This is a genomic window from Aminobacter sp. J41, from assembly GCF_000526635.1.
Taxonomy (GTDB): Bacteria; Pseudomonadota; Alphaproteobacteria; order Rhizobiales; family Rhizobiaceae; genus Aerobium.
In genome coordinates, this window is record NZ_JAGL01000002.1 from 1 (window position 1) to 114067 (window position 114067).

The 114067-nt window shown below is 63.9% G+C and carries 101 protein-coding genes and 1 other RNA gene; 37 read left to right on the plus strand and 65 right to left on the minus strand.

Annotated features, from left to right (window positions below; genetic code table 11):
• Positions 1-343: 343 nt before the first annotated feature.
• Genes crcB through L630_RS0101550 form a run of 3 tightly spaced genes read right to left on the minus strand, consistent with a single transcriptional unit; the run spans position 344 to position 3522 of the window.
• Positions 344-721, minus strand: a complete 378-nt coding sequence (gene crcB, locus L630_RS0101540) for a fluoride efflux transporter CrcB (protein ID WP_024846527.1) — start codon at positions 719-721, stop codon at positions 344-346.
• 12 nt (positions 722-733) lie between these two features.
• Complete coding sequence (locus tag L630_RS0101545) at positions 734-2047, minus strand: replication-associated recombination protein A (RefSeq protein ID WP_024846528.1); 1314 nt, start codon at positions 2045-2047, stop codon at positions 734-736.
• Between the two features lie 2 nt (positions 2048-2049).
• Positions 2050-3522 carry a DegQ family serine endoprotease gene (locus tag L630_RS0101550; RefSeq protein ID WP_024846529.1) on the minus strand — a complete coding sequence of 491 codons (1473 nt, stop codon included), beginning with the start codon at positions 3520-3522 and terminating at the stop codon, positions 2050-2052.
• A gap of 208 nt (positions 3523-3730) precedes the next feature.
• Between L630_RS0101550 and L630_RS0101555 the strand changes: the two genes are divergently transcribed.
• The 8 genes from L630_RS0101555 (at position 3731) to mmsB (ending at position 12749) form a co-directional block, all read left to right on the plus strand.
• Positions 3731-5215 (plus strand): ABC transporter substrate-binding protein, encoded by a 1485-nt coding sequence (locus L630_RS0101555; RefSeq protein ID WP_024846530.1) that lies wholly within the window; start codon positions 3731-3733, stop codon positions 5213-5215.
• 207 nt (positions 5216-5422) lie between these two features.
• Positions 5423-6370 (plus strand): ABC transporter permease, encoded by a 948-nt coding sequence (locus L630_RS0101560; RefSeq protein ID WP_024846531.1) that lies wholly within the window; start codon positions 5423-5425, stop codon positions 6368-6370.
• Positions 6367-7233: an ABC transporter permease gene (locus L630_RS0101565; protein WP_024846532.1), complete on the plus strand. Its 867-nt coding sequence runs from the start codon at positions 6367-6369 to the stop codon at positions 7231-7233. Before L630_RS0101560 ends, L630_RS0101565 begins: the two co-directional genes overlap by 4 nt.
• The gene (locus L630_RS23325) at positions 7230-9212 is read left to right on the plus strand and encodes a dipeptide ABC transporter ATP-binding protein (protein ID WP_024846533.1); all 1983 of its coding nucleotides are present in this window, start codon (positions 7230-7232) and stop codon (positions 9210-9212) included. Before L630_RS0101565 ends, L630_RS23325 begins: the two co-directional genes overlap by 4 nt.
• 6 nt (positions 9213-9218) lie before the next feature.
• Positions 9219-9974: a TSUP family transporter gene (locus tag L630_RS0101575; RefSeq protein ID WP_024846534.1), complete on the plus strand. Its 756-nt coding sequence runs from the start codon at positions 9219-9221 to the stop codon at positions 9972-9974.
• A 78-nt stretch (positions 9975-10052) separates the two neighbouring features.
• Positions 10053-10481 (plus strand): VOC family protein, encoded by a 429-nt coding sequence (locus L630_RS0101580; RefSeq protein ID WP_024846535.1) that lies wholly within the window; start codon positions 10053-10055, stop codon positions 10479-10481.
• Between the two features lie 127 nt (positions 10482-10608).
• Positions 10609-11769, plus strand: coding sequence for an isobutyryl-CoA dehydrogenase (locus tag L630_RS0101585; protein WP_024846536.1), 1161 nt, complete (start codon positions 10609-10611; stop codon positions 11767-11769).
• A gap of 89 nt (positions 11770-11858) precedes the next feature.
• Entirely contained in the window at positions 11859-12749 is an 891-nt protein-coding gene (gene mmsB / locus L630_RS0101590) for a 3-hydroxyisobutyrate dehydrogenase (protein ID WP_024846537.1), read from the plus strand.
• Between the two features lie 434 nt (positions 12750-13183).
• On the opposite strand, the gene L630_RS0101595 is transcribed toward mmsB, so the two are convergent.
• A complete protein-coding gene (locus L630_RS0101595) occupies positions 13184-14560 on the minus strand; it encodes an aspartate aminotransferase family protein (RefSeq protein WP_024846538.1) in 1377 nt (458 codons plus the stop codon).
• A gap of 307 nt (positions 14561-14867) precedes the next feature.
• On the opposite strand from L630_RS0101595, the gene L630_RS0101600 reads away from it, so the two are divergent.
• Positions 14868-15245 (plus strand): hypothetical protein, encoded by a 378-nt coding sequence (locus tag L630_RS0101600; protein WP_024846539.1) that lies wholly within the window; start codon positions 14868-14870, stop codon positions 15243-15245.
• 62 nt (positions 15246-15307) lie between these two features.
• Here the strand turns inward: L630_RS0101600 and L630_RS0101605 are convergent, their stop codons facing one another.
• Positions 15308-15526 (minus strand): hypothetical protein, encoded by a 219-nt coding sequence (locus L630_RS0101605; RefSeq protein ID WP_024846540.1) that lies wholly within the window; start codon positions 15524-15526, stop codon positions 15308-15310.
• A gap of 262 nt (positions 15527-15788) precedes the next feature.
• Between L630_RS0101605 and bmt the strand changes: the two genes are divergently transcribed.
• Positions 15789-16811: a betaine--homocysteine S-methyltransferase gene (gene bmt / locus L630_RS0101610; protein WP_024846541.1), complete on the plus strand. Its 1023-nt coding sequence runs from the start codon at positions 15789-15791 to the stop codon at positions 16809-16811.
• Positions 16812-17132: 321 nt separating this feature from the next.
• Positions 17133-18269: a GGDEF domain-containing protein gene (locus tag L630_RS0101615; protein WP_024846542.1), complete on the plus strand. Its 1137-nt coding sequence runs from the start codon at positions 17133-17135 to the stop codon at positions 18267-18269.
• On the opposite strand, the gene L630_RS0101620 is transcribed toward L630_RS0101615, so the two are convergent.
• Together L630_RS0101620 and L630_RS0101625 are read right to left on the minus strand one after the other, a co-directional pair.
• Complete coding sequence (locus L630_RS0101620; protein ID WP_024846543.1) at positions 18266-18922, minus strand: hypothetical protein; 657 nt, start codon at positions 18920-18922, stop codon at positions 18266-18268. The genes L630_RS0101615 and L630_RS0101620 overlap by 4 nt on opposite strands.
• Before the next feature lie 99 nt (positions 18923-19021).
• Positions 19022-20584, minus strand: a complete 1563-nt coding sequence (locus L630_RS0101625) for a trimethylamine methyltransferase family protein (protein WP_024846544.1) — start codon at positions 20582-20584, stop codon at positions 19022-19024.
• Between the two features lie 251 nt (positions 20585-20835).
• Here L630_RS0101625 and L630_RS0101630 point away from each other — a divergent pair, with 251 nt between their 5' ends.
• Positions 20836-21531 (plus strand): B12-binding domain-containing protein, encoded by a 696-nt coding sequence (locus L630_RS0101630; protein ID WP_024846545.1) that lies wholly within the window; start codon positions 20836-20838, stop codon positions 21529-21531.
• Between the two features lie 29 nt (positions 21532-21560).
• Here L630_RS0101630 and L630_RS0101635 read toward each other — a convergent pair whose 3' ends face one another.
• Positions 21561-21722: a hypothetical protein gene (locus L630_RS0101635; protein WP_024846546.1), complete on the minus strand. Its 162-nt coding sequence runs from the start codon at positions 21720-21722 to the stop codon at positions 21561-21563.
• A gap of 53 nt (positions 21723-21775) precedes the next feature.
• Between L630_RS0101635 and L630_RS0101640 the strand changes: the two genes are divergently transcribed.
• From L630_RS0101640 to L630_RS0101655, 4 genes are all read left to right on the plus strand, one after another.
• Complete coding sequence (locus tag L630_RS0101640) at positions 21776-22396, plus strand: DUF1638 domain-containing protein (protein ID WP_024846547.1); 621 nt, start codon at positions 21776-21778, stop codon at positions 22394-22396.
• Positions 22397-22498: 102 nt separating this feature from the next.
• Positions 22499-22801, plus strand: a complete 303-nt coding sequence (locus L630_RS0101645; protein ID WP_024846548.1) for a virulence factor — start codon at positions 22499-22501, stop codon at positions 22799-22801.
• A 74-nt stretch (positions 22802-22875) separates the two neighbouring features.
• A complete protein-coding gene (locus L630_RS0101650; RefSeq protein WP_024846549.1) occupies positions 22876-23847 on the plus strand; it encodes a methyltetrahydrofolate cobalamin methyltransferase in 972 nt (323 codons plus the stop codon).
• Between the two features lie 12 nt (positions 23848-23859).
• Positions 23860-25932 (plus strand): ASKHA domain-containing protein, encoded by a 2073-nt coding sequence (locus L630_RS0101655; protein WP_024846550.1) that lies wholly within the window; start codon positions 23860-23862, stop codon positions 25930-25932.
• A 1-nt stretch (position 25933) separates the two neighbouring features.
• Here L630_RS0101655 and L630_RS0101660 read toward each other — a convergent pair whose 3' ends face one another.
• A complete protein-coding gene (locus L630_RS0101660; RefSeq protein WP_024846551.1) occupies positions 25934-26830 on the minus strand; it encodes a LysR substrate-binding domain-containing protein in 897 nt (298 codons plus the stop codon).
• Positions 26831-26964: 134 nt separating this feature from the next.
• On the opposite strand from L630_RS0101660, the gene L630_RS23100 reads away from it, so the two are divergent.
• Positions 26965-27135 (plus strand): hypothetical protein, encoded by a 171-nt coding sequence (locus L630_RS23100; protein ID WP_186441323.1) that lies wholly within the window; start codon positions 26965-26967, stop codon positions 27133-27135.
• 259 nt (positions 27136-27394) lie between these two features.
• Positions 27395-28327 carry a GlxA family transcriptional regulator gene (locus L630_RS0101670; RefSeq protein ID WP_144702795.1) on the plus strand — a complete coding sequence of 311 codons (933 nt, stop codon included), beginning with the start codon at positions 27395-27397 and terminating at the stop codon, positions 28325-28327.
• Between the two features lie 4 nt (positions 28328-28331).
• Here L630_RS0101670 and L630_RS0101675 read toward each other — a convergent pair whose 3' ends face one another.
• The 5 genes from L630_RS0101675 to L630_RS0101695 all read right to left on the minus strand — a co-directional run bounded on the left by L630_RS0101675 (position 28332) and on the right by L630_RS0101695 (position 35490).
• Positions 28332-29156 carry a DUF1194 domain-containing protein gene (locus tag L630_RS0101675; protein ID WP_024846553.1) on the minus strand — a complete coding sequence of 275 codons (825 nt, stop codon included), beginning with the start codon at positions 29154-29156 and terminating at the stop codon, positions 28332-28334.
• Between the two features lie 141 nt (positions 29157-29297).
• Positions 29298-31859, minus strand: a complete 2562-nt coding sequence (locus tag L630_RS0101680) for an FAD-dependent oxidoreductase (RefSeq protein ID WP_024846554.1) — start codon at positions 31857-31859, stop codon at positions 29298-29300.
• Between the two features lie 122 nt (positions 31860-31981).
• Complete coding sequence (locus L630_RS0101685) at positions 31982-32251, minus strand: hypothetical protein (RefSeq protein WP_024846555.1); 270 nt, start codon at positions 32249-32251, stop codon at positions 31982-31984.
• Positions 32252-32343: 92 nt separating this feature from the next.
• Complete coding sequence (locus tag L630_RS0101690) at positions 32344-34689, minus strand: mechanosensitive ion channel domain-containing protein (RefSeq protein ID WP_024846556.1); 2346 nt, start codon at positions 34687-34689, stop codon at positions 32344-32346.
• A gap of 90 nt (positions 34690-34779) precedes the next feature.
• Positions 34780-35490: a nitroreductase gene (locus L630_RS0101695; protein WP_024846557.1), complete on the minus strand. Its 711-nt coding sequence runs from the start codon at positions 35488-35490 to the stop codon at positions 34780-34782.
• A gap of 455 nt (positions 35491-35945) precedes the next feature.
• Here L630_RS0101695 and L630_RS0101700 point away from each other — a divergent pair, with 455 nt between their 5' ends.
• On the plus strand, positions 35946-37142 hold the full coding sequence (locus L630_RS0101700) for a pyridoxal phosphate-dependent aminotransferase (RefSeq protein ID WP_024846558.1): 1197 nt from the start codon (positions 35946-35948) through the stop codon (positions 37140-37142).
• A 14-nt stretch (positions 37143-37156) separates the two neighbouring features.
• Here L630_RS0101700 and L630_RS0101705 read toward each other — a convergent pair whose 3' ends face one another.
• Positions 37157-37462, minus strand: coding sequence for a hypothetical protein (locus L630_RS0101705; protein ID WP_024846559.1), 306 nt, complete (start codon positions 37460-37462; stop codon positions 37157-37159).
• 126 nt (positions 37463-37588) lie between these two features.
• Between L630_RS0101705 and L630_RS0101710 the strand changes: the two genes are divergently transcribed.
• The gene (locus L630_RS0101710; RefSeq protein WP_024846560.1) at positions 37589-38755 is read left to right on the plus strand and encodes a diphosphate--fructose-6-phosphate 1-phosphotransferase; all 1167 of its coding nucleotides are present in this window, start codon (positions 37589-37591) and stop codon (positions 38753-38755) included.
• On the opposite strand, the gene hpaH is transcribed toward L630_RS0101710, so the two are convergent.
• The 5 genes from hpaH to L630_RS0101735 form a co-directional block, all read right to left on the minus strand.
• Complete coding sequence (hpaH, locus tag L630_RS0101715; protein ID WP_024846561.1) at positions 38756-39556, minus strand: 2-oxo-hept-4-ene-1,7-dioate hydratase; 801 nt, start codon at positions 39554-39556, stop codon at positions 38756-38758.
• The gene (locus L630_RS0101720; protein ID WP_024846562.1) at positions 39553-40428 is read right to left on the minus strand and encodes a fumarylacetoacetate hydrolase family protein; all 876 of its coding nucleotides are present in this window, start codon (positions 40426-40428) and stop codon (positions 39553-39555) included. The genes hpaH and L630_RS0101720 overlap by 4 nt, the downstream gene beginning before the upstream one ends.
• Positions 40429-40438: 10 nt before the next feature.
• Positions 40439-41419, minus strand: a complete 981-nt coding sequence (gene hpaD / locus L630_RS0101725; RefSeq protein ID WP_024846563.1) for a 3,4-dihydroxyphenylacetate 2,3-dioxygenase — start codon at positions 41417-41419, stop codon at positions 40439-40441.
• Between the two features lie 64 nt (positions 41420-41483).
• Positions 41484-42995, minus strand: a complete 1512-nt coding sequence (gene hpaE, locus L630_RS0101730; RefSeq protein WP_024846564.1) for a 5-carboxymethyl-2-hydroxymuconate semialdehyde dehydrogenase — start codon at positions 42993-42995, stop codon at positions 41484-41486.
• Between the two features lie 10 nt (positions 42996-43005).
• Positions 43006-43392 carry a 5-carboxymethyl-2-hydroxymuconate Delta-isomerase gene (locus L630_RS0101735; protein WP_024846565.1) on the minus strand — a complete coding sequence of 129 codons (387 nt, stop codon included), beginning with the start codon at positions 43390-43392 and terminating at the stop codon, positions 43006-43008.
• A gap of 394 nt (positions 43393-43786) precedes the next feature.
• On the opposite strand from L630_RS0101735, the gene L630_RS0101740 reads away from it, so the two are divergent.
• Positions 43787-45670: a BamA/TamA family outer membrane protein gene (locus L630_RS0101740; RefSeq protein WP_034329129.1), complete on the plus strand. Its 1884-nt coding sequence runs from the start codon at positions 43787-43789 to the stop codon at positions 45668-45670.
• Positions 45667-49953: a translocation/assembly module TamB domain-containing protein gene (locus L630_RS0101745; RefSeq protein ID WP_084465685.1), complete on the plus strand. Its 4287-nt coding sequence runs from the start codon at positions 45667-45669 to the stop codon at positions 49951-49953. The genes L630_RS0101740 and L630_RS0101745 overlap by 4 nt, the downstream gene beginning before the upstream one ends.
• A 65-nt stretch (positions 49954-50018) precedes the next feature.
• Here the strand turns inward: L630_RS0101745 and L630_RS20900 are convergent, their stop codons facing one another.
• Together L630_RS20900 and L630_RS0101755 are read right to left on the minus strand one after the other, a co-directional pair.
• Positions 50019-50276 carry a hypothetical protein gene (locus tag L630_RS20900; RefSeq protein WP_024846568.1) on the minus strand — a complete coding sequence of 86 codons (258 nt, stop codon included), beginning with the start codon at positions 50274-50276 and terminating at the stop codon, positions 50019-50021.
• A gap of 62 nt (positions 50277-50338) precedes the next feature.
• Positions 50339-51091 carry a sulfite exporter TauE/SafE family protein gene (locus L630_RS0101755; RefSeq protein WP_034329130.1) on the minus strand — a complete coding sequence of 251 codons (753 nt, stop codon included), beginning with the start codon at positions 51089-51091 and terminating at the stop codon, positions 50339-50341.
• A 380-nt stretch (positions 51092-51471) separates the two neighbouring features.
• Here L630_RS0101755 and L630_RS0101765 point away from each other — a divergent pair, with 380 nt between their 5' ends.
• Positions 51472-52167 carry an orotate phosphoribosyltransferase gene (locus L630_RS0101765; protein ID WP_024846571.1) on the plus strand — a complete coding sequence of 232 codons (696 nt, stop codon included), beginning with the start codon at positions 51472-51474 and terminating at the stop codon, positions 52165-52167.
• 34 nt (positions 52168-52201) lie between these two features.
• Here L630_RS0101765 and L630_RS0101770 read toward each other — a convergent pair whose 3' ends face one another.
• Together L630_RS0101770 and L630_RS0101775 are read right to left on the minus strand one after the other, a co-directional pair.
• Complete coding sequence (locus tag L630_RS0101770; RefSeq protein ID WP_144708580.1) at positions 52202-55843, minus strand: AsmA-like C-terminal region-containing protein; 3642 nt, start codon at positions 55841-55843, stop codon at positions 52202-52204.
• A 114-nt stretch (positions 55844-55957) separates the two neighbouring features.
• Complete coding sequence (locus tag L630_RS0101775) at positions 55958-57373, minus strand: FAD-linked oxidase C-terminal domain-containing protein (protein ID WP_024846573.1); 1416 nt, start codon at positions 57371-57373, stop codon at positions 55958-55960.
• Between the two features lie 116 nt (positions 57374-57489).
• On the opposite strand from L630_RS0101775, the gene L630_RS0101780 reads away from it, so the two are divergent.
• The 3 genes from L630_RS0101780 (at position 57490) to L630_RS0101790 (ending at position 61885) form a co-directional block, all read left to right on the plus strand.
• The gene (locus tag L630_RS0101780; RefSeq protein ID WP_024846574.1) at positions 57490-57972 is read left to right on the plus strand and encodes a thioesterase family protein; all 483 of its coding nucleotides are present in this window, start codon (positions 57490-57492) and stop codon (positions 57970-57972) included.
• Between the two features lie 184 nt (positions 57973-58156).
• Positions 58157-59215: a serine/threonine protein kinase gene (locus L630_RS0101785; protein WP_024846575.1), complete on the plus strand. Its 1059-nt coding sequence runs from the start codon at positions 58157-58159 to the stop codon at positions 59213-59215.
• A gap of 75 nt (positions 59216-59290) precedes the next feature.
• Complete coding sequence (locus tag L630_RS0101790; protein ID WP_024846576.1) at positions 59291-61885, plus strand: UvrD-helicase domain-containing protein; 2595 nt, start codon at positions 59291-59293, stop codon at positions 61883-61885.
• Between the two features lie 760 nt (positions 61886-62645).
• Here L630_RS0101790 and L630_RS0101795 read toward each other — a convergent pair.
• From L630_RS0101795 to L630_RS0101805, 3 genes are all read right to left on the minus strand, one after another.
• The gene (locus L630_RS0101795; RefSeq protein ID WP_024846577.1) at positions 62646-63011 is read right to left on the minus strand and encodes a hypothetical protein; all 366 of its coding nucleotides are present in this window, start codon (positions 63009-63011) and stop codon (positions 62646-62648) included.
• Positions 63012-63194: 183 nt separating this feature from the next.
• Positions 63195-63824 carry a DapH/DapD/GlmU-related protein gene (locus L630_RS0101800; protein ID WP_024846578.1) on the minus strand — a complete coding sequence of 210 codons (630 nt, stop codon included), beginning with the start codon at positions 63822-63824 and terminating at the stop codon, positions 63195-63197.
• A 2-nt stretch (positions 63825-63826) separates the two neighbouring features.
• Positions 63827-64333, minus strand: coding sequence for a cytochrome b/b6 domain-containing protein (locus L630_RS0101805; RefSeq protein ID WP_024846579.1), 507 nt, complete (start codon positions 64331-64333; stop codon positions 63827-63829).
• 98 nt (positions 64334-64431) lie between these two features.
• Between L630_RS0101805 and L630_RS23105 the strand changes: the two genes are divergently transcribed.
• The 3 genes from L630_RS23105 to L630_RS0101820 are packed head-to-tail and all read left to right on the plus strand — an operon-like array spanning position 64432 to position 66073.
• A complete protein-coding gene (locus L630_RS23105; RefSeq protein ID WP_186441329.1) occupies positions 64432-64590 on the plus strand; it encodes a hypothetical protein in 159 nt (52 codons plus the stop codon).
• A 35-nt stretch (positions 64591-64625) separates the two neighbouring features.
• The gene (locus tag L630_RS0101815; RefSeq protein ID WP_024846580.1) at positions 64626-65201 is read left to right on the plus strand and encodes an SCO family protein; all 576 of its coding nucleotides are present in this window, start codon (positions 64626-64628) and stop codon (positions 65199-65201) included.
• 5 nt (positions 65202-65206) lie between these two features.
• Positions 65207-66073, plus strand: coding sequence for a 50S ribosomal protein L11 methyltransferase (locus tag L630_RS0101820; RefSeq protein WP_024846581.1), 867 nt, complete (start codon positions 65207-65209; stop codon positions 66071-66073).
• 150 nt (positions 66074-66223) lie between these two features.
• Here the strand turns inward: L630_RS0101820 and L630_RS0101825 are convergent, their stop codons facing one another.
• Entirely contained in the window at positions 66224-66403 is a 180-nt protein-coding gene (locus L630_RS0101825) for a hypothetical protein (RefSeq protein ID WP_024846582.1), read from the minus strand.
• Between the two features lie 203 nt (positions 66404-66606).
• Between L630_RS0101825 and L630_RS0101830 the strand changes: the two genes are divergently transcribed.
• Entirely contained in the window at positions 66607-68418 is a 1812-nt protein-coding gene (locus tag L630_RS0101830; RefSeq protein WP_024846583.1) for an aminopeptidase P family protein, read from the plus strand.
• Positions 68419-68423: 5 nt separating this feature from the next.
• Here L630_RS0101830 and L630_RS0101835 read toward each other — a convergent pair whose 3' ends face one another.
• From L630_RS0101835 to L630_RS0101960, 28 genes are all read right to left on the minus strand, one after another.
• Positions 68424-68717, minus strand: coding sequence for an AzlD family protein (locus tag L630_RS0101835; RefSeq protein WP_024846584.1), 294 nt, complete (start codon positions 68715-68717; stop codon positions 68424-68426).
• Entirely contained in the window at positions 68714-69421 is a 708-nt protein-coding gene (locus L630_RS0101840; RefSeq protein ID WP_024846585.1) for an AzlC family ABC transporter permease, read from the minus strand. The genes L630_RS0101835 and L630_RS0101840 overlap by 4 nt, the downstream gene beginning before the upstream one ends.
• A gap of 107 nt (positions 69422-69528) precedes the next feature.
• The gene (gene ligA / locus L630_RS0101845; protein ID WP_024846586.1) at positions 69529-71679 is read right to left on the minus strand and encodes an NAD-dependent DNA ligase LigA; all 2151 of its coding nucleotides are present in this window, start codon (positions 71677-71679) and stop codon (positions 69529-69531) included.
• 74 nt (positions 71680-71753) lie between these two features.
• Positions 71754-73430, minus strand: coding sequence for a DNA repair protein RecN (recN, locus tag L630_RS0101850; RefSeq protein ID WP_024846587.1), 1677 nt, complete (start codon positions 73428-73430; stop codon positions 71754-71756).
• Between the two features lie 104 nt (positions 73431-73534).
• On the minus strand, positions 73535-74407 hold the full coding sequence (locus tag L630_RS0101855; protein ID WP_034329132.1) for an outer membrane protein assembly factor BamD: 873 nt from the start codon (positions 74405-74407) through the stop codon (positions 73535-73537).
• A gap of 141 nt (positions 74408-74548) precedes the next feature.
• Positions 74549-75499 (minus strand): UDP-3-O-acyl-N-acetylglucosamine deacetylase, encoded by a 951-nt coding sequence (lpxC, locus tag L630_RS0101860; RefSeq protein ID WP_024846589.1) that lies wholly within the window; start codon positions 75497-75499, stop codon positions 74549-74551.
• A 280-nt stretch (positions 75500-75779) separates the two neighbouring features.
• Positions 75780-77519 carry a cell division protein FtsZ gene (ftsZ, locus tag L630_RS0101865; RefSeq protein ID WP_024846590.1) on the minus strand — a complete coding sequence of 580 codons (1740 nt, stop codon included), beginning with the start codon at positions 77517-77519 and terminating at the stop codon, positions 75780-75782.
• 66 nt (positions 77520-77585) lie between these two features.
• Positions 77586-78899, minus strand: a complete 1314-nt coding sequence (gene ftsA / locus L630_RS0101870) for a cell division protein FtsA (protein WP_024846591.1) — start codon at positions 78897-78899, stop codon at positions 77586-77588.
• Complete coding sequence (locus L630_RS0101875) at positions 78896-79789, minus strand: cell division protein FtsQ/DivIB (protein ID WP_245263634.1); 894 nt, start codon at positions 79787-79789, stop codon at positions 78896-78898. The genes ftsA and L630_RS0101875 overlap by 4 nt, the downstream gene beginning before the upstream one ends.
• The gene (locus L630_RS0101880; protein ID WP_024846593.1) at positions 79777-80703 is read right to left on the minus strand and encodes a D-alanine--D-alanine ligase; all 927 of its coding nucleotides are present in this window, start codon (positions 80701-80703) and stop codon (positions 79777-79779) included. The genes L630_RS0101875 and L630_RS0101880 overlap by 13 nt, the downstream gene beginning before the upstream one ends.
• A 286-nt stretch (positions 80704-80989) precedes the next feature.
• Complete coding sequence (gene murB / locus L630_RS0101885) at positions 80990-81955, minus strand: UDP-N-acetylmuramate dehydrogenase (RefSeq protein ID WP_024846594.1); 966 nt, start codon at positions 81953-81955, stop codon at positions 80990-80992.
• Positions 81952-83352: a UDP-N-acetylmuramate--L-alanine ligase gene (gene murC / locus L630_RS0101890; RefSeq protein ID WP_024846595.1), complete on the minus strand. Its 1401-nt coding sequence runs from the start codon at positions 83350-83352 to the stop codon at positions 81952-81954. The genes murB and murC overlap by 4 nt, the downstream gene beginning before the upstream one ends.
• The gene (murG, locus tag L630_RS0101895; RefSeq protein ID WP_024846596.1) at positions 83349-84476 is read right to left on the minus strand and encodes an undecaprenyldiphospho-muramoylpentapeptide beta-N-acetylglucosaminyltransferase; all 1128 of its coding nucleotides are present in this window, start codon (positions 84474-84476) and stop codon (positions 83349-83351) included. The genes murC and murG overlap by 4 nt, the downstream gene beginning before the upstream one ends.
• A gap of 2 nt (positions 84477-84478) precedes the next feature.
• Positions 84479-85633, minus strand: coding sequence for a putative lipid II flippase FtsW (gene ftsW / locus L630_RS0101900; protein WP_024846597.1), 1155 nt, complete (start codon positions 85631-85633; stop codon positions 84479-84481).
• Positions 85633-87033, minus strand: a complete 1401-nt coding sequence (murD, locus tag L630_RS0101905; RefSeq protein WP_024846598.1) for a UDP-N-acetylmuramoyl-L-alanine--D-glutamate ligase — start codon at positions 87031-87033, stop codon at positions 85633-85635. The genes ftsW and murD overlap by 1 nt, the downstream gene beginning before the upstream one ends.
• Before the next feature lie 3 nt (positions 87034-87036).
• The gene (gene mraY, locus L630_RS0101910; RefSeq protein WP_024846599.1) at positions 87037-88119 is read right to left on the minus strand and encodes a phospho-N-acetylmuramoyl-pentapeptide-transferase; all 1083 of its coding nucleotides are present in this window, start codon (positions 88117-88119) and stop codon (positions 87037-87039) included.
• 24 nt (positions 88120-88143) lie between these two features.
• Positions 88144-89586: a UDP-N-acetylmuramoylalanyl-D-glutamyl-2,6-diaminopimelate--D-alanyl-D-alanine ligase gene (locus L630_RS0101915; RefSeq protein WP_024846600.1), complete on the minus strand. Its 1443-nt coding sequence runs from the start codon at positions 89584-89586 to the stop codon at positions 88144-88146.
• Positions 89583-91034 (minus strand): UDP-N-acetylmuramoyl-L-alanyl-D-glutamate--2,6-diaminopimelate ligase, encoded by a 1452-nt coding sequence (locus L630_RS0101920; RefSeq protein ID WP_024846601.1) that lies wholly within the window; start codon positions 91032-91034, stop codon positions 89583-89585. The genes L630_RS0101915 and L630_RS0101920 overlap by 4 nt, the downstream gene beginning before the upstream one ends.
• 45 nt (positions 91035-91079) lie before the next feature.
• Positions 91080-92792, minus strand: coding sequence for a penicillin-binding protein 2 (locus tag L630_RS0101925; RefSeq protein ID WP_024846602.1), 1713 nt, complete (start codon positions 92790-92792; stop codon positions 91080-91082).
• Complete coding sequence (locus tag L630_RS0101930; protein WP_186441333.1) at positions 92789-93175, minus strand: hypothetical protein; 387 nt, start codon at positions 93173-93175, stop codon at positions 92789-92791. The genes L630_RS0101925 and L630_RS0101930 overlap by 4 nt, the downstream gene beginning before the upstream one ends.
• Positions 93175-94185, minus strand: coding sequence for a 16S rRNA (cytosine(1402)-N(4))-methyltransferase RsmH (rsmH, locus tag L630_RS0101935; RefSeq protein WP_024846604.1), 1011 nt, complete (start codon positions 94183-94185; stop codon positions 93175-93177). The genes L630_RS0101930 and rsmH overlap by 1 nt, the downstream gene beginning before the upstream one ends.
• Positions 94182-94649 carry a division/cell wall cluster transcriptional repressor MraZ gene (gene mraZ / locus L630_RS0101940; RefSeq protein ID WP_024846605.1) on the minus strand — a complete coding sequence of 156 codons (468 nt, stop codon included), beginning with the start codon at positions 94647-94649 and terminating at the stop codon, positions 94182-94184. The genes rsmH and mraZ overlap by 4 nt, the downstream gene beginning before the upstream one ends.
• Before the next feature lie 388 nt (positions 94650-95037).
• Positions 95038-95437, minus strand: an RNA gene (gene rnpB / locus L630_RS22090) — RNase P RNA component class A.
• Between the two features lie 48 nt (positions 95438-95485).
• Positions 95486-96070, minus strand: coding sequence for a transglycosylase SLT domain-containing protein (locus tag L630_RS0101945; protein ID WP_024846606.1), 585 nt, complete (start codon positions 96068-96070; stop codon positions 95486-95488).
• A gap of 180 nt (positions 96071-96250) precedes the next feature.
• Complete coding sequence (locus L630_RS0101950; RefSeq protein ID WP_024846607.1) at positions 96251-97018, minus strand: N-acetylmuramoyl-L-alanine amidase; 768 nt, start codon at positions 97016-97018, stop codon at positions 96251-96253.
• Positions 97015-97728 carry a DnaJ family molecular chaperone gene (locus L630_RS0101955; RefSeq protein ID WP_024846608.1) on the minus strand — a complete coding sequence of 238 codons (714 nt, stop codon included), beginning with the start codon at positions 97726-97728 and terminating at the stop codon, positions 97015-97017. Before L630_RS0101955 ends, L630_RS0101950 begins: the two co-directional genes overlap by 4 nt.
• A gap of 132 nt (positions 97729-97860) precedes the next feature.
• Entirely contained in the window at positions 97861-98052 is a 192-nt protein-coding gene (locus L630_RS22345) for a hypothetical protein (protein ID WP_084465688.1), read from the minus strand.
• Positions 98053-98164: 112 nt separating this feature from the next.
• Positions 98165-99535: a serine hydrolase gene (locus tag L630_RS0101960; protein ID WP_024846609.1), complete on the minus strand. Its 1371-nt coding sequence runs from the start codon at positions 99533-99535 to the stop codon at positions 98165-98167.
• A 151-nt stretch (positions 99536-99686) separates the two neighbouring features.
• Between L630_RS0101960 and L630_RS0101965 the strand changes: the two genes are divergently transcribed.
• Positions 99687-100517, plus strand: coding sequence for a GH25 family lysozyme (locus L630_RS0101965; RefSeq protein WP_024846610.1), 831 nt, complete (start codon positions 99687-99689; stop codon positions 100515-100517).
• Between the two features lie 15 nt (positions 100518-100532).
• Here the strand turns inward: L630_RS0101965 and L630_RS0101970 are convergent, their stop codons facing one another.
• The 3 genes from L630_RS0101970 to L630_RS0101980 all read right to left on the minus strand — a co-directional run bounded on the left by L630_RS0101970 (position 100533) and on the right by L630_RS0101980 (position 104143).
• Positions 100533-101753, minus strand: coding sequence for an alanine racemase (locus L630_RS0101970; protein ID WP_024846611.1), 1221 nt, complete (start codon positions 101751-101753; stop codon positions 100533-100535).
• A gap of 468 nt (positions 101754-102221) precedes the next feature.
• On the minus strand, positions 102222-103139 hold the full coding sequence (metF, locus tag L630_RS0101975; protein WP_024846612.1) for a methylenetetrahydrofolate reductase [NAD(P)H]: 918 nt from the start codon (positions 103137-103139) through the stop codon (positions 102222-102224).
• Positions 103139-104143: a metalloregulator ArsR/SmtB family transcription factor gene (locus tag L630_RS0101980; protein ID WP_024846613.1), complete on the minus strand. Its 1005-nt coding sequence runs from the start codon at positions 104141-104143 to the stop codon at positions 103139-103141. The genes metF and L630_RS0101980 overlap by 1 nt, the downstream gene beginning before the upstream one ends.
• Before the next feature lie 82 nt (positions 104144-104225).
• Between L630_RS0101980 and tsaA the strand changes: the two genes are divergently transcribed.
• Positions 104226-104720 carry a tRNA (N6-threonylcarbamoyladenosine(37)-N6)-methyltransferase TrmO gene (tsaA, locus tag L630_RS0101985; RefSeq protein WP_024846614.1) on the plus strand — a complete coding sequence of 165 codons (495 nt, stop codon included), beginning with the start codon at positions 104226-104228 and terminating at the stop codon, positions 104718-104720.
• Entirely contained in the window at positions 104717-105034 is a 318-nt protein-coding gene (locus tag L630_RS0101990) for a DUF2293 domain-containing protein (protein ID WP_024846615.1), read from the plus strand. The genes tsaA and L630_RS0101990 overlap by 4 nt, the downstream gene beginning before the upstream one ends.
• Positions 105035-105102: 68 nt before the next feature.
• On the opposite strand, the gene L630_RS0101995 is transcribed toward L630_RS0101990, so the two are convergent.
• From L630_RS0101995 to ettA, 3 genes are all read right to left on the minus strand, one after another.
• Positions 105103-105720, minus strand: a complete 618-nt coding sequence (locus L630_RS0101995; RefSeq protein ID WP_024846616.1) for a molybdenum cofactor sulfurase — start codon at positions 105718-105720, stop codon at positions 105103-105105.
• A 95-nt stretch (positions 105721-105815) separates the two neighbouring features.
• Complete coding sequence (locus L630_RS0102000) at positions 105816-106931, minus strand: beta-ketoacyl-ACP synthase III (RefSeq protein WP_024846617.1); 1116 nt, start codon at positions 106929-106931, stop codon at positions 105816-105818.
• 168 nt (positions 106932-107099) lie between these two features.
• Positions 107100-108749, minus strand: coding sequence for an energy-dependent translational throttle protein EttA (gene ettA / locus L630_RS0102005; protein ID WP_024846618.1), 1650 nt, complete (start codon positions 108747-108749; stop codon positions 107100-107102).
• A 157-nt stretch (positions 108750-108906) separates the two neighbouring features.
• Between ettA and L630_RS0102010 the strand changes: the two genes are divergently transcribed.
• From L630_RS0102010 to L630_RS0102025, 4 genes are all read left to right on the plus strand, one after another.
• Positions 108907-109533 carry an AprI/Inh family metalloprotease inhibitor gene (locus L630_RS0102010; RefSeq protein WP_034329135.1) on the plus strand — a complete coding sequence of 209 codons (627 nt, stop codon included), beginning with the start codon at positions 108907-108909 and terminating at the stop codon, positions 109531-109533.
• A gap of 114 nt (positions 109534-109647) precedes the next feature.
• The gene (locus L630_RS0102015) at positions 109648-110082 is read left to right on the plus strand and encodes a curlin (protein WP_024846620.1); all 435 of its coding nucleotides are present in this window, start codon (positions 109648-109650) and stop codon (positions 110080-110082) included.
• A gap of 70 nt (positions 110083-110152) precedes the next feature.
• Positions 110153-110533, plus strand: coding sequence for a curli-like amyloid fiber formation chaperone CsgH (gene csgH, locus L630_RS0102020; protein ID WP_024846621.1), 381 nt, complete (start codon positions 110153-110155; stop codon positions 110531-110533).
• A gap of 169 nt (positions 110534-110702) precedes the next feature.
• Entirely contained in the window at positions 110703-111116 is a 414-nt protein-coding gene (locus L630_RS0102025) for a curlin (RefSeq protein WP_024846622.1), read from the plus strand.
• 85 nt (positions 111117-111201) lie between these two features.
• Here L630_RS0102025 and L630_RS0102030 read toward each other — a convergent pair whose 3' ends face one another.
• The 3 genes from L630_RS0102030 to L630_RS0102040 all read right to left on the minus strand — a co-directional run bounded on the left by L630_RS0102030 (position 111202) and on the right by L630_RS0102040 (position 113864).
• Entirely contained in the window at positions 111202-111993 is a 792-nt protein-coding gene (locus L630_RS0102030) for an ABC transporter permease (RefSeq protein ID WP_024846623.1), read from the minus strand.
• The gene (locus L630_RS0102035) at positions 111990-112781 is read right to left on the minus strand and encodes an ABC transporter ATP-binding protein (protein WP_024846624.1); all 792 of its coding nucleotides are present in this window, start codon (positions 112779-112781) and stop codon (positions 111990-111992) included. The genes L630_RS0102030 and L630_RS0102035 overlap by 4 nt, the downstream gene beginning before the upstream one ends.
• A gap of 72 nt (positions 112782-112853) precedes the next feature.
• The gene (locus L630_RS0102040) at positions 112854-113864 is read right to left on the minus strand and encodes an ABC transporter substrate-binding protein (protein ID WP_245263635.1); all 1011 of its coding nucleotides are present in this window, start codon (positions 113862-113864) and stop codon (positions 112854-112856) included.
• Positions 113865-114067 lie beyond the last annotated feature (203 nt).

Consider the following 114067-nt stretch of genomic DNA (forward strand, 5'->3'; position numbering starts at 1 on the left):
CTCTACATGGCAGCGCTTGGAGCCATCCGGGCAAACCAGCGCTTCAAGGACTTCTACAGTGCCATTGCCCGGCGCTCCGGCTCGAAGAAGGTCGCAATCATCGCCGTCGCCCGAAAGCTCGTCACCGTGCTCAACGCCATGCTCCGGGACGACAAAGCTTTCGCCTGACAAACACAGTTGCCATTCCTGAACGGCGACGCCCCACGTCAGCGCCGAAAGAGCGCACAACCCCATCGCAGGATTAATAGAAATGTTCAGGCATGGCCCCCCTGCTCGCGCCCGCTTCGCGGGCTTGGCGGGGATGACGAAGTGGGAAACGATGGCGCTCCAATGAGACCGCAGCTCACGCCACGGTCCGCGCCAGCCACAAGCCGAGAAACACGCCGGCGAGAGACAGCACCACGCTGCCGGCAAGATAGGCAAACGCCTCCAGCATTGCGCCGCGCTGGTAGAGGGTCGCGAAGTCGAGCGAGAAGGCGGAAAAGGTTGTGAAGCCGCCGAGGAGGCCGGTGGCGAGCAGCAGCCGCAGCTCGGGCGCACCGCCAAAACGCCGCGCAAGCACCTCGACGATCACCCCCATCAGGAAGCAGCCGACGAGATTGACGGTGAGCGTGCCCCAGGGAAAGCCTGGGCCGAACAGCCGAACCGTCCAGACATTGGTGAGGTGCCGCAGCACCGAACCCACCGCGCCGCCGACTGCCACCAGCAGGATCTGGTTCATCCCCGCCTCGCCTTACCGTTGGTGCCGCTCGCGGCGCAGCTTTGCCCACCAGTCGAGCCGCTTGCGGATCTCGCGCTCGAAGCCGCGATCCGGCGGATCGTAGAATTTCTGGCGGCCCAGCGCCTCGGGGAAATAATCCTGGCCGGAGAAGGCATCGGGCTCATCGTGATCGTAACGATAGCCGGAACCGTAGCCCTCTTCCTTCATCAGCTTGGTCGGCGCGTTGAGGATGTGCGCCGGCGGGCGCAGCGACCCGTGTTCCTTGGCCTTGCGCATCGCCGCCTTGAAGGCGACGTAGACGCCGTTCGACTTGGGAGCGGTGGCGAGATAGACGCAGGCATGCGCCAGCGCGAGCTCGCCTTCCGGCGAGCCGAGAAAGTCGTATGCATCCTTGGCGGCATTGGCGATCACGACCGCCTGCGGGTCGGCGAGGCCGATGTCCTCGACCGCCATCCGTACCAGCCGCCGGCCGATGAAGAGCGGGTCCTCGCCGGCGTCGAACATGCGCGCGAGGTAGTAGAGCGCTGCATCCGGATCAGAGCCGCGCACCGATTTGTGCAGCGCCGAGATCAGGTTGTAGTGGCCATCCTGGCCCTTGTCGTAGATCGGCGCGCGGCGCTGGACGACGCGCTGCAGCCCCTCCGCATCGAAGATTTCGCCGGGCCGCGCCGCTCGCCACACTTCTTCAGCCAAGGTCAGGGACGCGCGGCCATCGCCGTCGGCCATGCGCACGAGCACCGCACGCGCCTCATCGTTGAGCGGCAGATCCTTGCCTTCCAGCTTTTCCGCACGCTCCAGCAGCCGCTCGATGCTCTCAGGCTCCAGCGATCGGAAGGTCAGCACCCGCGCACGCGACAAGAGTGCCGCGTTCAGCTCGAACGACGGGTTTTCGGTCGTGGCACCGACGAGAATGACCGTACCGTCCTCCATGACCGGCAGGAAGGAATCCTGCTGCGCCCGATTGAAGCGATGGATCTCGTCGACGAACAGGAGCGTCTGGCGCCCGTTGGAGCGGCGCATGCGGGCCGTGTCAAAAACCTTCTTGAGGTCGGCAACGCCAGAAAAGATCGCGGAGATCTGCTCGAAGGCAAGCCCTGTCTCGCCGGCCAGGAGCCGGGCTACCGTCGTCTTGCCGGTCCCCGGAGGACCCCAAAAAATCATCGAACCGAGGGAGCCCGACCGGATCATGCGCGTGAGCGCGCCGTCCTCGCCGGTCAGGTGCTCCTGGCCGACGACCTCGGCGAGGGCCGAAGGGCGAAGCCGGTCAGCCAGCGGCCTGCCCGGCTGGGCAGCCGGCTGCGGATCGGACGAGAAAAGGTCTGCCATGGTCAATAGCGCAGGATCTGGTTCAACAAGCGCCCGTCGCGCTCGATGGTGAATCGCCACCAGCGCGAGTTGGACATAGCGATCTCGCGCAGCTTCTCGGGCGTTGCAACCTTCTCGCCGTTGACCTCGCGGACAATATCTCGCGGTTGCAGGCCGAAACTGGCGGCAGGAGAGTTGCGCGTCACCTCGACGACGGCAACGCCATCGCCGCTCACCTGCCCGCGAATGCCGAGCCGCTGCGCCAGGCGTGGCGACAGCGCCGCCACCTTGGTGCCGGCAAACGGGCTGCGGCCCTCGATGATGATTTCCGCGCTCGATGCGCCTTCCGGCGCCCGCGCCAGCTCGATCTCGACCTTCCTTTCGCTGCCCTGGCTAAGCACCGTCAGTTCCGAGACACTGCCTATCGGCTGAGTGGCAAGGCGATAGCCCAGCGCATCCGGATGCTCGATCGCTGCACCGTTCATGGCAAGCACCACGTCGCCAGGACGCAAGCCTGCTTTCGCCGCTGGGCCGTCGGGTGCCACCAGTTGTACCAGCGCGCCGGTCGGCCGCGCCATGCCGAGCGCATCGGCGATCTGCGCCGTCACGTTCTCGAAGGTAGCGCCGACGAACGGTCGCTCGAAGAAGTCATTGCCCGCACGCGCTGCTTCAACAACCGCGCGTACGATGTTGGAAGGAATCGCGAATCCGATGCCGATAGACCCGCCGGTCTGGCTGTAGATCGCGGTATTGATCCCGATTACCTCTCCGCGCATCGAGACCAGCGCGCCGCCCGAATTTCCCGGATTGATTGCCGCATCGGTCTGGATAAAGAAGCCAAAATCGTTCACGCCGACATGGGTACGCGCGAGCGCCGAGACGATGCCACTGGTGGTGGTCTGGCCGACGCCGAACGGATTACCGATAGCGAGCACAAGGTCGCCGACCTCCAGCGCGTCGGAATCGCCAAGCGGCGCTACCGGAAAGGGCTCGGAGCCTTCGATCTTGAGCACGGCAAGATCGAGGGATTCGTCGCGCAGCAGGATCTCGCTGTTAAACTCGCGCCCGTCCGGCATCGCCACCTTCACCTCGTCCGCGTCTCGGATGACGTGATAGTTGGTGACGATGAAGCCGCTAGGATCAACGATGACGCCCGAGCCGAGTGACGACTTAACCCGCGGCGGCATCTGCCGGCGGCCAAAGAACTGCTCAAAGAATGGATCGTCCAGGAACGGCGAGCGCACCGCGACCTGCTGCGAGGCATAGACGTTCACCACCGCCGGCGACACCGCCCGCACCAGCGGCGCATAGGACAGCTGCACCTCCTCCTGGCCGAACGGCACCTTGCGGAGCGGCTTGTCGCCGGCTTCGCCGCTGCGAAGCAACTCGCTCAGTGCGTCGGCGAGGCCGCGGCTCTCCTGGGCGGCGAGGCTCGACGCCGTCCCGAGGGCAAGGGCCAGAGACAAAAAGGCAGGGACCAGAATGTTGCGGCGCATGGAGAATCCTCAGTTCGCTGAAGCGATCGCATTTTCGCAATCAATGTGTAAAATGAAAGGCCGCCGCGAGGCGCGCCGCATCCCTTCTGACAATTGGTCCCATAGGAACTCCTGTGCATTGCGCCAGCTGAGATGCAAAGCCGATTTACTCTACGGCAGTTTCGCGCTTTGATCCCCCAGAACATTGAAAATGCTAGGTGAGGGTTCAATGACGCTTGTGAAATCAGTCCTGGCCGCAACTGCACTCGCGCTGGTAACGACGACTTCCGTCTTTGCGCAACGAACGGACCTCGTGCTGGGCGTCGTCCTCGAGCCCCCTCACCTCGACCCGACCGCGGGCGCGGCCGCCGCGATCGACGAAATCGTCTATGCCAACGTCTTCGAGGGCCTGACCCGTATCGGCCCCTCGGGCGAGGTCCTGCCAGCCCTCGCGGAACGCTGGGACATTTCAGAGGACGGCAAGGTCTACACCTTCCACCTGCGACAGAACGTGAAATTCCATGACGGTACAACCTTCGACGCCGAGGACGCCAAGTTCTCGCTCGACCGCGCCCGCGCCGCCGACTCCACGAACGCCCAGAAGGGCCTGTTTGCGGCGATCGACACCGTCGAGGTTGTCGAGCCGCTGGTGCTGAAGGTCACGCTCAAGAACCCGCAGGGCTCGTTCCTCTACAACATGGGCTGGGGCGACGCCGTGATGGTTGCGCCCGAAAGCGCCGCGACGAACGCCGAAAAGCCGGTCGGCACCGGCCCGTTCAAATTCGAGAACTGGGCGCGCGGCGCTTCTATCACCATCGTCAAGAACCCGGATTACTGGGGTGAGCCGGTCGCGCTCGAAAAGGCCGAATTCCGCGTCATTCCTGACGCTGCAGCCGCTGTTCCGGCGCTGCTCTCCGGCGACGTGCAGGCGTTCCCGATGGCTCCCGTCGGCGAGGTGCTCGACCAGTTCAAGTCCGATCCGCGCTTCGAAGTCGTCGTCGGTGTCACTGAGGGCGAGACGATCCTGACCATGAACAACGGCAAGGAGCCGTTCAACAACCTCAAGGTCCGCCAGGCGATCTCGCACGCGATCAACCGTGACGAGGTCATCGTCGGCAACGGCATGGGTGGTCTCGGCACGCCGATCGGCTCGCACTTCTCGCCGGCCAACGCGGCTTATGTCGATCACACCGGCACCTATCCCTACGATCCGGAGAAGGCGAAGGCACTGCTGGCCGAGGCCGGCTACCCGGACGGCTTCACCGCGACGCTCAAGCTGCCGCCGCCGCCCTATGCGCGCGAGGGCGGCCAAGTTGTTGCCTCGCAACTGCGCCAGGTCGGCATCGACCTCGAGATCGTCCCGGTCGAGTGGGCGGACTGGCTGAGCACGGTGTTCAAGGAAAAGGACTACGACCTCACCATCATCTCGCACACCGAGCCGAACGACATCGATATCTATTCGCGCCCGGACTACTACATCGGTTACCAGAACCCCGAGTTCAACAAGGTGATCGAGGAGCTCGGGCTCACCGCCGACGAGGCCAAGCGTAACGAGCTCTACGCCAAGGCGCAGGAAATCCTCGCCAAGGATGCACCGGTCGGCTTCCTGTTCGAGCTGCCGAAGATCGGCGTCTGGGATGCGAACCTCGAAGGCATGTGGCACAACATGCCGGTGCAGGCGAACGACCTGACCAAGGTGAAGTGGAAACAGTAACGGTTCGCATTTGGGACGCTGCCGCTTCTTCCTGGCTCGCAACCTGACCTCTGCCCGCTCTCCGGGCAGATCGGGGCTTGCGGCACTCCGGAAAAAGCGGCACCCGGTACTGATGCGCGGACTCAGCAGCGAACACCGGTTCTTCCACGTAATGGGGCGGCCTGAAGCACGGAGGGGGATGCTTTCAGGCATGCCCGCTGGGCGTTCGTGAGCGCGTTTCTCGCCAGGCGCCTGCTGATCGGCCTCGTCACCGTCATCGTGGCGTCCATTGTCGTCTTCGCCGTGCTGGAAATCGTGCCGGGCGACCCCGCCCTGCTGATGCTCGGCATGAACGCGACGCCGGAGGCGCTTGCCACCCTGCGCAGCCAGATGGGCCTCGACCAGCCGATCCCGGTTCGCTACCTCAGCTGGATCGGCGGCATGCTGATGGGCGACTTCGGCCGCTCCTGGACCTATTCCTCACCGGTAATCGACCTCATCGTCGAGCGCGGCATCGTCTCTCTGCCGCTTGCGGTCATCTCGCTCATCCTCTCGACAGCCATTGCCATTCCGGTCGGCATCTTCGCCGCCTCGCGCCGCGGCCGCGCTGCTGACGCGATCTCGATGGGCGCGACGCAGGTCGGCGTCGCCATCCCGAACTTCTGGTTCGCGCTGCTTCTGGTGTACGTCTTCGCGGTCTGGCTGCGCCTCCTGCCCGCCGGCGGCTTTCCCGGCTGGGGCGCCGGCATCTGGCCGGCGTTCAAGGCGCTGATCATGCCGGCGATCGCGCTCGCCCTGCCGCAGGCGGCGATCCTCGCCCGTGTCACGCGCTCGGCCATGCTCGAGGTGCTGGGCGAAGACTACATCCGCACGGCACGCGCCAAGGGCATTCCGCGCCGAAAGGTGCTGTGGCGCCATGCCCTGCGCAACGCGATGATCCCGGTGCTCACGATACTAGGCCTGCAGTTTGCCTTCCTGCTGGCGGGCACAATCATCATCGAGAACGTGTTCTACCTGCCGGGCCTTGGCCGGCTCGTCTTCCAGGCAATCACCCAGCGCGACCTGATCGTCGTCGAGGGCGTGGTGATGCTGCTGGTCGCCAGCGTCGTGATCGTCAACCTTGTGGTCGACATCCTCTACGCGGTGGTGGACCCGAGACTGCGGGTGAAGGCATGAGCATCGGCGAGCCCGTCTTCCCGCGCACCCAGAGCGTTGTGCTGCAGGCCCTGAGCAACCGCTCCTTCGTGGTGGGATGCGTCATTACCGCCATCATCGCCCTGATGGCGCTCGTCTCGTTCTACTGGACGCCCTACGACATCACCAATCTCGTCGTTGCTGACAAGATGAAGCCGCCGTCATGGCAGCACTGGTTCGGCACCGACCATTTCGGCCGCGACATCCTGACGATGATCATGATCGGCTCGCGCAACTCGATCGCCGTTGCCCTGGTCGCCGTCGGCATCGGCATGTGCCTCGGCGTGCCGCTCGGCTGCTGGGCGGCGGCGCGCGGCGGCTGGATCGACGAGGCGGTGATGCGCTTCAACGACATCGTCTTCGCCTTCCCGGCCCTACTTTCCGCCGTGATGATCACCGCCATCTTCGGCCCCGGCGCCATCAACGCCATCATCGCCATCGGCATCTTCAACGTGCCGGTCTTCGCGCGTGTCGCCCGCGCCGGCGCGATGTCGATCTGGCCGCGCGAGTATGTGCTCGCGGCGCGTGCCTCCGGCAAGGGCAAGGCACAGATCACCATCGAGCACATCCTGCCGAACATCGCCGCCATCCTCCTGGTGCAGGGAACGATCCAGTTCGCGCTCGGCATTCTGGCCGAATCCGGCCTCTCCTATGTCGGCCTGGGCGCACAGCCGCCGATGCCTTCATGGGGCCGCATGCTGTTCGACTCGCAGACCCGCATGATGGTCGCGCCTTACCAGGCGTTGTTCCCAGGCCTTGCCATCGTCATCACGGTTCTTGGCCTCAACCTCCTCGGTGACGGCCTTCGCGACCTTCTCGATCCGCGACTGAGGCGCGAGCGATGAGCCTGCTCGAGATCGAGAACCTGCGCCTCGACATCGGCTCCTTGCCTATCCTCAAGGGAGTCAGCCTTTCGCTCGAACAGGGCGAGGTCATGGGCCTCGTTGGCGAGAGCGGTTCGGGCAAGTCGATGACGGCGCTGGCGGTGATGCAGCTCCTGCCGATCGCGATGCGAGCTTCCGGCCGCATCACCTTCGACGGCATCGATATTTTGGGAGCGCCGGAAGCAGCGATGAACCGCCTGCGCGGCAACGAGATCGGCATGGTTTTCCAGGAGCCGATGACCGCGCTCAACCCGGTCAAGACGATCGGCGAGCAGGTGGCCGAGGGCATTCGCTGGCACACCCGCGCCTCGCGCGCTGAGGCGGAAGAGCGCGCACGAAAAATGCTCGACCGTGTCGGGCTGCCGGAGTCGAAGTTCCCGTTGACCCGTTATCCGCACGAACTGTCGGGCGGCCAGCGTCAGCGCGTGGTCATCGCCATTGCCTGTGCGCTGGCGCCAAAGCTGCTGATCGCCGACGAACCCACGACTGCGCTCGACGTCGTGCTGCAGAAGCAGATCCTCGAACTGCTGCGCGACCTCGTCGACGAGCGGAAGATGGGCCTGCTGCTCATCTCGCACGACCTTGCCGTCGTCGCCGACATGTCCGACCGTGTCACCATCATGCGGCATGGCGAGGTGATGGAAGCCGGCGAAACCGCCCGCACCCTCACGCAGCAGGCACATCCCTATACGCGGCAGCTCGCGCTTGCCTCGATGCATGTGCCGGACCGGGGAAGAAAGGATGCGGCCATTGGCGGAGCAGCAACCACTGGCGCCGGATTGGTACCCCCACCCCTAACCCCTCCCCACAAGGGGGAGGGGAACGTTGGGGAAACGGCGAGCACGCACTCTTCAACGAAGTCTCCGTTGCGCGACGAAGAGCCGGCAAGCGCAGCAGAGGACGCACATGCGCGCCTTGAAGAGAAAGGAGACATCTCTTCAACGAATTCATCTGAACACACTGCTTCCTCCGCGACAGGCACGATAAGGGAAGGAGTTTCTTCCAAGTCCCCCTCCCCCTTGTGGGGAGGGGTTAGGGGTGGGGGTAACAACACTTCCTCCAGCGAAGGCGTTTCCGGCCAGGCCGTTTCTGCCGGCCAAGGCGTCTCCACCGCATCCCGCCCCCTCCTTTCAGTCCGCAATGTCGTCCGCGACTATCCGAACCGCCGCACATCGCTGTTCAGGGTTCCCGACGTCTTCCGCGCGGTCGATGACGTGTCGTTCCAGATCGCTGGGGGGCAGTCGGTGGCGCTGGTAGGCAGGTCGGGCTGCGGGAAGTCGACGCTGGCGCGCATGATCCTCGCCCTCGACCGCCCGACGTCCGGCTCGATCAACGTCGACGGGCACGAGGTCAGCGCCTTGCCCGAGGCCCAGCTGAAGCCCGCGCGGCGCAGCATGCAGGTCGTCTTCCAGGACCCGTACGGCTCGTTCAACCCGCGCCACAAGGTCGAGCGGCTGGTGGCTGAGCCGTTGCATCTGCTCGATGAGGCGCCCTCGCCCGCCGAACGCCGCGAGCTGGTCGCTGATGCGCTCGACAAGGTCGGCCTGAAGCCGTCCGACATGGGAAAATACCCGCACGAGTTTTCCGGCGGCCAGCGCCAGCGCATCTCGATCGCCCGCGCCATCATCACCCGTCCGAAGCTGATCGTTGCAGACGAGCCGGTCTCGGCACTGGACGTGTCGATCCGCGCGCAGGTACTGGACCTTTTCGCCGACCTCAACGCGCGGCTCGGCGTCGCCTACCTCTTCATCACCCACGACCTCACGGTCGCCCGCGCAATCACCGACGAGGTGATGGTGATGCAGGAAGGCCGCATCGTCGAGACCGGCAGGACCGACGAAGTCCTTGACCACCCTCAGTCGGATGCCGCAAAGGCTCTGGTGGAAGCAGCGCCCGATCTCCAGCGAGCGCTTGAACGGCGTCTCGCCAGACTGGGCTGAACCTGAATGCTCGTTGACCTTGCACCTCACATCGTCGCGCTCCTCATCGGCGTGGCGTTCCTTGCCGGTTTCATCGACTCGATCGCCGGTGGCGGCGGGCTGATTACGGTGCCGGCCATGTTGCTCGCCGGTTTCCCGCCGGTTGATGCGCTCGGAACCAACAAGCTGCAGGGCCTGTTCGGCTCCGGCTCGGCAACCATCGCCTACGCCTCCAAGGGACACGTCGACCTGCGCAAGCAGCTACCGGCTGCGCTGATCTCGTTCGTCGGCGCGGTGCTGGGCGCGGGCCTTGCGACCATCCTGCCGGGCGAGTGGCTGCGGATGATCCTGCCGCCGCTGCTCATCGCGATCGCGCTCTACTTCGCCTTCAAGCCGAACATGGACGATGTGGATCGCGCCCAGCGCATCACGCCAGCCATGTTCGCGCTGGTTGTCGTGCCCCTTATCGGCTTCTACGACGGCGTGTTCGGCCCCGGCACTGGTTCGTTCTTCATGCTCGCCTTCGTGGCACTGGCCGGTTACGGCGTACTGAAGGCCACCGCCCACACCAAGCTCCTGAACTTCTCCTCGAACCTCGGCGGCTTTGCATTGTTCGCCGCGGTGGGCGTCGTTCACTGGCAGATCGGGCTGGTGATGGGCATCTCGCAATTCATCGGCGCCCGCGTCGGCGCGGGACTCGCGATGAAGAATGGCGCGAAGCTCATCAAGCCGCTGCTGGTCATCACCTGCGTTGCGCTGGCGATCCGCCTGCTGATTGCTTGAGTCTTCGCGCGGGCGACGCTTTCGACTATTCTCGGTCAGGACTTGCCTCTCTCGGGCAGCAACAACTGGGAGACTGTCATGACCTATTCGCCGCATGAGGCGCCTCGGATCTACCCGACCTTCCGCTTCCGCAACGCGACCGCGATGCTGGAATGGCTGACGCAGACGATCGGCTTCCAGATCCTCACCCGCTACGACAATGACGACGGTACAGTTGCCCATGCGGAACTTGCATTGGGCTCATCGATCATCATGTGCGGCGAGGTCCGCAACGATGCCTTCGGTGCCCTAGTTGGCGCGCCGGGCGAACAGGGCGGCAAGGCGCTCTACGTTGCGGTCGAGGACGTCGACACGCTGTTTGCTCGCGTGACCGCTTCTGGCGTGAAGATCGAGGAACAACTCACCGACCGCAGCTATGGCAGCCGCGAGTTCATATGCCGCGATCCGGAAGGCAACGTGTGGTGCTTTGGTACCTACTGGCCGAAGGCAGCTGATGCGCAAATTTGAACGCGCCCAGCATCTCGCTATCGCATCGGCGCACAACCCCTTTGCGGGCCGGCCGTGTTGCGCCCGACCGTCAATGGAATAGATTGGCAGCAAGGTCAAAGAGCATTCAGTCCATAGGGAGGACGCCATGGACGCGGCCAATCCTGCTGCCCAGTTCGAACTCAACGAAGACCAGCGCGCGATCCAGGAGATGACGCGCGACTTCGCAGCCGATCGGGTGGCTCCGCTCGCGCTCGAATGGGACCACAACCGCCACTTTCCGTCCGACGTCATCCGGGAGACCGGGTCGCTCGGCTTCGGCGGCATCTACGTCCGCGAGGATGTCGGCGGCTCTGGCCTCGGTCGGCTGGACGCGGTGCTGATCTTCGAGGCGCTCGCCGCCGCCTGTCCCGGCTTCTCGTCGATGATCTCGATCCACAACATGGCGGCGTGGATGATCGACACGTTCGGCGCGGAAGAGCAGCGCCAGCGCTTCCTGCCGAAGATGACGTCGTTCGAATGGATGGCGAGTTACTGCCTGACCGAACCCGGCGCGGGCTCGGATGCCGCCGCGCTGCGCACCCGCGCGGTCCGTGACGGCGACCACTACGTGCTCAACGGGACGAAGCAGTTCATCTCCGGCGCCGGCGAGTCCGACGTTTATGTCGTCATGGCGCGCACCGGCGAAGATGGCCCCAAGGGTGTTTCCACCTTCATCATCCCGAAGGACGCGCCGGGGCTCTCTTTCGGCCCGTCCGAGAAGAAGATGGGCTGGCACATGCAGCCAACCCGGCAGGTAATCTTCCAGGACTGCCGGGTGCCGGCGGAAGACCTGCTCATGGGGGAAGGCGCGGGCTTCCGCATTGCCATGGCCGGCCTCGACGGCGGCCGCCTCAACATTGCGGCCTGTTCCCTCGGCGGTGCGCAGGCCGCGTTCGAGAAGGCGCTTGCCTATTCCGGCGAGCGTAATGCCTTCGGCAAGCCGATCAACCAGTTCCAGGCCCTGCAGTTCAAGCTGGCCGACATGGAGACGGACCTGCAGGCCTCGCGGATGATGCTCTACACGGCGGCGTCAAAGCTCGACCGCAAGACGCCGGACGCCGGCACGTGGTCGGCAATGGCTAAACGCTTCGTGACCGACACCTGCTTCAACGTCGCCAACGAGGCACTGCAGCTGCACGGCGGCTACGGCTATCTGCACGAATACGGCATCGAGAAGCTGGTGCGCGACCTGCGCGTCCACCAGATCCTCGAAGGCACCAACGAGATCATGCGCGTCATCATCGCGAGGTACTTGGTGGGTAGGTGATTAGGGGGTTAGGGACTTAGGGGTCTAGGGCGAGCACACTCCCCTACGCCCTTATTCACCTACTCCCCTACCATTCAGGGAGGAAACACATGAGCACCATTGCATTCGTCGGCCTCGGCAACATGGGCAACCCGATGGCCGCGAACCTGGTCAAGGCAGGTTACATAGTTCGCGGCTTCGACCTGGTGGACGCCAACCTGAAGACCGCCGAGGGTAACGGCCTGAAGATCGCATCCAGCGCGGCGGATGCGGTCGCTGGCGCCGACATCGTCATCACCATGCTGCCGGCCGGCAAACACGTTCTCTCCGTCTACGGCGACATCGTCCCAGCGGCCGCAAAGGGCATACTGTTCATCGATTCCTCCACCATCGATGTCGACTCCGCGCGCAAGGCGCATGCGATTGCACAGGAAGGCGGCATGCTGTCGATCGACGCACCGGTGTCCGGTGGCGTCGGCGGCGCAGCAGCAGGCACCCTCACCTTCATGGCCGGCGGAACGCAGGAAGCCTTTGCGAAGGCCGAACCGGTCCTGAAGCCGATGGCTGGCAAGATCGTCCACTGCGGCGACGCAGGTGCCGGCCAGGCAGCCAAGATCTGCAACAACATGCTGCTCGGCATCTCGATGATCGGCGTCGGCGAAGCCTTTGTGCTCGCCGAAAAACTCGGCCTTTCGCACCAGGCACTTTTTGACGTCGCATCCACTTCATCCGGCCAGTGCTGGTCGCTGACGACCTATTGCCCGGTCCCCGGCCCGGTTCCTTCCTCTCCCGCCAATCGCGACTACAAGCCGGGCTTCGCCACTGCTCTGATGTTGAAGGACCTGCGCCTGTCGCAGGAAGCAGCACAGAGCTCTGGCGCTGCAACTCCTCTCGGCGCCGCGGCGGCGCAGCTTTATGCGCTCTACGAGGCGGCCGGCGGCGGCGGCGAAGACTTTTCAGCCATCATCCGCTTCCTCAGGGGCGAGCATCCCGCCAGCTAATCACAACCTGTGCGTTTATTCAGCATTCACTGAACAATTTCAGGCTGTGACGGACGTTACACCCTGCCCTCAGAGGGTGATTTTTCGCACTTCGAGGCGGAAAAATCGCGAATTTAGATTTGCTTAAGTTTTTGATAACCCGACGGTAACGATGTCCGACTAAAACGGTGGGTGAGCGGCAAACGCAGCCGCCGAACTCCGGATCAGGTATTGCGTACCGGAGTGTACAGTTTCGCTAGAGTTTTGCGTAAGCGAAGCGCCATGCGTATCTTTGGCAAGACCGCGTCCCTCCCCCGCCGGGAGGACGCGGTTCTGCTGCTTTCTGAGATATGCGGGCGCTCGCTTTCAGCGTCTCCCTGAGCGCATCTAAAGCCCCTACCGTGCGCATGAAAAAGGGACGAAGCTTTCGCTCCGCCCCTCCAAATTCGCCTCAGTTACTTGCGCAGGTCGCGCTCGGCGCGGTCCAGCGCCTTGAGGATCCGCTCCACCGCAAGATCGATCGTCTGCCTCGTCCAGATCAGCGGCGGCGACATGATCATGGTATCGCCGGTCGCGCGCAGCATCATGCCATTTGCAATTGCATGGTCGCGGACGACGACAGCCGCGCTGCCCTCATCCGGGAAGCGCTCGCGCGTCTCCTTGTCCTTTACGATTTCAATGGCACCCATCAGGCCGAACGAGCGCACCTCACCGACGATCCCATGGCCGGCGATGCGCTCCTTGAGCGCCTGGTTGAAGTAGGGGCCGGTTTCGTTGCGGACGCGCTCGATCAGCCCTTCTTTCTCGATGATTTCGAGGTTGGCGAGCGCCACGGCGCAGGCAACCGGATGCCCCGAATAGGTGTAGCCGTGGTAGAATTCGCCGCCCTTCTCGACCAGCGTCGAAGAAATACGGTCGCCGACCAGCAGCGCCGACAGCGGCTGGTAGCCGGAGGTCAGCGCCTTAGCTGTGGTGATGGTGTCGGGCTCCACGCCCATCGCCTGCGCCGCGAACCACTCGCCGGTGCGGCCATAGCCGGTGATCACCTCGTCCAGCATCAGCAGCACGTCGTACTTGCGGCAGATGCGCTGGACTTCCGGCCAGTAGCTCGCTGGCGGGATCTTCACGCCGCCCGCGCCCATGATCGGTTCGCCGATGAAGGCGGCCACGTTCTCGGGGCCATGCTCGAGGATCGCATCCTCGATTGCCTTTGCCGCGCGGATGCCGAAGTCATGCTCGCTCTCGCCAGGCTGCGCCAGCTCGAAGGAATACGGCATCATCACATGGACGATATTCGGCACGGCACCGCCCAGCTGCGAATGCATCGCCGACATCCCGCCCAGCGACGTGCCGGCAACGGTAGAGCCGTGGTAGGCGTTGTGGCGCGAGATCACGATGTTCTTCTGCGGCTTGCCCTCAAGCGCCCAGTAGTGGCGCACGAGACGCAGCGCGGTATCGTTCGCTTCCGAACCCGACGAGCCGTAGAAAACCTGGTTGATGTGCGGCGGCGCGATCTCGGCGAGCTTCTTTGACAAAAGCACCGGCGTCGGCGTCGTGCAGCGGAAGAAAGAGTTGTAATACGGCAGCTCTTTCATCTGCTTGTAGGCCGCGTCAGCGAGCTCGTGGCGGCCATATCCGATGTTCACGCACCAAAGGCCGGCCATGCCGTCGAGGATCTCGTTTCCTTCCGAATCGTAGATATACGGCCCTTCAGCGCGCGTTATCATGCGGCTGCCGGCACCGCGCAGGTCCTTGTGGTCGGTAAACGGATGGAGGTGGTGCGCAGCATCGATCTCCTGAAGCTGCTTCAGGGAAAAATTCTGATAAGACATGTAATTAGCTTCTCCGATTGAATCATCTCGGCAAGTTCTGCCGGGTGAAGGTCAGTCGGAAAGTGGCGGCGAATAGCCGATCCGAGCGCAGAGGATCAGCAACTCGGAATGCCGGGTTCGCGTGGAAGGTGTTACGGCGATACGGTCCGCCATGATATGCTGCAGTCTGATCGTCATGTCTCGCAGCATAGACCGCGCTCAAGCCTTTCAACAAGTGTCCGTGAACGGCGGAACATGAAGAATAAGCGGGGCGTTCCTCTGCCGGCAGACCAACATCCTCGGCCCTGCTCACGGGAGGAGCACCACCATGAAGATCGCTGTGACTGCACTTGCGACCCTGTTTCTGGGCGTCGCTGCCGCCTATGCCGAAGAACCCGCCAAGGTTCAGACGATCGGCGACAAGAAGGTCTACACCGACCAGAACGGCATGACGCTTTACACCTTCGACAAGGACGAAGCCGGGAAGTCGAATTGCGATGCCGGATGCCTGGCTAAATGGCCGGCATTCAAGGCAGAGGAAGGCGCGACGGCAGAGGGCGACTGGTCGGTGGTCGACGCAACCGACGGCACCAAGATGTGGGCCTACAAGGGCAAGCCGCTCTACACGTGGGTCGATGACAAACAGCCCGGCGACATGTCCGGCGACGGTGTCGGCGGCGTCTGGCACATCGCAGTCGCGGAATAGCCTTTTTGAACCACCGACGAGAAGATGCGGCGCTTCTGCGCCGCATCCTGATTCACGGCTGGTTATATCACCGGCTCGAATCCCTGCGGCCGGATGAAGGACAGCTGACGGCCCTTGTTGATCGCGATCATCGTGACGATCTGGGCCAGCTCTTCATCGGTATGTTCACAGTCAGGCATGTGCTCTCGGATGTCCGAAACCACGTTCGGGACTGAAATCAGGGCCGCCTTGCTGTCCGCGATGATCTGCTCCGCAAACGCTGCGACTGAAACCCGCTTCACTTCAATCCTCCTGCATATTTCGCGCCGCCAAACTCGCCAGCGGAACGTTGGTTCCCCTCTAAGTGCAAGATTTTGAAGTTTTTTTCTCCCGCAGAAGAGGTTGTGGCACCTTCGCGAATGTCAAGTGATTTCGTCCGCATTTTTTGCGCTATCGGCGGGCGCCCCTGCACGAGGAAAATGCAAGTGGCCACGCATTTCCGAATTGACGACATAAAGATTTCTTTATATCGTTATCCTAATATCGAAATGCACGGAGGCGGCCATGCCTAACCCCATCCATGAACTCCTCGCCCAAAAGGGCGTACTCCTCGCCGACGGCGCCACGGGGACGAACCTGTTCGCGATGGGGCTCAATTCGGGCGAAGCGCCGGAACTGTGGAATGAAACCGCGCCGGCGAAGATCGTGGCCCTGCATCAGGGCTTCGTCGACGCCGGCGCCGACATCATCCTCACCAACTCGTTCGGCGGCACCCGCCACCGCCTCAAGCTGCACAACGCGCAGGATCGCGTCTTCGAACTCAACAGGAAGGCCGCTGAAATCGCCCGTTCGGTTGCCGATCGTGCCGGCCGCAAGGTGATCGTTGCGGGTTCCGTTGGTCCGACCGGCGAACTGCTGGAACCGCTCGGCGCGCTCACCCATGACGCCGCAGTCGATGCCTTTGCCGAGCAGATGGAAGGCCTGAAGGCTGGTGGTGCGGAGGTAGCGTGGATTGAGACCATGTCCGCGCCCGGCGAAATTCGCGCCGCGGCGGAAGCTGCCGCCCGCGTTGGCCTGCCATATGTCTACACCGGCTCATTTGACACTGCTGGCCGCACCATGATGGGCCTTGCCCCGCGCGACATCCATTCGGTGGTGGACGGCCTGCCCGAGCAGCCGGTGGCAGTCGGCGCGAATTGCGGCGTAGGCGCTTCCGACATTCTTGCCTCGCTGCTGGACATGAGCGCCGCCAAGCCCGACGCGATCATCGTCGTCAAGGGCAATTGCGGCATCCCCGAGTTCCAGGGCACCGAAATCGTCTATTCCGGCACACCCGAGCTGATGGCGAAATATGCCTGCATGGCGTTCGACGCCGGTGCGTCGATCATCGGCGGCTGCTGCGGCACATCATGCGAGCACCTGCGTGCAATGCGCGAGGCGCTGGACCACTATGTCCGCGGCGCCGAACGCCCGGACGTCAGTGAGATCGTCACCTATATCGGGCCGCTGCGGAACAAGCAGGCGTTCGAGAGCGGTGCCGGTGAAGGCGAAGGCCGCCGCGAGCGGCGCAGGGCACGTCATGCATGAATCGGTGAAGGAAGCGAACTGACGCGAACCCACGGCTGCGCCCTAGCCCCCCGACCAGCAGCCGGTTTGCCCCCCTCGCTCCTTCACTTTGGCAGGCGGTGCCGAGGCTTCTGGCCTCGCACCGCCTGTTTCATTTGCACACCTTCAGGATGCTGGCACATCGCCCCAAGCCTTGGAGCTGGCGGCGATTGAAAAACCTTGCCGCGCTTAACGATTACTCAACCAAGATCACTAACCTGACAGCAGTTTCCGTATGGAACACTGCCGATGGCCGCGTCAGCTTCACCCTGCGCGCAAATGCAGAGCTTCATTGGGGGCGCTTTGGACACAACGACGCTTTTCCTCGCCAACATCGTCATCCTGCTTGTCATGGCGATCGCCAAAGGCGTTGCGGCACATGGCCGCCGCGACGAGGAGTGGCGGCGTTCCTGGGCGATCGCGAATGTCGTGATCGCGTTGTCGCTGGCGCTCTACACGGTCGACCAGATGCTGCCGCCCCTCGCGATGACCCTGATGCCCGACATCTTCCTCATTATCGGCTTCGGCCTGCGGTGGAAGGCGGCGCGGCAGTTCTCCGGTCGCACGACCCCCTGGTTCGTCACCTGGGGCGGCGTCATTTTTTATCTCGTTGCTGCGGGTCCATTTGCCCTATCGGTGAACGGCGTCGTCCTTGGCGTCGCGAACATCGCGCTGACCACGCAGACCGCGCTGATCGCCTACGAATTTTGGCGCGATCGCGACGACGGTTTTCCGTCCCGCTACTGGCTGATCATCGCCTATGTCGCGATGGGATTGTCGTTTGGCTATCGCATCTTCGTCGGCCTGCTCGATGACGGCTCCATGCCAGCCTACATCCCGCAGGACACCGCCCTCGCCGTCCACCTCGCGGTGGCCCTGTTTCACACGGTTGCTGGCGGCGCCTTCGCTCTCTCGCTCGCCTATGAACGAGGCAGTGCGGCCCTGCGGTTCGCGGCGATGCACGATTCGCTGACCCAGCTCCTTAACCGCAACGCCTTCGAAATGCGCCTGCGCTCATACCTTGCCGAACAGAAGCCGTTCGCGCTGGCGCTCATCGACATTGACCGGTTCAAGTCCATTAACGACCGTTTTGGTCACGGAGCCGGAGACGCAGCGATCCGCACCTGTGCGCAGATCTGCCGTGAGATGGTCGGCGACCGCGGCACGGTCGCGCGTATCGGCGGCGAGGAGTTCACGATCATCTTCGACGCCATCGATCCGGAGGAAGCCGCAGCCTTCATCGAGAAGATTCGCGGGCGCGTCAGCCAGTGGCCGGTGGTGTCGGGCAACGACACCTTTGGCATGACGATCAGCGGCGGTGTTTGCCACATAGATCAGGCGCCCTCCGACTTCGAAGAGCTGATGCGGTTGGTCGACAAGGGCCTCTACGAGTCCAAGAAGAACGGGCGCAACCGCATCACCATCAAGCAGGCAGCCTAAAGCCCGGCAAACGCCTTGTGGTGAAACGCCTGGACTTCGTCCGGGTATCGCCACTCGGTGCCGACCGGGCAGGCATTGCGCGCGATGCAGCGCGTGCGGCATTCGCCAGCGTTCGGCCCGCGCACATGCGCGAGGCACGCCGCGTAGTCGTAGGCGCCGCCATCAAAGGCATGAACCGGACAGGCGTTTATGCAGAATTCTCCGACACATGCGCCGCAGGCATGAATCACTTCCTCAACTTCCTGAATCGGAAACTCAACATCGAACAGGATCGCGCCTCGATAAGCGTGCCACAGGCCGAGACGCGGATCGATCAACGGTCCGACTGGTGACGAGGCCAGCTTCTGCGCGCGCGTAGCCCATTGCTGGAAAGGAGCCCAGGGCCGGTCGTTCGGCATGACGACGCGGCCGCCAAAGCGCTGCGCGACTTCGGAAATGACCTGACGCGACCATGTATCGAGTGGATTGGAAATGCCGGCAGGCTGGCCCTGCCGCCATTGTTCGAAATGGGCCCAGTAACGCGCCCCTTCATTACCCACGAGCACCACGGCCCGGGCGGTTCCCCACTCGCCAACGGCGAGCGGGGCAATGCCGCGGACGCTGAGCCCGGAAGGCGCCAGCGCCTGCGAGATTTCCAAAGGCTGGGAAGGCACTCAGCGCCTCCCCTTGTTCGTCGGATCCTGAAAGGCGCTGCGCCAGACTTCCTTGTGGATGATGTTGGCCACTTTAGCCCGGCCTGAATCGGGCTCCTTTCAGGTGAAGGCGTCGGGCATCGACTCCTTGCGCCGGGCGACGTAGTCGCGCAGGCCTTCGGCGATACCCGGATCGAGATACGGCGCCTCGTAGTTCTCGAGCCAACGGCGTGCGAGCTCGTTGGCGCGCTGCGCTGCGGTCTTCTCGCCTTCGGCCAGCCACTGCTCGTACGAATTGTTGTCCGCGATCGTCGAGCGGTAGAAGGCGGTCTGGAAGTTCGCTTGCGTGTGCGAGCAACCAAGATAGTGGCTGCCGGGGCCCACTTCGCGGATCGCGTCGAGCGCCTGGCCGTTCTCGGACAGGTCCACGCCCTGCGCCAGCTTCGGCATCATGCCGAGCTGGTCGACGTCCATCATGAACTTCTCGTAGCAGGAGGCGAGACCGCCCTCGAGCCAGCCAGCCGCATGCAGCACGAAGTTGGTGCCTGCGAGCAGCGTCGAGTTCAGCGTGTTCGCGCTCTCGTAGGCCGCCTGCGCGTCCGGGATCTTGGACGCGCAGAGCGAGCCGCCGGTGCGGAACGGCAGGCCGAGGCGGCGCGCCAGCTGGGCAGCGCCGTAGGAGACCAGCGTCGGCTCCGGCGTACCGAAGGTCGGAGCGCCCGACTGCATCGAAATCGACGATGCAAAGGTACCGAACACCACCGGCGCGCCCGGACGGATCAGCTGCGTGAAGGCGGCGCCAGCGAGCACTTCGGCCAGAACTTGCGTCAGCGTGCCGGCAACCGTCACCGGGCTCATGGCGCCCGAGAGGATGAACGGCGTGACGATGCAGGCCTGATTGTGGCGGGCATAGACCTTCAGCGCGCCCAGCATGGTCTCATCGAAGACCATCGGCGAGTTGGCGTTGATGAGGTTGATGACAACGGTGTTCTGCTCGACGAATTCGTCGCCGAACAGGATCTTCGCCATCGCGATCGTGTCCTCTGCGCGCTCAGGCGCGGTAACCGAGCCCATGAACGGCTTGTCCGACAGCGTCATGTGCGCCAGCACCATGTCGAGATGGCGCTTGTTGACCGGAACGTCGACCGGCTCGCAGACGGTGCCGCCCGAATGGTGGATCGACGGCGCCATGTAGGAGAGCTTCACGAAGTTGCGGAAGTCCTCGATCGTCGCGTAGCGGCGGTTGCCGTCTAGGTCGCGTACAAACGGAGGACCGTAGACCGGCGCGAAGACGGTCGCATTGCCGCCGATCTGCACCGAGCGCTGCGGATTGCGCGCATGCTGGGTGAACACCGACGGCGCGGTCTTCAGCAGCGACCGCGGCAGACCCTTGGGGAAATGCACCCGCTCGCCGCGAACGTCAGCGCCTGCCTGCTTCCACAGCTCCAGGGCTTCCGGATCGTCGCGGAACTCGATGCCAACTTCTTCCAGCACCGTGTCGGCATTCGCCTCGATCAGTGCCAGCCCCTCCTCATTGAGGACTTCGTAGAGCGGAATCTCGCGCTTGATGTACGTCAGCTGCGTACCCGCGCTGCCGCTGGTACGCGCCGCGCGCCGCGCAGCCGCACCGCCGCGAGCCCTGCGCCCGCCGGTGTCCTGCTCTACAGTCGTATTGTCTTCCATGCCCGATTCCCTGATTCAACACGGCTTCGGTCGAATCGTAGCCAAGCGGCACGGGATAAGCGGCCAGCCAGCGCCAGAGCCTGTCGCAATTTCGACAACTGCGAAAACTATCGTATCACTGAAATCGCAATCGGTCGCTTTCCACTTGCGCGACGTCGCAAATCAGATAAGCAAACGGCGTCGGGGAACATAAGAATTGGCCGCAATAGCCGCCGCGCCGCGATGCGGGCCATGTCTTCAGGAGCTTGGGAATGTCCGACGACGAAATCATCCTGTCCGAACTCTCCGACGATGAACTCGTGCAGCAGATGCACGACGACCTCTATGATGGTCTGAAGGAAGAGATCGAGGAAGGAACGCGCATCCTTCTGGAGCGCGGCTGGGCACCTTACGACGTGCTGACACAGGCGCTCGTCGAGGGCATGCGCATCGTGGGCGAGGACTTCCGCGACGGCATCCTGTTTGTGCCGGAAGTGTTGCTCTCGGCGAACGCGATGAAGGCCGGCATGGCCATCCTGCGCCCGCTGCTCGCCGCCACCGATGCCCCGAAGCAGGGCAAGCTCGTCATCGGCACGGTGAAGGGCGACATCCACGACATCGGCAAGAACCTCGTCGGCATGATGATGGAAGGCGCCGGTTTCGACGTGATTGACCTCGGCATCAACAACCCGGTCGAGAACTACCTGGCGGCGATCGAAGAGCACAAGCCGGACATCGTCGGCATGTCGGCGCTGCTCACCACCACCATGCCCTACATGAAGGTGGTCATCGACACGCTGAAGGAAAAGGGTATTCGCGACGACTACGTCGTCCTGGTCGGCGGTGCGCCGCTGAACGAGGAATTCGCGAAGGCCGTGGGCGCCGATGCCTACTGCCGCGACGCGGCTGTCGCAGTCGAGACGGCCAAGGACTTCATGAAGCGTCGTCACAACGTTCGCGCGGCCTGAGAGCCGCGCAGAACGCTGTTGCATTCAAGTCAGTAGCTGGCCGAACGCTCGACGGAACGGCCAGCCTGCTGCGTAGCATCGACAGCATTGGCCGTGTCCGCCCCCATGCCGCGGATCGTGTTTGCGCAGCCGGCAGCGAAACCAGCGACGAGGACAAGTGCTGCGACCTTGGAAATGACCTTCGGGTTCATCATCTCTCTCCGTATCGGGATAGAGCGCGGGGTGCGCGGGATCAGTGACGCCAATGCAACGCACGGCCCCAGAAAAGGTTCTCATCATCGCGTGCGGGATGCTCGCGCGTGAGATCCTTGCGGTGAAAGCGGCGAATGGCCTCGACCATCTTGAGCTGACTTGCCTGCCCGCCGAGTATCACTTCCGTCCTAATCAAATCGCGCCCGGTATCGACGCGGCGATCAGCAAGGCCAAGGCCGAAGGCTGGAAGAACATCCTGGTTGGCTATGCCGATTGCGGCACCGGCGGCATGCTGGACGCAGTTTGCGAGAAGCACGGCGTGCAGCGCCTCGCCGGCCCGCATTGCTTCGCCTTCTACCAGGGCCTTGGGGCCTTCGAGCAGGTTGCGGACAGCGACATCACCGCCTTCTACTTTACCGACTTCCTCTGCCGGCAGTTCGAGTCGTTCTTCATCAAGCCGCTGGGTCTCGACCGGCATCCCGAACTCGCCCGGGACTTCTTCGGCAATTACGAGAAGCTGGTCTACCTCGCGCAGACGGACGATCCGGCACTGGAAAAGGTCGCGCAGGACGCGGCGGCGATGCTCGGCCTTGCCTATGAAAAGCGCTTCACCGGGTATGGCGACCTTACCACCGCGCTGGTATCGGCGGCCACGCCTGCGACACGTCCGTGAGTGTTTGTTAGCGCGTCGTTTTTCAACCTGCCCGCGTCGTCGCGCAACAAGCGTCCGCAACGCGGCGCGGCAATTCTCTCTCCACTCAGAAACGGAACCATCATGGCTGACCTTGTCATCGTCTACTGGCGCGATATCCCCGCGCAGGTGATCGTCCGGAAGGGCCGGCAGAACGCCAAGCGCGAACTGCCGCCGCGCTTCACCGAAGCGATCGACATGTGCGCGATGCGCACCGGCGCGAGCGAAACAGACGACTACCTTGCCGAATGGCGCAAATCCGACCCCGTGCCGGTGAGCGACGATCTTGAGGCTGAAGCCGATAAGGCCGCGGCCGATCTCGACGCCGCCTATGACCGCGAGCGGCTGGTTGCGCTGGTAAAGGCTGGCGGCCGGGAAACGGCTTAAAACGTCACCGCCTTGTTGACCAATGCCAATAACGATATAAACAAACCTTTATATCATTCAGGAGAGAGACTTCTATGACCCGCACCATCGTCGCCTCCGCGACCCGGGAAGTCGTCATCGGCTTTGACCAGCCGTTCTGCGTCATCGGTGAGCGCATCAATCCGACCGGCCGCAAGAAGCTCGCCGCCGAGATGGTAGCGGGCAACTTCGATACCGTGCGCAAGGACGCGATCGAGCAGGTCGCTGCTGGCGCCACCATGCTCGACGTCAATGCGGGCGTTACCGCCGTCGACCCTAATGCGACCGAGCCAGCCCTGCTCGTTCAGACGCTGCAGATCGTTCAGGACCTCGTGGACGTTCCGCTGTCGATCGACTCCTCGGTCACGGCCGCCATCGAGGCCGCTCTCAAGGTCGCCAAGGGCCGTCCGCTGATCAACTCGGTCACCGGCGAGGAAGAGAAGCTCGAGGCGATCCTGCCGCTCTGCAAAAAGTATGACGTTCCGGTCGTCGCGATCTCGAACGACGAGACCGGCATCTCGCCTGATCCGGACGTCCGCTTCGCCGTCGCAAAGAAAATCGTCGAGCGCGCCGCCGACTACGGCATCAAGTCCCATGACATCGTAGTCGACCCGCTCGTCATGCCGATTGGTGCGATGGGCACCGCCGGCCTCCAGGTGTTCGCGCTACTGCGCCGCCTGCGCGAGGAGCTCAAGGTCAACACGACCTGTGGCCTTTCCAACATCTCGTTCGGCCTGCCCCACCGCCACGGCATCAACGCCGCCTTCATCCCGATGGTGATCGGCGCGGGCATGACCTCCGCGATCATGAACCCCTGCCGTCCGCAGGAGATGGAAATGGTCCGCGGCGCGAACGTGCTCAACGGCACCGACCGCGACTGCATGACCTGGATCAAGACCTACAAGGACTACAAGCCGGGCGAGCACGCTGCCCCTGCCCCGGTACAGGTGAATGCCCCGGGCGAAGCCGCCGGTGGTGGCCGTCGCCGTGGCGGACGCGAAGCACGCAGGGCCGCCCTCTCCAACTAAGTCAGAAGTGAAATGAAGCCGCCTGTTTCTGCTGCCGACCCTCTCGTTCTTTTCATGCCATCCGGCAAGCGGGGGCGTTTCCCCAAGGGCACGCCCGTGCTCGACGCCGCCCGTCAGCTCGGCGTCTATGTTGAGAGTGTCTGCGGCGGCCGCGCCACCTGCGGCCGCTGCCAGGTAGTGGTGCAGGAAGGCAATTTCGCCAAGCACGGCATCGTCTCCTCCAACGACCACATCTCGCCGAAGGGGCCGAAAGAGGAGCGCTACGAGCGCGTACGAGGCCTGGCTGACGGGCGTCGCCTGTCCTGCTCGTCGACGATCGAGGGCGACCTTGTCATCGACGTGCCGCAGGACACGGTCATCAACGCGCAGGTCGTCCGCAAGGCGGCGACCGACCGCGTCTTCGAGCGCAACCCCGCCGTCCGCCTCTGCTACGTCGAAGTGGACGAGCCGGACATGCACAAGCCGCTCGGCGATCTCGACCGGCTGAAGGCGCTGCTGGAGCGCGACTGGGGGGTGAAGGACCCGCGGCTAGACGCTTACCTGCTGCCGCAGGTGCAGAAGATTCTGCGCAAGGAGAATTGGGGCGTCACGGCCGCTGTTCACCGCGACGCGGAGAGCGATCGTCCCTCGATCATCGCCCTTTGGCCCGGCCTCCACAACGAGGCCTATGGCATCGCCTGCGACATCGGCTCGACAACAATCGCAATGCACCTCGTCTCGCTGCTTTCGGGCCGCATCGTCGCCTCTGCCGGCGCGTCGAACCCGCAGATCCGCTTCGGCGAAGACCTGATGAGCCGCGTGTCCTACGTGATGATGAATCCGGATGGCCGCGAGGCGATGACGAATGCCGTGCGCGAGGCGATAAGCGACTTGATCGTCAAGGTCTGCACCGAAGGCGGTGTCTCAAGCGACGACATCCTCGATGCCGTCTTCGTTGCCAACCCGATCATGCACCACCTCTTTCTCGGTATCGATCCGACCGAACTCGGTCAGGCGCCATTCGCGCTGGCTGTATCGGGCGCGGTGCACCTGCACGCCGGGGATCTTGGCCTCAAGGTCAATCGCGGCGCGCGGGTCTACCTGTTGCCGTGCATTGCCGGCCACGTCGGCGCGGATGCCGCCGCCGCAACGCTGTCGGAAGGCCCGCACCGCCAGGACCGCATGATGCTGCTGGTCGATGTCGGCACCAACGCAGAGATCATTCTCGGCAACAGCCAGCGTGTCGTCGCGGCATCCTCCCCGACCGGCCCAGCCTTCGAAGGCGCGGAAATCTCTTCCGGCCAGCGTGCGGCGCCCGGCGCGATCGAACGCGTGCGCATCGATCCGGAAACGCTGGAGCCACGCTTCCGCATCATCGGCTCGGAAAAATGGTCGGATGAGGAAGGCTTTGCGGAAGACGCGGAGCGCCTCGGCATCACCGGCATCTGCGGCTCGGCGATCATCGAGGTCGTGGCCGAGATGTTCCTGTCCGGCATCATTTCCGAGGATGGCGTCATCGACGGCCAGCTCGCCGCGAAGTCGCCGCGCCTCCTGCAGAACGGCCGCACCTATTCCTACCTGCTCCACGATGGCAGCCCGCGCATCACCGTCACGCAAAACGACGTCCGCGCAATCCAGCTTGCGAAGGCGGCACTCTATGCGGGCATCCGGCTGCTGATGGAGAAACAGGGCATCACCGAGGTCGACACGATCCGCTTCGCCGGCGCGTTCGGCTCGTACATCGATCCGAAATACGCGATGGTGCTTGGCCTCATTCCAGACTGCTCGCTGGACGAGGTGAAGGCGGTCGGCAACGCCGCCGGCAACGGCGCGCTGATGGCACTGCTCAACCGCACGCATCGTCGCGAGATCGAGCAGACGGTGCAGAAGATCGAGAAGATCGAGACGGCTCTGGAACCGCATTTCCAGCAGCTGTTCGTCAACGCCATGGCGCTGCCGAACAAAGTCGATCCGTTCGTGAAGCTGTCCGAGCAGGTCAAGCTGCCGCCGAAGAAGTCGCCTTCGGATGACGCTTCCGGCTCGGGCGAAGCCGTGCCGCGCCGCCGGTCCCGCGAGGAGCGGGCAGCCCGGCGCGCGCGCGAGTAGGTCAGAACTTTCCGGTTTCGCGGAAGGATTCGAAGGTCGCGCGGATATGGTCCGCCGCCGCCAGCACATGCGGCGGCGCCTCCGTCGCGACCCGCATCGCCAGATTGTAGTTCGACAGCGCCGGCAGGCCCTCATCCGGCCCAAGTGCCACGATGTCTTCGCCAATGAAGGAGCGCGGCAACGGCGCGACAGCAAGGTCAGCCAATATTGCCGCCCGCTGACCGGCGGTGTGCGCGCTCATATAGGCAACGCGGTAGTCGCGCCCCGCCCGCCCAAGCGCATCGAGCGCGTCGGCGCGCCAGACGCAGCCTTCTTCCCAGAGCGAAACCGGCAATGGGTCACGCAGATGCGCGGTGCCGCCGCATGCGCCGCCCCACACGACCGGCTCCGTCAGCAGCACCTCGGCATCGCCCGGAACCTCCCTGCAGACCGTGAACAGCGTGATGTCGAGCTGGCGCTCGGCCATCCGGCGCAAAAGATTCACGCTCATGTCGATGGTGACGTCCACCGCTACCGACGGATGGGTCTGAGCAAAGCGGCGCAAGACATTCGGCAACACGCGCTCGCCGTAGTCGTCAGGCGAGCCGAGACGCACGACGCCTGAAATATCGGGGACGATGAACTTCGCCACTGCCTCGCGGTTGAGCGCGAGCAGCCGGCGGGCATAACCCATCAGCATCTCGCCTTCGTTGGTCAGCGTCACCGCGCGCGCGTCGCGCGAAAATACGGTCACGCCCAGCATCTCCTCCAGCTTCTTGATCTGCATCGACACGGCAGAGGGCGTGCGGAACACCGCAGCCGCCGCCTGGGTGAAGCTGCCCGTCTCGCCGATCGCGACGAAGGTGCGCAGGACGTCGAGGTCCAGCAACGGCATCGGGTGATTGAGCGGTGCGTTCATACGATGCCTTCCGCATCAAACTTTCTGAACTTAGCGATCAGTTCATTTCGTTTGATTGAACATCAGACCTTCCCCATAGTCAACAGCCTCGGGATCACATCATGCGACACCGACTTTTGAAGAGGAGAAGGACCATGTCTCTGCTAAGTGCAATCAGCCGGTTTGGCGAACAGGTACGTCGTCGTCATCGCCAGGCGCAGACCATGATGTATGTGGCGAGCCTGCCGGAGGAAATCCAGAAGGATATCGGCTGGCCGGACATGTACGAGCGCTCGACGCGTTCCAACGACGAACCCCGCCGATGAGGACGGCCTATCTCCCGGCACGGAGCAACTTCCCTTCCGTGCCGGGCAGCCCTCCTACCCTCGCCTTACGCGTTTGCGCCTGTCCCAATCTTGTTCAAAAAGCGACCTCGCCACGCCATTGACAACCAAGCCTTTTGCTGCTGTGGCTTTGTTGATCGCGACATAACCTGTTGGCGGTTTGTAGTCCTGTGAGGCAGCGTCGTCCGTGAAAGCAGCAGTCAAAAGATCGATTGTCTTCTTCCTTGTTCCCGACTTTACGATGATCGCTTTCGCGACCGCGCTGGAGCCGCTGCGCTCGGCCAACCGGATGCTTGGCTACGAGGCGTACAAGTGGCGGCTTGCGAGTGCCGACGGCAAGCCGGTGCGCGCCTCCAATGGCGTTGAATGCGGTGTCGATACCTCCCTCGAGGAAGAGCGGCGCCACATGTCCGGCGAGGGCCGCCCGTCGATGGTGATCGTCTGCTCGGGCCTCAACGTCGAGAAATACCACCAGAAGAGTGTGTTTGCCTGGCTGCGTGAGGAGTACAACCGCGGCGTGGCGATCGGCGGCCTGTGCACCGGCGCGCATATCCTTGCTCAAGCTGGCCTGCTGTCCGGCAAGCGCTGCGCCATCCACTGGGAGAACCTACCGGGCTTCGCCGAGGCATTCCCGAAGGCCAACGTCTACGCGGACCTGTTCGAGGTCGACGGCAACATCTACACCTGCGCCGGCGGCACCGCCGCGCTTGACATGATGCTCAAGCTCATTGGCGACGACTTTGACGACAACCTCGTCAACCGCGTCTGCGAGCAGGTGCTGACCGACCGCGTCCGCAGCCCGAGCGACCGCCAGCGCCTGCCGCTGCGCGCCCGCCTCGGCGTCCAGAACTCCAAGGTGCTGACCATCATCGAGCTGATGGAGGCGAACCTCTCCGAACCGCTGTCGCTGGTCGAGATCGCCGATCATGTCGGCCTGTCGCGCCGCCAGATCGAACGCCTGTTCCGCCAGGAGATGGGCCGCTCGCCGGCGCGCTACTACCTCGAGATCAGGCTCGACCGCGCGCGGCACTTGCTGATCCAGTCGACCATGCCGGTAGTCGAGGTCGCCGTGGCTTGCGGCTTCGTCTCGGCCTCGCATTTTTCGAAGTGCTATCGCGAGCTTTACGCCCGCTCGCCGCAGCAGGAGCGTCTCGACCGCAAGCTGGCGGCCTGATGCGTCAGCGACTGTCCCAGATGTAGTTCCGCTGGCGCCACATCTTTTCCCCGACCTCGCAGTCGACTTCTGGTGTGGCCTTGGCGGCCGCGATGGGCAGAGCCTCGCCGGGCGCGGGTCCCGCTAGTTCCAGCACCAGCTTGCGCCGCACCGCCTCGGGAAACTGCGACCAGTCGTTGACAGGGATCATGAACGATCCCGGCCCGCCGACGACACAGTTCTGGTAGTAGAGGTCGAGATCGGCGACGTCATACGCGCTGACGAAGCCGGTGCCGCGGGTCATCAGCGGCAGGCCGTTGATGACGATCCCCTGCTCCACCAATGCGTCGCGTGCGGCCGTCACCAGGCTTCCCTGGTTATTCGGCCCGTCCCCTGAAATGTCGACCACGCGTTTGGTGCCCGAATAACTGCTCTCGGCGAAAAGATCAGAAGCGAAATGGAGCGCTGCGGACAGCGAGGTGCGCCGCGCGCTTGCTGGCGGATGCACCGTCAGCTTTTGGGCGAACGCTTCTGCCTCCTCCCGGTTGGAGATGACCGTCCAGGGAACGACGACGTTCTGCATCGGCACCCCGGCCCATTCCATGTAGGTGAGAGCGATCTTGCCGTGCACGCCGTCCTGGATCGCCCGGATCACCTGTTCATGCGTCAGCGCAGCGACATATCCGTCGCGCTGGATCGCCAGTTCGTCCGGGGACATGGAAAGCGAGACGTCGACAGCGAGAATTAGTTCGACATCCACCGGTTCGGCACAAACACCCTCAGCCACGGCCGCGACCGATGGGATCAGGCTCGCCAGCAAGGCAAACCGCGTTTGCCGGAACCACGTCATTCCGAAAGGATACGGAATGACGGCTTCAAGAACAGGCCCTGGAAGGAAGAAGAAGGCGGAGCGTCGATCACGATGACGTTACGTAAACAGCCCGGAGAGCGTCATGCTCTCCGGGCTGTTCGTATCTCAGTAGCGCGAATCCTAGCTGCGCGGCTTGAGATTCTCCGGGTCATACAGCGGCTGGTAGCCGACCGCCGCGACCTCGACCGGGTAGGTCTCGTTGAAGTAGACGACCTCGAGCTTGCGGCCTTCCTGGCAGTACGCCCACGGCAGGTAAGCGAGCGCGATGTTCTTGCCGATGGTCGGGCCGTAAGCGACCGAGGTCGTGTAGGAGCGGCGACCGAGTTCGTCGACCAGCACTTCCTTCGTCTCCGGATCAAGCACCGGCATGTTGCCGACGGGGTAACGCTTGACGCCATTCGAGTCGGTGTTTTCCGTCATCACCAGCGTGCAGAGCATTGCCGGCTGGTGTGCCCGCGCCTTGTATTCGAGGTGCTTGGCCTTGCCGCGGAAGTCCGCTTCCTTGACCTTCGGGCGCGCAAGGTCTGCCTCAATGAGGTTGTACTGGGTGATGAGGTCCGCGTTCTGCAGGCGCAGGCTCTTCTCCATGCGGCGCGAGTTCGCATAGGTCTCGACGCCGAACGCCATCACGCCGGTTGAGCGCAGCGCGTCCCAGACGGCCAGGCCGTCCTCATAACGCATGTGCAGCTCCCAGCCCTGCTCGCCGACATAGGAGATGCGGAAGGCGGTGACGTCCTTGCCGGCAATGCGGATCGGCTTGATCGCCGCGAACGGGAAGTTTTCCGGCGAGAGCCCTGCCGGGTCCTCGACCACCTTCTGCAGCGTGACGCGTGCGTTCGGGCCCCAGATGCCGATGGTGACGTACTTCTCGGTGACGTCGGTGATGGTGACGTCGAAGCCTTTGTCCTCGGCGACGCGGCGCATGTAGTGGAAGTCACGGGGGCCGGCATCGGCACCGTCGATGACGCGGCAGCGGTCCGCCATGCGGATGACCGTCAGGTCAGCCCGCACCATGCCTTCGTCATCGAGGAAATGGGTATAGATGCCCTTTCCGATATTTCCGTCGCCGCCAATCTTCGCCGCGCAGAGCCACTCCATCAGTTCGACGTGGTCGGGACCTTCGACATCGTAGATCGCAAAGTGCGACAAGTTTACGATGCCGCAATCCTCGCTCATGGCGAGATGCTCGGCGTTCGACACGCGCCAGAAGTGGCGGTTGTCCCACTCGTTCTCGCGGACCGGCACGCGGTCACCGTACTTTTCGAGCAGGTGCTCGTTGGCAGCGTAGCCGTGCGCGCGTTCCCAGCCGCCCAGTTCCATGAAGTAGCCGCCGAGTTCGACCTCACGCTCGTAGAACGGCGAACGGCGGATGTTGCGGCCGGTCGCATAAGGCTCGCGCGGGTGCACGGCCGGGAAGTAGATCTTTTGCGCGGCTTCGTAGCAGCGGCCTTCGATGAACTTCTCGCCCAGCTGGTGCGGGTAGAAGCGGGCGTAGTCGATCGACGAATGGTCGATCGAGGTGCGGCCGTCGGTCATCCAGTCAGCAATCAGCTTGCCGTAGCCCGGGCCATCCTTGACCCAGATGCCGACGCAGTACCAGAGGCCCCTCACCTTCTGGCTCTCGCCGCAGGACGCACCGCCTGCGGCCGAGACCTGCAGCAGGCCGTTGAAGGAGTGGCTTTCATTGTAGCCGAGCTCGCCAAGGATCGGCGTCAGCTCGATCGCGCGCTCCAGCGGCTCGAGAATCTGTTCCATCTCAAGGTCGCGTTGCGACGGCGACAGGCGCGCCTCGTGCTTTTCCAGGAGTTCGCGCGGGTGGCAGAGGCGCGGATTGTCCGTCTCGTAGTAGCCCCACTCGATCTGGCCGCCCTCGGTGGTCTTCGGGTCCCCGGTGTCGCGCATGTAGGCCGAGTTGCCCTGGTCGCGCAGCAGCGGGTAGCCGATCTCCTTGCCGGTTCCGGCGAACTCACCGAACGGGCCGAAGAAGGTGAGCGGGTGGTCGACCGGCATCACCGGCAGGTCCTCCCCGACCATTTCCGCGATCAGGCGGCCCCAGAGGCCTGCCGCAACGATCACATGGTCCGCTTCGATCGTGCCGCGGTGGGTGACGACGCCCTTGATGCGGCTGTTCTCGACGATCAGCGACTGTGCCGGAGTGTTGGCGAAGGCGCGCAGCTTGCCAGCCTTCTCGGCTGCATCAACCAGCTTGCCCGCCACTGTCTGCGAGCGCGGGATGACGAGGCCGGCGTCCGGATCGAACATGCCGCCCATCACCTTGTCCTGCTCGATCAGCGGGAACAGTTTCTTGATTTCTTCCGGCGAGACGTAGTGCGCGCGGGTGCCGAATGCCTTCGCAGAGGTCAGCTTGCGCTTGATCTCCTCGATCCAGGTTTCGTCGCCGGCGCGCGCGATCTCGAGGCCGCCGATGCGGGCGTAGTGCCCCATCTTCTCGTAGAAATCGATCGAGTACTGCGTCGTCCAGACCGACAGGTAGTCGTGGCTGGTCGTGTAGCAGAAGTCGGAGGCGTGTGCGGTCGAGCCGATGTCCGTCGGAATGCCCGACTTGTCGATGCCGACAATGTCATCCCAGCCGCGCTCGACCAGATGATGCGCGATCGATGCGCCGACGATGCCACCGAGGCCGATGATGACGACCTTCGCCTTGCTCGGAAATTCTGCCATGCCCACTATGCTCCGACACGATATTGCCGGGGGACTATAGGGCGATGACGCAGGCGGCACGAAGCCTGTTTGCGACATTGGACAAACGCCGCGCGACGAGCGCGGCGCTTCCTGTTGATCGCCTACTGGACTTTGATGCGTCCGTCCTGGATCTGGAGCTGTTCGGGGCCGGTCAGCACCTCACGGTCGCCGTTCGGCATGGTCAGGAAGCAGCCCTGCGAACAAATCTCGATCGACTCACCCGCCGCGACCGTGACCTGCGACTGAGTCGTGCCTTCAGTGACCGCAAGCGTGTAGTCGACATCGTCGAGGTTGGTCACCGTCGCAGCCCGCGCCATGGCAGGCGAGGCAATCGCCAGCGACAGCGTCGCAACCTGGATGATTCTGCTCATCTGCTTTCGATGCCTCCCACCCTTGGGCGCGGGGATCATTCCCTTCGCGAATTTCTATAGTGGAACCAAGCTGAACGCCAACTGAACGAAGATCAGGCTGGCGCGCCGACGTTGATCCCTTCAGCCTTGAAGCGCTCGACGATCTGGAAACGCAGTTCGTTCTTGTACGAGGTGGTGCTGGTGATGTCGGCGACGAAGGCCTTGATGGTGAAGTTGAGCGCGGCATCGGTGAAGCCGTCGAAGGTGACAGACGGCGCCGGGTTCTTCAACGTCTGCGGATGTCCGGTGACGACCGCCGTCAGCACCGCATGCACGACGCGCGGGTCGTTGGAGAAGTGCACGACGATTGGAATGTCAACGCGGCCGAGACGGTTGCGATGGGTCCAGTTGCCTAGCGCCGCATTGATGAAGGTCGAGTTCGGCATGATCACGGTCTGGCGCTGGAACGTCTCTATCTCCGTCGCGCGGACGCTGATCTTGCGGACATTGCCCTCGAAGCCGCCCGCGACGATCCAGTCGCCTACCTTGAACGGCCGTTCGGCGAGCAGGATTAGGCCGGACACGAAGTTATTGACGATGTTCTGCAGGCCAAAACCGATACCGACGGAGAGCGCACCGGCGACCAGCGCAAAGCTGGAGAGATCGATACCCGCGGCCGACAGGCCGATCAGGCCGGCGATCAGGACACCGGCGTAGCCGACCGCTGTGCTGACGGAATTGCGTACGCCCGCGTCGACACGTCCGCGCGCCATCACCTTGCCGTCCAGCCAGCGCTGGAAGGCGCGGGTGGCGAAGTAGCCGACCATGAATACGACGATGCCGGTGACGATGCCGATCAGCGAGAAGGAGATCGAGCCAATCCGGATCTCGTTGGCGAAGTTATAGGTCCACGAACTGATGTCGCCCCAGCGGAAGCCCCACTGCAGGAAGATCAGCGGCAGGCCGATCGCCAGCACCATGATGTTGATCATCATCGACAGGGCGAGACCGATCTGATCCTCGGTTGCCTCGTCGAGGCTGAAACGATCACTCAGCTTGCGCCCCAGACGGCTGCGCTTGAACGCACCAATTTCGGAAATCGCGCTGGCCGACAGGTAGCCGATGTACATTGTCGTCAGGATCCCGCCGGTGACGACGATCTGCTGCGAGATGAACCGCGCAAGCCCGATGTAGCCGAGGAAAGCCGCGATGATGGTGCCGCCGCCGACCAGGTAAACAAAGGCGCGGAATAGCGGGTGCCAGCGCTTTGGTCGGCCCTCTTCGTCCTCGAACGGACGTACCCAACCAAACGAGATTACCAGCAGGCCGACGATCACCGTTGCGAAGAAACTCTTGGCGACGGTCAGCGAAAGCGGCGAGCGCATGATCTCGTTGACGCGGCCGCCGAAGAAGTCGCCTGCCGTGACCAGCGCTGTGAAGAAGACGAGCCAGAACAGGGTGTGCGCTGCGGGCGTGCGCACCGGCAGGAGCCGCCAGGCCGGCAGCTTCGGCGAGAAGATGCCGCTCGCCAGCCGGTAGACGAAGAAAACGACGGCAATGACGTTGAACAGCGCGATCATCAGCTGGTCGATGTCGCGCCTGAGGATCCCAAAGTAGTCGTAGAGGAACCAGGTTGCCGCGAAGAAGACCGCCAGTGCCGCCGTCGGGATCAGCGTCGACCAGAAGGTAACGGACAGGCGACTGAGGTAGGTCGGATCAAGCGTCTCCGGGTCGGCAACGAACGTACGCCCGAACAGCCGCCTGCCGCCGAATGAGAGCGCGAAGGCGGCGAGCAGCGCCAAGGCCGTCGCCAGGAGAACGCTCGGCAGCTTGTAGTTGAGGACGAAGCGCAGCCACGACGCGACCGCGCTCGTGAGCTTACCGCTTTCGGTGGCGAGGTCGCGCAAGACATCCTGGTTGATCGCCGCGCCGATGTCGTAGCGCCGCGAGAGGGTGTTAGCGAACAGCTCGCGCCGCGTGCGGGCGATCTCCTCCACCATGCCGCTGATACGCACCGACAGCGCCTCGGCCTCGCCCAGCCGCGTATTGATGCTCGTCTTCTCGGTGGTCAGGTTCTGGCGCTCGGCTGCAAGCGTCGCCGGCTCACCGTCGGCCGCCGCACCAATTTCGTCGAGGCGGGCGTTGATCGCTTCCAGCCTCGGCCGGAACGCCGCTCCGCTTCCCAGCAGCTCGCGGTTCATTTCCTCGAGCTGGGCGCGGATTTCTGCAAGCACGCCATCGTCGGTGGCGTTCAGCTCCATCTGCGCCTTGAGCTGGTCGGTGCGTTTTGCAATCGCTGCGATCTTCTCGCTCTGATCGGCAGCGGCGTTCTCGCTCTCGACGGCGAGGGTCGCCGGTGCCTCCGTCCCATCGCCAGCGTCCTGGGCCAGTGCCTGGCCGCCGAGCAGCAGCATCAGGACAATCAGGAGTCGGGGGATGGGGCGGATAGGCAGCGTCATGCGTGCGGGCTGTCCCGTGGTGAGTGAGCCCTCGCATAGTTAGGCGAGGCTGCGAGATGCGCAAGCGGACGGAGGAAAAGCCCCCGTCCCCTAGCGGACGAAGGTCACGAATTCTTCCAGCGGCGCGCGCTCGGTGCGCAGGCTGTTCTCGGGCTTGGTCGGATCCTCGTAGCCCAGGGCCATGCCGCAGACGACGATCTCCTCGTCGGGGATATTGAGTAGCGGCCTGATCTGGCGGTGGTAGGGCGCGAAGGCCGCTTGCGGGCAGGTGTCTAGTCCCCTGCCCCGCGCCGCGATCATGATGGATTGCAAGAACATGCCGTGGTCGATCCACGAGCCCTTATTGAGCCTGCGGTCGATGGTGAAGATCATGCCGACCGGCGCATCAAAGAAGGTGAAGTTACGATCGTGCTGCGCGCGCATTCTCTCCACCTCGCGCCTGCCGATGCCGAGCGCGCTGTAGAGAGCGAAGCCGACGGTGCGGCGTCGCGTCAGGTAGGGCTCGAAGAAGTGGTCGGGATAGTAGACATACTCGTCCCACACTGCCTTCTCAGGGCGGATCCCGCTGTTGAGGATCGCGTCCGTGACCTGCTGCTTTTTCTCGCCGGTGAGGACATAGACCTTCCACGGCTGCATGTTGGTCCCGGATGGCGCGCGCGAGGCGACGCGCAAGATATCCTTGATCGTCTCTTCGTCGACAGGATCAGGCAGGAACGCGCGTACGGACTTCCGCGAGTTCAGCGCTTCATCGACGATCGCTGTTCTTTCGGACATTCCGATCTTCGTGTCTGGTGCGAGCATGTCACGCCTTTTCGGTGCCTGAGGGGCAAATCGTTCCGTTTCGCGAGCGAGGCATAGGCGAAACCGTCACGCCAGGCAAATCCTTTGGCCCAGCAGGCGTGTGTGGGGAGGCTGGGATAAGCGGGTTTCATCGGCAAGAACGCGCTCTTGTCAGAAAAGCAGAAGGGTTCATCAAGAAAATTCGTGGTTCTCACCATCGACAATTCGGGTCCCTCCGAGGCACCCTACGTGTCGACGCTCTGGCACGAAGATCGCATCGCCGGGGAGACGCTTTCGGGCGGCTGGGGCCATCGGGTTGATCAATCCATCGCGCAGCTGTCTTGCAGTCCCCGGCGAAAAGGTGGAGTCGAGATCTTCGGCGCGCGCTACACAGCGACGATCCACCCGGACCGCCCCTTTGGAATTCGGAGAATGTGCGGCTCACGGCCTGAGCCGCCGCAGACAGAGAGACGAAAATGCCACGACTTTCATCGCGTGTTGCCGGAATCACCCCTTCCGGCAAGGACGGCTGGGAGGTTCACTTCGAAGCAATGACGCGCCGCCAGGCGGGCGAGCCGATCATCATGCTGTCGGTCGGCGACCATGATTTCCACACGCCCGAGGCGACGGTGGAGGCTTGCGTGCGCGAGCTTCGCGCCGGGCACCACCACTACACGCAGCTTGCCGGCATTCCGCGCCTGCGCGAGGCCATGGCGAAAGCGTCGGCCGCCTGCACAGGCGTCGAGACGACCTGGCAGGAAGTGATCGGGACGCCCGGCGGCCAGGCGGCGCTGTTTGCGGCAAGCCTGGCGGCGACCGATCCTGGCGACCACGCCATCATCGTCTCACCCTACTACGCCACCTATCCGCCGACCTTCCGTTCGGCGCTGGTGGATATTTCGGTGGTCGATGCTCCTGCGGAGAACGGCTTCCAGCCGCGCGCCGCGGACATCGAAGCGGCCGTTCGCCCCAACACGCGCGTGATCCTCATCAACACGCCGAACAACCCGACTGGTGCGGTCTACACCCGCGAGACGCTGGAAGGCATCGCAGACATCTGCCGCCGGCATGACCTGTGGTTGATCTCCGACGAGGTCTACTGGACGATCGGCGGCAACCACCAGCACCTGTCGCCGCGCTCGCTACCCGGCATGGCCGAGCGCACGCTGGTCGTGAACTCGATGTCGAAGAGCCACGGCATGACCGGCTGGCGCATCGGCTGGCTCACGGGGCCGCAGGCGATCATCGAACGGATGGTCAGCCTCAACCTCGTTTCGACCTACGGTCTGCCGGACTTCCTGTCGCGTGCAGCCATCGATGCGCTGGAGAACAACCACGGCGTCGCGGAGATCGCGGCGCGTTACGCGGAGCGCCGCGCCGTGTTCCTCGACGCCGTGCGCAGCATGAACGGGATCGGCGTGCGCGGGTCAGAAGGCGGCATGTATGTCATGCTGGACGTCTCAGCCGTGGAGCCGGACGACGAAGCCTTCGCGTGGGGCCTGCTCAACAATGAGCAGGTCGCCGTCATGCCGGGCCGCAGCTTTGGCAAGTCGGCGAGCGGTCACATCCGCATCAGCCTTTGCCAGCCGGACGAGTTGCTGCGCGAGGCGGCAAGCCGCATCGCGCGCTTCGCCGGCAGCTATCTGGACAGGAAGATCGAGCGGCGCGCCTAAGGCAGTCGAGCGCCTTACCAGCGCTCGAACATGTCCTCGAACGGATCGCGCTCGCACGCATAGACCTCGCAGCGGTCGGTGTCGCGGGTGCTGATACGCCGCGGGCGCGGCACATAGGGCGTTTCGCAAAAGCCGCGCGCAGACACGAAGCGCTCATACGTGTACTGGCCGGTCGTGATGACTGCCGCGCCGCGCTGCCAGATCAGGTCCTGAACCTGCTGGCACGTCAATTTCCGAGCGTCCGGCCGCCTTTCCTCAGCCATCAAGGGCGTCGTCAGGGCGGCCAGCAAAAGCACTGTGGTTGCGATACGTCCACGCATGTGATGATCCTTTCAAGAACCGTTTGTGCATGATCTAGCTCGACTTCGCCGTTCGGATAGTGACCTGGATCATTGAACCGACACTTCAATCGATTTAAGAGATAATCACAGTTTGAGGAGGATGCCGTGAGCGAGACATTCGTGATTGCGCAGGGCGGCGGCCCAACCGCGGTGATCAACCAGACACTGGCTGGCATCGTGCTGGAAGCGCGGCGTCAGCATCCAGGCTGCCGAATTCTCGGATCGCGCTATGGCGTTCGCGGTATCCGCGATGGCGACCTCGTGGATCTGTCCAGCATACCGGAAGAGCAGCTCCGGCAGATCGCGGCGACGCCAAGTGCGGCGCTCGGTTCGACCCGCGACAAGCCGGATGCCGCCTACTGCGAAAAGATCCTCAAGGGCCTGCGTTCGATCGGCGCCACCGCCTTCATCTACATCGGCGGCAACGACACCTCGGGCACGCAGGCGATCCTGCGCGACGCGGCCGGTGGGGACATTGCCTTCGTCCACGCGCCGAAGACCATCGACAACGATCTCGAGGAAAATGACCACACGCCGGGCTTCATCTCGGCTGCCGAATTCGTCGCTGCCTCTTTCCTGTCGGTTGATCTCGACTTCCGCGCACTGCCCGGCCTCTACTGCGGCATCGTCATGGGCCGCCATGCCGGCTTCCTGACTGCTGCTTCGACCGCCTGGCGCCTCGATGACGACAGCGGTCCGCATCTCGTCTACGTGCCGGAGCGCGCCTTCGAGCGCCACCGGTTCGTCGATGACGTCAAGCGCGTGATGGCAAAGCACGGCCGCTGCATCGTCGCCATTTCCGAGGGCATCTCGTCGCGGTCCGGCAAGTCGATGGTGGAGGAACTGGTGCCGCCGGAAATGCTGGAGCGCGACGCGCACGGCAACATCCGCCTGTCCGGCACAGACCTCGGCCAGGCGATCGAGCGCGTCATCGCCGAGGACCTCAAGGGCATTCGCGCCCGCGTCGACACCTTTGGCTACCTGCCTCGCGGCAATATCGGCATGATCAGCCCGGTCGATGCGCAGGAAGCGTTCGACGCCGGTGCCTACGCGGTGACGGTTGCCGGCGAAGGCGGCGGCTCGGTCGCGTTGCAGTATGACGGCAGCCGCATCGTCACCCGCAAGGTCCCGCTCGAAAATGTCGCGGGCAAGACGCGCCACATGCCAGACGATTTTCTCGATGCCGACGAGAACCGTCTCTCGGCGACAGGCCGCGCCTATTTCGAGCGCCTGCTGCCGCGCCGCTACAATCCGGCGAAACCGTTCGTCTGATTAGCCGAAGCGGCACTCCACGGTGCCGAAGGCGCCGAAATCCGCGACGATGTGCGAGCCGGAGGGGGCCTCCACCGGCCGCACGAACGAGCCAGACAGCACCACCTCGCCCGCGCGGATGCTGTCGCCATAGATCGCCAGCCGGTTGGCGAGCCAGGCGATCCCGGCCGCCGGATCATTCAGCACCCCCGCGCCAAGGCCGGTTTCCTCGACCTCCCCGTCGCGAAAGACGATCGCTCCCATCCAGCGCATGTCGATCTGGCGCGGATCTAGCCTCTGCTCGCCGAGCACCAGCCCGGCATCCGCGGCGTTGTCCGCGATCGTGTCGCAGATGTTGCGGGTCTTCTTCGTCTCCGGATCAACGCGAAGGATTCGCGTGTCGAGGATTTCGAGCGATGGCACCACGTAGTCGGTGGCCGCCAGCACATCGGCGACAGTCACATCCGGCCCAGCGAGATCCGACTTCATCACGAATGCGATCTCAGCCTCTATACGCGGCTGGATGAAGCGGCCGGCCGGAATTGTCGCGCCGTTCTCGAACAGCATGTCGTCAAACAGCACACCGGAATCCGGAATGTCGATATTGAGCGCCTGCTGCATTGCCTTTGACGTGAGGCCGATCTTGCGGCCGATGATGCGCCTACCCTCGCGCAGCTTCCTTGCGGTCCATGCCGCCTGGACGGAATAGGCGTCGTCCATCGTCATGCCCGGAAAGCGCAGCGACAGAAGCCCGATCTGCTTGCGCGTCCGCTCCGCCTCGTCGAGCGCCGCTGCGGCCTGCTCGATCTCCTGCGGCGTCATTCGATGACCTCATCGGTGACGCCATTGCGCAGGATGCCGATGCCTTCGGCCTCCACCTCGACCACGTCCCCGGGCTTCAGCCACACCGGGGGATCGAGCCGCGCTCCTGCGCCGGTTGGCGTGCCGGTGACGATGACATCGCCCGGCACCAGCGTCGTGAAGGTCGAGATGTAGTTGATGAGCCGGCGGAACGAGAAGATCATCCGCGAGGTGCGGTCGTCCTGACGGACTTCGCCGTTGACCCGCGTTGTCAGGCGGATGTCGGCGATCTGCGCTTCGTCGGTAAAAGGAACAAGCCACGGGCCCATCGCGGCAGAGGACTCAAAGTTCTTGCCTTGGGTGACGTTGAACTTTGCATGCCGTACCCAGTCGCGAATTGTGCCTTCATTGCAGAGAGTTATCGCCGCAACGTGATTCAATGCATCCGCTTCCGGGATATGCCGGCCGCCCTTGCCGATGACGAGGACGACCTCACCCTCATAGTCGAGCTGCTCCGAGGCCTTCGGGCGGACCAGAGGGTGACCGTGGCCGACGAAGGAGCGGGGAAAGCGCGGGAACAGCGACGGATAGCGCGGAGCCTCCTGCCCGTCCTTGTACTCCTCGTTGCGGTCCGGATAGTTCACCCCGACGCAGATGATTTTTTCTGGCGAGGCGAGCGGCCTGAGGAACGTGATCTCGTTCTCGAAATAGGTGACCGGATATTTCTCGCCGAGTTCAGCAAGCTCGTGCAGGTCGCCCTTCTCGACCACGGCCTGCAAGCTCGGCCAGCGGTTATGGTACCGCGCGTAGAGGTCGATCATGCCGCGATCTGTCATCATGCCATAGCGGTCGGCACCCTCGGCATGAAAGCTTGCAAGACGTGGTCGGGTCATGGGCGGATTCCTATGGGGCGATGATCGGCTGGGCCTTGAGCGACGGCTCCTGCACCTCGGTGCCGGGGAAGACCGAACCTTCCTCGAACCAGCTGCGCGGAGCCGGGGCGCCCCAAAGGGTCTGGCGCTGCGGGTCCTTGAGATCCCAGCGGATCGGCTCAAGGTCCGGGTCGCAGGTCTGGTAGTCGGAGCAGTAGATCTCGATGCGGTGGCCGTCCGGATCCCGCACATAGAGGAAGAAGGCATTCGAAATGCCGTGACGGCCCGGGCCGCGCTCGATGTTGGCGAGATAGCCGGTGGTCGACATCAGATCGAGCAGGTCGATGATGTTGAGCGGCGTTGGTACCCAGAACGCAGTGTGGTGCAGGCGCGGGCCGCGGCCGTTGGTAAAGGCCACGTCATGCACGCCGCCCTTGCGGTGCATCCACGCCGCCCAGAGCCGCCCGGTTTCGGAGTCTTCCGTATACTCCGTGACGCGAAAACCCATCTCGTTCCAGAATGCGACGGATTCGTCGACATTGGTCGTGAAGAAGTTGAAGTGGTCGATGCGCAGCGGCTTCACGCCGCGATACAGCGCGTACTTCTGGTGGATGGGCGGCAGCCGCTCCATCTTGTTGTAGAACTCGATCGGCACGCCGAAGAGGTCGGTCGTGCGCAGCGTGCGCCCTTGGTGCGGGCGCTCGACCCAGGCGATTGGCAGCCCCTTCTCCGCAAAGAACGCTTCCGCCTTGTCCAGGTCCTCCTCGGAAAAGACCTTGAACCCCATCACGTTCGCGACCGGCTCGCTGCCCTTCTTCAGGACGATGCTGTGGTGGCCGCGTTCCTCCATCGCCCGCAGGCAGAGCGTCTCGCTGTCCTCGTAGGTGACCTGCATGCCGAGCGTGTCGACATAGAACGCCTTGCTGACGGCAATGTCGCGCACGACGAGCTCGACGTGGCTCAGCCGCACGATGTTGAACGCTGGCGACAGATTTGGTGCTGGTACTGGCATGTGCTCCTCCGCTTTTCCTCATGCCAACTATGGCGAAGAAAAGCCTCTTACTTCTTGATTCTAATCAACCGCCGAGCTTCGGCACTGCATGGGCGAGCGTGGCGAACGAGATGTTCTTCGTCTCCATGTAGAAGTCGAACGACCAGTCGCCGCCATCACGCCCGATGCCGGAGCTCTTCATGCCGCCGAATGGCGTCGGCAGGTGGCGGACGTTTTCCGAGTTCACCCAGATCATGCCGGAATCCATCGCATCGGAGAACCGGAAGGCGCGGGTCACGTCCGAGGTCCAGAGGTAGCCGGCAAGGCCGTAATTGACCCCGTTGGCCAGTGCGATTGCTCCTTCCTCATCCTTGAACGGGATCGCGGTCAGCACCGGCCCAAAAATTTCCTCCTGGGCGATGCGCATGGTGTTGTTCGCGTTGGTGAACAGCGTCGGCTCGACATAGCAGCCCTCGCCCTCGACCTTGCGCCCGCCGGCGGCGATGGTCGCGCCTTCCTGCTTGGCGAGGTCGAAATACGAAAGCACCTTCTTCTCGTGATCCGGATGGATCAGCGGACCGATCACCGTCTTCGGGTCGAGCGGATGGCCGATCTTGATGCGCTTGGCCTTCTCGGCAACCTTCGCCACGAACTCGTCATGGATCGACGCCTCGACCAGCAGGCGCGACGACGACGTGCAGCGCTCGCCATTGAGCGAGTAGATCATGAAAACGGCAGCATCTGCGGCGCGCTCGAGGTCGGCGTCAGCGAACACGACCACCGGGTTCTTGCCGCCGAGCTCGAAGTGAACGCGCTTCAGCGTATCGGCGCCCTGCTTCATGATCAGCGAGCCAGTGCGGCTCTCGCCGACGAAGCCGATCGCCTTGATGTCGGGATGCTCGGTCAGCGCCTTGCCGGCCTCCTCGCCAAAGCCGTTGACGAGGTTCCAGACGCCCTTCGGCAGGCCAGCTTCCTCGGCGATCTCGACCAGCAGCCGCGCGGTAAGCGGCGAAAGTTCCGCCGGTTTGTGCACCACAGTACAGCCGGCAGCCAGCGCCGGTGCAATCTTCCAGGTCGACAGCATGAACGGCGTGTTCCACGGCGTGATGATGCCGACAGGGCCGATCGGCACGCGTGTCGTCATGTTGACCTGGCCGGGACCCCGCAGTGCCTTGCCGTCGCGTGCTTCCGGCGCGCGGTCGGCAAAGAAGCGGAAGTTTTCGGCGCCGCGCAGGGCCGCCTTCGACATGAATTTCAGCGCTTGGCCGGTGTCCATGCACTCGACGAAAGCGATTTCCTCAGCGCGGGCAACGATCGCGTCCGCCACCTTGTGCAGAAGCTTCTTGCGCTTGTCGCCATCAATCCGCGACCATTCAGGGAACGCCGCCTTCGCGGCCTTGGCCGCCCGGTCGATATCTTCCGCCTTGCCGCGAGCAACCTTGGCCAAAGGCTTGAGATCGATTGGCGAAATCGTGTCGAAGGTCGCGCCGTCAGCGGCGTCGACTGCCTCTCCGGCGATCTGGTTCTTCACGCCCTCGGCGCGGAACCGCTCGAGCCAGGCATTGGCCTTCTTCAGGTTTTCTTCGAGTTCGGACATGGATCCTCCGTCAGGCGCCGCGCAGCCGCGCGTGCATAGAGTTCTTCTTCCAGTTGAGTGTGGGATCGAGCTCGTCCATCACGAACGACAGCGCAAAGTGCGGCGTCTCGAACAGCTCGGCGAGATAATCGACAGCAGCGGCATAGATGATTTCGCCGGCTGCCTTGCGATCCTCTAGCGAGCGCCCCGCCCCGACGCGGAGGCTGAGGTGGACATAGGCGTTGCGCGGATCGTCGTCGGCGACGACATAGTGATCCACACGCAGCGCCCGGACCCGGATGCCGCCGACCTCGAACATGCCGGTCCTGACCATCGCCGCATGCAGGGTCTTGCAGAGCCCGTGCATGTCGATGCGCTCCTCCAGATTAGCCGAATAGTCCACGGTCATGTGCGGCATAGCTTCCTCCTCTCGCCACGCGCTTTAATTAACGTGTGAATTAAAAGAAGTTTCTTGTCAACTGCGGCCGGCAACGAAACGGAAACCATCTGTCAATGAACAAGTGCGACGATTTGTGATTGTGCCCGGTTGGACAAGGGCATGTCGCTGCGATAGCTTTTCTGCGTGCCGACTGCGCTTGTTCGCTGTATTTGCTCATCATTCGAAGCTTTCTGGTATTTGCTTCAAAATGAGCAGGTCGCGGGAGCCGGAGGCCTCGGCCGCAGCCGCCCGAAAAAGCGGACGGCGGTTTGCAATTAGGGCCTTCGGCAGTGAGTGTGTCGACAGTGTGAGGAGTATCTTGACCGACCAAAGCCCGCCACCGAGGCGCTGGAGCCGGTTATGCGTTGCCGCTTTGTGTGCAACCTTCCTCGCTGCGCCCCTTCCAGCCCATTCCTTTGAACTCTTCGGCATCCATCTCTTCGGCAAAAAGAAGACTGAGACCGAGGAGGATATGACCATTGGCGAGCCGCAGCCATACGAGGTCGATTTCTCCGTCGCCAATGGCACCGACGATCTCGAGGAGATCCTGAAGGGCGCTTCGACCCTCTGGTCGGAGCGTGAAGAGCCTGCATCGGGCGCTGCTGGCCTGATTGCGAGGGCGCGCTCGGACTATCGGCGCCTGCTTGCCGCGCTCTATGGCGAAGGCCGCTACGGCGGCACCATCTCGATCCGCATCGACGGCCGGGAAGCTGCCGACCTGCCGCCTGACGCGACGGTGGCTTCGACCGCGCAGGTCGCCATCCGCGTCGACCCGGGTCCGCAGTTCCAGTTCCGCGATGCCGAGATCGTCAATCAGGCACCGTTCACCACTGACAAGCACGACATCGTGCCGGACCCGGCCGAGGAAGGCTTTCGCGTTGGCGAACTCGCCCGCTCCGGCACCATCCTTCAGGCCGAGCGAATTGCCGTGGAAGCGTGGCGCCAGCAGGGACATGCCAAGGCGACCATTGCCGACCGCCGCGTCGTTGCCGCGCATGAGGCCGACGTTGTCGACGCGCGCCTGACGGTCGATCCCGGCCCCAAGGCCTACTACGGCCCGGTCATGGTCCAGGGCACTGAGCGCATCGATCCGGAATGGCTCGCCTGGATGACCGGCATCCGCGAGGGCCAGGAATACGATCCTGACGATTTCAAGCGCGCCAGCACCCGCATCGCCCGTCTCGACGTGTTCAGCGCTGCGCGTTTCCACGAAGCCGACGAACTTGGTCCCGGCGGCCTGCTGCCGATCACTTACATCGTCCAGGAACGCAAGGCGCGCCGTTTCGGCGTCGGCGGCACCTGGTCGAGCATCGACGGCCTCGGCCTCGAAGCCTTCTGGCTGCACCGCAACCTGTTCGGCCGTGCCGAGCGGCTGCGTATCGAGGGCAAGGTTGCGGGCATCGGCGAAACGTTCAAGCCGGACGAGTTCACCTACCGGGTCGGCGCGACCTTCGTGAAGCCGGGCGTCTGGACGCCCGATACCGACTTCTCCGCCTCGATCTTCGGCGACCGCGAGGTGCTGGAAGCGTATACGCGCACGGCAATCACCGGCACCGCGGGCTTCTCGCACATCTTCAATGACCAGCTCTCGGGCAAGTTGTTCGCCACCGCCACCCAGGCGCGCTACGAAGACGATGAGTTCGGTCGCCGCGACTTCACGACCTTTGGCCTGCAAGGCACCCTCACCTACGATTCGCGCGACAACGCCGCGGACGCGACTGAGGGCGTGTTCCTCGAGGCGAATGTCCTGCCCTTCTACGAATTCCAATATGGCAATCCGGCCATCAAGGCCGTTGCGGAAGCCCGCGCCTATTACGGCTTCGGCAAGGACGACCGCTTCGTTCTCGCCGGCCGCGTGAAGGTCGGCTCCCTCGTCGGCCCGTCGGTCGACCAGTTGCCGCCCGACCTGCTGTTCTTTGCGGGCGGCGGCGGATCGGTGCGCGGCTATGCCTATCGCAACATCGGTGTGACTACGCCATCCGGCAACGTCATTGGCGGGCGCTCGCTCGCCGAAGCCTCGATCGAGGCGCGCATGCGCGTCACCGACACCATCGGCGTCGTCGGCTTTGCCGACATCGGCTATGTCGGCGCTGACACCATTCCCGATTTCAACGAGGATGTGCGCATCGGCGTCGGCGCCGGTCTGCGCTATCTTACGGGTCTCGGCCCGATCCGCCTCGACGTCGCCGTCCCCCTGGATCGCCGGTCGGGCGATCCGAGCGTGGGCGTCTATGTCGGCATAGGACAGGCTTTCTGATGCGTATCCTGCTTGCTCTACTCGTCTTCCTCTTCGCGGCTCCCGCCTTCGCGCAGGACGCCACGCCCGAGGAAGAGCGCGGCTGGCTGCTGTCCTTCATCGAGGACAAGATATCGGCGCCGAACCGCCAAGTGCGCCTGCAGAACATCCAGGGTGTGCTTTCCTCCGACGCCGTTATCGGCCTGATCACAGTGGCCGACGCCGACGGCGTCTGGCTGCGTATCGAGAACGCCCGCATCGTCTGGAGCCGTTCCGCTCTCGTCTTCAGCCAGCGCCTGCAGATCGACACCCTTGCCGCTGACCGGATCGAGGTCTTGCGCCGCCCGCTGCCGGACGAAAGCGCTCCCGCGCCCGAGGCGACCTCGTTCCAGATCCCGGAGCTGCCGGTGGCGGTCAATCTCGACTCGCTCGAGGTACCACACGTCGTCTTCGGCGAAGGCGTCTTTGGTCTTGCGTCGGAACTGTCGGTCAACGGTCGAATCCGGCTTGAGGACGGCAATCTCGACACCGCACTCGACATCGATCGCCTCGATGGCCCCGGCGGCCAGTTCGACCTGACCGCCACCTACACCCGCGAAAGCGAGCAGCTGAACCTTTCGCTCAACCTCACCGAGCCCGAAAACGGCGTCGTCGCCAACCTTCTCGGCATTGAAGGCCGCCCGCCGGTGGCGCTCGCGGTGACCGGCAGCGGTCCCCTTTCGCAGATTGACATCGATCTCGCGCTCGACGCTGACGGGGAGCGCGTCCTGAGCGGCGAAGCGGCACTGCGCCGCCAGGCGGAGGGCCTTGCCTGGTCCGCGGACCTTGGGGGACCGATTGCCCGCCTCATCCCGGCGCAGTTCCGCGACTTCTTCGGCGCAGATACGCGCCTCACCGCCAACGGCATCCAGCTCGACGCCGGCGGCATGCGCCTTGATGCCTTGCGGATCGACAGCGCCGCACTCGACATCGACGCCTCCGCCGAAACCACCGCCGACGGCTTCCTGCGCCGCCTCGACCTCAAGGGCTCGCTGGACGACGGCACGGATACCCCCATCGTGCTGCCGGTTCCGGGCGGCCAGACCACTGTCAACCGCGCCGACTTCAATCTCTCCTTCGGCGAAGGCGACGAATGGTCCGGTCTTATCACCGTGCAGGATCTTGCGACCGCCGAGTTCGCGGCAGGCAACACCCAGATCAACCTCACCGGCACCAAGCAGAACATCGACGACCCGTTCACCCGCCGCCTGACTTTCGCGATCGACGGCAATGTCTCGGAGATCACCGCGAAGCGCGCGGACGTCGCCCAGGCGCTCGGCGACCGCATCACGCTCGATGTCGATGGCTCCTGGAATGCGGGGGAACCGATCCGGCTTACCCAGGCGCTCCTCTCCGGGAAGGCTCTGACCGCCTCGCTGATCGGCGAGATCGCGGAAATGGCTTACAATGGCGCCATCGAGGTCAAGGCCGACAGCATCGCCCCCTTCTCCGGCATCGCCGGACGTGATATCGCGGGATCCATCGACCTTCGCGCCAACGGCAAGGTCGAGCCGCTGACCGGCGCCTTCGATCTCGTCATCGACAGCGCCAGCGACAATCTTCAGGTCGGCGTAGATGCAGCCAACAATCTGCTGGCCGGCCGCACCACCATCAAAGGCCGTGTCGCTCGCGGCGAGGATGGCCTCAACGTCAATAACCTGCGCGTCGGAAACGACCGCGTTGAAATCACGGCCGACGGTTCGATTGCGACCGGCACTGCCGACTTCGACTACGCGCTCAACCTCTCCGACCTCGCACTGTTGACTCCGCAGGCGCAGGGGCGGCTGGAAGCGACGGGCAAGATCGCCGGCACCGACGGCAACCTTGCGCTCAACACTATCGCCCGTGTTCCGTCCGGCTCGCTGGCCGGAAAGCGCCTCAGCGATGCGAGCGTCACCTTTGACGGCGTACTCGCCAATGGCGCCCTCGACGGCACGCTGGGTGGCGACGCCTTCCTCGACGGCGTGCGCACGCAGCTTTCCGCAGGTGTTTCGGTCGCGGAAGGCCAGCGTCGCCTGACCGACCTCGACTTCACCGCCGGCGGCGCCCGCGCCACCGGCGCGGTGACACAGAATGTGAACGGTCTCATCGACGGCGAAATCAAGGTCGAGGCGGCCGACATTTCCACTGCCGCCGCCCTCTTCCTGGCCCAGGCCAGCGGTGCCCTGAACGCGGACATCCAGCTTTCGCACGCCGACGGGATCCAGAATGCCAACGTCACCGCCACCGCGCGGGACCTGCGCATCAACGAGAACCGTGTCGGCCGCGCCGACATTCAGGCTGCGGCCCGCGACCTGTTCAACGTTCCGGCCATCGACGGCACGGTGAAGGCTGAGCGGGTCGTTGCTGGCGGCGTCGACTTCTCATCGATCAACGCCACCGCAAGCACTGCCAATGACGTCACCCAGTTCCAGGCAGATACGGCTCTTGCCAACGGCGCACGTGGCGCGGCGCGCGGCTCGCTCGCTCCGCAGGACAATGGCTGGCGCCTGGCGCTGGACGAAGCTTCATTCGGCCAGGGTGCGATTGCAGCACGCCTTGCGCAGCCCGCCGCCGTCCGGGTTGCCGGTGAACGCATCGCCATCGACACCTTCGAGATCGACGTCGCAGGTGGCCGCATTACGGTTCGTGGAGATGCTTCGGAAGCCCTCGACCTCAACGTCGCCCTCTCGCGCCTGCCGCTGTCTATTGCCAACCTCGTTCGTGCGGACCTTGGTCTCGGCGGCACGCTGGAAGGCGAGGCGCGCATCCGTGGCACGCGCTCGGCCCCGCAGGCGACCTTCAGCGTTCGTGGCTCGGGGCTGCAGGCTTCGGCCCTGCAGTCCGCCGGCATCACCACGATGGACGCTTCCGTCTCCGGCAGCTTCGCCAACAACGTCGTCAAGCTGACCTCGGCATCGGCGAATAGCCCGCAGGGCCTCACCCTGACCGCCTCCGGGGATATTCCGCTCTCGGGCAGCGGCCTCTCGATCAATCTCAACGGCTCAGCACCTCTGACCCTTGCCAACCGCTTCCTCGCCGATCGCGGCACGCAGCTGACCGGTATCGTCGAGGTCAACGGCTCCGTCTCCGGCAGCCTGCAACAGCCGTCCATCCGCGGCATGTTCTCGACCAGCGGTGCGCAGCTCGTCGATCCCGATTCGAACCTTCGCCTGTCATCGATCAACATCATGGGCGCAATGGAAGGCGAGACTGTCACAATCCGCTCGGCCAATGCGGCGCTTGCCTCCGGCGGCTCTGTCAGCGCAACCGGTACGGTCTCGATCAATGCGGCGGCGGGTTTCCCGGCTGACATCCGCATTCAGCTCAACCGGGCGCGCTATGCCGACGGGGACATGGTGGTCGCAACCGTCAGCGGCAACCTTGCCGTTGGCGGGGCGCTGGCCCGCGATCCGCAGTTGACGGGCGAACTGAACGTCGAGCGGGCAGAGATCACCGTTCCGGACAATTTCGGCGGCAGCGCCGCAGCGCTCGATGTGATCCACAAAAACGCTCCGGCGAGCGTCCGCGAGACGCTGGTACGTGCCCGCGCCAATGACGGCACGCCTGTCCCCACCGCTCGCCCAAGCGTTCTGCGGCTCAATGTTGGCGTGAACGCCCCTGCCCGCATCTTTGTGCGCGGCCGTGGCCTCGATGCCGAACTTGGCGGCCGTGTGCAGCTGACCGGCCCGGTGACCGACATCCAACCGGTCGGCGGCTTCAAGCTCATCCGCGGCCGCCTGGGCATCCTCGGCCAGCGCATCACCTTCGACGAAGGCACGGTGACTCTTGTCGGCGACCTCGATCCCTATCTCGATTTCGTTGCCCGGTCGGAGGCTGCAGACACCATCGTCTACATCAACGTCGGAGGTCGCGTGTCGGACCTCGACATCTCGTTCTCCTCTCAGCCGGAGCTCCCCGAGGACGAAGTGCTGGCGCACCTGATCTTCCACCGCAGCCTGTCCGAACTCTCGCCGATGCAGATCGCGCAGCTGGCCGCGGCCGCTGCCGAACTCGCCGGCAGCTCGAACACGAGCCTGCTCGGCAGCCTGCGCGATGCCGTTGGTCTCGACGACCTCGACGTCGTCACCGACAAGGAAGGGAACGCTGCCGTTCGGGCGGGACGGTATATTCAGGAAAACATCTATCTCGGTGTGGAAGCCGGCGCCGGTGGCACGACCCGCGGCTCGATCAACCTCGACATCACGGAGGAGTTGAAGGCACGCGGCGCGGTCGGCACCGATGGAGACACCTCGCTCGGCGTCTTCTACGAGCGCGACTACTAGGCGGCTGCGAGACCTCCAAAACGCACACGGCCCGGATCATCTCCGGGCCGTTCTCAATTCTGGCGTCAGTGCTGGTTCTTCGGCGGGCCTCCGGGCGTTACCGTATTCGTGGCCGAAACCGGGTCGCTGGCAGGAAAGGTGTCTTCCAACCCCTCCTCCAGCTCATCGCCAGCTGCGGCGTTGCGTTCCCGTTCCGCCTCGAACGAGCGGGTGGCGGCCGTTTCCCGCACAGGCGCGGCAGCACGGCGGCTCGACCGCGAAAATGCCCAGATGGCAAGGACGATCAGGACGAGGGCAATGATGACCCAAGCTGTTGTCGACATGTCGCGTTCTCCCTTCAGTCAGGGCATGAACGCGTCAGCGTGCCTTTTGCTCCACGAGGCCTTCAAGCGGCCGCGAAGGCATCCCAAAGCAGCTTACAGCCGATGATGCCGAGAAGAATCAGCACCAGCCGGTCGAATGCTTCGCGCGACAGCCGGCGCGCGAGTGCGGCGCCGAGAGGCATGAACAGGCTGATGAGGAAGAAGGCGCCGAAGCTGATCGCAAGGTTGGTCCAGGTCAGCAGCCCAAAGTACCAAAGCGCAACGATTTGCGGCAGCGTCGAGAAGGAGAAGTAGACCGAGATGGACGCAATGAAACCGGCGCGGTCGAGCTTCAGAGCGTTGATGAAGGTCATCGACACCGGCGCCGACAGGCCGCTTGCGCCCTGCAGAAAGCCGGCAGCCATGCCTGCAGGAACGCTGAGCAGCTTGGCGAGCGCGAGTTCCAACTTCCAGTCAGGCTTTGTCAGGCGCAGCGCGATGTAGGCGAATACCGCGATGGCGACCATCAGGGTCAGCGTCGACTGAGAGAACGACACAAGCACTGCGGTGCCGATGACGACGCCGATGCAGCCGGCGATCGCAAAGCTCCACACGAACAGCTTCGACGGCTGCGCCGCGCGATAGGTCCACGACTGCCAGATGTTGGTGAGGAGATTCGGCATCAGCATGACGACGACGGCGAACTTGACGCCGAAGAACATCGTCAGCACCGGCACCGCCAGCACTGGAGCGCCAGCGCCGGTTGCGCCCTTGAGGACGCCCCCAAGCGCGAGCGCGATAACGACAAGTGCGATGCTGGTATAGTCGACGGCCATTCTGATGCGCTCCCCCGCAAGTCCGGCAAAAAGCCGGAGCCGCTTGTCTGCCTCGCATGCTCACATGTCAAGGCGGTTAAAAAGTGCTTCAGGGGTGTTCCAACTCGCGCGCGTTCGTGCGAAAGAGCCACGACTTCCCGCATACATCGAGGAACCGTTGACGACGCTCACGATCCGCCACCCGGACGCTTGGCATCTGCACCTGCGCGAGCGCGCAGTCCTGAAAGCAGTTTCGCCAGTCGAAGGGGTCGCATTTTCGCGCGCATCGGCCGGATGGCTGCGGGACCGCCATTTCCGTTCCACCGAATTCTCGTCGCCGGCGCTTTATGGCGTCCGACCGAGCTGCTAGCAGAAAATACACTCAACGAAGGGGTGAAGCCATGTTCTCCAACACATTTCCCGACCGGGCCGTCGCAGCTGAAATCGTCGCGAAGATGTTGCTGGAGATCGGGGCGGTCCACATCCGCGCCGACGAACCCTACACCTTCACCTCCGGCCTCGCGAGCCCGGTCTACACCGACTGCCGCAAGCTGATCTCCTTCCCGCGCATCCGTTCGGCGATCATGGACCTCGGCACCTCGATCGTGCTGCGCGACGCAGGGTTCGAGCAGTTCGACGTTGTGGCGGGCGGCGAAACGGCGGGCATCCCCTTCGCGGCATGGATGTCGGACAAGCTCGGCCTGCCGATGGTCTATGTCCGCAAGAAGCCGAAGGGCTTTGGCCGCAACGCTCAGATCGAGGGCTCGCTCACCGAGGGCCAGCGCGTGCTGCTGGTCGAGGATCTGACCACCGATGGCGGCAGCAAGCTGAAGTTCGCCGAGGCGCTTCGCACCGCCGGCGCCGTCGTCGAGCACTCCTTCTCGCCCTTCTACTACGGCATTTTCCCGGATACCCCGCAGCGCCTCGCCGATGCCGGCCTCAAGCTGCACTACGTCGCGACCTGGTGGGACGTGCTGAAGGTTTGCCGCGAGGAGAAGCGTTTCTCCGAAGAGGCGCTCGCGTCCGTGGAGCAGTTCCTCAATCAGCCGCTGAAGTGGTCTGCCGACCACGGCGGCATCGCCGAACTGAAGCGCTAAGCGCCGTCACCCGCAGCGGGCTTCGGCCCGCTGCCTATTGTGCCTCTTCGATCACGCGCCGGATCGCATCGAAGGAGAAGGCAGGCGGGCTGCCCGTCTGCTCCGGCTCTGCCTTTTGTTCGGGCTCAGGCGCGCTTGCTGGCTGCTCCGGCTCCACGGCGGTCCGTTCTTCCTCCGCACGCCGGGCCGCGTCTTCCTCTAGCTGCTTCTGCAGCCGCTCAAGACGTTCCGCCTCGATCCGTGCGCGCTCGGCTTCCTGCTCTGCCTTGATCCGCGCCTGCTCGATCGCCGTGAAGTAGCGAACCTCCCGACGAAGGCGCTGGCGCTCCAGCAAGGCCGACTGCATCGCCGCGACGCGCTCCTGCTCCCGCTCCAGCGCGCGCTGCGTGAAATACTGGCCGAGTGGATCGGTCTCGACCGTCACCTCGATCGCATCGAACGGGCCCGATGCAGTGAAGCGCACCGCAGGTTCCGATCCCACCAACTCGTGTTTGCCGGGGTCGTAGGTCAGCGTCGAGTTCGCGGTAAAGGTGCCCTGCTGCAGGTTCGCCTGCATTTCGAGCCCAAGCGTCGCGCCCGGCACCCCGAGGCGTACCGGCGGCGCACGCAGCACGCCATTGGTGATGGTGAAGGCAACGTCCGCATTTTCGACCGGGAAGCTGCCCTGCCGCACGCGCGACGAGGCGAACTGCCGGGTTGTCTCCGCATTGATTTCGGTCCCGCGCTCGTCCGCGGCCTTGAGAAGATCCGCGAAGGCGTCAGGCGAGACGCCCGCAATTTCAGCGCCGTTGAGGTGGGCCGAGCCCGAACCGGCCAGCGAGGAGACCAGCCCGTCGATCGACTTGCCGTTGGCGGTAAAGGTCGTCGTCAGTTGGATCTCGCCGGTCAGCCCTTTGTCGCCGAACAGTATGCGGGCATCCGCACCGGCGAGTTTCAGCTGGCCCGAGAGCATGCCGGAGCCGGCATTGTTGCGGAACTCGGCATTGCCGGTGAGCTGCCCGCCATAGGCGTTGCCGATGAAGCGCGAGAACGCGGCGCCGTCCTGGCCGAGGTTCAGCGTGAAGCGCGCGTCGTCGGAGTGCCAGCCACCGCCTGCGGTGAGCAGCGTCACGCCAAGATCGAGTTCGGCAGTGAACGGGGCGGAGACGGTCGTGGCGAACGGCGTCGTCGGCCATCCATCCTCTGCTGCCTCCAGCGCCTGCGCGCTCACCAGCATTTCCGACACCAGCCTGAGGTCGAGATTGGAGAGCTGTAGCGCGCCAGTTAGGTGAGGCGCGCCCTCGCGCAGCTGCGCGTTGATGTCCCCGTCGATCGTCGTCTCCGCGACCCGGCCCGTCAGGCCGGACAGGACCAGCAGGCCCTCCTGTTCGTCCAGTTCCGCCTTGATCGACACCGGCAGGCCGTAGCCGAAGCCGGGAAGAGATATGCCCGCGGTTGCCAGCCACGGCTCGAGGTCGTCCGCCACCAGCGCGGCGCTGCCATTCAGCGTGATGTGTTCGTCGGCGAGTGCTGCTTCGCCCTGGAAGCTCGCCGACAGGCCATCGCCGATGAACAGGAACTTCGTCTTGCCGCCCCCGGCAAGCTGGCCCTCGAAGCTGAACTCGGCACTGCCCTGCCCGATCATGCCGAGCGGCAGGCTGGGCATGCCCGCGAGCGCATAGAGCGCTGAGGCATCGTCGTTACGCGCCGACAGCTCCAGCTTCATCGCGCTGTTTTCGAGACCTCCGAGAATGTCGCTGGCAGAGCCCGCAAGCGAGAAGGTCGTACCGCCAGCTTCGCCCGAGGCGCTGACGGCAAGGCCAAGCACCTCACCCGCCTTGGCCGAGGTGCCGACGACGCGGATCGAGGCGTCCTCGAACAGGCCCGGATAGCCGACGCTGTGGTCCGCCAAGGACGCAATGATCTTGTTGTTGGGGAAGCGCTCGCCGAGCGCCTCGACGAGCGGCGCAAGGTCGGCGGCGATGATGGTTGCATCAATGGTGCCCGCCGGCTCGGTACCGACGTTCTTGACCGAACCGGTTGCGCTGACATTGGCTCCCGCGAGCCCCCCAATCGACAGCTTGTCGATTTCGAGCGTGCCGTCCTTGAGGCGCAGCGCCGTATCCAGCGACTCGGCAGTCAGGCCAGCCGCCGTCACCGGCCCGGCGGCGATCTGGAACTCGATGTCGCGGTCAGCGTGGCGCGTCCTGCCCTCGTCGCTGATGAACAGCGACGCCAACGCGCTCATGCCCTCCACGTCGAGTTCATTGCCATCGAGCTTGAGCGACATCGACGGCTTCTGATTGGCAGGCGTCCGGCTGACGATCTCGCCGGTGAACTTGGCCTTGCCGAGGATCAGTTCGAGATCCTCGAACAGCTGCTGTTCCGCGGAAAGATCGACCTTGGCGCTGAAACCTGCTGCCGGCAGTCGCCGGATCACGTCATCTACGTCGCGTGCTAGCCAGGCGGCGAAGCCCGACGGCTGGCCGACTGCGAGGAGCAGCGAGCCCTTGAAGCCGAGATCGTCGCTGACGGTAAGGTCGCCGCTGGCTTCAAGCGTCGCCCGGCCCGGAAGCGTCGCACCAAGCGAAGCAATCGCCCAGCCGCCTTCGGCCGGCGCTGCGTGCAGGTGGACGTCGCGGATCGTCGTGTCGCCAGCCACGACCGCCGGCAGCGCGACCTCGATGCGGCCCGGAATGGCCGGGCGCGGCATGTCGAGGAGGAAGTCGCGGACGGCGGCGATGCGCGTCTCCAGGCTGACAGCACCGCTCTCGGCCGAAATCGCCTCGTCGAACCGCACCTGGGCGCCATCGGCGCTGATGAAGAAGCTCGGCTGCGGGCCAAGGTCGAACTCCGCACTCCCCTCGGCGATGTAGGGATCGTCGAGAGGCCCAGTCTCGAAGCGGAACTTTTCGACCTTCAGCGCCGCGTGATCGAACAGGAAGTTGCCGCCAACGCGGTAGGCGGGCGGCCCCTCCTTCTCGGCAGGCTGTTCCCCAAGCGCGGACGCGTTGAGGCGGAAGTTGCCGGCATATTCCGCGCGACCATCCTCAACCCGCGCGGTGCCGTCCGTCTCCAGAGTGAAAGGATAGGCCTCAGGCTGCGCGCGGACGCGAATGCGCATGCCGTTTTCGTCGACCGCGCCGGTGCTGATCGAAAGCGCCGTGCGCATGCCGTCGAGACGCAGCGAACCTTCCATCCGCCACGGGCCCGCCAGCGAGCGCGCCGACAGCTCGGCATTGACCTCGGTCAGCGTATGCGTGCGCCCACTCGCGGCGTGACGGAGGACGGCCTTGCCTTCGGTTATCGTCAGCTTCTCGAGCGAGACGTGCGTGGCGCCGAGCGGCACCGAGGGACGTACCGCCCAGTCGAGCGCGCCGTCCTCGGCAACGTCAATCACGACCGACGGGCGAACTAGCCGCATGTCGAAGATGTGGATGTTGCCCTGCATGAACGGGGCAAGCTCGGCATCCATCGAGAAGGTCTCGACGGTCATCGCCGGCTCACCGGGCTTGATGCCGGCGACAACAACGTCCGTGAAGGTGATGGAGGGAAATGGCAGCAGGCGCGCCGACGCGTCACCCCTGACCGTGACCTCACGGCCGAGGATGCGTCCCGCCTCGCGCTCAAAGTCGGCGCGATAGGAGGTCCAGTCGACGAAGTAGGGCCCCACCAGCGCTGCGGTCAGCGCCAGCACGAGCAAACCGCCTATGGCGACGAATAATCGGGCCAGCCTGCTTCTCCCGCCAAATTTGCCAAAGCCGGCAGTACTTTACCCTCAATCGCGTGTCGATAAAGTGGCAAAAGCCTCTCAGGCTGCAGGAGGCAGAGTCTTCCCCGGATTCATGATGTTGAGCGGGTCGAGCGCCTGCTTGATCATGCGCATGAAGTCGACGCCATCGCCCACCTCGTGGCGCAGGAATGCCGTCTTGCCCTGCCCCACGCCATGCTCACCGGTGCAGGTGCCGTCCATGGCGATCGCGCGCAAGTTGAGCCGTGCGACAAAGGCCTCCATCGCCGCAATCTCTTCCGGGCTCGACGGGTCGGTCATCACCTGGACGTGGAAATTGCCGTCGCCGACATGGCCGACGATCGGTGCGATCAGGCCGGAGCGGGCAATGTCCTCTTCCGTCTCGCGGATGCACTCGGCAAGGCGCGAGATCGGCACGCAGACGTCGGTCGCAAGCGCCTTGGCGCCCGGGCGCAGCGACAGCATCGCCCAGTAGGCGTCGTGCCGCGCCTTCCAGAGCTTTGTCCGCTCTTCAGCGGCCGAGGTCCACAGGAACGGCCCTCCACCATATTCGGCAACGATCTCGCCGAACATCTCGGCCTGCTCCTTCACCCCAGCCTCCGAGCCGTGGAACTCGACGAACAGGCAGGGCGAATCCGGGTAGCCCAGCTGGGCATAGCCGTTCAGCGCCTTCATGCCGAGCGTGTTGACGAGTTCGATGCGCGCGACGGGTATGCCCATCTGGATCGTCGCGATCACTGCCTGGCACGCAGCCTCCACGCTGGGGAACGGGCAGACGCCGCCGGAGATTGCCTGCGGGATGCCGTAGAGTTTCAGCGTCAGCCCGGTGATGACGCCGAGGGTTCCTTCGGACCCGACGAGCAGACGGGTGAGGTCGTAACCGGCAGACGACTTCTTGGCACGCTGCCCTGTCCTGATGACGCGGCCGTCGGCCATCACAGCCGTCAGCGACAACACGTTCTCCCGCATAGTGCCATAGCGCACCGCATTGGTGCCGGATGCCCGCGTCGAGGCCATGCCCCCAAGGCTCGCATTCGCGCCCGGATCGATCGGGAAGAACAGGCCGGTGTCCCGCAGATACGCGTTCAGCTCCTCGCGGGTGATGCCCGGCTCGATGGTGCAGTCGAGATCCTCGGCGTTGACGGAAATGATCCGGTTCATTCCGGAAAGATCGATACAGATGCCACCGCCCGGCGCGTTGACGTGGCCCTCAAGCGAGGTGCCGGTGCCGAACGGGATCACCGGCACGCGGTGCTCGGCGCATGCCCTCACCACCGTCTGCACATCTTCGGTCGACTTTGCGAAGACAACGCCGTCAGGCAGCTGCGAGGGAATGTAGGTCGTCGTGTGGGCGTGTTGCCCGCGGATCGCCTCGCCCGTCTGGAAACGGTCGCCAAATCGCTGCCGCAAGATCTCGACGACAGCGGCGATGCCGGTTTCATTTCTCTCGACTGCCTGAAGATCGGCCAGAGCCATCAGCGCTTCTCCCCTGCGGCGGCTAAGCTTGTGTAACCACCATGTTTCCTTTATCCGCTATGAGCAAAGCCCGATCTTCTTGTCCAGCGCCAGAACTGCAAAGGAGCCGAGCCAAAATGCCTGTCGCAGCTCCGTTCATCTCCCGCGTCCTGGAGATCCAGCCGGAATGGATCGACTACAACGGCCACCTCAACATGGCCTATTACAACGTCCTTTTCGACCAGGGCGCAGATGAAGCCTTCGCGCATTTGGGTATGGGCCCTGACTATGCGCGCGAGCGGCGCCTGACGACCTACACGGCGGAGATCCACGTCTGTTACGTGCGCGAGCTGCATCTGAGCGACAAGGTTACCTGCTCGCTGCACCTTCTCGATTACGACGAAAAGCGCTTCCATTTTTACCAGGAGCTGCGCCATGTCGACGGCTGGCTGTCGGCGACTTGCGAGAACCTGACGCTCCACGTCGACATGAACGGCCCGAAGGTGTGCCCGATGCCGCCGGACATCCTCGCCAACATCGAGGCGATGCGGGCCGAGCATTCCATTCTGCCGCGACCGGAGCGCGCCGGTCGCTCCATCGGCATCAAGCGCAAGGCCTGACCACCGCTGCGGAGGGTTTGGAGCGCGTTTGCACCCGAAACGGCGTAAAATGGCAGGAGCCACCGCGCGCAGTGGCGTGTGGTGAAGGCGCAGTGCCGTACAGGCGCTCACCCGCTCCGGTTTGCCGCGAGGCTTGTCTCGACTGGAACTGGCATGTAGGGACGGCCGACCAACAGGACGAAACATGACGGATTTCATTGCAAAGGCGGTTCTGAAGCGCGACGTTTTCTCGGAAACGCAGAAGGGGTATCTGGCCGGCGAACCTGACAAGGTGGTGATCCGCCGTGTCGTGACCGCCTCGCCGATCTGGACGCGTCCGCTCGCCTGGATTCTTGCGCGCCGCGAGATTGCCGCGTTACGTGCGGTAAAGGGAATTGAAGGCACGCCGCAGCTGATCAATACGGATAAGGATGGGCTCGAGCGCACCTGGACCGAAGGCGCGCCGCTGCACCTCGCCCGCCCCTCCTCACGCGAGTTCTACAAGGATGCATTCCGGCTGCTGCGGCAACTGCGCCGCGCCGGCATCACCCACAACGACCTTGCAAAGCCGCAGAACTGGCTGATGACGCCGGAAGGCCGCGCATCGGTCATCGACTTCCAGCTCGCCTCGCGCCACCGGCGCCGCGGCGCCCTCTACCGCTTCATGGCCTATGAGGACTTCCGCCACCTGCTGAAGCAGATGCGCTCCTTCGCGCCGGATCTGATGACGCCCACCGGCAAGCGCATCCTCGCCCGCCGCTCGCTGCCGAGCCGCATCTGGATGGCGACCGGCAAGAAGGTCTACAACCTGATCACCCGCGGCATCTTCAACTGGTCAGACGGCGAAGGTACCGGCGACCGCCTTCAGCACGAGGGCGAGATCATCACCGCCGCTCTGCAGAAGGTGCCGGGTGTGCGCGACGTTGCGCTCACCCTCTACCCGCTGCCGCGCAAGGGCGTCGGCCTCTACGCCTTTGTGGAGGCTGATGGCGACATCAGCGCCCAGCTGCGCGCCTCGCAGGACAATCTGGATAACGGCGCGCGCGCCGACCTCGTTCAGCAGGTCGCTGCCCTGCCCCGCACCGCCGAGGGCGAGGTCCGCCATGACCTTCTCAGCCTCGTTGCGATGAACCAGATCCCGGACCTCACCGCGATCATCGAACGGGATCCGGCGCTCGCCGCCATCGTGTCGCCGATAATTGCCGGCAGGCTCAACTTCACCGACCGGCGCATCAGCCGGCTCGAAACGGCAACCAACGCGTAGGCTTTCCGCGTTCGCACAGAACAAGATGCGAACAAAGTCTGGCCTTTCCGTTTAGAATCACTACATTCCAGCGACATGCCAGGCTTCGCCGACGACATACCCTTCTTTGATGAGGACGATCTGCCGCCCCGCCCCGCTGCGGCGTCTGCGCCTGCGGGTGGACCTGCGGGCGGCATTGCCGCGCGTGCCATGGCCGCACGCCAGGGCGGCAACCGCGCACCCGATTATCTCTCCGGCCTGAACCCGGAACAGCGACTCGCGGTCGAGACGACCGAAGGTCCGGTGCTGGTGCTCGCCGGCGCGGGCACCGGCAAGACGCGCGTACTGACGACCCGCATCGGCCATATTCTTGCCACCGGCAAGGCGTGGCCGTCGCAGATCCTTGCGGTGACCTTCACCAACAAGGCGGCGCGCGAAATGAAGCAGCGCATCGGCGTGCTCGTCGGCGAGGCGGTCGAGGGGATGCCGTGGCTCGGCACCTTCCACTCGATCGGCGTCAAGATTCTCCGCCGTCATGCGGAACTGGCGGGGCTGCGCTCCGACTTCACCATCCTCGACACCGACGACGTCATTCGGCTGATCAAGCAGCTCATCCAGGCCGAGGGCCTCGACGATAAGCGCTGGCCCGCGCGCCAGTTCGCCCAGATGATCGACGCCTGGAAGAACAAGGGCCTGTCGCCCGACGAAATTCCGGAAGGCGATGCGCGCGCATTCGGCAATGGGCGCGGCCGCGAGCTCTACCGCGCCTATCAGGAGCGGCTGACTACGCTGAACGCCTGTGACTTCGGCGACCTGCTTTGCCACCCGATCCGTATCCTGCGCAGCAACCCGGACATCCTGCGCGAGTACCACCAGAAGTTCCGCTACATCCTGGTCGATGAGTACCAGGACACCAACACGGCGCAGTACATGTGGCTGCGACTGCTGGCTCAGCGGCCGAGCAAGATGCGTCCGACAGACGCTCCGGCTACCGGCCGCGAGGCCGAACGGCTTATCGCCGGAGAAGAGCGCACGACCGTCAACATCTGCTGCGTTGGCGACGACGACCAGTCGATCTACGGCTGGCGCGGCGCGGAGGTCGACAACATCCTGCGCTTCGAGCGCGATTTCCCGGGGGCGACCGTCATCCGTCTTGAGCGCAATTACCGCTCTACCGCACACATTCTGGGCGCCGCATCGCACCTCATCGCCCACAATGAAGGCCGCCTCGGCAAGACGCTCTTCACCGAGAAGCCCAACCCGGACGATCCTAAGGTGATGGTTCATGCGGCCTGGGACTCGGAAGAGGAAGCCCGCGCCGTCGGCGAGGAGATCGAGGCGCTGCAGCGCAAGCAGCACAACCTCAACGATATGGCGATCCTCGTGCGCGCCTCGTTCCAGATGCGCGAGTTCGAAGACCGCTTCGTCACGCTCGGGGTCAACTACCGCGTCATCGGCGGCCCTCGCTTCTACGAGCGCCAGGAAATTCGCGATGCGATGGCCTATTTCCGCGTAATCGCCAATCCCGGAGACGACCTCGCCTTCGAGCGCATCGTCAACGTGCCGAAGCGCGGTCTTGGCGAGGCTGCAATCCGGCAGGTCCACGATGCTGCCCGCGCCCTTGGCGTGCCGATGCTGGAGGCCGCGGGCCGGCTTGCCGAAAGCGACGAGCTGAAGCCGAAGCCGCGCGCGGCACTGCGCGAGGTGGTGGCGAACTTTGCCCGCTGGCGCGACCTCCTCAACAATACGCCGCATACCGAGCTTGCCGAGACGGTGCTGGAGGAATCCGGCTACACCGACATGTGGAAGAACGACAAGTCGCCGGATGCGCCGACGCGGCTCGAGAACCTCAAAGAGCTCATTCGCTCGATGGAAGAGTACGAGTCGCTGCGGAGCTTCCTCGAGCACGTCGCGCTCGTCATGGACGCCGAGCAGAATGAGGAGCTCGACGCCGTCAACATCATGACGCTCCACTCGGCCAAGGGCCTCGAGTTCGACACGGTGTTTCTACCGGGCTGGGAGGAAGGCCTCTTCCCGCACCAGCGCGCGCTCGACGAGGGCGGACGCTCCGGCCTCGAGGAAGAACGCCGCCTCGCCTATGTCGGCCTGACGCGCGCCAAGCGGAACCTGCACATCTGGTTCACCTCGAACCGCCGCATCCATGGCCTGTGGCAGTCGACGATCCCGTCACGGTTCCTGGAAGAGCTGCCCGAGCAGCACATCGAGATTGCGGAAACGAGCTCGAGCTACGGCGGCTACGGCACGGGCTATGGTAGCCAGATCGGCGGCCGCAATCCGTATGGCGCCTCGCGCTTCGACAACGCCGGCCAGGGCTCGTTCAACAACAGCTACTCGACGCCCGGCTGGCAGCGCGCCCAGCAGAACCGCAACGAGGCGACCAACCGCAACTGGGGCTCCCGCTCGGGCCATGCGGTCGAGCGCATCGGCTATGGCGAAGTCGATTCCGGCTATGGCGCCGGCCGCACCTCGGTAAAGGGTCGCACAATCGAGGGTGAGCTGGTCGCCAAGTCGGTGACGACGACGGAGTCGCCGTTCAAGGTTGGCGACAGGGTGTTCCACCAAAAGTTCGGCAATGGCAACGTCGCCGCGATCGAGGGCAACAAGCTTACGATCGACTTCGACAAGGCCGGCCAGAAGCGCGTACTCGACGGATTCGTGACGGCGGTGTGAGCGCCGCGAGCCTGGCACGCACAAGTTGAAGCGAGGGCGCGCCTCTATGCCCCTTCACTCATCGTGTTGATGCTTGGCGCGGACGCTTGCGCCGCACTGCAGCGTGATCGTTCAGGCCTGGATCCCCTGCTCGGGCCCGCTTCGCGGGCTTGGCGGGGATGACGAAGATGGGCACGTAAGCGCCCCACAGGGCAGAGCGCTTCCGCAGCACAGCCAGAAGCACCTAGGCGCCCATGGCTTCCACTCCCGCTCAATATCCGGAAAACCCTACCTTTTCTCATCGTCATGCTCGGGCTTGACCCGAGCATCCATGCCTGAACGGTCAGAACTGGACGCAGCCGCCGACACCGCGCTTCGACGAGAACCAGCCTTCCGTTACTACAACCTTCCACACGCTAAGAATGTGAGACAGAATAATTCGACTTTTACGTGTATTTTAGTAGTCTCACAACTGCAGGCAATGGTGCCTGTATCTTCCGCTCCATGCGGTTTACCTCCGGGCCCCTTCCGTCACACTACCCCCGCGGCGGAAGGGGCGCCGAAGCCGAAATTCTCCGCAACGTCCAGGCAACAAAAAACCGGCCCGAGGCCGGTTGTTCCGTTCATAGGGTGGTCGAAGGGAGACGGGAAGGCCCGCCATTCCCTTCGACCTGAGCGCCTCCCGTTAGCGGGGGGCGGGGATCGGGAGGCGCTCGCCGATGGGCGCAAGACCTCAGCGGGAGGAGGTGGAGGGTGGCCTCAGGACCCTGCGCCCGACCGGTTAGTGCCGGCGGCGACCAGAGGACTGGGACTGGACCTTGCTCCAGGAATTGCCGAACGAACCACCGCCGATGATGCCGTTGCCCACCGCGTTCTGGCTGCCGGTGACGTTGCCATGGCCTACATTGTTGTTGTTGCCCTTTACGATGCCGGAAACAACATTGCCGCTGAGGATGTTGGCGTTGTTGAGCAGCCCGATCCCGCTCAGAAGGGCAATGTTGCCCGTCTGCACCGACGGCGAAATGTTGACGAAGCCGCCATAGGACGACTGGGTAGTTCCGCTCTTGCCCCAGCCTCCGGCCATGGCCGGAACGGCGGCGAAGGTCAGCGTCGAGGATAGCGCAGCGAATGCAATCAGCTTCAGCATTAGACTTCTCCCTTGGTAATCGAAGTCTTCTGCCCAGCGGTTAATCTCCGAGCCAGAGAAAATCACTAACGGAAAATTAATACAATCGAAAATTGCAGAGTAACTCAAGTACACGCACGAAACATTCGATTAATACTAATGCGCGTAATTTAATTTAAATTTTATACAAGCAAGGAAGCAGCCTCAGATCTTCCATTTCTCGATGAATTCCATAGGCGACAGCACCTGCATGTCGGGAATGGCTTCGGCCAGCTTTTCCTCCGGCCAGTCCCACCAGGCGAGCGCCTTGAGCGCCGTGGCCACGTCATCATCGAAGCGCATGCGGATGCGCCGTGCAGGGACGCCCGCAACGATCTCGTAGTCGCCCACCGGCTTCGTTACCACGGCGTTCGCGCCGATCACCGCTCCGTCGCCGACCGTCACGCCTGGCATGATGACGGCGCCGTGCCCGATCCACACGTCGTTGCCAATCGTGACCTGCTTCGCACGGCGGCGCTCGCGAAACTCCTGGTCGACGCCCTGGAATTTGAAGAACTCATTCGGGCGGTAGGTGATCTTGTGCGTCGACACCCGCTCCATCGGGTGCTCCAGCGCGTTGATCCGCACATTCGCGGCAATCGAGCAGAATTTTCCGATGGTGGTGTAGATCGCCTCGCCGTGGCGCTCGAAATAGCTGAAGTCGCCGACCTTCACCTCGCGCAGCACGACGCGCTCGCCGATGACGACGTGGCGGCCGAGCTTGCAGGATTTCAATTCCGCGGTGGGATGAATGCGCGGGTCGCCATGCGGCGCCCCCGCCTTTTCCTTGGACATGATCAGTCTCGGGTCATCAGCATCCGCATCAGGACGTCCGAGCGGAAGACGAAGTGCTGCACCAGCGCGCCGGCAATGTGGAGAACAACCACAGCGAGCAGCAACAGCTTGAGGATGTTGTGGGCGGCGGCCGCACCACCAAGGCTGCCGAACCAGGCGGCAGCGCCCGACATCGGCACCAGCAGGATCAGCACGTAGAGCGCAACATGGTTGATCTTCGCCACGCGGCGCAGCAGCGGCGGCTCGTTGTCGGGCGCCGGCGGCGCGCCAAGTGTAAGCCGCAGCCCGATCCGCCACAGCGCCAGCATCAGGATCAGCAGGCCCATCGTCACATGGATGTTGGCAGCATCCACCGCGTCGGCCGTCGGTTCCTCGCCACTCATGACCGCGCGAAATGCGTCGCCGATGCCTTGATTGAGGAAAAACTGGAATGCGACCAGAAGGGCCACCGTCCAGTGCAGCATGATCTGCGTCGCCGAATATCCCTGCGTGCTGTCGCGTACGCTCATCGCCCTCTCCTGCCGTTGCGATCACAGTTACGTTGATCCAGCCGCGGGCGGCAAGATGGCATCTTTCAACCCGCTGCGCGAGACGGTATCAAGGTTCCATGACCGGTTTTACAGCCAGCCTCGCCCGCCCTGCCGCGCTTGCGGTCCTGGCGGTTGCGCTTTCCGCCTTTGCGGGCGTTGCCTTCGCAGGGTGGATGGAGCACGCGCCCGCGATCTTCATGGCGCTGGTCGATTCCGGCCTGTCCTGGTGCTTCTGACGCACCGGCACCATTCCTGATAAAGGGGCTTCTCCATGATGCGATCGATCCTTGTCGGCATACTCGTCGTCGTGGCGCTTGCCGTCGGCTGGATGACGTTCGACTGGTATCGCGTACAGCATACTGCCAAGGCCTTTGGCGCGCCGTTTGAACTGGTTCAGGGCAATGGCGAGCCGATCACCCAAGAGGCCCTCAAGGGGCATCCGAGCGCCGTCTTCTTCGGCTTCACCCATTGTCCGGAAGTCTGCCCCACGACCCTGTTCGAGCTCGACGGCTGGCTGAAGACACTGGGCGACGAGGGCAAGGACATCCGGGCCTATTTCGTCAGCATCGACCCGGAGCGCGACACGCCCGAGATCGTCCACAGCTACGTCACCAACGTTTCTGACCGTATCGTAGGCATCTCCGGGGAGCCCGAGAAGGTGATGGCGATGGCGAAGTCGTTTGGCATCTACTCGAAGCGCGTCGATCTCGAGAACGGCGACTACACGATGGACCACACCGCCTCGATCCTTCTCCTCAACTCCGATGGCGACTTTGCCGGCACCATTGCGTATGGAGAGAATCCTGACAACGCCATAGCCAAGCTGAAGCGGCTGGCCAAAGGTTGAACTGCATGACCCAGACCCGTCTCTATTTCGTCGCCAAGCGCCCTCTCTCCACCGACCTGTTCGCTGCGATGGAGACGCATTTCGAGGATGACGGCTATCCCCTCGCCTCGGTCGAGCTCGACGAGGACAACGGCATCGACGAGATCTCCGTCTACGCCGACAACGATGAGATCGACGACATCGAGGCGCGCATCCGCAGCCTGACCGGCGAGGCGCTGGAGATCCAGCGCGAGGAACTGCCTGATGTCGACTGGGTGGCGAAGTCGCTGGAAGGGCTGAAGCCGGTCCGCGCGGGACGCTTCCTCGTCCACGGCCGCCACGATCGCGACGAGGTGCGTGAGGGTGACATTGCGATCGAGATCGAGGCCGGCCAGGCATTCGGGACCGGCCACCACGGCACGACGGCGGGCTGCCTTGAGATGATCGCTTCGGTCGTTGCCGACGAGCAGCCGAAGAACGTTCTCGACCTCGGCACCGGCAGCGCCGTGCTTGCCATTGCCGTTGCCAAGCTCGCCCTGGTCCCGGTGCTGGCCACCGACATCGATCCGGTGGCAACGGAGGTCGCAACCGAGAACGTCGCACTCAACGGCGTGTCGCAGTGGGTGACCACGGCGACTGCGCCGGGCTTCGACGATCCGATCTTCGCCGAGCGCGGCCCATTCGACCTGATCATCGCCAACATTCTCGCCAATCCGCTGATCCAGCTTGCCCCGGAGATGGCGCGTAACGTGGTCGACGGCGGTTCCCTAATTCTGTCGGGAATTCTCGACTCGCAGGGGGACGCGGTGATCGCCGCCTATGTGGCCGAAGGCTTTCGCCACATCCGCACCACGCACCTCGAGGGCTGGGTCACCATTCACCTCAAGCGCTAGAGCGCTTCCTGCAAGGGTGGAAAAGAAAAGACCGTTTCCGGGGTATCAGTCGGAAACGGTGTGAAAGAGGTCAGTCTCTAACCTATGCAAACTAAAAAGGCGGCCCGAAGGACCGCCTTTTAGTTGTTCCGATGGCGTCGCCCCACGCTATCAGAACATGTACGGTGCACCGCGGCTGCTGCGCTCGAGATCTGCGCGGTTGTGACCAGCAGCCTTCAGGGTCTCATCGTCCAGCATCAGGAGAGCGCTGGCGACATAGCGACGGGCCTGCTTCTCGCGCGCCGTCACCATTGCGTTGACTGCATTCCGGAAGAAACCACCCTTAGCCATGCCTATCTCCTGTGCGCTCGGGACAACATCTTGTTGACGCATAGGTAAGGTCTGCTGACCCAAAGGACCAGTGCAGATAGCGCATGGCGACCATGCAGTTTTTGCATGTGCGAAGTGATTGTGCGCCGCAACAAGGAGCGACCGTTGCAAGGCTTCATCATGAGGTCTAGACCTGCTGGCAGTACAACCAGCAACAGAGCGGCATGATGTTCCAGTCATTCGACGTGCGCACCAATCCCTCGCAGGGCATCGAGAGGGTGGCGCTGCTACGCGCCAAACTCGCCGAACACAAGCTCGACGGGTTCCTTGTTCCGCGCGCCGACGAACATCAGGGCGAATATGTCGCCGCCTGCTCAGAGCGGCTGCAGTGGCTCACCGGCTTCACCGGTTCCGCCGGCGCGGCGCTGGTCCTGAAGGACAAGGCAATCCTGTTCGTCGACGGTCGTTACACACTTCAGGCGAAGGCTCAGGTCGATCCGGGAACGTTCCGCATTGAAAGCCTCGTTGAAAACCCGCCGGTAAAATGGCTGGAGGCCAATGGTGAGGGGCTGACGATCGGTTTCGATCCCTGGCTGCACACGATCGCCGAGGTCGAGGCCTTCGAGAAGGCCGGCATCGAGCTCACCCCGGTTGAGAACCTTGTCGACGCCGTTTGGGCGGACCGCCCTGCTCCGCCGGCCGGCAAGATCGAGATCCACCCACACGGCTTTGCCGGGGTGCTCGCTAAGGACAAGATCGCCGATCTTTCGGAATCGCTTGCAAAGAAGGGCGCAACGCACGCGGTGCTGACCGATCCGTCGTCGCTCGCCTGGGTGTTCAACATCCGCGGCAGCGATGTCGCCCATACGCCGCTCGCGCTCGGTTTCGCGATCCTCAGCACCGACGAGCTGCCAAAGCTGTTCATCAGCCGCGACAAGCTAACGATCGAGACGGACGCCTATCTCACCCAGCTTGCCGACGTGCTTGAGCCCTCGCAGCTCGAAGAGGAGCTTGCCCGCATCGCCGCCCTCGGTGGCACGGTCGCGCTCGATCCGGTGCTGGCGGCCGAGAAGCTGCGGATGATCGTCGAGGAAAACGGCGGCACGACACTTGCCCTGCCCGACCCCGCCCGCCTGCCGCGTGCGACCAAGAACAAGGCGGAGCTTGCCGGCAGCCGAGCCGCGCATCGCCGCGACGGCGCTGCGGTGACCAAGTACCTTTGCTGGCTCGACCGGCAGGAGCCCGGCACGATCGACGAGATCCAGGCCGTGCAGGCGCTTGAGCAGTTCCGCGTCGCGGTCGGCGAGGAAACGCAGATGCCGCTGCGCGACATCTCGTTCGACACGATCTCGGGTGCCGGCCCCAACGGCGCCATCATCCACTATCGCGTGACCACCGGCACCAATCGCAAACTGCAGGCCGGCGAACTCTATCTCGTTGACTCCGGCGGCCAGTACCAGGACGGTACCACCGATATCACCCGCACGGTCGCTGTCGGTACGCCGACGCGCAAAATGTGCGAGCGCTACACGCTGGTGCTCAAGGGCCTGATCCAGATCTCGCTGCTGCGCTTCCCGGCGGGCACCCGTGGCATGGACATCGACGCAATCGCCCGCCGCGCGCTCTGGGCCCACGGCCTCGATTATGCCCACGGCACCGGCCATGGCGTCGGCTCGTTCCTGTCGGTGCACGAGGGGCCGCAGCGTATAGCCAAGACCGGCGCGGAAAGGCTGCTGCCGGGGATGATCATTTCCAACGAACCCGGCTACTACAAGGAAGGCGCTTACGGCATTCGCCTCGAAAACCTGATCGTCGTCGAGGAAGCCGCGCCGATCCCGGGCGGTGACATTCCGATGCACAGCTTCGAGACGCTGACGCTTGCGCCGTTCGACCGCAGGCTCATCGTTGCCGACATGCTTGATCCAGCCGAGCGCGCGTGGCTCGACGCCTATCATGCACGCGTGCTGCAGGAGATCGGGCCGATGCTTGACGGAGAGACGCTGGCCTGGCTCGAAAAGGCCGCAGCGCCGCTTTGATAGCTCTAGAGCGTATTGCGCAGCAGGATCAGCACTGCTGCGCCGCTTGCCACCATCACGATGAGATTGCCCCGCAGGGCAACAAACCCGGCGACCGCTAGCGCTGCCCATTCTGCCACGCCGCCCGTGGTCGCCGCGGGCGCGACCAATGTCGTCAAAACCGCCGCCGGCACGGCGTTCAGCCCCGCCTCCACACGCGGATGAATCCTCTCGAAGCGCGACAGCACCAGGTGGCCGCCGACGCGCGTGAGGTAGGTAACGACCGCACCGGCAATGATGATCCAGAAGGTCGCGGTCATTGGCTGACGCCTTTCCTCACCGGTACGATCGCCGCCGCGAGCAACACGCCCGCTATCGCACCGATGGAGACGTGCCAGGGCGAGCCGACGGTATTGTAGGCGATAACCGACGCGACGCTGCTCATGGCGACAATCGGAAGCCACAGCGGCCGGTCGCGAAAGTCCATCACCAAGCCGAGGAAGTAGATCGGCAACAGGAAATCGAGGCCGATCTTGTGCGGATCGGGAATCAGGTTGCCGAACGCCGCGCCAACCGCGCCCTCTGCGGTCCAGAAGACGTAGATCGGCAGCGCCATGCCGAGATACCAGGAGAAGGTCAGACCCTTGCCCTCGCCGTTCGACCGTCGCTCGGCCTCGCCAAATTGCGGGTCTGTCAGGAAGAAGAAACCCATCGCCCGCTTGACCGGCGTCCAGTGCATCACGTGCCTCGACAGCGCGGCAGAATAGAGCACGTGCCGGAAATTGACGGCGAAGATCGACAGCACGACGATCCACGCCGGGATCGACTGGCCGAAGAGTTCCAGCCCGACCAGCTGACTTGCGCCAGCAAATACCGTCGCGCTCATCAGAGCCGCCTCGCCGATGCTGAGGCCGTTCTGCACGGCCACGACGCCGAACAGAATACCGAACGGCGCCGAAGCAATAACGACCGGGGCGGAGCTCTTTACGCCCTCGAAGAATTCTTGCACGCTTCTGGAAGTCATCCGGTTTTGTTCTGCCGTTGTACTTGCCCTTACGTCGGGCTCGAAGCGTGGATGTAGGTCAGCCGGATTGCCAAGTCACATAAATTCGGTTGAGCCAATCATCAGGATTATTGGCCAACCAGCTCGAACCACTGGTCCTCGTCAATCACCTCGATGCCGAGCTCAGTCGCCTGCTTCAGCTTGGAGCCCGCGCCGGGGCCGGCGACGACCAGGTCGGTCTTCTTCGACACCGAGCCAGAAACCTTGGCGCCGAGCCGTTCGGCCATCGCCTTGGCCTCGTCGCGCGACATGCGTTCGAGAGTGCCGGTAAAGACGACCGTTTTGCCGGCGACTGGCGAGGAGATCTCGCCGACAGGCTCTTCATCGAGAGGGGTCACCTGCGCCAGCAGGGCGTCGAGCGCCTGGACGTTGTGCTCCTCCGCGAAGAAGTCGACGAGCGCCTGCGCAACAACCGTGCCGATGCCGTCGATGTCGTTGACCAGCGACTGCCACTGCGCGTTGCCAGGCAGGCCCTTGGCCGCCGGCGGCTCGGCGCTGGTCACGGTCTCGCGCAACGCGTTGAATGACAGGAAGTGGCGCGCGAGACGCTTCGCGTTGGTCTCGCCGACGTGGCGGATGCCAAGTGCGAACAGGAAGCGCGACAGCGACACCTGGCGGCGGTCATCAATCGCCGCATAGAGTTTGCGCACCGAGACGGTTCCGAAGCCGTCGAAGTTTTCGAGCTTCGTCAGGGCGCCTTCCTGCCGCTGCTTGAGCGTGAAGATGTCGGCGGGCGTGCGGATGCACAGCGACGGGTCTTCCTGCGAGAAGAAGAACTCGATCTGTTTTTCGCCCAGCCCCTCGATGTCGAAGGCGTTGCGCGAGACGAAGTGGCGGATGCGCTCCATCGCCTGCGCCGAGCAGATCAGGCCGCCGGTGCAGCGCCAGACCGCCTCGCCCTCCTCGCGCACAGCATGACTGCCGCAGACCGGACAGGTGTGCGGGAACTGGTACGGAGCGGAATCAGCGGGCCGCTTCTCAGGCACGATGTCGAGGATCTGCGGGATCACGTCGCCGGCGCGCTGGACGATCACCGTGTCGCCGACGCGAATGTCCCTGCCCTCGCGGATCGGATTGCCGTCATTGCCGATGCCGCGGATGTAGTCTTCGTTGTGCAACGTCGCGTTGGTGACGACGACGCCGCCAACCGTCACCGGCTCCAGCCGCGCCACTGGCGTCATCGCGCCGGTGCGGCCGACCTGGATGTCGATTCCTTTGAGAACGGTCGTCGCCTTCTCCGCCGGGAACTTGTGGGCGGTCGCCCAGCGCGGGCTGCGCGAGCGGAAGCCGAGCCGTTCCTGCAGGTCGAGGCGGTTCACCTTGTAGACAACGCCGTCGATGTCATAGGGCAGCTCGGCGCGCTGCGCCTCGATCGCCCGGTAGTGCTCCAGCATCTCGTCAGCCGAGCGGCAGATCTTGGTCAGCTCGTTGATCTTGAAGCCCCACGAGCCGATCCGCTGGACTGCTTCGTACTGGGTGGCCGCCAGCGGCTCGCTCGTCTCGCCCCAGGCATAGGCGAAGAATTTCAACGGCCGCCTGCGGGTGACCTCCGGGTCCTTCTGGCGCAGACTGCCAGCCGCGAAGTTGCGCGGATTGGCGAAGGTACGGCCCTGCTCTGCCGCCGCCTTCTCGTTAAGCGCAAGAAAATCGTCGCGGCGCATATAGACCTCGCCGCGCACCTCGACGATTTCCGGCGCATCAGCCGGCAGCTTCTGCGGGATCTCGTCGATCGTGCGAACATTCGCGGTCACGTTCTCGCCGGTCTCGCCGTCGCCGCGCGTTGCGGCCGTCACCAGCTCGCCGCGCTCGTAGCGCAACGACATCGACAGGCCGTCGATCTTCGGCTCGGCGGTGAAGACCAGCTCCTCGCCGCTCGAGAGCGACAGGAAGCGGCGCACAGAAGCAACAAAGTCGCGTGCGTCAGCATCACTGAAGACGTTGTCGAGCGACAACATCGGCCGGGAGTGGCGCACCTGACCAAAGGTACCGGTCGGCGCCGTTCCCACAGCCCGCGAGGGCGAATCCGAGCGGATCAGCTCGGGGAATGCCGCCTCGATCGCTGCATTGCGCAGGCGCAGCTCGTCATAGTCCGCGTCGGAGATGGTCGGCGCGTCTTCCGCGTAATAGCGACGGTCGTGCTCGGCAATCTCGGCCGCGAGCGCGGCGAGTTCCTCAGCGGCCTCCTGCGGCGTGAGTTCTTCGACGGGCTTGCGGGTAATGGACATGGGCGCGAATCCGGCTGCAACTAGGTGCGCTAAAGTAGCGTTGCGGCCGCAGGGCTCAAGCCCTCGGATCAGTTGACCGCCGCGTTCTCCCGTAAGAGTCTGTCAGCAGCCGCACGCGCTTCGTCTGTAATGGTCGCGCCGGCCAGCATGCGGGCGATCTCTTCCTGCCGCGCCTCGCGGGCGAGCGTCTCCACGCCGGTCGCGACCTTGTCGCTGCCGCCCGACTTGGCGATCAGGTAGTGCGAATGCGCGCGTGCCGCGACCTGCGGCGCATGGGTCACCGACAACACCTGAATGCGCTCGGCAAGCCTTGCCAGCCGCTGGCCGATCGCATCCGCCACCGCGCCGCCTACGCCCGTGTCGATTTCGTCGAAGACGAGCGTCGGTGCCGAGCCCCGATCGGCAAGCGCCACCTTGAGTGCCAGCAGGAAGCGCGAAAGCTCGCCGCCCGACGCCACCTTCATGATCGGCCCCGGACGCGTTCCCGGATTGGTCCGGACCCAGAACTCGACCTGGTCGATGCCGCTCTCCGAGCGGTCTTCCGGGTTGGAGGAAATTTCGACGATGAACTCGGCGCGCTCAAGCTTGAGCGCCGGCAGTTCCTTCATCACCGCCTTCGCCAGCTGCGAGGCCGTGCCCTTGCGCAGTTCCGAAAGATGGAGTGCTGCCTCGTCATAGGCCGCGCGTGCCGCAACCGCTTCCTGTTCGAGATGGGCAAGGCGCTCCTCGCCCGCGTCGAGATCGGTGAGGTCGGCCACCATCTTGTCGCGCAGAGCGGCGAGGTCATCGACCTGCACCGAGTGCTTGCGGGCCGCGGCGCGAAGCGCGAACAGGCGTTCTTCCGCATCTTCCAGCGCCTTCGGATCAAACTCGCTGGCGCGCAGCGCGGCGTCGACCGCCTCCTGCGTCGCATCGAGCGAAATCAGCGCCTCGTCGAGAGACTTGATGATGTCATCGAGCAGGCCCGGCGCCTCAGCCGCCTTTCGCTGAAGTCTCCGCAGCAGGCTGGCAAGCTGCGGCACGGCTGAGCTCGGACCGGACAGCACGTCCTGCGCGTCGGTGATATCGGTCGCAATCTTTTCCGCGCGCATCATATGCGCGCGCTTTTCGGCGAGCTCCGACTCCTCGCCCGGTTGCGGCGCAAGTTTTGACAGCTCGTCAACGCAAGAGCGCAGATAGTCCGCTTCGCGCGCCGCTGCCTCGACCCTGGCGCGGTGGCGCGACAGCGCATGTTCTGCGTCACGCCATGCCTGCCACATGCGTGCCAGCGACTGCGCCTGACCGACATGGCCACCGAACGCATCGAGCAATTCACGGTGTGCGGAGGCGTCCACCAGCGCACGGTCGTCGTGCTGGCCGTGGATCTCGACTAGCATGCGGCCAATGCTGCGCAAGAGCGTCACGCTGGCAGGCTGGTCGTTGATGAAGACACGGCTGCGCCCGTCCGCCGACTGAATGCGGCGAAGGATGAGGTCGCCGCCATCGTCGTCAAGGCCGTTTTCCCGTACGGCTTCGCGTGCCGGATGGTTGATCGGTAAATTGAATATTGCAGTCACGCTGCCTTGCGTCGCGCCATGACGCACCAGCGAGGCGTCGCCGCGCGCACCAAGTGCGAGGGAGAGCGAATCGAGGAGGATCGACTTGCCGGCGCCCGTTTCACCGGTCAGCACTGACAGGCCCGACGCAAAATCGAGGTCGAGCCGTTCAATCAGAACAATGTCGCGGATCGACAGATGGGCGAGCATCAGGAGCTGAGACCGAAAATGGAGTACCGATTCCCGGAGAAGACCACGACGCGAACAAAAGGTGAAGACCCTCCCGCAGGCAAGTTACCCCGCCCGCGGAAAGATCAGCTTTCCTTGGCGCCGAGCAGCTTGCCAACGCCACTCAGCCAGGAGCCCTTGTTCTCGCGCGGCTCGAGGCCGCCGGACTGCAGCAGCTTGTAGGTGTCCTTGTACCACTGGCTGTCCGGATAGTTGTGGCCGAGCACCGCTGCCGCAGCCTGTGCTTCCGAAGCAAGGCCCATTGCGAGATAGGTTTCGGCTAGGCGAGCCAGCGCCTCCTCGACATGGCGCGTGTCGGAATACATCTCGACCACGTTGCGGAAGCGCTTGATGGCGCCGACATATTCGCGGCGCTCGAGATAGTAGCGGCCGACCTGCATTTCCTTGCCGGCGAGCTGGTCGCGGGCATAACGGATCTTGGCGTGCGCGTCGTCAACATATTCAGACTCAGGCCAGCGTTCGATCAGCTCGCGCATGGCCTCGGCCGTGCGGCGGGCTTCCTTCTGGTCCTGCGTGACGTCGCGGATCTGGCGGAAATATGAAAGGCCGATCAGGTACTGCGCGTACGCAGCGTCCTCGCTGGTCGGATAAAGCGACACGTAGCGCTGGCCAGCGGTGATAGCTTCTTCGTACTTGGCGGAGCGGTAATTGGTGAACGCGCTCATCAGCAGCGCCTTGCGGGCCGGCTCCGAATAAGGATGCTGGCGGTCGACCGCCTCGAACTTCTTCGCCGCCTCGCCCATCCGGCCGGCATCGAGATTCGCTAGGCCCTGATTGTACAGCTCGTTGGCCGGCTCGACGGTCTCCGCGTAGGAGGCAAGGTCAATATTCTTGTCCGACGCGCAGGCCGAAACCATCAAAGGCAGAACAGCCGCCGCTACTGCCAATGCCAGTCGACGGCGCGGCGAGGCGGTTACAGCTGTATTGAATTCACTCATGACGGGTCTCGCCCCTCTGGCGTGGCTAATCGTACGTCGCGGCAGTCTTAGTCGAACCGCCGTCACTCGGCAACGTTGTCACGACCCAATGGCGCTTTTTTGTGGCGCTGGGGTGGAAAGGACTGGGGAAGAACACGCGTTTCAGATCATCCAGGGCGCGAATGCAGGCCCGTTAACCGCGATCATCTCTGCCTGGCGTCCGATGGCAGGCCGGCGAGCTTCAACGATCTCGTAGGCAGAGCGGTCGCTGAGCAGCGCCTTCAGCGCGTTGGCGTTGAGCTTGTGGCCGCCGCGATAGGAACGGAAGCAGCCAATGAAGCGCGCGCCCGCGAGCGACAGGTCGCCCATGGCGTCCAGCATCTTGTGGCGGACGAACTCATTCGGATAGCGCAGGCCTTCCATGTTCACGACGCGGTGGTCCTCGCCGATCACGACGGAGTTCTCAAGCGACGAGCCGAGAGCGTAGCCAGCGGCCCAAAGACGCTCGACGTCCTTCATGAAGCCGAAAGTGCGCGCCCGCGACACTTCGGTGCGAAACGAATCCGGCGTGACATCCAGCGCGAAGAACTGGCGACCGATGGCCGGCGTCTCGAAGTCGATCTCGATCTCGAAGCGAGTGCGGTCGTGCGGGCGGAATTCTGCCCAAGAGGCACCGTTTTCGATCCGCACGGGCTTCAGGATACGGATGTAGCGGCGACGCACCTGCTGCGTCTGCAGCCCGGCCTGCTCGATCGCCTCGACGAAAGGTGCCGCGCTGCCATCCAGAATCGGCACCTCGTTACCGTCGATCTCGATCAGCACGTTGTCGAGGCCGGCGAAGGTAACGCCCGCCATCAGGTGCTCGACGGTCGCAACGTACGGGCCCTGAATATCACCAAGCACCGTGCACAGGTCGGTATTGCCCACTTCGCTGAAGAGGGCGCGAATCTCGGTCGACTTGCCCGTCTCATCGACGCGGGAAAACACCACGCCGGTATCCGGATCGGCCGGAATGAAATGAACCGTAACTGGCTTGCCGCTGTGAACACCAACGCCGGATAGTGATACGCGCGACTTGAGCGTCGTCTGGTAGTCGTACAACTCGATCCCCATTTTTCGCCCCGAAATGCCGCTGCGCCAGCCTGGCGCTGCTAAACGACGATTGAGCCCTCATCCCCATGCGCTCACCGTCAGCGGATGCTGCGGAAAATAGCTATCGCACCTCCGCGAACCAAATCACTGTTTCTTTCCCGCTGTTACGCTCGATAACAAAACGTTAACGGCGGTAATCGCGTGGAAATACGGGCGCTTGCCGGCAATTGCCGCTGCCGCGTATAAACAAAAGGCGGGTGCCTGAGCACCCGCCTTTCTTCCTTCAATCCGTAGATCGTGATCAGTTTGCCTGGCGGCGGAGGAATGCTGGGATGTCCAGCTGATCCTCTTCCTGGTGCACGCGCGGCTGAACCGACATGCGGCCCTGGTCATCGAGCTGGCCACGACGCGGCGCATAGAGCTGGGCGTCGGCGCGGCGGTTAGCTTCCGGAGCCGGCTGGCGCAGGCGCGGCTCGCGCGGCTGTGCCGGCTGCAAGCGGGCAGGCTCTTCCTCGCGGCGCGACGACAGGCCGGCGGTCAGGCGCTTCAGCAGACCCATCGGACCGCGGTCCTCGTGGTCAGCCTGCGGCTGCGGAGCGCGGGCAGCCTCGATCTCGGCACGTGCGACCGGCGGGAAGTCCTCGACGCGCGGCATGCGCGGCTGGGCGACTTCCACCTGCGGAGCCGGAGCCTCGACGCGGGCCGGAGACGGCTGCGGAGCGGCGACCGGTGCTGCGGGAGCAACCGGGGCGACTGCGACCGGCTGCTCGACCGGCGGCTGCTTGAACAGGTTGCTCGACGGACGGAACTCCTGGGTCGGTTGCTGGACCGGAGCCGGAGCAGCAACCGGGGCTGCCGGAGCGGCGGCAGCGGCGAGCTCGGCATTGGCCTCGGCGACGCGGATTGCCTCGGTGACCGGATCTGCGGCGCGCGGAGCAGCCTCGGCGACCGGAGCCGGTGCCGGAGCGACAGGAGAGGTGCGAACCTCGACCGGACGCTGCTGCTGGACCTGAGCGACCGGGCGCTGCACCGGCTGCTGGCGAACCATGATCGGCGGCGTGTTGATCTCGGCTGCCGACTTGTCGATGCCGGTGGCGACGACCGACACGCGGATGACGCCCTCGAGCTCCTCGTCGAAGGTCGCGCCGAGGATGATGTTGGCATCCGGGTCGACTTCCTCGCGGATGCGGGTCGCAGCCTCGTCGACTTCGAACAGGGTCAGGTCGCGGCCGCCGGTGATCGAGATCAGCAGGCCCTTCGCGCCCTTCATCGAGGTCTCGTCGAGCAGCGGGTTGGCGATCGCAGCCTCGGCAGCGGCCATCGCGCGGCCCTCACCCGAAGCTTCGCCGGTGCCCATCATCGCCTTGCCCATCTCGCGCATGACCGAGCGGACGTCAGCGAAGTCGAGGTTGATGAGGCCTTCCTTGACCATCAGGTCGGTGATGCAGGCAACGCCCGAATAGAGCACCTGGTCGGCCATCGCGAATGCGTCGGCGAAGGTGGTCTTGTCGTTGGCGATGCGGAAAAGGTTCTGGTTCGGAATGACGATCAGCGTGTCGACGTTCTTCTGCAGTTCCTCGATGCCCATGTCCGCGGTCTTCATGCGGCGGGCGCCTTCGAAGTGGAACGGCTTGGTGACGACGCCGACGGTCAGGATGCCCTTCTCGCGAGCAGCGCGGGCAACGACCGGAGCCGCACCGGTGCCGGTGCCGCCGCCCATGCCGGCGGTGACGAAGCACATGTGGGTGTTCGACAGGTGGTCGATGATCTCGTCGAGGCATTCCTCAGCCGCCGCACGGCCGACTTCAGGCTGCGAGCCGGCACCGAGACCCTCGGTGACATGCGCGCCGAGCTGGATGAGGCGCTCGGCCTTCGACATGGTGAGGGCCTGAGCGTCGGTGTTGGCGACAACAAACTCGACGCCGCGCAGGCCGGCGGTGATCATGTTGTTGACGGCGTTGCCGCCACCGCCGCCAACACCGAAGACGGTGATGCGCGGCTTGAGCTCGGTGATGTCCGGCTTCTGCAGATTGATGGTCATTGTCCTCGTCCTTTTACCTTTTCCCGCTGCTCGCCGCCGCGGAGCACGGGGTCGCCCCCGTTGTTCCTAAAAACTCTCTCGCAACCACTGACTGACACGCTGAAGCCGGCCACCGGTGCCAGTGGCACGGAAAGGTAGTCCACCCCCCTTCCCGTTTCGGCTCTCGAAACCCGCCATCTGCGGGTAGATCAGGAGGCCAACCGTCGTCGCAAACGCCGGTCCCTTCGCGGCCTCCGGAAGACCCGTTACACCGAGCGGCCGCCCCAGCCGCACGTTACGGGCCAGTATCCGCCGCGCCGCCTCGGGCAGACCCGCAAGCTGGCTTGCACCGCCGGTCAGCACGACACGCTTGCCGACGACCCCGCCGAAACCAGACTTGTTCAGCCGGTCGCGTACGAGTTCCAGCGTCTCCTCGACGCGGGCGCGGATGATCTTGTTCATGATGGCGCGCGGCGCCTGCTGCGGCGCCTCGCCATCCTCCGGATTCATCGGGTAGACCGTGACCATGTCGCGGTCGTCGCCTGTCGCCGGGAGCGCCGAGCCATGCATGACCTTGAGGCGTTCGGCATATTCGCGGCGCGTCGACAGGCCCTTAGCGAGGTCCATTGTGACATGGCTGCCGCCGATCGGAATGACTTCCGCGTGCACGAACTTTCCTTCGGCGAAGATCGAGATCGTCGTCGTGCCGCCGCCCATGTCAACGCAGGCCGCGCCCATCTCCGCCTCGTCATCGACGAGCGCGGCAAGGCCGCTGGCATAGGGGGTCGCCACCATGCGCTCGACCGACAGGTGCGCGCGGTTAACGCAAAGCTCAAGGTTGCGCAGCGGTGCCGCATCCGCGGTCAGCACATGCATGTCGACGCCGAGCACGTCGCCGATCATGCCGGACGGGTCGCGCACGCCACGCTCGGCATCGAGCGAGAAGCCGATTGGCAGCGAATGGATCACCTCACGCTCGGCGCGCATTGCCTGCTTTGCGCCAGCCGCGAGAACCCGCTTGATATCGGAAGGTCCGGCCTCGTGACCGCCGAGATTGACTGTCGAGGAGAACACGGTGCTGGACAGACGGCCCGCGGAGACGTTGACGAACAGCGACTCGACGGTGAGGCCAGCCATGCGCTCGGCGGCATCGACAGCAAGGCGGATCGCCTGTTCGGCCTGATCGAGATCGACGATTACGCCGGATTTCACGCCCATCGACTTCTGGTGGCCGATGCCGATGACCTTGACCTTGTGGGTGCGCCCCGGAAGCCGCTCGCTTTCCTCGCAGGGCTTCAGGCGACCGACGACACAGCACACCTTGGTCGAGCCAATGTCGAGCACGGTGACGATACCGGAGCGGCCCGCCGAAACATCAGATTTACCGCGCAGCCAGCTCATACACGACGCTCCGCAGGACGATAATGCTTGCCAAGGCGCTCCTTCATCACCGCCTCGCGCGCCGTCGCCGCATCCGGCGACAACTTCACGACCAGGCGGTCAGGGAAGCGCATGTCGACGATCTGGACGTCGCGAGCCAGCAGACCGTGCTGCTGGTCGAGTTCGATGAGATCGCGAAGGGCTACGTCAACGCCATTCTCGGGCAGCTTGACGGTAAGACCATTGTCGAAGCGCAGGTCCCAGCGGCGCTCGGACACGCGCACATAGCCGCGCACGCGCTGCGCCAGACCAGGAACCTGGGCAACCTGGGAGATGAAAGCCTTGGCCTCCTCGGCTGCACCGCTACCGACCACGAGCGGCAGCGTCAGGTGGCGTGTGCCCGCGAGCGGAGCGATGACCTTGCCATCTTCCTCGATCAGGGACAGCAGGCTGCCGCGCTGCCAGATCGCGAACGGCTTGCGCTCGGTGACAGCAACCTCGAGGGTGGCGGGATAAACCTTGCGCACCTCGGCACTTTGGATCCACGGCAACGTCTCGATGCGCTTGCGCGCCCCTTCCGCATCGAAGCCGATCAGAGAGGTATAGCCGTCGAGGCCGACGCGGTCGAAAATATCGACGTCGGACGTCTCGACATTGCCGACAACGCGAATCTCCTCGATCGCAAAACCGGTGCGCGCGGTGACAGCCTGCACAACAGTGGAGGTATGACCACCCGCGACCATGCCATAGGCAGAAAAACCACCAACCAGCGCCGCAGACAGCGCCAGCATCAAGAACGGCGGAGCTTCAACTTCGCCCGCGACGAAGCGCGAGACGAAACGCGCCGGCCTGCGCATCATGCGCGGCAGCACGAACCCGCCATCACGTCGCCCGGCCCTCAACGCAAACAAGACGCGTCCTCCACCATCCAACTCAACAATTCACCAAATGTATATCCCGCTTCCGCGGCTAGCTCTGGCACCAGGGACGTCGGCGTCATGCCGGGTTGCGTGTTCACTTCCAGCCAGATCAGCTCGCCATTTTCGGAATAGCGGTCGTCGAAGCGGAAGTCGGAACGCGATACGCCGCGACATCCAATTGCCTGATGTGCCTTCAGAGCCAGTGTCTGTATTTTTTGGTAAATAAACGGTGAAACTTTCGCGGGGCATTCGTGTTTTGACCCACCGGCAGCGTATTTTGCGTCGTAGTCGTAGAACGCCCCACCCAGGGGAATGATCTCGGTGACGCCCAGCGGGCGATCGCCCATCACCGCACAGGTCAGCTCGCGACCATAGACGTAGCGCTCGACCATGACGGTATCGCCGTATTTCCAGTCCTCGGAGCGCAGCACCTGGGGCGGATGCGCCTGGTCTTCCTTGACGATGACGACGCCGAAGCTCGACCCCTCGTTAACCGGCTTCACCACATAGGGAGCCGGCATCGGGTGCTCGTTTCCGATGTCGAATCGATTCACGACCATCGATTCGGCAACCGGCACACCGGCAGCCTTGACCACCTTCTTGGCCTGGTCCTTGTTCATCGCCAGCGCCGAGGCGAGTACGCCTGAATGCGTGTAGGGAATCTCGAGGTATTCGAGGATGCCCTGGATCGTGCCGTCCTCACCGAACGGACCATGCAGCGCGTTGAAGGCTACGTCTGGCTTCAGCTCCGCAAGCACCGACGCGACATCCCGGCCAACATCGACCCTACTGACCCGGTAGCCCTCGGCCTCGAGAGCATCTGCGCAGGCATTTCCGGAAGAAAGCGAAACCGGCCGCTCTGAGGAAAAACCGCCCATGAGAACGGCTACGTGCTTTCTCGTCATGCCCGGTAATCCCCTCTTCCGCCGGCCGCATTCCAGCGTTTCGCAGAGTTGAGTCGGAGTCATCCAGCGGCTGCAGCCGCCAGCATCTCGAACACGCTCGACTCAAATCAGGAAACGATTCGTCCTTAAGGAATCAGAGGTTGGATTCCGTGGCAAGACCTTGAGATTCAGGAAGGATTCACAAATCGATACATTTTTAGGTATCGGCTGGAACGTAAGGTAAACACGCAAAGGGCGAGCCGTTTGGCCCGCCCTTATCAGGTGTCTGAAAAGACTTGAAAATGCCTCAGGCGGTCTCGCCCAGGAACTCCTTCACCTCGCGGCCGGGCAAAAATTCACCGACGCGCTTGATCTCCCATTCGAGGCGGATGCCGGAATTGGCGAGCACCTTCGCGCGCACCGTCTCGCCGAGAAGTTCGAGGTCGTAGCCGGTCGCGGTGCCGGTATTGATCATGAAGTTGCAGTGCATCTCCGACATCTGCGCGCCACCAATGGTGAGGCCGCGCGCGCCGGCCTTGTCGACCTCCTTCCAAGCGGAAGTGCCTTCCGGGTTCTTGAAGGTCGAACCACCGGTCTTCTCGCGGATAGGCTGCACCGTCTCGCGATGGTTCTGCACCGCATCCATCTCGGCGCGGATCTTTTCAGGGTCTTCAGGATAGCCCTCAAACTCAGCGCTGACGAAGATCAGGTCCTTTGAAACCGAAGAGTGCCGGTAGGCGTAGCCCATCTCCGCCTTGGTGAAGAGATGGATCTTGCCCTTCCGGTCGACCGCGCGCACGGACACGACGCGCTCACGCGTCTCGACGCCATTGGCACCCGCGTTCATGCGCAGCGCACCGCCGATCGATCCCGGAATTCCGTGGTAGAAGTGGAAGCCACCGAGGCCAGCCTCAAGCGCGGCAGCGGCAAGGCGCTTGTCGGGGACGGCAGCTCCGGCCCGCAGCCGGTTACCGCCCAGATACTCGACGCTGCCAAAACCCTTCGCGGAGAGGCGGATGACAACGCCGCGAATGCCGCCTTCACGCACCAGCAAGTTCGAGCCGACACCGACTACCAGCACCGGAACATCCTCCGGCAGCACCTTCAGGAAGGCCGCGAGATCGTCCTCGTCGGCTGGCTGGAACATCAGGTCGGCCGGGCCGCCGGCACGGAACCAGGTGATGGCGTCCATCGGCGCGTCGGGCGTCAGCCGGCCGCGAATGCCGGCGACAGCATCGCCCAGCCGCGCGAGAAGCTCGGTACCCATGCTCATTGCGCGGCGAGCTCGCCCGGAAGGGCATAGGCCCACTGGGTGATGTTGCCAGCACCCAACATGACGACGAAGTCGCCCGGCTCCGCCATTTCCTTGACCAGCGGCGCGATCGCGGCGGCACCTTCGATGTAGCGCGCGTCACGGTGGCCGCCGGCACGGATGCGGGCGACCAGCGCCTCGGAGGTGATGCCCTCGATCGGATCCTCGCCTGCCGCATAGACGGGCGCGACCATGATGGTGTCGGCGTCGTTGAAGCAGGAGGCGAAATCGTCGAACAGGTCCCGCAGGCGCGTAAAGCGGTGCGGCTGAGCGATGGCAATTACTTTGCCCTTGCAGGCAGAGCGCGCCGCCTTCAGCACGGCTTTGATCTCGACCGGATGGTGTCCGTAGTCATCGAACACCTCAACGCCGTTCCACGAGCCCGTACGGGTGAAGCGGCGCTTCACGCCACCGAACGAGGCGAGACCTGCGCGGATGGCATCCGGCCCGATCCCGAGCTGGTGAGCGACGGTGATGGCGGCCGTGGCGTTGGAGATGTTGTGCTTGCCCGGCATCGGGAGACGCAGGCCTTCGATCGTCGTCTCGGTGCCCTGCTTGCGGTCGCGGATCACCACGTCGAACTCCGAGACCACGCCGTCCATGCGGACGTTGCTGAAGCGCACGTCCGCCTGCTTGTTCTCGCCATAGGTGATGACACGGCGGTCCTCGATCTTGGACACCAGCGCCTGCACCTCGGGATGGTCGATGCACATGACGCCGAAGCCGTAGAACGGCACGTTCTCGACGAACTGGCGGAAGGCGTCACGCACCTTGTCGAACGAGCCGTAATGGTCGAGGTGCTCAGGATCAATGTTGGTGACGATGGCGATGTCGGCCGGCAGCTTCAGGAAAGTGCCGTCGCTCTCGTCAGCCTCGGCGACCATCCAGTCGCCCTGGCCCATGCGGGCGTTGGTGCCATAGGCGTTGATGATGCCGCCATTGACGACGGTGGGGTCGAGCCCGCCGGCGTCGAGCAGTGCCGCGACCATCGAAGTGGTGGTCGTCTTGCCGTGCGTGCCGCCGATCGCGATCGCATTGCGGAATCGCATGATCTCGGCCAGCATTTCGGCACGGCGCACAACCGGCAGCAGCTTCTCGCGGGCGGCGATCAGCTCCGGGTTGTTCTTCTTGACGGCAGAGGACACGACGATAACCTCGGCTGAGCCAAGGTTTTCAGCCTTGTGGCCGACCATGCACTCGATGCCCTTCTCGCGCAGGCGCTGGACGTTCTGGCTGTCGGCCTGGTCGGAGCCCTGCACCTTGTAGCCAAGCGTGTGCAGCACCTCTGCGATGCCGCTCATGCCGATGCCGCCGATGCCAATGAAATGCACGACGCCGATTGTCTGCGGCATCTTCATGCGCGCATCCTTCCCTTAAATGCTTCCACGGATTCGCCCGATGCAATAGCCTCCACGAGGTCGGCAAGCAACTGCGTCGCATCGGGCTTGCCAACACTGCGCGCTGCCGCAGCAATTTTCGAGCAGTCTGCGGGACTGGTCATGTAGTGCGAAAGTTTTTCCGCAAGCACATCTGCCGAAAGCGACGCCTGCGGACAGACTTCGGCGCCGCCGACTGCCGCAAGGGAAGCTGCATTGGCCGCCTGATCGTGATCGAGCGCGTGCGGATACGGGACGAGTATTGCCGGACGGCCTACGGCAGCCACTTCCGACACCGTCGACGCACCCGACCGCGAAATCACCAGATGCGCATTGGCGATGCGTGCAGCCATGTCGGTGAAGAACGGCGCCACCTCAGCGGGGACGCCAAGCTCGGCATAAGCCTTGCGAACGGCCGCCTCGTCTTCCGGCCGCGCCTGCTGGGTGACCTTCAGCCGTGCGCGAAGTTCTGGCGGCAGCTTGCGGATTGCGCCCGGAATAGCGTCGGAGAAGAACTGCGCACCCTGACTACCGCCAAACACCAGCAGGCGGAATTCACCGCTTTCCGCAGACGGCTCGTAAGGGATTTTCGCCGCTTCGATGACGGCCGGGCGGACAGGGTTGCCGGTGGTCACGGTCTTGGCGGCATAGACCCCGCCGCTCTGCGGCAGGAAGCCGCCGGCGACCGCGGAGACGCGCGCGGCCAGCGCCTTGTTAGCGCGGCCCATGACCGCGTTCTGCTCATGGATCAGGGTCGGCACGCCCTGCCTGGTCGCCGCCCACACCGGCGGTAGCGTCGGATAGCCGCCAAAGCCCACGACCACCTTCGGCCGCATCTCGCGGATGATCTGTCCCGCCTGACGTGCGCCCGACCAGATCGACCAGAATGCGCGCGCAAGCGACAGAGGGTTCTTGGAGCCGATGGTGGCCGACGAGATCTGGTGGATCGCGGCAGCCGGGAACGAGCCGGCAAAGCGGCCCGCGCGGTTGTCGGTGGCAAGGTGAACCTGCCAGCCGCGCGCGGTCAGCTCATGCGCCAGCGCCTCGGCCGGAAAGACATGGCCGCCAGTACCGCCGGCGGCCAGGAGAATCGTACCAGCGCTCATGGTTACTCCGCAGGCTGGATCTGGCGCCTGTAGGGCGAACCGCTGATCGTCAGGCGTTTGAGCGGATCGCGGCGGGTGAGCGCCAGCACCATGCCCATCGAGATCGCCATCGCCACCAGCGACGAGCCGCCATAGGAGATAAACGGAAGCGTCATGCCCTTCGCCGGCAGCAGGTGCAGGTTCACGCCCATGTTGATGATCGACTGCAGGCCGAACAGGACGACGAGGCCGCCGACCGCGTAGCGCGAGAAATCGTCCTTGTCCTGCATCGCCTTCGACAGGCCGCGCAGCACGACGAAGGCGAATAGCGCTGCAATCAGCATGCAGGCGACGATCCCGAACTCCTCGCCTGCGACCGAGAAGATGAAGTCGGTATGGCTGTCCGGCAGGATGCGCTTGACGGTGCCCTCACCCGGCCCCTGCCCGAGCCAGCCGCCACGCAGCAGCGCCTCGCGGCCCATGTCGACCTGGAAGGTGTCGCCCTCACCCGTGAGGAAGCGGTCGATACGGCCAGCCACGTGCGGGAAGACGAAGTAGGCGCCGAAGCCGATGCAAGCGGCAGCGCCGCCGAGCACGATGATCCAGAACCACGGCAGGCCGGCCATGAAGAACATCACGCCCCAGGTGGCCATGACCAGGAGCGTCTGGCCGAGGTCCGGCTGTGCGATCAGCAGTGCCAGCACAAGGCCGAGCAGGATCATGGCGAACAGATTTCCGGGAATGTCCGAGCGGCGGCCCTGCTCCGCAAACAGCCAGGCACAGATGACGACGAAGCCGGGCTTCATGTACTCCGACGGCTGGATCGAGATGCCGGCTACCTGCACCCAACGGCGGGAGCCCTTGACCTCGACGCCGAAGTAGAGCGCGACCACCATCAGCACCAGCGAGCCGAGCAGGATGAACAGTGCGAGCCTTCGCACCTGCCGGGCATTGAAGAACGAGACCACCAGCATCGCGGCGATGGCCGGGATCATGAAGATGAACTGGCGGGTGACGAAGTGGTAGCTTTCAAGCCCGATGCGCTCTGCGACCGCCGGAGACGCCGCGAACGAGAGAACCAGCCCAAGGCCCATCAGCGACAGGAAGGCCGAGAGGAACCATCGATCGATCGTCCACCACCAGTTGGCGACCGGGCCTCTGTCGACACGACTGACCATCAGCGTTTCCCTCCCGCGGGTTTCACATCCCCAAGCGCCAGCACCGCCTGTCGGAAGGCGTCGCCGCGCACTTCAAAGTTCCGGAACTGGTCGAAGCTGGCGCAAGCGGGCGAGAGGAGAACGACGGCCTCGTCGCCCTCGTCACGGGCGGCATCCGCCGCCGCGCGCTCGACTGCCGTCACCAGCGTGCCTGAGATCTCGTAGGGAACCGCAGTGCCAAGGGTCGCCGCGAAGGCCGGAGCGGCCTCGCCGATCAGGTACGCCTTGGCGATGCGGGAAAAATAGGGGTGGAGCGAGGTGATCCCGCCTTCCTTCGGCAGGCCACCCGCAATCCAGTAGATGCGCGGGAAACTCGACAGGGCCGGAGCGGCCGCATCGGCGTTGGTTGCCTTGGAGTCGTTGACAAAGAGCACCTTGCCCTTCCGGCCAACCTGCTCCATGCGATGCGCGAGGCCCGGGAAGCTTTCGATGCCGGCCTGGATCTCCTCCACCTTCAGCCCGACCTTGAGGCAGGCGGCAACGGCTGCAAGCGCGTTCTGCGCGTTGTGCTGGCCGCGCAGCGAGCCGACGCCGTCGAGCGAAATGATCTGCTTCTTCGTACCGCCGCGGACCTGGATGAGCGAGGCGCCCTCGGCATAGAGGCCCTCGGTGACCGCGAGGCGCTTGGAGATGCGCACGACATCCTTGCCGGCGCGCTCGAGCCGGTCGGCAATCTGCGAGGTAAAGCTGTCATCGACGCCGACGATGGCGGTGTCGCTGCCGGCGACCAGCCGCTCCTTGATCTCGGCGTAGTGCTGCATCGTGCCGTGCCGGTCGAGATGATCCGGCGTCAGGTTGAGCAGGATGCCGGCGGTCGGCGCGAGCGAAGGTGCAAGGTCGATCTGGTAGGACGAGCACTCGACCACATAGTGGCGACCATCGACCGGGGCCTCGAGCGTCATGATGGCGCGGCCGATGTTGCCGCCCATCTGCACGTCCCTGCCAGCGCTGGCGAGGATATGCGCGATCAGCGCCGTCGTGGTCGACTTTCCATTGGTGCCAGTAATGGCGATGAGCGGCGCATTCGGAGCGCGCGCCGCCCGCTCGCGGCAGAACATCTCGACGTCGCCGATAATCTCGACGCTGGCAGCCTTGGCAAGATCGACGGTCCAGTGCGGCTTTGGGTGCGTGAGCGGCACGCCCGGTGACAGGATCAGCGACGAGAACGCCGACCAGTCCGCATGCGAAAGGTCGCCGACCGGCACGCCTTCGGCGCGAGCCTTCTCGACGCTGTCTGGGTTGTCGTCCCAGGCAAGGACCTCGGCTCCACCCAGGATCAGCGCCTTGGCGGTCGCGAGACCGGAACCGCCAAGTCCGAACAGGGCGACCTTGCGGTCCTTGAAGGTTGAAGCCGGGATCATTCTTTACCTCAACTTCAGGGTCGACAGCCCGATCAGGGCGAGCATCACGGCGATGATCCAGAAGCGGATCACGACCTGGCTCTCGGTCCAGCCCAGCTTTTCGAAATGGTGGTGGATCGGCGCCATCAGGAACACGCGCTTGCCGGTCAGCTTGAACCAGGCGACCTGGATGATCACCGACATGATCTCGACGACGAACAGGCCGCCGATGATGGCGAGAACGATCTCGTGCTTGGAGGCAACCGCAACCGCGCCAATCAGGCCGCCGAGCGCCAGCGAGCCGGTGTCGCCCATGAAGATTGCCGCAGGCGGCGCGTTGAACCAGAGGAAGCCGAGGCCAGCGCCGATCACGGCGCCGAGCACGACCGACAGCTCCCCGGTGCCCGGGGTGAAGTGGATCTGCAGGTAGTCGGCAAACACGGCGTTACCGGACAGGTAAGCGATCACGCCGAAGGAAGCGGCGGCGACCATGACCGGCACGATGGCAAGGCCGTCGAGGCCATCCGTCATGTTCACGGCATTGCCCGCGCCCACCATGACGAAGGCACCGAACGGGATGAAGAAAATGCCGAGGTTGATGACGAAGTCCTTCACGAACGGGAACGTCACCGACGATGAGAACGGTTCGTTACCGACGCTCATGATGACCCAGGCGGCGATGCCGGCGACAACAAACTCGGCGGCAAGGCGCGCCTTGCCCGAAAAGCCGAGGTGCGACTGCTTGGTGACCTTCAGGTAGTCGTCATAGAAGCCGATGGCGCCGAAGCAGAGCGTGACCATCATCACGACCCAGACGAGCGGGCTCATGAGGTTGCCCCACAAAAGCACCGAACCGATGATGCCAACCAGCATCATCAGGCCGCCCATGGTCGGCGTTCCGGCCTTCTTGAAGTGCGTCTGCGGACCGTCCGCGCGGATTGGCTGGCCCTTGCCCTGGCGCAGACGGAGTGAGTCGATAATCGCGGGGCCAAACATGAAGACGATCAGCGCCGAGGTGATCAGCGCGCCGCCGGTCCGGAAGGTAATGTAACGAAAGACGTTGAGCGCCGAGATCTGGTCGGCGAGTCCAACGAGCAGCATCAGCATTCGACTAGTTTCCTCGCGAACCGATCAGGCTTCAGTTTCAGTTGAAGGGGCAGCGGGTGCTGCCGGAAATTGCTTGAGAAGGGCGGCGACCAGCTTGGAGAAGCCGATGCCGTTGGAAGACTTGACCACGACGACGTCGCCCGGGCGCACGGTCTCGAGAACGGCGGGAGTCAGTTCAGCGACGCCGGGATAGTGATGTGCCATGCCAGGCGAAAGGCGGGCCGAGAGCGCCGCCATCTCGTTTCCGGCGAGGAACACGAGATCCGCCCCCGAGGTGGTGAACGGCTCGGCGAGCTCGGCATGCAGATCGCGCGAGTACTGGCCGAGCTCGAGCATATCACCGAGGACGGCAATGCGGCGACCGCCCTCACCCACCGGCGCGACGCGCAGCAGGTCGAGCGCAGCGCGCATCGAAGCGGGGTTCGCGTTGTAGCTCTCATCGATCAGCAGGAAATCGCCGCCGTCAGGGTGTGCGAGGCGATGGCGGCGGCCGCGGCCGGGTTCCGGCTGCAGGTTCGCCAGCGCACCGGCAACCTTGGTCACGTCCGCACCTGAAAGGTATGAGGCACCAAGGACAGCGATCGCGTTCTGCGCCATGTGGCGGCCCGGAGCACCGATGCGAACCGGAAACTCCTTGCCGGCCATCTTGGCGACGATCTCGGCCCCCGTCGCGTCCTGAACCCAGTCGACGAGGCGGAAGGTGGCGCGCTGGTGCTCGCCGAAGCTCCAAACATGCTGCAGGCCCGCCTCGCGCGCCGCGGTGTCGAGCCGCTTCCACATCGCGTCGTCGCGATTGATCAGCCCGTGGCCACCCTTTTCGACGCCCTCGAAGATCTCCGCCTTGGCATCAGCGATTTCTTCCAGACTGGAGAAGTGGCCGAGATGGGCGGCGGCGATCAGCGTCACCATCGCGATATGCGGGCGCACCATCTTCACCAGCGGGCGGATCTCGCCCGGATGGTTCATGCCGATCTCGAAGATGGCAAAGTCAGTGTCCTCGGGCATGCGCGCCAGCGTCAGCGGCACGCCCCAGTGGTTGTTGAACGACTTGTCCGACGCATGCACCTTGCCGCAGACCGACAGGCCGAGACGCAGCGCTTCTTTCGTCGTCGTCTTGCCGGCCGAGCCGGTGACGGCGATGACACGGGCGCGCGAACGGGCGCGCGCGGCAATGCCAGCGGCTTCGAGCGCGCGCAGCACGTCCGGCACGATGATCATCGGTGAAGTGATGCGGCCGAGCGCCGGCAGCTTCTGCTCGGAGACGACCAAGAGGCCGGCACCCGCCTTCACGGCTGCGGTCGCAAAGTCGTGGCCGTCGTGCAGGTCGCCCTTGATGGCGAAGAACGCTTCGCCCGGCTTCAGCGTGCGGCTGTCGATCGAAATACCGGTGATGCCCTCTGGCAGATTGCCGAGGGGCCGTCCGCCCATTGCGTTGCAAAGAACTTCGGACTTCCAGAGCCAGCTCATGCGGCCAGCTCCCGCAGCGCGGCACGAACCTCCTCGTGATCGGAGAACGGAAGCGTCTGGCTTCCGATGGTCTGTCCTTCTTCGTGCCCCTTGCCGGCGACGATCAGCGTATCCCCGGCCCGCAGCATGGCGACTGCCTGGCGGATCGCCTTGCGGCGGTCGCCGATCTCGATGGCTCCGGGTGCCGCGGCAAGGATCTCGGCGCGGATCGCGGCCGGGTCCTCGGTGCGCGGATTATCATCGGTGACGATCCGCACATCGGCGAGGCGCGTGGCGATCTCGCCCATAATCGGACGCTTGCCGCGATCGCGGTCGCCACCACAACCGAAGACGACGATGACGCGGCCGGTGATGAACGGACGCACCGCCGTCAGCACATTTTCAAGGGCTTCCGGCTTGTGCGCGTAGTCGACATAGACCGGCGCACCTTCCTTCGTGGTGCCGACCAGCTCGAGGCGGCCCGAAGCGCCCTTGAGGTGTTCGAGGGCTGCTAGAGCTTTGCCAGCAGGAACGCCGGTCGCAATGGCAAGGCCGGCGGCAACCAGCGCGTTGGAAACCTGGAAGTCGCCTGCAAGCGGCAGGTCAATTTCGTAGAGCTCGCCGCCGGCGACAATCTCAGCTCGCTGGCGATGACGCTCGTGTTCGACGCGCTTGAGTTCAAGGAAACGGCCCGACCGGCCGACAGTGAGGACCTTGAGTCCTGCATCGCGCGCAACGGCAATCGTCCGTTCGGACCAGGCGTCGTCGGCGAAGATGACGGCTGGCGCGCCGGCTGGCAGCAGCTCGCGGAACAGACGCATCTTGGCGGCGTGATATTCCTCGACCGTCGGGTGGTAGTCCATATGATCACGGCCGAGGTTGGTGAACCCGGCCGCTGCAAGCTTCACGCCGTCGAGGCGGTGCTGGTCGAGCCCATGGCTCGACGCCTCCATAGAGGCATGGGTGACGCCGGATGCAGCAAGTTCCGAAAGGAGCTTGTGGAGGGCAATCGGATCAGGTGTCGTCAGCGAACCGTATTCCTCGCGGCCCGGAGCCGTCACGCCCGTCGTGCCGATCGAGGCGGCTGCGAAGCCGGCATGCGCCCAGATCTGGCGGGTGAAGGATGCAACGGAAGTCTTGCCACTGGTGCCGGTTACGGCAACCATCGTCTGCGGCTGCGCGCCGTAAAACTCGGCTGCGATCAGCGCCAGCGCGCGGCGCGGATCCTCGACCTCGATGACAGGTACGTCCAGCTTCTGCGAGATCGCGCCAGCCCGTGCTAGAACGGCAGCCGCACCGCGGCGGATCGCGTCCGCGACGAACGCGGTTCCATCAGCCTTGGTACCGGGCAGCGCGGCGAACAGGAATCCCGGCTCGACACGGCGCGAGTCCGAGGCGATCCCCGCAATCTCCACCCCGTCCGGGAGCGGCGAGTGCGGGAGAACACCGGATATCTGGTTAAGCTTCATCGCTTCTGATCGGTCCGTTAGTTGGACGCCCCTGTCCTGCGAGAATCAATGAGAGGATACGAGCAGGGCATTACTTTCATGGCCGAAATCGGGCTTCACGCCAAGCAGAGTGGCGGAACGGCGGATAATGTTGCCGACCATGACGGTAGTATTCAGGCCCGCAGTCGCACCAACACCGGGCTTTTCCGGCTGCGGCTCGTCAAGAACAGCCAGCACGATGTAGTCCGGATCATTCACAGGAAATGCGCCGACGAACGCGTTGAAGCGCTTGTTCGAGGAGTAGCGTCCGTTGACCACCTTCTCGGCCGTACCGGTCTTGCCGCCGACGAAGTAGCCCGGCACTTCGGCGCGCTTGCCCGATCCGACCTCGACGTTCTGGCGATAGAGGTAGCGCATCATGTCGCTGGTCTTGGGATTGATGACCTGCTTGGCGACGGCGGCGGTCTCGTCCTCGGTGCGAGGCAGGAAGGTCGGCTGGATCAGCTTGCCGCCATTGACCAGGGCGGCAGCGGCGACGGCCGTCTGCAGCGGCGTGGTGGCGACGCCGTGGCCGAAGGAGATCGTGATCTGGTGGATGCGCTTCCAGACTGACGGCTCGGTCGGGCGGGCGACCTCCGGCAGCTCGGTCTCCATGCGGTCGAGCAGGCCGAGGCGGTGGAAGAACTCGCGGTGATGGTCGATGCTGACAGTCTCGGCCATGCGGGCCGTGCCGATGTTCGACGAGTAGATGAAGACTTCCGGAACCGTGAGCACGCGATTCTTGCCGTGGAAGTCGCGGATGGTGTGGCGGCCGATCTGGATCGGACGGGTCGCGTCGAAACGGCTGTTGAGGTTAGCCTTCCCGGCATCGAGCGCCATCGCGACGGTGAAGCCCTTGAAGGTCGAGCCCATCTCGTACACGCCGGCTGACATGCGGTTGAGGCGGTCCTTCTCGTGCGCGTTATAGGGATTGTTCGGATCGAAGTCCGGCACCGATGCCATGGCGAGCACTTCGCCGGTACGTGCATTCAGGACAACCGCGCCCGCTGCGATCGCCTTGTAGCGCTCCATCGCCTGCTCAAGCTCGTCACGCACGATGTGCTGGACGCGCAGATCGATCGACAGGCGGACCGGCTCAAGGTCCTTTGGCAGGGCAAGTCCGGCCTCCTGCAGGTCGGACAGGCCCTGGTCGTCGATGAACTTTTCCATGCCGGCGATGCCCTTGTTGTCGATGTTGACAAGGCCGACGATGTGCGCGGCGGTCGGGCCGCCCGGATAGAAGCGACGCTTCTCGGTGCGGAAGCCGATGCCCGGAATGCCCAGCTGCATGATTGCCTGCTGCTGGCTCGGCGACAGCTGGCGGCGCAGCCAGATGAAGCCCGCATTGCTCTTGAGGCGGTTATAGGTCTGCTCGATGTTGAGGTCCGGCAGGACCGTCAGCAGCTTCTCGAGCGCCTCGTCTGCGTCGACGATGCGGCGGGGCTCGGCATAGAGCGAGGCGGTGTTGATGTCAGTGGCAAGCACTTCGCCATTACGGTCGACAATATCCGGGCGCGACGTGGTCACACGCGACGGGCCAGGCCCCGTCGACTCCAGCTCCTGGTTGCCCAGCCAGACGAGACGGCCGCCGATTACGGCGTAGACCGTGAAGAAGACCAGCATGGTCATGCGGATGCGGCTGCGCGCACGCCCGCCGGCACCCTTCGCGTACCCTTCGACGACGATAGGTTCGCTGGAAACTTCAGCGTCCTCGCTCTTCTTACGCCAGCGGCCGATCATTGCTGCACCCCGCTCGTCGTCATGTCGTCGACGCCTTCTTCCGTCTTGGCAGATTGTTCGCCCGAGCCGCCGAGCAGCTCTTCGATGCGCATGTTGCGCTCCGGCAGCTCACCGAATTCCGCAATCTGGTGCGGCTCGATCGGCACCAGCTGCAGATCGTCATAGTAGCGGTCAGCCAGCTTCTGCAGGCGTGCCGGCTGCGTCAGCAGGCTCCAGTCCGCCTTGAGAACGTCGATCGCCTCTTCCTCGAGGCGGATGGCAGTCTCAAGCTTGCGGATCTTGGCATACTCCGCCTCGGCGGCGTGCTTGGTCGTGTAGGTGAAGGCGGCAGCGCCAACCATACCAACGACCAGAACGACATCGGTAATCCGGAACATGCCCATCACTTGGCTCCTGAAATGTCGGGCAGGACTGGCAGCCCAAAAATCGAGACATCCTCGGCGCGAGGCGCGGCGGACGTGCGGACGGCCCAGCGCAGCTTGGCCGAACGGGCGCGCGGGTTACGCTCCGCCTCCTCCTCGCTCGCCGCGATCGCCTTGCCCGGCTTCTCGAAGGTGGGGACCTTTTCGTGCGCAGCAGGCATATGGCGCGAACCCGACCCCTGACTCGAACGCTCTGCGAGGAATTTCTTGACGATGCGATCCTCGAGCGAATGGAAGGTGACGACGACGAGACGGCCGCCAGGTTTCAGCGCGCGTTCGGCGGCAAACAGCGCTCGCGACAGCTCGCCGAGCTCGTCGTTGACGAAGATGCGCAGCCCCTGGAAGGCGCGGGTTGCCGGATGGATTTTTTCGCGAGGGTTGTGACCAACCACGGCAGCGATCGCCTCGGCGAGATCCTTGGTGCGCTCGAACGGACGCTCTGCCCGGCGCTTCTCGATCATGCGCGCGACACGGCCGGCATGGCGCTCCTCGCCATAGATGCCGATGATGCGGGTCAGGTCGCTCGCCTTGAAGCGGTTGACGACATCGGCCGCGCTTGGGCCGATCTGCGCCATGCGCATGTCCAGCGGGCCGTCATTGCGGAACGAGAAACCGCGCTCCGCTTCGTCGAGCTGCATCGACGAGACGCCGATATCGAGCACTACGCCGTCGAGCTGACCCTCGGCAACCTCATCGAGCTTCGAAAACTGACCGTGGACCAACCTTAGACGGCCGTCGAATTCGCGCTCCATCGCACGCCCGGCCGCAATCGCATTTGGATCCCGGTCGATGGCGACGACGTTCGCGCCAGCCTCGAGAATGGCGCGCGTGTAGCCGCCGGCTCCAAAGGTTCCGTCGACGATCAGCTGGCCCGTCTGCGGCTGAAGCGCATCCAGCACCTCGCGCAGCATTACCGGAATGTGACGGGCCGGTCCGCCAGCGGCCTCGTTTTCGCCGCGACCCGTCATCATTCCGGCCCCCCATCGGTCAGCTCGGTAGATGCCGCCTGCCGCATCCTGAGCAGTCGCGCGCGTACCTGCGCGCCGTACTCCGCAAGCCGGGAAGGCTCCCACATCTGGAAGAAAGTGCCGCGGCCCACGAACGCGACTTCCGTCGTGATGCCCGTGTGGCTGCGAATGAAATCTGTCACCGTAATGCGGCCATCCTGATCCAGCTTCAGGAAGTGGCTGTCGCCATGCACGAAATAGGACATATCGTCCGCGGCCTGCAGGAAGGGATCCTCCATCGCGATCCGCGCTTCGTAGCGGTCGAGCAGGTCGAGCCCGCCCACGTCCAGCGCGGGACGGTCGAGCGCTTTCAGCGCATAGAGTTCCTGGTAGCCACGCTTCTGCACGACGGCGCGAAAATGCGCCGGGACGGACACCCGCCCCTTTGCGTCGATCCTGTTGGTCGCGGTCGATAGAAACCGGTCCATAAGTCGCTGCCGCCGCCTCTGCCGCACCGAAGAGCATGCCAGCGCATGCGTCCCCGCCTCTCCTTTCCACCGCCATTCGGAAGACCAACGAGAGCACAGCGAACCACGGCTGCCGCCTCGAAAGACTGGCTGCCTGCGGGAACACGTGACTCGAACCGGAACCGATTTGGTGATGGTAAACAAGGGATAACATGGGCCTATATGGGCGTCAACGGGAAGAGCCCTCACCGACTGCACCGGGCCCCTCTCTCGGACAGCAGTTCGGACGCTACCGGCCTTTATCCTCTGTTAGGCTTAACGAACGGTTATTGGACGCCGAGCGGAAACGCGCGAACAGGCGCGGCAGCCCTTGAGCTGCCCGCCCGCAAATCACTGCAATAGAAGGAAAAAAGCCAGCCGGCCTGTAAGCCGGGTTCTGTATGGCCCCTGCCCTTGCGGAACAGGAACGTGGCGGCCATTCATCTTGGGCGGACGTTGCCGTACGCCTCACGCAACCAACCCGAACAACGGGGCGGGAACTGCCCTGAGGGTTGCCCCTCGTGTTGTTCCTATTCGGTTTTGCTCCCGGTGGGGTTTACCTTGCCGCTTCCGTTGCCGGTCGCGCGGTGGGCTCTTACCCCACCCTTTCACCCTTACCTTCCGACGAGCGGAAGGCGGTTTGCTTTCTGTGGCACTTTCCCTGGGGTCGCCCCCGCCGGCTGTTAGCCGGCACCGTATTTCCCTGGAGCCCGGACTTTCCTCACCAGCAACCTTTCGGTTCCCGCCGGCGCGGCCGCCCGGCCGACTGACCGGGCGTATAAAGGCGCTTGTCGCGAAAATTGCAACCCGAAAGCCGCTTAGATCGAGCGCATGAACTGCTTTACCTTCGCGCAGTAGGCAGCCGAAACCTTGTTCATCCGCTTCGCGGCGTGACCGGCATTGTAGCGCAGGATGGTGCCGCAAACGTCGCCGCCGCCCAGCTTGTGCGCGCCGGCCAGGTACTTCATCCCGTAGCGAATGTTGGTCTCCGGATCATACAGCCCCTTCGCCGAACCCTTGTAGCCCAGCCCGCGAGCCGTCGCCGGCTTGATCTGCATCAGACCGATTTCACCCGCCGAGCCACGCGCATTGGCGCGGTAATTGCTCTCGGTGCGAACGACGCCGTGCGCCAGTGCTAGCGGAATCCCGTGCTGCTTGGCATACTTGGCGATGATCGCATCGTAGGGAGAACGCTGGCCGACGCCCTTGGCCATGCCCGGCGCCACGGACGCCGTCGTCGTCTGGTCGAGGTCGGACTTCTCCGCCTTCTTCGCAGCGTTAGCGCGAAATACTTCCACGAGAGTCTTGGGTGCAGCCTCAGCGGCCGGTTGAGCGAAAGCGCCAGGCACAAAAGCGGTGAGCCCGGCGGCAAGGGCTGCCGCCGCGATGGTGAGTTTCGACATTCGGTTTCCGTTTCTTTTTATGGCCGCGCAGAGCGCAGCGATTGCCTTCTCGCAGATGGCGTCCCGGAACCGGCGCCGCCCGCGTTGACAGCCCATCTGCGGGGCAAACTGGAACGCAAAATGGCAGGGCCAGTCACATTCCATGACACCCTGAAACAACCACGTATTGCTGACTTTACGTCAGCTTACGACGTCAGCCGGAAGTGCGATGAGAAGACGATGAAGCGTCTCGATGGTCGAACGGTCAGCCACGCCGTCGACACGCTGGGGCCGGAAATGCCGCTGGAACGCTTCCACCACGAGTTTAGTTGCCTCGTCGAACAAGCCGTTGATTTCCAAGCCGTATCCATAGACCGACAGCATCGACTGCAGCGCCTCGACCGGCTCGCCACGGTCGCCCATCGCAAGGAAGCGGCCACCCTGAATCGGCGCCGGCTGCACGTAGTGCCCGACGCCCATTTCGGCGAGTTTACCCCAAGGAAAACGTTCGCCCGGGTCGATCTTGCGGCCGGGTGCAACGTCCGAATGAGCGAGCACACGCTCCGGGGAAATGTGATGGCGCGCGCAGATGTCGCGGGCCAATTCGGCCACCGCATCGATCTGAACGTCCGAAAAATTGGGAAATTGGGCAAGCGGGCCCGGATTGACGATCTCGATGCCAATCGACCAGGAATTGACGTCCGAGCGCCCTTTCCACGAACCTTGGCCAGCGTGCCAGGCGCGGTCGCTTTCGCCGACCATCTGCACGATCCGGCCGTCCTCGTGGACGAGGTAGTGCGAGGACACCTCGCTCTCCTGCGCGCAGAGCCAGGCCTCGGCCGCCTCCCCCGTCTCCATGCCCGTATAGTGCATGATGAGAAGGCCCGGCTTCGCCCCTTCCGCACGCGGACCGAAGTTCGGAGAGACGCGGACGTCAGCTCCGGCGAAATCAGGTGCAAAGCCCGTCATGCAAACCTCAACGACCGTTCGATCGCTTCATAGGCGCCATTGATGGCGGCCAGCCTGCTGTTGGCGATGGCAAGAAACTCTTCCGGAACGCCGCGCGCGATCAGCTTGTCGGGATGGTTTTCGGCAACCATCAGCCGGTAGCGGGAGCGGACCTTTTCGAACGGCGTGTTTGGCTCGAGCCCGAGTACGCGCCACGGGTCGCCGCCATCGCTGAGCATGACGTGCCGGGCGAGAATGGTCTCGAAGTGGCTGTCCTCGATCCGGAACACTTCGCCGACGCGGCGCAGGAAGCCGATTTCGCGCTCATGCACCACGCCGTCGGCCTTCGCGATGTGGAACAGCCCGTCGAGTACGTCCTCGAGCAACCGGCAGTTGGGCCGGCCAGAGCCGCAGAGGCGCGAGATCTTCTCGGCATAGGCTTCAAAGCCGGCGACGTCCCGCTTGGCGAGGTCGAACAGCCGCGCCACATTGCGCGTCTGCTCGCGCGGAACGATGAATATCTGCCGGAATGCCTGGACTTCATCCGTGGTGACGACACCATCGGCCTTCGCCATCTTGGCGGAGAGCGCAATCATCGCGATCGAAAACGCTACCCTGCGGCGGGTTTCCGGATCGCCCTCGAACACCGTGCGCACCCGCTCGATGACGTTCGACATCGCTGTGGCTGAAACGGACGAGAGAAATTCGCTGATGCGCGCCCAAATAGACATTGAGGCTTCATAGGATGAATCGGCAGCGGTGACGAGGCCTGATTTTGCGTGCCGCCGGCGATATGCGGAAAGACCGCCAAACGCGTGGGCGGTCTTTCGAAAGTCGTTCCATGTCCGGTCTGGCGGGACGTCTTATTGTGCCGGAGCCGGCGCAGGAGCCGGCGCTGCCGGATCAGAAGCCGGCGGCGTTGCATCCATAGGCTCGGTCTGTGCTGGCGGCTCGCTGTCCGGAACAGCCTGGGTGGTAGTACCATCGGTATCGCTACAGGCTGCCATGCCCATTAGGGCGATACCGGAAACGGAAGCAAGAATAAGCTTTTTCATTTCCAATCTCCTCTGTTCATGAAGGCGGCTAAGCATGTCCGCGCTCGGAGATTGAACGCCTTTTTATTCAGGCAGTTGCGTCACATTGAATTAACGTATGTTACATCTTCAACTACTTCGCAGCATGTGTGACTGCTTCGAGCAGGCGCTGCGGACGGTAACCAAGCTTAGACGGAGTAAGCCCCATCCGCACCACGACGAGGCGTTGGGACGGTACTACCGCGACTGACTGTCCGTCGTGACCGAGTAGCCAGAAGACGTCATCCGGCAGCTCGTAGGGCTCATCCGCTGACGCGCCTCCGGGACCCACCAGCCACACCTGCCCTCGCCCGTAGGCGCCACCTGAAGCGGGGGCGGGCTCGCGCATCCAGTCGACATAGCCTTCCGGGAGGATCTGCTTGCCATTCCACACGCCGCCGCGGCGCAAGAACTCGCCAAAACGGGCCCAGTCGCGTGCCGTGGCATAGAGATAGGACGTACCAACATACGTGCCGCGCGCGTCGGCTTCCAGCACAGCAGTCCGCATGCCAAGTGGATCAAACAGCGCCTCGCGCGGCCAGCGGAGCCCTTCTTCCGGATCATCGAAGGCTTCCTGCCAGATGCGCGAAAGCAAGACCGTCGTGCCACTGGAATAACTGAAGCGTTCTCCCGGCGCCGCCACTGCGGGCTTGCTGGCGGCAAATGCCGCCATGTCGGGCTCGAGATAGAGCATCCGCGTCACGTCGGTGACGCTGCCATAGTCCTCGTTGAACTCGAGGCCGCTCGACATCGCCATCAGGTCGGCAAGAGTGATCGCGCCGCGCTCATCCCCGTTCCATTCTTCAAGCAGGCCGTCCTGATCGAGCGTCAGACGCCCGTCACGCACGAGCGTACCGATGATGGCGGCCGTGACCGACTTGGTCATCGACCAGCCGAGAAGTGGCGTGACGGCGCTGAAGCCGTCGCCGTAGCGTTCGGCGACGATCCGCCCATCACGAACCACCACCACTGCGCGCATTCCCGGACCGACGAGGTCGGGATCGTCGAGAAGCGCCTGGATTGCCGGATCGCCCGCAGGCCCGACCATGTCGCCGTCCGGCCAAAGCCCCGGCGCGGCGGCTGCATCCGGCTCAGGCAAAGGCGGTATGCTGGCGGCCTCGAAGTCACCATCGGGGATGGTGGCGCAACCCAGCCCCTCCCGGTAAACTACCGTACCAGCTGCAAACAAGCCGAACAGCCGTGCTGTGACCGTTTCACGCTCGGAATTGGTGGTGACCTTCATGAAGCCGAGCAGCGGATGGCCCGGCGCCTGAACGTCGACCGCCAGTACCTCGGCACCGTCGCGGTCGGCGATGAACTGGTTGGAGCAGACGATCTTTGCCGTATAGGCGGTGCCAAGCCGGATCAGCTCGGGCGGAAAGGCGGCGAGCCAGATTGCCGCGCTCGTCACGACCAACACCACCAGCGCCGCGAGCCACCGCAAGATCCGCAACAATGAACGCATTCGCTTCCCCGCCCTGCCGCCCCGGCGGCTTGTCTCAACCTTGCGGGAGCTTGGTCGGGACCTGCGCAAAAATCAATCAGCGACGATATGATCCACGATTGAGGCAGATTGATTCGAGGGCCCCGTGGCCCTTCCGGCGGAAGGAAGAACGATGCGGCGATTGGGGGCCCTGGTGCTGAGCATGTTCCTCGCATCGTGCACGAGCGTGTCCTACGATTTCGGCGACATCGCCCCGACCTCCCCGGTTCCTTCGACTTCGGCTCCGGCCGCCAGCGCCGGGCGAGTTGCTGTGACGCATCCGCGCTTCGGCGACCGCAAGCCGCATGACTGGACCGGCCGCACACCGCACAGCTACGCCGTGCACGGCACCGACGTTTCGAAATACCAGGCCTCGGTCGACTGGCATCAGGCGCGCCGTGCTGGAATCTCCTTTGCCTTCATCAAGGCGACGGAAGGCGGAGACCGCGTCGATGACAAGTTCATGGAGCACTGGCGCAACGCGAAGGCAGCAGGGATTCCGCGCGCGGCCTACCACTTCTTCTACTTCTGCCGCCCAGCGCGCGAGCAGGCGCAATGGTTCATCCGCAACGTGCCGCGCCAGGCGGGCACCCTGCCCCACGTGCTCGACATGGAATGGAACCACCTGTCGCCGACCTGCAAGCTGCGTCCGCCAGCTCATGTCGTGCAGAAGGAAATGAAAATCTTTCTCGACATGATCGAGCGCCATTACGGCAAGCGGCCGATCATCTACACGTCGATCGACTTCTACCGCGACAACCGCCTGCACGAGTTCAAGGGTTATGACTGGTGGCTGCGCTCGGTCGCCGATCATCCGCACAACAAGTACGACGGCCAGCACTTCCTGTTCTGGCAGTACACCGGCACCGGCGAGGTGCCGGGCATCCAGGGCGACGCGGACATCAACGTCTTCAATGGCTCGGAAACGCAGTGGCGCAAGTGGCTCGCGCAGCACATCCGCTAGGTGTCGCCTGAACCACTAGTCCGCCATCGTTTCAAGGCTGGCAAAGCCTTCCGGCATCCCGCCCTGATCGAACGGTGCCGTGAGCTCGACGAAGGTGTCGGGATAGAACCCGTTGAAGCGGGTGCGCAGCGACAGCGAATAGGCGCCGATATGGCCGATCTCGATCCAGTCACCGGTATCCACCGTCTCCGGCAGCCAGAACGGCCGCGACAGGATGTCGACGGAGTCGCAGGTCGCCCCCAGCACCCGAAACGGCACGATATTCTTCTTGTCGCCGTTGCGGTTGCGGATTGCGGGATCGGGAATGAACCGCGCCGGCAGCGTGATCTTGCCGGTCCAGGAATCTGACAGCGACGCCCAGATTCCGTCGTTGATATAGAGACGACGCCCCTTGCGCAGCAGCACCCGCACGATCAGCGAGAAGGCACGCGCGACGATGACGCGCCCGGGCTCCGCCACCAGCGGCGTGTCGGCGAAGCCCCATCCCTCGATGTCCTCGCGCAGACGCGCCATGAGTTCCTCGAGCGACGGCATCTTCGGCTTCTTGCGATTTGGGTCGTGGCCGTACTCGGCCGGAAAGCCGCCGCCGACATCCAGCGCCGCGAGCGGCACCTTCATGCGGTTGCGCACCCAATCGGCCGAGGCGAGCGCGCGGCGATAGGTGTCAGGATCCTCGATCTGGCTGCCTACATGGAAGCAGAGCCCGACCTTGAAGCCGGAACGCCCAAGCCGGTCGGCAAGCTCGACGGCCGCCGCCGGCCCTGCCCCGAACTTCTTTGACAGCTCGTAGGCAGCGCTTCCCTTGGTCTGCATGCGTACGAAGACGGTGATGGTGGAGGGGTCGATATCGAGCGCGCGCACGACGCGAACCAGCTTGGCGACCTCGTCCTCGTGGTCGATGGAGATCGTGCGGATGCCGTAATCTTCGAGCGCCAGCCGGATATGCGACTGCGCCTTGACCGGATGCATGTAGAGCATCTCGGCCTTGGGCGCGACGGCGCGCACATCCGCGATCTCTGCAGGAGAGGCCACGTCAAAGGCGGTCACGCCCGCCTCTGCCAGCGTTTGCAGCACCATCCGCTCGCCATTCGTCTTGACGGCATAGGCGGTCTTGCCGGGGAACATCGACATGAACCGCCGGCAATCCTCTTTCAATACCTCGGGACGGAAGCAATAGACCGGATCGTCGGGCCGAAGCGCGAGCGCCGCCTCGCGCGCATTCTCAAACCGCTGCATGTACCTCTCCGCTTTCCTGAAGGCTAACAATGTGGTGCGGCACAGGGAAGTCCAGCCTCCGGCAGGATTAACCCTCCCCCAAACGGCCAGTGATGCAGAAAAACCACCACGGAAGCATTTTTTATGCACATGCCGCCGCCCACCATTTTTGCTGAAAAAACAAGATGGTTAACGACCTGCAGCGGAATTTTGTACTAACGAACCGGTTAAATCTGGAACAGAACCCGCTTGCGCTGAGGCGTTTCAGACGTAGAATCCACCGTGTAGTCCGCAAAGGAGAATGCCAATGGGACTTGCACGACCGATCAATGCTTTGATGATCTGTGCTGCGTTCACCTTCATAGCAGCCGTGGTCTTTGGAGTGCTGGCCTGATCTGGTCCGCTCCACTTCCAGGCTGAAAGCGTCCCAGGCGCGATACGAAACACATAGAAAAGGCCGGTTTGATCCACCGGCCTTTTTCTTATGTCTCAGGCTGCCTTGGCCTGCGTGGTTCGCACGTGCGGCCTGATGCCGATCAGGTGGCAAATCGCAAAGGCCAAATCCGCGCGGTTCATCGTGTAGAAGTGGAACTCCTCCACCCCGCGCTCGACGAGGTCGAGCACCTGCTCAGCCGCAATTGCCGAAGCCACTAGCGCATGTGTCTGCGGGTCGCTCTCAAGCCCCGCAAATCTCTCAGCCAACCATTCCGGCACGTGCGTGCCACAGCGCGAGGCGAAGTTCGCGACCTGCTGGAAATTATGGATCGGCAGCACGCCCGGCACGATCGGGATGTAGATGCCCGCGCGGCGGACACGCTCGACGTAGCGTTCGTATAGGTCGTTGTCGAAAAAGAACTGGGTGATGGCTCGGGTGGCGCCATTGTCGACCTTACGCTTCAGCATGTCGATGTCCGTCGCGAAATCCGCGCTCTCCGGATGCTTTTCCGGATAGGCCGAAACCGAGACGTCGAAATCGCCCTGCTTGCGAATGGCGGCAACGAGGTCAGCGCCGTTCTGGTAGCCATCCGGGTGCGGCTGGTAGCGTGCGCCAACGCCGGCTGCCGGATCGCCGCGCAGCGCAACGAAGCGCTTCACGCCCATCGCCACGAACTCAGCAATCACCGCATCCACCTCGGCACGCGATGCGTCGACACAGGTCATATGCGCAGCCGGCTTCAGGCTGCTTTCGCGCAGGATGCGATCGACCGCACGTGCGGTGCGCTCGCGGGTGGTGCCGCCCGCGCCGTAGGTGACCGAGACATACTGCGGGTCGAGCGGCTCAAGGCGCGTGATCGTGTCCCACAGGCGCTGTTCCATCTCGTCCGTCTTGGGTGGGAAGAACTCAAAGGAGACCTTGATCCGCGCCCCTAGGTCGGTGCGTCGCGAAAAGAACTGGTTTGCGGCCATCAGGCGATCTCCCTGCGCGCGTCATCATCATTGGCAATCAGCAGGCGCTTGTCGCGGCCGAGCCATAGCTTCACAGTCAGTCCCTCGTCATCGGCCGGGGCAAAGGATCGGGTCGCCTCGAAATCGAGCCCCGCTTCCGTCAGCCAGTTGCCGATCTGCTGGTCGGAAAAGCCGAGGCGGGCATGAGCATGCTCCTCGCGCAGGAACTCGAGGTTATGCGGCGCGAAATCAACGATGATCAGGCGCCCGGCCGGGCGCAGCAGGCGTGCGGCCTCGCGGATAGCGAGCCCCGGCTCGTCGAGGAAGTGCAGGACCTGGTGCATCGTCACCAGATCGAAGGAATCGCGGTCGACCGGCGGCGCAAAAATATCGCCCTGCCGCACCTGAGCATGCGCGACTGCTGCCCGGTCAAGATTCGCCCGCGCGACCGACAGCATCTCGCGGGAAAGGTCGATGCCAATGCCGCGGCGATAGAGCGGTGCGAACAGCTCCAGCAGACGGCCGGTGCCGGTGCCAAGGTCGAGCATCGACTGGAAGGGCGTGTCGCCGACGAGCTCGATTAACGCCGCCTCGACCGCACCGTCCGGCACGTGAAGGGAACGGATTTGGTCCCAGCTCGCCGCATTGGCACGGAAGTATGCGGCGGCGCGCTCCGCACGTCGGCGCTTGACGGCTGCCAGACGCTCGAGGTCGCGCTCGACCGTCGGGTCAGCGGAGTCGATGCGACCGATGATGCCGTTGACGAAGTCGCGGGCGGACTCCTCGTCGGAAAGACGGAAGAACGCCCATGAGCCTTCCTGGTAACGCTCGACCAGCTGCGCCTCCATCAGGAGCTTCAGATGCCGGGAAACACGCGGCTGAGACTGCGCGAGGATCTCGGTGAGATCCGTCACGGTCAAATCGCCCCTGGCAAGCAGGAGCAGGATGCGAAGGCGGCTGGATTCAGCCGACGCTTTCATCGTATCAACCATGGTGGCAAGGCTGGTCGCGGTGCGTGTCAGCATGGCGCTCTCCCGTAAGACATAAAGATATCTTTATATGATGGGCGGCCGGGACACAAGGACGTTCTCGGAACAAGGAACAAGAATGGCAATCCGCGACGGCGAAACGGCTCTTCCCTTCGATCCGGCAGAGACTGCATCCGACGTCTCGATCGTCTTCATCGGCAAGATCAGGTCGCCCTGGCAAAGGCGTGAGGAGTGCCCGCGCAACATGGCGATCGCGCGCGAGCGTGGCTTGCCCGCCTCTGTCGAAATCGATCAGGCCTGGCGCGAGGGTCTGACTGGCCTCGACCGAGCGAGCCACGTCGTCATCCTCTCCTGGATGGATCAGGCGCAGCGCAACCTCATCCTGCAGAAGCCTCGCCATGTTGAGACCGCACAGGGAACATTTTCGCTGCGCTCGCCGGTGCGCCCCAATCCGGTAGGGCTGCATGTCGCGCGGCTGATTTCGCTCGATGTCGAAACCGGTGTCCTTCAGATCGATGCCATCGACGTGCTCGACGGCACGCCTGTCATTGACCTGAAGCCTTACTACGCCTCGATCGACTCCTTCCCGGACGCGGTGGTGGCGAGGGCATGAATGGCAGGCCGTCCACCAACCGCCAGCGCGCCATCGCCAAAGCGCTGACGGCGCTGCTGCCGATGGCTCCTTACGCCGACATCGAGAAGATCCGTGAGATGGCGAGCGCGCGCGACATGCGCGAACTGCCGCCATCGATTGCCGTGTGGCTCGCTACAATCACCTATGTACGCCACGAGCATTCGTCCTACGACAGCCTACTGACGGAAGGCTACGACCGCGACTCTGCCCGCTTCTTCGTGATCGACGAGATCAACGAGGTGCTGACGCGGTGGCGGGCGACGAGACTGCTGGACGCTGAGGAAGGTGAGTAAGGGGCTAGGGGCTCAAGGGACTGCGTTTGCTGATACAAAAGCCCCTATTCACCTAAGCCCCCACTCCCCTACTCATAGATCCACTGCTCGGGGATCCGCACCGAGACCTCTTCGTCAGCCTCGATCCGACCGGGCTTCTCCACCCAGGCAACGAGGCCGCGGAGGCGCTTGGCCGCGGGAGAAAACTGCAGCGAGACGCCGCGGACGTCCGCGACACCGGCGCATTCGGCGATCGAGCGTCCGGCAAAGCGGCAGGGATGGTTCTGACCGTCGACCTTGAGGGTCACTCCGCCCTTCTTGAAGAACAGTAAGGTACCGGCCGGCAGCATCGACAAATGCGGAATGTCGGCGAGCAGAAGGTTCGCGCCGATCCATTCGGGCTTGATCTCAGAGATGTTCATGCGCCCTGCAATGATCGCCAGCTCGTCGGGCGAGACGATCGAGACCTGTCGCTCGTTGCGGATTTCCGTGCCCGCCTTGTACCAAGGCTCGCGCGATCCTGAACGGCGGGTGGCACCCTCGTGGAAATCGCCGGCAATGCCGTTGAAGGTCAGCTCAAGTGCCTCGATGCGGCGGGTGACGAAATCTTCGCCCGGCGCATGGAACAGGCCGGCAACCCGGCCGCTGAGCTTTTTGACCGGACGGACTTCGATCTCACTGACATCGCGGGTGAACAGGTCGAGCATTGCGCATCCTCTTCTTGATGGTGCGCGAACCTGCCTCGCCCCCGGTGCAAGGTCCAGCGAAAAGCTTTGATGATCCTATCAGGCGGTTTGCTGTGCTACATCATCCGCAACAGCGCGCCGCCGATCGAATAGCCGGCGCCGTAGGTGCACAGCAGGCCGTAGTCGCCCGCCTGCATGTCCTTGTGGTGCCAGGCCAGCGCAACAACGGCACCAGCCGCCGCCGTGTTCCCAAGTTCCTCGAGTACGGTCGGCGCAATATCGGGTCCGATCTCGCGACCGAAAGCGAGCTTGAGGATCATCTGGTTCATGCGGGCATTGGCCTGATGCAGCCAGAAGCGGCGTACGGTTTCCGGCGTACGGCCGTGGCGCGCCAGGAAATCGACGATGAAGCGATGGCTGGCAACGGTAACGTCCTTGAAGACCTTGTTACCCTGCTGCTTGATCAGATTGCCTTCGGTGATGATGACGCTGACGTCTTCCTGCGCCGCCCGGTTGAGGTAGCTGAAGTTCGAGCGGATGTTGTTGGAGAACTGCGTCCAGTTGCTGGTGTCGATCACCTCGAACCGGCCTGGTCTCACGTCGCCTTCATCCGCCGTCTCCAGCAGCAGTGCGGTCGCAGAATCGCCGAATATGAAATGCGTCTGCCGGTCGCGGAAGTTGAGATGCGCGGTGATCAGTTCTGGGGTCACCACCAAGGCGCGCCGGTGTGCGCCAGATCGCAGCAGATTGACCGCGACGTGGATTCCGGACGCGGCTGAGGAGCAGCCGAGCGAAATGTCGAAGGCCGCGCCCTGAGCACCGATCTCATTCTGGATTTCGATGCCAATTGACGGGTAGAGGCGCTGCAGGTGCGACCCGGCGCAGATGACGAGGTCGACCTCGGCGGCATCGATCCCCGCATCCTCCAGCGCATTGCGTGCTGCTGCCGCGCCAAACTCGGCCGTCACCGAAAGCTCGTCATCGTCGCGCGCGGGAATGCGCGGCGCCATACGGTTCACGTCGAGGATGCCGTCCGGCGTATGGACGTGCCTGCGTTTGATGCCGGACGCGTGGTAGATGAACTCAGCGCTCGATTTTTGAAGCTGTTCGGCTTCGCCGCGGCTGCCGTTTTCGCGCTCTACCCATTTGTTGAAGCAGTCAACGAGCTCTTCATTGGAAATAACCGCTTCCGGTACGCTTACGCCCATACCGGAGATAATCACGCGCTTCATGAAAAATGTCCCAGGCGATTATTGCGCCAGCAGTATTCCTGCCCGCCGCGGGTCACAACGATAGGTCCGACTTTGTTTATGTCAGATTAACTCTGGTGGCAGGGCATAAAAAATGCCCCGGCAGCATTTGCAGCCGGGGCATTTGATGATCGATTACGTCTACGCGTTTTAGCGGGTCAGGCGCTTGTAGGTCGCACGGTGCGGGTTCAGCGCATCCGGGCCGAGGCGGCGTACCTTGTCGGCCTCATAGTCCTGGAAGTTGCCCTCGAACCACTCGACGTGGCTGTCACCCTCAAAGGCGAGGATGTGTGTGGCAAGGCGGTCGAGGAACATACGGTCATGCGAGATGATGACCGCGCAGCCGGCGAAGTTTTCCAGCGCGTCTTCCAGAGCAGCCAGCGTCTCTGTGTCGAGGTCGTTGGTCGGCTCGTCGAGAAGCAGGACGTTGCCACCGGTGCGCAGCATCTTGGCGAGGTGGACGCGGTTGCGCTGACCACCCGACAGGTTGCCGACCTTCTGCTGCTGGTCGCCGCCGCGGAAGTTGAAGGACGAGCAGTAGGCGCGCGTATTCGCCTCGTGCTTGCCCAGCTTCACGACTTCGGCGCCGCCGGAAATCTCTTCCCAGACGGTCTTGTTCGGATCGAGCGCATCACGGCTCTGGTCGACATAGCCGAGGCGCACGGTCTCGCCGATGCGGATCGTGCCGCGGTCCGGCTTCTCCTGACCGGTGAGCATCTTGAACAGCGTGGTCTTGCCGGCGCCGTTCGGGCCGATGACGCCGACGATGCCGCCGGGCGGCAGCTTGAAGGTCAGGTCCTCGATCAGGACGCGGTCGCCGAAGCTCTTGGTGAGACCCTCGACCTCGATGACGACGTTGCCGAGGCGCTCGCCATGCGGGATGACGATCTGGGTATCGGTCGGACGACGGTTGTCAGCGGCCTCCAGCAGCTCCTCGAACTGCTTGATACGGGCCTTCGACTTGGTCTGGCGAGCCTTCGGGCTCGAGGCAATCCACTCGCGCTCGCGGGAGATCGCGCGCTGGCGAGCATCGTCCTCGCGACCTTCCTGCTCGAGGCGCTTGGCCTTGGCTTCGAGGTACTTGGTGTAATTGCCCTCGTACGGGATGCCACGGCCGCGGTCGAGCTCGAGGATCCAGCCGGTGACGTTGTCGAGGAAGTAGCGGTCGTGGGTGATCAGCAGCACGGCGCCCTTGTAGGCGCGCAGGTGCCGCTCCAGCCACGCCGTGGTCTCGGCGTCGAGGTGGTTGGTCGGCTCGTCGAGGAGCAGAAGGTCAGGCTCGGACAGGAGCAACTTGCACAGCGCGACGCGGCGGCGCTCGCCACCCGACAGATTGGTCACGTCTGCGTCCTTGGGCGGGCAGGCCAGCGCTTCCATCGCCATCTCGACCTGCTGCTCGAGGTCCCAGAGGTTCAGCCGGTCCATCTCGTCCTGCAGGTGAGCCGATTCTTCGGCCGTCTCGTCCGAGTAGTTCATCATCAGCTCATTGTAGCGCTCGATGATGGCGGTCTTCTTGGCGACGCCCTGCATGACGTTGCCGAACACGTCGAGAGACGGATCAAGCACCGGCTCCTGCGGCAGGTAGCCGACGGTGGCGCCTTCCGCGAGCCAGGCTTCGCCGCTCCACTCCTTGTCCAGGCCAGCCATGATCCGCAGGATCGTCGACTTACCCGCGCCATTGGGGCCGAGGATGCCGATCTTGGCATCTGGGTAGAAGGAGAGGCTGACGTTATCCAGCACCTTCTTCGCCCCGTAGGACTTCGTCAGCCCCGACATGTGATAGATGAATTGGCGTGCCATGGCGCGCTAAAACTCCGTTGTTCCTGCAAGGGGAAAAATTCAGGTCGGGGGCTATGTAGGCGAAACACGGCGCAAGGGCAATGCGGGCCCGGGGAAAGGCATCAAACTCTCGCCATTGTCCTCCTGCATGCCCGAAACAATGATTACGGAAAGACGCGTGCTTTCATCCATCCGCCGGCTCGCCCTCGCTGCGACAATGTCGATCACCCTCGCCGCCTGCCAGGGCGCCTCTTCCGGCGTTGACGCGGCTGCTGATGCGCCTTCGATCGTTGGCCCACTGCAGTGCTCGGCGCCCCTGCCGTCCGGGCCACCGCCCGCTCCCGAAAAGCTGTCCGCATTCGGTACCGCAACTGCCCTCAACATGGGCAAGTCGGTCGGGCGCAGCGCCATCACGGGCGCCGGAACCTATATTGCAGGCCCTGTCGGTGGCGCAGTGGCCGGGCAGGTCGCCTCGCGTGTGCTGCCGTCGAGCTATGATATTCGCGGTCAGTGGCGCGTCACCGACGGCAGCACAAACTGCGCCTGCCAGATGACCTTTACGGCGCCTGGCAGCTGGACGGGCGCAAATCTGCCGCGTGGCGACGTCCGCTCCGCCCGATGCAACAACGCGCTGCTCGCGAGCGTCAACGACTGGCGACTTGATGAAACGCTTTCAGGCCTCGAAGCCGAGTTGCTGCTCTATGCCCGCAATGGCAACCGCATCGGCGTGCTGAAGCGCAACGGGCCGGACCACTATTCAGGCCAGCTTTCGACCGGCCAGCAGGTAACTCTCTGGCGCGAGTGAGCCTGAAAATTTGGCTGAACGTCGTGTGAACGGCGGGTTCAGCGTCGGTTCTGGTGACGGGTGCGAAAGTCACATCGTCATCAACCGACGCCAACCCGAACAGGAGACACGACAATGCACACCAAGCTCATTCTTTCTGCAGCAGTCGCCTCGATCATCGGCTTCACCTCGATCCCCGCTTCCGCCAATAGCGTCTGGCTCGAGCAGTTCGGTGTCCTGAATGAAGCCGGCGGCAGCCAGACCGGCATCAACAACGACATCGGCGTCTACCAGAACGGCCGCCGCAACGCCGCGATCGGCACCCAGAACGGCCGCCACAACACCATCGCCATCGGCCAGAACGGCCGTCGCAACACCGCGCAGGCACACCAGAACGGCCGTCACAACCAGGCTGGCGTCGGCCAATTCGGCAACAACCACAACGCGGTCGTCATCCAGGACGGCAACGGCAACGTCGCTGCGGGCGTCCAGGTCGGCAATGGCTGCGACGGCAACGTCTCGCAGACCGGCAGCGGCAATGTCGCCGCCTTCGTCCAGACCTGCTACTGAATTTTCCCATGGTCAGCCGGAACCGGATGACGCTTCCGGCGATCGCAACTGACCAGTCAGGAGAACGATCATGGCCGGTACCCACAAGCAGTTTTCCATATGGGCCGCAGCCGTGGTCGTCGGCCTCGGCGCGGCCTTCACCGCCTCAGGTGCAGTCGAGGCGAGCAATGGCCCCGCCAGCTGCGAGATCGTCGCGCAGAAGTCCGGCGGCATGATCTCCATCGAGGCGGTCGCCCACGGCCGCAAGGCAACCTCCGGCAGCTACCAGCTCGTCATCTCCGGCCCCGGCACCAATGTGAACCAGGGTGGCGATTTCGAGGTCGGCGCCGGCGACAAGGTCACGCTTGGCACCGCCATGTTCAGCGCCAACGGCCGCGGCCTCGACGTGGATCTCACCATCAAGGCCGGCGGAACCACCTCATCCTGCTCTGAGCGCGTCGGCTTGATCTGATGCCGGCCGCAATCTCCTGAAGGCCCCGTGCGCTGCGCGGGGCCTTTGTGTTGCGCCATCTCCGGTTCGCTAAACGGAAGATGAACAACCAGTTCGTGGCCCGTTCAGGCGGGCAGTCGCATAGTCCTCTCATCAAGACCCAACCAGACCAACCAGAGAGGAGAACGCCATGACCCGCACTGCTTCCACCGTCATCAAGAGCGCCATCGTCGCCACCACTGTCGCCCTCTCGGCGATCGTGGCTCCCGCTTATGCCGGCGGCTACATCAGCTTCGACGTCCAGCCGCGCAATGCCGAAGAGGCAGCGGCTATGCGCGCCGGCCTCGGCATCTACGCCATCGCCAACGGCATCAAGAACGGCAGCATCAAGCAAAAGGGTTTTGGCAACGTCGCGGGCCTGCTGCAGAACGGCAGCGGCAACCTCGGCATCGTCCACCAGCAAGGCAACGGCCACAACGGCACGCTGGTCCAGAACGGCAACAGCAACTCCTATGGCCTGTTCCAGTTCGGCAAGAACTCCGACGGACACGTCGTCCAGAATGGCAATGGAGGCACGGGCGCGACTTTCCAGTGGGGCTGGTAATCGAACCGTTTCAGGCACGCAACGAACGAAAAGGGCGCGTACCGAAATCCGCGCCCTTTCCTTTTCGCCTGCCCTCTTCTTGTTGTCAGACGTTGCCGAGCTGACTGCGATGCGCCCAGCCGGTCATTCGTTTTTCGAGCCACGCCATCAGCGCGTACATGACGATGCCTTCGATGGCGAGCATGATGAGGCCTGCCCACACCAGCGGCACGTTGAACTGGCTCTGCGCCGCCGACATCATGTAGCCCAGGCCAGTATTGGCCGCGACGGTCTCCGAAATCACCGAGCCCACGAAGGCAAGCGTGATCGCAACCTTCAGCGAGCCGAAGAAATACGGCATCGAGCGCGGGATGCCGACCTTGATCATGATGTCCATCTTCTTGGCGCCAAGTGCGCGAAGCACGTCTTCCGTCTCCGGCTCGATCGTAGCGAGGCCCGTGGCGACGTTCACCACGATCGGGAAGAAGGCGATCAGGAATGCGGTCAGGATCGCCGGAATCGTGCCGATGCCGAACCAGATCACCAGGATCGGCACGACTGCGACCTTCGGGATCGCGTTGAAACCGATCATCAGCGGATAGAGGCCGGCGTAGATGACGCGCGACCACCCGACGAGTAGCCCTAGCGCCAGGCCGCCGACCACTGCGAGGCCGAAACCGAGCGTAGTCGTGAACAGGGTCTGGATCGAGTTGCGCTGGATCGCCGGCCAGTACTTGATCAGCGCCTCGACGATAGCGGAAGGCGCCGGAAGGATCACCGGGCGGATATTGAAGATCCAGACAGCCGCTTCCCAGATCACGAACAGGCCGATCGTGTAGATGACCGGCGCCAGCCCGGCCCAGTTGATGCCGCCCTTGCGGATTTCGTTCGCGCTCATGCTGCCTGCCTCGCGTCGGCGATCTCGCCGCGCAGTTCATGAACCTTCTCGGAAAACTCCGGCGTGTACATCAGCTCGAGGTCGCGCGGTCGCGGGAAGGTGATGGTGTGCTCGTGCAGCACCCTGCCCGGCCGCGAACTCATGACGAAGATGCGGTCGGCAAGGAACACCGCCTCGCGCAGATCGTGCGTGACGAGGATGATGGTGACGTCCTGGGATGCATGCAGGTCGCGGATGACCTGCCACAGCTCCTCGCGCGTAAAGGCATCGAGCGCGCCAAACGGCTCGTCGAGCATCAGAAGCTCAGGCTCGTGGATCAGTGCGCGGCAGAGATTGGCGCGCTGCTGCATGCCGCCCGAAAGCTGCCACGGATATTTTTCGCCAAAGCCCTTGAGGCCAACCGTCTCCAGCAGCTTCTCGGCCTTCGCGACATACTCTGCCTTGTGCTTGCGCAGGCGCCCGCGGTGCTTTTCGACGATTTCCAGCGGCAGCAGGATGTTGTCGAGGGTGGTGCGCCAGGGAAGCATGGTCGGGTTCTGGAACGCCATGCCAACGATGGAGATGGGCTTGGTCACCTGAGTGCCGGCAACTTCCACCGTCCCGGATTGAGGGATGTGCAGCCCGGTGACGAGGCGCATCAGGGTGGACTTACCGCAACCCGACGGGCCCACGACCGCCGCGAACTCGCCGCGCTGGACGTTCAGGGTGAGGCCGGACACGGCAAGCACGCCGCCGGCGCCGCCATAGCGCATGTCGACATTGTCGATGGAAACCAGTGGCTGGGTCATATGCTGTTCGCCTCGCGTGAAGAAAGAACTCCCGCCGGCATGCCGACGGGAGCCAGGTAGTTCAGGAGGCCGTTACTTGAACCGGCGCTCTTCGACCGGCGGCAGGTACTGCAGGTCGACGACATCCTCCGGCTTGACGTTTCCGGTCAGCCCCATCGACAGGGTCAGCTGCTCGAACGAGCGAGCCAGGCGTTCCATGTCGATGCCGCCGAAACCGTTTTCCTTCACGTAGGCGGTGTTGATGTTCATGTCGTTGGCCATCTGCAGGCGCTCGATCTCGACGTCCAGGTCGAGAATGTCGTTGCGCTTGAGGACGGCCTTGGCACCAGCCTCCGGATCGGCGACGGCATCAGCAAAGCCCTTGGCGACAGCGCGCAGGAAGCCCTTCACCACTTCCGGATTGGCTTCGGCAAAGTCGGTGTTGACCATGATCGCGTTACCGTAGAGGTCGAGACCATTCTCGGCCATCAGGATCGGCACGATGTCGTCATCGGCAACACCCTGCTGCTTCAGGTTCAGGATCACCGAGAAGGCGAAGCCGAACACGGCGTCAACCTCACCCTGAGCCAGCATGGGCTCACGCACCGGGAAGCCGATGCTTTCGATCTTGATGTTCGACGTGTCGATCTTGGCGACGTCAACGAATGCCGGCCACTGCGCGAAGGCGCCATCCGGCGGCGGAGCACCCAGCTTCTTGCCCTCGAGCGACTTCGGATCTTCCGTCACGCCGAGCGACTTGCGACCGACGACCGAGAATGTCGGCACGTCGTAGATCATCATCGCGGCCTTGACCTTCTGGGTCGGGTCCTGGTCGAGGAACTTGATCAGAGAGTTGATGTCGCCGAAACCGATCTGGTAGGTGCCGGTCGCAACGCGCGGAATTGCTTCGACCGAACCGGCGCCGGTATCGATCTTGACGTTAAGACCTTCAGCCTCGAAGTATCCATTGTCCTGCGCCAAGAAAAACCCGGCCGCAGGCCCCTCAAAACGCCAGTCGAGCGTGAATGCGACGTCAGTCTGCGCGCTGGCCGGAAGCGAAAAACCGCCCAGCATTGACCCGGCCATAAGACCGGCGGCTGCCATTGAGAACAACCTGCGTGAAATCATGTAGAACACCCCGGATATGAACAACGAAGGGCATCAAATCCGGTCAGAAAAAACATTGCAAGTCCTATTTGCATAGGAAATTTGCAAACGCATAAATTGCTTAAATTTTCGGCGCAATGCCTTTGCCGTGACCACTGCCAGTCTGTAGAAGAAGCAGTGCGAGCCGCGCAGGCGGGGAA

Excerpts from the sequence above, each read along its gene's own strand:
- L630_RS0101765 (WP_024846571.1), top strand. The coding sequence starts at position 51,472 with ATGTTCTCCAACACATTTCCCGACCGGGCCGTCGCAGCTGAAATCGTC.
- L630_RS0101780 (WP_024846574.1), top strand. The coding sequence starts at position 57,490 with ATGCCTGTCGCAGCTCCGTTCATCTCCCGCGTCCTGGAGATCCAGCCG.
- L630_RS22345 (WP_084465688.1), bottom strand. The coding sequence starts at position 98,052 with ATGAAAAAGCTTATTCTTGCTTCCGTTTCCGGTATCGCCCTAATGGGC.
- ftsA (WP_024846591.1), bottom strand. The coding sequence starts at position 78,899 with ATGAGCTGGCTGCGCGGTAAATCTGATGTTTCGGCGGGCCGCTCCGGT.
- L630_RS0101735 (WP_024846565.1), bottom strand. The coding sequence starts at position 43,392 with ATGCCGCACATGACCGTGGACTATTCGGCTAATCTGGAGGAGCGCATC.
- L630_RS0101930 (WP_186441333.1), bottom strand. The coding sequence starts at position 93,175 with ATGGGCATGTTCCGGATTACCGATGTCGTTCTGGTCGTTGGTATGGTT.
- L630_RS0102015 (WP_024846620.1), top strand. The coding sequence starts at position 109,648 with ATGCACACCAAGCTCATTCTTTCTGCAGCAGTCGCCTCGATCATCGGC.
- L630_RS0101660 (WP_024846551.1), bottom strand. The coding sequence starts at position 26,830 with ATGAACGCACCGCTCAATCACCCGATGCCGTTGCTGGACCTCGACGTC.
- L630_RS0101855 (WP_034329132.1), bottom strand. The coding sequence starts at position 74,407 with ATGAGTGAATTCAATACAGCTGTAACCGCCTCGCCGCGCCGTCGACTG.
- L630_RS0101835 (WP_024846584.1), bottom strand. The coding sequence starts at position 68,717 with ATGACCGCGACCTTCTGGATCATCATTGCCGGTGCGGTCGTTACCTAC.
- L630_RS0101625 (WP_024846544.1), bottom strand. The coding sequence starts at position 20,584 with ATGGAAGACAATACGACTGTAGAGCAGGACACCGGCGGGCGCAGGGCT.
- mraZ (WP_024846605.1), bottom strand. The coding sequence starts at position 94,649 with ATGGACCGGTTTCTATCGACCGCGACCAACAGGATCGACGCAAAGGGG.
- L630_RS0101680 (WP_024846554.1), bottom strand. The coding sequence starts at position 31,859 with ATGGCAGAATTTCCGAGCAAGGCGAAGGTCGTCATCATCGGCCTCGGT.
- L630_RS0101720 (WP_024846562.1), bottom strand. The coding sequence starts at position 40,428 with ATGACCCGACCACGTCTTGCAAGCTTTCATGCCGAGGGTGCCGACCGC.
- L630_RS0101970 (WP_024846611.1), bottom strand. The coding sequence starts at position 101,753 with ATGCAGCGGTTTGAGAATGCGCGCGAGGCGGCGCTCGCGCTTCGGCCC.
- tsaA (WP_024846614.1), top strand. The coding sequence starts at position 104,226 with ATGGCAATCCGCGACGGCGAAACGGCTCTTCCCTTCGATCCGGCAGAG.
- L630_RS0101800 (WP_024846578.1), bottom strand. The coding sequence starts at position 63,824 with ATGTCCAAGGAAAAGGCGGGGGCGCCGCATGGCGACCCGCGCATTCAT.
- L630_RS0101990 (WP_024846615.1), top strand. The coding sequence starts at position 104,717 with ATGAATGGCAGGCCGTCCACCAACCGCCAGCGCGCCATCGCCAAAGCG.
- hpaD (WP_024846563.1), bottom strand. The coding sequence starts at position 41,419 with ATGCCAGTACCAGCACCAAATCTGTCGCCAGCGTTCAACATCGTGCGG.
- L630_RS0101675 (WP_024846553.1), bottom strand. The coding sequence starts at position 29,156 with ATGACGTGGTTCCGGCAAACGCGGTTTGCCTTGCTGGCGAGCCTGATC.
- L630_RS0101565 (WP_024846532.1), top strand. The coding sequence starts at position 6,367 with ATGAGCATCGGCGAGCCCGTCTTCCCGCGCACCCAGAGCGTTGTGCTG.
- L630_RS0101945 (WP_024846606.1), bottom strand. The coding sequence starts at position 96,070 with ATGTCGAAACTCACCATCGCGGCGGCAGCCCTTGCCGCCGGGCTCACC.
- murG (WP_024846596.1), bottom strand. The coding sequence starts at position 84,476 with ATGAGCGCTGGTACGATTCTCCTGGCCGCCGGCGGTACTGGCGGCCAT.
- L630_RS0101650 (WP_024846549.1), top strand. The coding sequence starts at position 22,876 with ATGACCCGCACCATCGTCGCCTCCGCGACCCGGGAAGTCGTCATCGGC.
- L630_RS0101700 (WP_024846558.1), top strand. The coding sequence starts at position 35,946 with ATGCCACGACTTTCATCGCGTGTTGCCGGAATCACCCCTTCCGGCAAG.
- ftsW (WP_024846597.1), bottom strand. The coding sequence starts at position 85,633 with ATGGTCAGTCGTGTCGACAGAGGCCCGGTCGCCAACTGGTGGTGGACG.
- L630_RS0101575 (WP_024846534.1), top strand. The coding sequence starts at position 9,219 with ATGCTCGTTGACCTTGCACCTCACATCGTCGCGCTCCTCATCGGCGTG.
- L630_RS0101645 (WP_024846548.1), top strand. The coding sequence starts at position 22,499 with ATGGCTGACCTTGTCATCGTCTACTGGCGCGATATCCCCGCGCAGGTG.
- L630_RS0101815 (WP_024846580.1), top strand. The coding sequence starts at position 64,626 with ATGATGCGATCGATCCTTGTCGGCATACTCGTCGTCGTGGCGCTTGCC.
- csgH (WP_024846621.1), top strand. The coding sequence starts at position 110,153 with ATGGCCGGTACCCACAAGCAGTTTTCCATATGGGCCGCAGCCGTGGTC.
- L630_RS0101545 (WP_024846528.1), bottom strand. The coding sequence starts at position 2,047 with ATGGCAGACCTTTTCTCGTCCGATCCGCAGCCGGCTGCCCAGCCGGGC.
- L630_RS0101960 (WP_024846609.1), bottom strand. The coding sequence starts at position 99,535 with ATGCGTTCATTGTTGCGGATCTTGCGGTGGCTCGCGGCGCTGGTGGTG.
- L630_RS0101805 (WP_024846579.1), bottom strand. The coding sequence starts at position 64,333 with ATGAGCGTACGCGACAGCACGCAGGGATATTCGGCGACGCAGATCATG.
- L630_RS0101635 (WP_024846546.1), bottom strand. The coding sequence starts at position 21,722 with ATGAACCCGAAGGTCATTTCCAAGGTCGCAGCACTTGTCCTCGTCGCT.
- L630_RS0101965 (WP_024846610.1), top strand. The coding sequence starts at position 99,687 with ATGCGGCGATTGGGGGCCCTGGTGCTGAGCATGTTCCTCGCATCGTGC.
- L630_RS0101755 (WP_034329130.1), bottom strand. The coding sequence starts at position 51,091 with ATGGCCGTCGACTATACCAGCATCGCACTTGTCGTTATCGCGCTCGCG.
- murD (WP_024846598.1), bottom strand. The coding sequence starts at position 87,033 with ATGATCCCGGCTTCAACCTTCAAGGACCGCAAGGTCGCCCTGTTCGGA.
- L630_RS0101840 (WP_024846585.1), bottom strand. The coding sequence starts at position 69,421 with ATGACTTCCAGAAGCGTGCAAGAATTCTTCGAGGGCGTAAAGAGCTCC.
- L630_RS23105 (WP_186441329.1), top strand. The coding sequence starts at position 64,432 with ATGACCGGTTTTACAGCCAGCCTCGCCCGCCCTGCCGCGCTTGCGGTC.
- L630_RS0101820 (WP_024846581.1), top strand. The coding sequence starts at position 65,207 with ATGACCCAGACCCGTCTCTATTTCGTCGCCAAGCGCCCTCTCTCCACC.
- L630_RS0101995 (WP_024846616.1), bottom strand. The coding sequence starts at position 105,720 with ATGCTCGACCTGTTCACCCGCGATGTCAGTGAGATCGAAGTCCGTCCG.
- L630_RS0102040 (WP_245263635.1), bottom strand. The coding sequence starts at position 113,864 with ATGGCAGCCGCCGGTCTTATGGCCGGGTCAATGCTGGGCGGTTTTTCG.
- mraY (WP_024846599.1), bottom strand. The coding sequence starts at position 88,119 with ATGCTGATGCTGCTCGTTGGACTCGCCGACCAGATCTCGGCGCTCAAC.
- L630_RS0101915 (WP_024846600.1), bottom strand. The coding sequence starts at position 89,586 with ATGAGCTGGCTCTGGAAGTCCGAAGTTCTTTGCAACGCAATGGGCGGA.
- L630_RS23100 (WP_186441323.1), top strand. The coding sequence starts at position 26,965 with ATGTCTCTGCTAAGTGCAATCAGCCGGTTTGGCGAACAGGTACGTCGT.
- rsmH (WP_024846604.1), bottom strand. The coding sequence starts at position 94,185 with ATGATGACGGGTCGCGGCGAAAACGAGGCCGCTGGCGGACCGGCCCGT.
- L630_RS0101785 (WP_024846575.1), top strand. The coding sequence starts at position 58,157 with ATGACGGATTTCATTGCAAAGGCGGTTCTGAAGCGCGACGTTTTCTCG.
- L630_RS0101795 (WP_024846577.1), bottom strand. The coding sequence starts at position 63,011 with ATGCTGAAGCTGATTGCATTCGCTGCGCTATCCTCGACGCTGACCTTC.
- L630_RS0101955 (WP_024846608.1), bottom strand. The coding sequence starts at position 97,728 with ATGTCTATTTGGGCGCGCATCAGCGAATTTCTCTCGTCCGTTTCAGCC.
- recN (WP_024846587.1), bottom strand. The coding sequence starts at position 73,430 with ATGCTCGCCCATCTGTCGATCCGCGACATTGTTCTGATTGAACGGCTC.
- L630_RS0102025 (WP_024846622.1), top strand. The coding sequence starts at position 110,703 with ATGACCCGCACTGCTTCCACCGTCATCAAGAGCGCCATCGTCGCCACC.
- L630_RS0101790 (WP_024846576.1), top strand. The coding sequence starts at position 59,291 with ATGCCAGGCTTCGCCGACGACATACCCTTCTTTGATGAGGACGATCTG.
- L630_RS0102030 (WP_024846623.1), bottom strand. The coding sequence starts at position 111,993 with ATGAGCGCGAACGAAATCCGCAAGGGCGGCATCAACTGGGCCGGGCTG.
- L630_RS0101705 (WP_024846559.1), bottom strand. The coding sequence starts at position 37,462 with ATGCGTGGACGTATCGCAACCACAGTGCTTTTGCTGGCCGCCCTGACG.
- L630_RS0101555 (WP_024846530.1), top strand. The coding sequence starts at position 3,731 with ATGACGCTTGTGAAATCAGTCCTGGCCGCAACTGCACTCGCGCTGGTA.
- L630_RS0101950 (WP_024846607.1), bottom strand. The coding sequence starts at position 97,018 with ATGACGGGCTTTGCACCTGATTTCGCCGGAGCTGACGTCCGCGTCTCT.
- lpxC (WP_024846589.1), bottom strand. The coding sequence starts at position 75,499 with ATGGGGATCGAGTTGTACGACTACCAGACGACGCTCAAGTCGCGCGTA.
- L630_RS0101830 (WP_024846583.1), top strand. The coding sequence starts at position 66,607 with ATGATGTTCCAGTCATTCGACGTGCGCACCAATCCCTCGCAGGGCATC.
- crcB (WP_024846527.1), bottom strand. The coding sequence starts at position 721 with ATGAACCAGATCCTGCTGGTGGCAGTCGGCGGCGCGGTGGGTTCGGTG.
- L630_RS0102035 (WP_024846624.1), bottom strand. The coding sequence starts at position 112,781 with ATGACCCAGCCACTGGTTTCCATCGACAATGTCGACATGCGCTATGGC.
- L630_RS0101825 (WP_024846582.1), bottom strand. The coding sequence starts at position 66,403 with ATGGCTAAGGGTGGTTTCTTCCGGAATGCAGTCAACGCAATGGTGACG.
- ftsZ (WP_024846590.1), bottom strand. The coding sequence starts at position 77,519 with ATGACCATCAATCTGCAGAAGCCGGACATCACCGAGCTCAAGCCGCGC.
- L630_RS0101670 (WP_144702795.1), top strand. The coding sequence starts at position 27,395 with ATGATCGCTTTCGCGACCGCGCTGGAGCCGCTGCGCTCGGCCAACCGG.
- L630_RS0101925 (WP_024846602.1), bottom strand. The coding sequence starts at position 92,792 with ATGATCGGCCGCTGGCGTAAGAAGAGCGAGGACGCTGAAGTTTCCAGC.
- metF (WP_024846612.1), bottom strand. The coding sequence starts at position 103,139 with ATGGCCGCAAACCAGTTCTTTTCGCGACGCACCGACCTAGGGGCGCGG.
- murC (WP_024846595.1), bottom strand. The coding sequence starts at position 83,352 with ATGAAGATGCCGCAGACAATCGGCGTCGTGCATTTCATTGGCATCGGC.
- L630_RS0101585 (WP_024846536.1), top strand. The coding sequence starts at position 10,609 with ATGGACGCGGCCAATCCTGCTGCCCAGTTCGAACTCAACGAAGACCAG.
- L630_RS0101630 (WP_024846545.1), top strand. The coding sequence starts at position 20,836 with ATGTCCGACGACGAAATCATCCTGTCCGAACTCTCCGACGATGAACTC.
- L630_RS0101775 (WP_024846573.1), bottom strand. The coding sequence starts at position 57,373 with ATGGCTCTGGCCGATCTTCAGGCAGTCGAGAGAAATGAAACCGGCATC.
- L630_RS0101550 (WP_024846529.1), bottom strand. The coding sequence starts at position 3,522 with ATGCGCCGCAACATTCTGGTCCCTGCCTTTTTGTCTCTGGCCCTTGCC.
- L630_RS0101690 (WP_024846556.1), bottom strand. The coding sequence starts at position 34,689 with ATGACGCTGCCTATCCGCCCCATCCCCCGACTCCTGATTGTCCTGATG.
- murB (WP_024846594.1), bottom strand. The coding sequence starts at position 81,955 with ATGAGCATGGGTACCGAGCTTCTCGCGCGGCTGGGCGATGCTGTCGCC.
- L630_RS0101980 (WP_024846613.1), bottom strand. The coding sequence starts at position 104,143 with ATGCTGACACGCACCGCGACCAGCCTTGCCACCATGGTTGATACGATG.
- hpaE (WP_024846564.1), bottom strand. The coding sequence starts at position 42,995 with ATGTCCGAACTCGAAGAAAACCTGAAGAAGGCCAATGCCTGGCTCGAG.
- L630_RS0101595 (WP_024846538.1), bottom strand. The coding sequence starts at position 14,560 with ATGTCTTATCAGAATTTTTCCCTGAAGCAGCTTCAGGAGATCGATGCT.
- bmt (WP_024846541.1), top strand. The coding sequence starts at position 15,789 with ATGCCTAACCCCATCCATGAACTCCTCGCCCAAAAGGGCGTACTCCTC.
- L630_RS20900 (WP_024846568.1), bottom strand. The coding sequence starts at position 50,276 with ATGTCGACAACAGCTTGGGTCATCATTGCCCTCGTCCTGATCGTCCTT.
- mmsB (WP_024846537.1), top strand. The coding sequence starts at position 11,859 with ATGAGCACCATTGCATTCGTCGGCCTCGGCAACATGGGCAACCCGATG.
- L630_RS0101880 (WP_024846593.1), bottom strand. The coding sequence starts at position 80,703 with ATGACGAGAAAGCACGTAGCCGTTCTCATGGGCGGTTTTTCCTCAGAG.
- L630_RS0101920 (WP_024846601.1), bottom strand. The coding sequence starts at position 91,034 with ATGAAGCTTAACCAGATATCCGGTGTTCTCCCGCACTCGCCGCTCCCG.
- L630_RS0102000 (WP_024846617.1), bottom strand. The coding sequence starts at position 106,931 with ATGAAGCGCGTGATTATCTCCGGTATGGGCGTAAGCGTACCGGAAGCG.
- L630_RS23325 (WP_024846533.1), top strand. The coding sequence starts at position 7,230 with ATGAGCCTGCTCGAGATCGAGAACCTGCGCCTCGACATCGGCTCCTTG.
- L630_RS0101685 (WP_024846555.1), bottom strand. The coding sequence starts at position 32,251 with ATGAGCAGAATCATCCAGGTTGCGACGCTGTCGCTGGCGATTGCCTCG.
- L630_RS0101640 (WP_024846547.1), top strand. The coding sequence starts at position 21,776 with ATGCAACGCACGGCCCCAGAAAAGGTTCTCATCATCGCGTGCGGGATG.
- L630_RS0101600 (WP_024846539.1), top strand. The coding sequence starts at position 14,868 with ATGAAGATCGCTGTGACTGCACTTGCGACCCTGTTTCTGGGCGTCGCT.
- L630_RS0101655 (WP_024846550.1), top strand. The coding sequence starts at position 23,860 with ATGAAGCCGCCTGTTTCTGCTGCCGACCCTCTCGTTCTTTTCATGCCA.
- ettA (WP_024846618.1), bottom strand. The coding sequence starts at position 108,749 with ATGGCACGCCAATTCATCTATCACATGTCGGGGCTGACGAAGTCCTAC.
- L630_RS0101580 (WP_024846535.1), top strand. The coding sequence starts at position 10,053 with ATGACCTATTCGCCGCATGAGGCGCCTCGGATCTACCCGACCTTCCGC.
- L630_RS0101695 (WP_024846557.1), bottom strand. The coding sequence starts at position 35,490 with ATGCTCGCACCAGACACGAAGATCGGAATGTCCGAAAGAACAGCGATC.
- hpaH (WP_024846561.1), bottom strand. The coding sequence starts at position 39,556 with ATGACGCCGCAGGAGATCGAGCAGGCCGCAGCGGCGCTCGACGAGGCG.